At 69.2% G+C, this 99,278-nt stretch carries 92 protein-coding genes, 1 tRNA gene, 1 pseudogene and 1 riboswitch; of the genes and pseudogenes, 43 read left to right on the top strand and 51 right to left on the bottom strand.

The features are described from left to right. Positions 1 to 182 precede the first annotated feature (182 nt). The 4 genes from ABD810_RS23675 (at position 183) to ABD810_RS23660 (ending at position 4,492) form a co-directional block, all read left to right on the top strand. Positions 183 to 821 (top strand): DedA family protein, encoded by a 639-nt coding sequence (locus tag ABD810_RS23675; protein WP_344944363.1) that lies wholly within the window; start codon positions 183 to 185, stop codon positions 819 to 821. Then, positions 808 to 2,067, top strand: coding sequence for a sensor histidine kinase (locus tag ABD810_RS23670; protein WP_344944359.1), 1,260 nt, complete (start codon positions 808 to 810; stop codon positions 2,065 to 2,067). The genes ABD810_RS23675 and ABD810_RS23670 overlap by 14 nt, the downstream gene beginning before the upstream one ends. Continuing rightward, positions 2,058 to 2,702, top strand: coding sequence for a response regulator (locus ABD810_RS23665; protein WP_344944355.1), 645 nt, complete (start codon positions 2,058 to 2,060; stop codon positions 2,700 to 2,702). The genes ABD810_RS23670 and ABD810_RS23665 overlap by 10 nt, the downstream gene beginning before the upstream one ends. A 104-nt stretch (positions 2,703 to 2,806) precedes the next feature. Beyond that, positions 2,807 to 4,492, top strand: coding sequence for a thiamine pyrophosphate-requiring protein (locus ABD810_RS23660; protein ID WP_344944351.1), 1,686 nt, complete (start codon positions 2,807 to 2,809; stop codon positions 4,490 to 4,492). A gap of 72 nt (positions 4,493 to 4,564) precedes the next feature. On the opposite strand, the gene ABD810_RS23655 is transcribed toward ABD810_RS23660, so the two are convergent. Beyond that, positions 4,565 to 5,101, bottom strand: coding sequence for a hypothetical protein (locus tag ABD810_RS23655; RefSeq protein WP_344944346.1), 537 nt, complete (start codon positions 5,099 to 5,101; stop codon positions 4,565 to 4,567). Between the two features lie 402 nt (positions 5,102 to 5,503). Beyond that, positions 5,504 to 6,418: a LuxR C-terminal-related transcriptional regulator gene (locus ABD810_RS23650; protein ID WP_344944342.1), complete on the bottom strand. Its 915-nt coding sequence runs from the start codon at positions 6,416 to 6,418 to the stop codon at positions 5,504 to 5,506. 788 nt (positions 6,419 to 7,206) lie between these two features. On the opposite strand from ABD810_RS23650, the gene ABD810_RS23645 reads away from it, so the two are divergent. The 4 genes from ABD810_RS23645 to ABD810_RS23630 all read left to right on the top strand — a co-directional run bounded on the left by ABD810_RS23645 (position 7,207) and on the right by ABD810_RS23630 (position 9,371). Beyond that, a complete protein-coding gene (locus ABD810_RS23645; protein ID WP_344944337.1) occupies positions 7,207 to 8,034 on the top strand; it encodes a helix-turn-helix domain-containing protein in 828 nt (275 codons plus the stop codon). Then, a complete protein-coding gene (locus tag ABD810_RS23640; protein WP_344944332.1) occupies positions 8,025 to 8,216 on the top strand; it encodes a DUF397 domain-containing protein in 192 nt (63 codons plus the stop codon). The genes ABD810_RS23645 and ABD810_RS23640 overlap by 10 nt, the downstream gene beginning before the upstream one ends. Positions 8,217 to 8,371: 155 nt before the next feature. After that, positions 8,372 to 8,878 (top strand): GNAT family N-acetyltransferase, encoded by a 507-nt coding sequence (locus ABD810_RS23635; protein ID WP_344944326.1) that lies wholly within the window; start codon positions 8,372 to 8,374, stop codon positions 8,876 to 8,878. Positions 8,879 to 9,191: 313 nt separating this feature from the next. Further along, on the top strand, positions 9,192 to 9,371 hold the full coding sequence (locus ABD810_RS23630) for a hypothetical protein (RefSeq protein WP_344944321.1): 180 nt from the start codon (positions 9,192 to 9,194) through the stop codon (positions 9,369 to 9,371). 27 nt (positions 9,372 to 9,398) lie between these two features. On the opposite strand, the gene ABD810_RS23625 is transcribed toward ABD810_RS23630, so the two are convergent. The 5 genes from ABD810_RS23625 to ABD810_RS23605 all read right to left on the bottom strand — a co-directional run bounded on the left by ABD810_RS23625 (position 9,399) and on the right by ABD810_RS23605 (position 15,878). Continuing rightward, positions 9,399 to 9,776 carry a sensor histidine kinase gene (locus tag ABD810_RS23625; RefSeq protein ID WP_344944318.1) on the bottom strand — a complete coding sequence of 126 codons (378 nt, stop codon included), beginning with the start codon at positions 9,774 to 9,776 and terminating at the stop codon, positions 9,399 to 9,401. A gap of 296 nt (positions 9,777 to 10,072) precedes the next feature. Continuing rightward, positions 10,073 to 12,070, bottom strand: a complete 1,998-nt coding sequence (locus tag ABD810_RS23620; protein WP_344944315.1) for a bifunctional copper resistance protein CopD/cytochrome c oxidase assembly protein — start codon at positions 12,068 to 12,070, stop codon at positions 10,073 to 10,075. Then, a complete protein-coding gene (locus ABD810_RS23615) occupies positions 12,067 to 12,642 on the bottom strand; it encodes a copper resistance CopC family protein (RefSeq protein WP_344944311.1) in 576 nt (191 codons plus the stop codon). The genes ABD810_RS23620 and ABD810_RS23615 overlap by 4 nt, the downstream gene beginning before the upstream one ends. A 96-nt stretch (positions 12,643 to 12,738) precedes the next feature. Continuing rightward, positions 12,739 to 14,031 carry a helix-turn-helix domain-containing protein gene (locus ABD810_RS23610; protein ID WP_344944308.1) on the bottom strand — a complete coding sequence of 431 codons (1,293 nt, stop codon included), beginning with the start codon at positions 14,029 to 14,031 and terminating at the stop codon, positions 12,739 to 12,741. A 197-nt stretch (positions 14,032 to 14,228) separates the two neighbouring features. Beyond that, complete coding sequence (locus ABD810_RS23605; RefSeq protein WP_344944305.1) at positions 14,229 to 15,878, bottom strand: PucR family transcriptional regulator; 1,650 nt, start codon at positions 15,876 to 15,878, stop codon at positions 14,229 to 14,231. Between the two features lie 116 nt (positions 15,879 to 15,994). Between ABD810_RS23605 and ABD810_RS23600 the strand changes: the two genes are divergently transcribed. After that, on the top strand, positions 15,995 to 18,229 hold the full coding sequence (locus ABD810_RS23600) for a molybdopterin cofactor-binding domain-containing protein (protein WP_344944302.1): 2,235 nt from the start codon (positions 15,995 to 15,997) through the stop codon (positions 18,227 to 18,229). Between the two features lie 57 nt (positions 18,230 to 18,286). Here ABD810_RS23600 and ABD810_RS23595 read toward each other — a convergent pair whose 3' ends face one another. Continuing rightward, entirely contained in the window at positions 18,287 to 19,420 is a 1,134-nt protein-coding gene (locus ABD810_RS23595; protein ID WP_344944299.1) for an excalibur calcium-binding domain-containing protein, read from the bottom strand. Between the two features lie 694 nt (positions 19,421 to 20,114). Here ABD810_RS23595 and ald point away from each other — a divergent pair. Then, complete coding sequence (ald, locus tag ABD810_RS23590; protein ID WP_344944296.1) at positions 20,115 to 21,230, top strand: alanine dehydrogenase; 1,116 nt, start codon at positions 20,115 to 20,117, stop codon at positions 21,228 to 21,230. A gap of 60 nt (positions 21,231 to 21,290) precedes the next feature. On the opposite strand, the gene ABD810_RS23585 is transcribed toward ald, so the two are convergent. After that, positions 21,291 to 22,001, bottom strand: a complete 711-nt coding sequence (locus ABD810_RS23585) for a thioredoxin-like domain-containing protein (RefSeq protein WP_344944293.1) — start codon at positions 21,999 to 22,001, stop codon at positions 21,291 to 21,293. A 121-nt stretch (positions 22,002 to 22,122) separates the two neighbouring features. On the opposite strand from ABD810_RS23585, the gene ABD810_RS23580 reads away from it, so the two are divergent. Beyond that, positions 22,123 to 22,761: a DUF305 domain-containing protein gene (locus ABD810_RS23580; RefSeq protein WP_344944290.1), complete on the top strand. Its 639-nt coding sequence runs from the start codon at positions 22,123 to 22,125 to the stop codon at positions 22,759 to 22,761. Positions 22,762 to 22,859: 98 nt separating this feature from the next. On the opposite strand, the gene ABD810_RS23575 is transcribed toward ABD810_RS23580, so the two are convergent. Genes ABD810_RS23575 through ABD810_RS23565 form a run of 3 tightly spaced genes read right to left on the bottom strand, consistent with a single transcriptional unit; the run spans position 22,860 to position 26,673 of the window. Further along, entirely contained in the window at positions 22,860 to 23,921 is a 1,062-nt protein-coding gene (locus tag ABD810_RS23575; RefSeq protein ID WP_344944287.1) for a threonine aldolase family protein, read from the bottom strand. After that, complete coding sequence (locus ABD810_RS23570) at positions 23,918 to 24,616, bottom strand: SDR family NAD(P)-dependent oxidoreductase (protein ID WP_344944285.1); 699 nt, start codon at positions 24,614 to 24,616, stop codon at positions 23,918 to 23,920. The genes ABD810_RS23575 and ABD810_RS23570 overlap by 4 nt, the downstream gene beginning before the upstream one ends. Further along, entirely contained in the window at positions 24,613 to 26,673 is a 2,061-nt protein-coding gene (locus ABD810_RS23565; RefSeq protein ID WP_344944282.1) for a DUF6421 family protein, read from the bottom strand. The genes ABD810_RS23570 and ABD810_RS23565 overlap by 4 nt, the downstream gene beginning before the upstream one ends. Before the next feature lie 415 nt (positions 26,674 to 27,088). Between ABD810_RS23565 and ABD810_RS23560 the strand changes: the two genes are divergently transcribed. Next, the gene (locus ABD810_RS23560) at positions 27,089 to 27,799 is read left to right on the top strand and encodes a hypothetical protein (protein WP_344944279.1); all 711 of its coding nucleotides are present in this window, start codon (positions 27,089 to 27,091) and stop codon (positions 27,797 to 27,799) included. Here the strand turns inward: ABD810_RS23560 and ABD810_RS23555 are convergent. Continuing rightward, positions 27,739 to 28,401, bottom strand: a complete 663-nt coding sequence (locus ABD810_RS23555) for a response regulator (protein ID WP_344944277.1) — start codon at positions 28,399 to 28,401, stop codon at positions 27,739 to 27,741. The two genes, ABD810_RS23560 and ABD810_RS23555, sit on opposite strands and share 61 nt — an antisense overlap. A gap of 296 nt (positions 28,402 to 28,697) precedes the next feature. Between ABD810_RS23555 and ABD810_RS23550 the strand changes: the two genes are divergently transcribed. The 4 genes from ABD810_RS23550 to ABD810_RS23535 are packed head-to-tail and all read left to right on the top strand — an operon-like array spanning position 28,698 to position 35,839. Continuing rightward, on the top strand, positions 28,698 to 30,251 hold the full coding sequence (locus ABD810_RS23550; protein WP_344944274.1) for a hypothetical protein: 1,554 nt from the start codon (positions 28,698 to 28,700) through the stop codon (positions 30,249 to 30,251). Between the two features lie 17 nt (positions 30,252 to 30,268). Next, a complete protein-coding gene (locus tag ABD810_RS23545; protein ID WP_344944271.1) occupies positions 30,269 to 31,939 on the top strand; it encodes a serine/threonine-protein kinase in 1,671 nt (556 codons plus the stop codon). Positions 31,940 to 31,991: 52 nt separating this feature from the next. Further along, complete coding sequence (locus tag ABD810_RS23540; protein WP_344944268.1) at positions 31,992 to 34,088, top strand: hydantoinase/oxoprolinase family protein; 2,097 nt, start codon at positions 31,992 to 31,994, stop codon at positions 34,086 to 34,088. After that, positions 34,085 to 35,839 (top strand): hydantoinase B/oxoprolinase family protein, encoded by a 1,755-nt coding sequence (locus tag ABD810_RS23535; RefSeq protein WP_344944265.1) that lies wholly within the window; start codon positions 34,085 to 34,087, stop codon positions 35,837 to 35,839. The genes ABD810_RS23540 and ABD810_RS23535 overlap by 4 nt, the downstream gene beginning before the upstream one ends. Before the next feature lie 822 nt (positions 35,840 to 36,661). Here ABD810_RS23535 and ABD810_RS23530 read toward each other — a convergent pair. The 12 genes from ABD810_RS23530 to ABD810_RS23475 form a co-directional block, all read right to left on the bottom strand. Next, positions 36,662 to 37,081, bottom strand: a complete 420-nt coding sequence (locus ABD810_RS23530) for a type II toxin-antitoxin system VapC family toxin (protein ID WP_344944263.1) — start codon at positions 37,079 to 37,081, stop codon at positions 36,662 to 36,664. Positions 37,082 to 37,404: 323 nt separating this feature from the next. Next, a complete protein-coding gene (locus tag ABD810_RS23525; protein ID WP_344944260.1) occupies positions 37,405 to 38,190 on the bottom strand; it encodes an adenosylcobinamide amidohydrolase in 786 nt (261 codons plus the stop codon). 78 nt (positions 38,191 to 38,268) lie between these two features. Continuing rightward, a complete protein-coding gene (locus ABD810_RS23520; protein ID WP_344944257.1) occupies positions 38,269 to 39,114 on the bottom strand; it encodes an ABC transporter ATP-binding protein in 846 nt (281 codons plus the stop codon). A 70-nt stretch (positions 39,115 to 39,184) separates the two neighbouring features. Beyond that, positions 39,185 to 40,225, bottom strand: a complete 1,041-nt coding sequence (locus tag ABD810_RS23515; RefSeq protein WP_425566943.1) for a FecCD family ABC transporter permease — start codon at positions 40,223 to 40,225, stop codon at positions 39,185 to 39,187. Between the two features lie 122 nt (positions 40,226 to 40,347). Further along, positions 40,348 to 41,298 carry an ABC transporter substrate-binding protein gene (locus ABD810_RS23510; protein WP_344944254.1) on the bottom strand — a complete coding sequence of 317 codons (951 nt, stop codon included), beginning with the start codon at positions 41,296 to 41,298 and terminating at the stop codon, positions 40,348 to 40,350. A 44-nt stretch (positions 41,299 to 41,342) separates the two neighbouring features. Continuing rightward, positions 41,343 to 41,483: riboswitch (adenosylcobalamin (AdoCbl) riboswitch) on the bottom strand. Between the two features lie 133 nt (positions 41,484 to 41,616). Continuing rightward, positions 41,617 to 42,468, bottom strand: a complete 852-nt coding sequence (locus tag ABD810_RS23505) for a Gfo/Idh/MocA family protein (RefSeq protein WP_344944252.1) — start codon at positions 42,466 to 42,468, stop codon at positions 41,617 to 41,619. A 57-nt stretch (positions 42,469 to 42,525) separates the two neighbouring features. After that, the gene (locus ABD810_RS23500; protein ID WP_344944249.1) at positions 42,526 to 43,317 is read right to left on the bottom strand and encodes an SDR family NAD(P)-dependent oxidoreductase; all 792 of its coding nucleotides are present in this window, start codon (positions 43,315 to 43,317) and stop codon (positions 42,526 to 42,528) included. A gap of 10 nt (positions 43,318 to 43,327) precedes the next feature. After that, positions 43,328 to 44,605, bottom strand: a complete 1,278-nt coding sequence (locus ABD810_RS23495; RefSeq protein ID WP_344944247.1) for a cytochrome P450 — start codon at positions 44,603 to 44,605, stop codon at positions 43,328 to 43,330. Between the two features lie 2 nt (positions 44,606 to 44,607). Beyond that, entirely contained in the window at positions 44,608 to 45,570 is a 963-nt protein-coding gene (locus ABD810_RS23490) for a phosphotriesterase family protein (RefSeq protein ID WP_344944244.1), read from the bottom strand. A gap of 28 nt (positions 45,571 to 45,598) precedes the next feature. Further along, positions 45,599 to 46,399, bottom strand: a complete 801-nt coding sequence (locus ABD810_RS23485) for a phytanoyl-CoA dioxygenase family protein (RefSeq protein WP_344944241.1) — start codon at positions 46,397 to 46,399, stop codon at positions 45,599 to 45,601. An 85-nt stretch (positions 46,400 to 46,484) separates the two neighbouring features. Next, entirely contained in the window at positions 46,485 to 47,873 is a 1,389-nt protein-coding gene (locus ABD810_RS23480; protein ID WP_344944238.1) for a CHAP domain-containing protein, read from the bottom strand. A 199-nt stretch (positions 47,874 to 48,072) separates the two neighbouring features. Further along, complete coding sequence (locus ABD810_RS23475; RefSeq protein WP_344944235.1) at positions 48,073 to 49,434, bottom strand: hypothetical protein; 1,362 nt, start codon at positions 49,432 to 49,434, stop codon at positions 48,073 to 48,075. Between the two features lie 407 nt (positions 49,435 to 49,841). Here ABD810_RS23475 and ABD810_RS23470 point away from each other — a divergent pair, with 407 nt between their 5' ends. The 12 genes from ABD810_RS23470 to ABD810_RS23415 all read left to right on the top strand — a co-directional run bounded on the left by ABD810_RS23470 (position 49,842) and on the right by ABD810_RS23415 (position 60,472). After that, positions 49,842 to 51,197, top strand: a complete 1,356-nt coding sequence (locus tag ABD810_RS23470; protein ID WP_344944232.1) for a cytochrome P450 — start codon at positions 49,842 to 49,844, stop codon at positions 51,195 to 51,197. Next, positions 51,197 to 52,072, top strand: coding sequence for a terpene synthase family protein (locus tag ABD810_RS23465; protein ID WP_344944229.1), 876 nt, complete (start codon positions 51,197 to 51,199; stop codon positions 52,070 to 52,072). Before ABD810_RS23470 ends, ABD810_RS23465 begins: the two co-directional genes overlap by 1 nt. Then, positions 52,069 to 53,688, top strand: coding sequence for a prenyltransferase/squalene oxidase repeat-containing protein (locus ABD810_RS23460; protein ID WP_344944226.1), 1,620 nt, complete (start codon positions 52,069 to 52,071; stop codon positions 53,686 to 53,688). Before ABD810_RS23465 ends, ABD810_RS23460 begins: the two co-directional genes overlap by 4 nt. 221 nt (positions 53,689 to 53,909) lie before the next feature. Continuing rightward, positions 53,910 to 56,495, top strand: a complete 2,586-nt coding sequence (locus ABD810_RS23455) for a sensor histidine kinase (protein WP_344944223.1) — start codon at positions 53,910 to 53,912, stop codon at positions 56,493 to 56,495. A gap of 97 nt (positions 56,496 to 56,592) precedes the next feature. Continuing rightward, positions 56,593 to 57,021 (top strand): roadblock/LC7 domain-containing protein, encoded by a 429-nt coding sequence (locus ABD810_RS23450; protein WP_344944220.1) that lies wholly within the window; start codon positions 56,593 to 56,595, stop codon positions 57,019 to 57,021. Beyond that, positions 57,018 to 57,407: a DUF742 domain-containing protein gene (locus ABD810_RS23445; RefSeq protein ID WP_344944217.1), complete on the top strand. Its 390-nt coding sequence runs from the start codon at positions 57,018 to 57,020 to the stop codon at positions 57,405 to 57,407. The genes ABD810_RS23450 and ABD810_RS23445 overlap by 4 nt, the downstream gene beginning before the upstream one ends. After that, positions 57,388 to 57,993 (top strand): GTP-binding protein, encoded by a 606-nt coding sequence (locus tag ABD810_RS23440; protein ID WP_344944216.1) that lies wholly within the window; start codon positions 57,388 to 57,390, stop codon positions 57,991 to 57,993. The genes ABD810_RS23445 and ABD810_RS23440 overlap by 20 nt, the downstream gene beginning before the upstream one ends. Before the next feature lie 14 nt (positions 57,994 to 58,007). Next, positions 58,008 to 58,142: a hypothetical protein gene (locus tag ABD810_RS23435; protein ID WP_344944213.1), complete on the top strand. Its 135-nt coding sequence runs from the start codon at positions 58,008 to 58,010 to the stop codon at positions 58,140 to 58,142. Positions 58,143 to 58,235: 93 nt separating this feature from the next. Beyond that, positions 58,236 to 59,060 (top strand): aldo/keto reductase, encoded by an 825-nt coding sequence (locus ABD810_RS23430; protein ID WP_344944210.1) that lies wholly within the window; start codon positions 58,236 to 58,238, stop codon positions 59,058 to 59,060. Between the two features lie 69 nt (positions 59,061 to 59,129). After that, positions 59,130 to 59,651: a phosphotransferase gene (locus ABD810_RS23425; RefSeq protein ID WP_344944207.1), complete on the top strand. Its 522-nt coding sequence runs from the start codon at positions 59,130 to 59,132 to the stop codon at positions 59,649 to 59,651. A 198-nt stretch (positions 59,652 to 59,849) separates the two neighbouring features. Continuing rightward, positions 59,850 to 60,068 carry a hypothetical protein gene (locus ABD810_RS23420; RefSeq protein ID WP_344944204.1) on the top strand — a complete coding sequence of 73 codons (219 nt, stop codon included), beginning with the start codon at positions 59,850 to 59,852 and terminating at the stop codon, positions 60,066 to 60,068. Then, the gene (locus ABD810_RS23415) at positions 60,056 to 60,472 is read left to right on the top strand and encodes a type II toxin-antitoxin system VapC family toxin (RefSeq protein WP_344944201.1); all 417 of its coding nucleotides are present in this window, start codon (positions 60,056 to 60,058) and stop codon (positions 60,470 to 60,472) included. The genes ABD810_RS23420 and ABD810_RS23415 overlap by 13 nt, the downstream gene beginning before the upstream one ends. 35 nt (positions 60,473 to 60,507) lie before the next feature. Here ABD810_RS23415 and ABD810_RS23410 read toward each other — a convergent pair. The 5 genes and pseudogenes from ABD810_RS23410 to ABD810_RS23390 form a co-directional block, all read right to left on the bottom strand. Beyond that, a pseudogene (locus tag ABD810_RS23410) lies at positions 60,508 to 61,472 on the bottom strand (IS5 family transposase). A gap of 44 nt (positions 61,473 to 61,516) precedes the next feature. Beyond that, positions 61,517 to 61,738: a DUF397 domain-containing protein gene (locus ABD810_RS23405; RefSeq protein WP_344944198.1), complete on the bottom strand. Its 222-nt coding sequence runs from the start codon at positions 61,736 to 61,738 to the stop codon at positions 61,517 to 61,519. 13 nt (positions 61,739 to 61,751) lie between these two features. Next, on the bottom strand, positions 61,752 to 61,961 hold the full coding sequence (locus ABD810_RS23400; protein ID WP_344944195.1) for a DUF397 domain-containing protein: 210 nt from the start codon (positions 61,959 to 61,961) through the stop codon (positions 61,752 to 61,754). 321 nt (positions 61,962 to 62,282) lie between these two features. Continuing rightward, on the bottom strand, positions 62,283 to 62,507 hold the full coding sequence (locus ABD810_RS23395; protein ID WP_344944192.1) for a DUF397 domain-containing protein: 225 nt from the start codon (positions 62,505 to 62,507) through the stop codon (positions 62,283 to 62,285). Then, positions 62,489 to 63,295: a helix-turn-helix domain-containing protein gene (locus ABD810_RS23390; RefSeq protein WP_344944190.1), complete on the bottom strand. Its 807-nt coding sequence runs from the start codon at positions 63,293 to 63,295 to the stop codon at positions 62,489 to 62,491. The genes ABD810_RS23395 and ABD810_RS23390 overlap by 19 nt, the downstream gene beginning before the upstream one ends. A gap of 394 nt (positions 63,296 to 63,689) precedes the next feature. On the opposite strand from ABD810_RS23390, the gene ABD810_RS23385 reads away from it, so the two are divergent. Together ABD810_RS23385 and ABD810_RS23380 are read left to right on the top strand one after the other, a co-directional pair. Continuing rightward, a complete protein-coding gene (locus tag ABD810_RS23385) occupies positions 63,690 to 63,869 on the top strand; it encodes a hypothetical protein (protein WP_344944187.1) in 180 nt (59 codons plus the stop codon). 94 nt (positions 63,870 to 63,963) lie between these two features. Then, positions 63,964 to 64,506 carry an ATP-binding protein gene (locus tag ABD810_RS23380; protein ID WP_344944184.1) on the top strand — a complete coding sequence of 181 codons (543 nt, stop codon included), beginning with the start codon at positions 63,964 to 63,966 and terminating at the stop codon, positions 64,504 to 64,506. A gap of 67 nt (positions 64,507 to 64,573) precedes the next feature. On the opposite strand, the gene ABD810_RS23375 is transcribed toward ABD810_RS23380, so the two are convergent. The 3 genes from ABD810_RS23375 to ABD810_RS23365 form a co-directional block, all read right to left on the bottom strand. Next, positions 64,574 to 65,212, bottom strand: a complete 639-nt coding sequence (locus ABD810_RS23375) for an HD domain-containing protein (RefSeq protein ID WP_344944182.1) — start codon at positions 65,210 to 65,212, stop codon at positions 64,574 to 64,576. 238 nt (positions 65,213 to 65,450) lie between these two features. Then, positions 65,451 to 66,467: a glycoside hydrolase family 113 protein gene (locus tag ABD810_RS23370; RefSeq protein ID WP_344944180.1), complete on the bottom strand. Its 1,017-nt coding sequence runs from the start codon at positions 66,465 to 66,467 to the stop codon at positions 65,451 to 65,453. Between the two features lie 119 nt (positions 66,468 to 66,586). Next, entirely contained in the window at positions 66,587 to 67,225 is a 639-nt protein-coding gene (locus ABD810_RS23365; protein ID WP_344944177.1) for a TetR family transcriptional regulator, read from the bottom strand. A 153-nt stretch (positions 67,226 to 67,378) separates the two neighbouring features. Here ABD810_RS23365 and ABD810_RS23360 point away from each other — a divergent pair, with 153 nt between their 5' ends. Together ABD810_RS23360 and ABD810_RS23355 are read left to right on the top strand one after the other, a co-directional pair. Further along, the gene (locus tag ABD810_RS23360; protein WP_344944174.1) at positions 67,379 to 68,293 is read left to right on the top strand and encodes a TIGR03621 family F420-dependent LLM class oxidoreductase; all 915 of its coding nucleotides are present in this window, start codon (positions 67,379 to 67,381) and stop codon (positions 68,291 to 68,293) included. Between the two features lie 13 nt (positions 68,294 to 68,306). Beyond that, on the top strand, positions 68,307 to 68,903 hold the full coding sequence (locus ABD810_RS23355; protein WP_344944171.1) for a histidine phosphatase family protein: 597 nt from the start codon (positions 68,307 to 68,309) through the stop codon (positions 68,901 to 68,903). Here ABD810_RS23355 and ABD810_RS23350 read toward each other — a convergent pair. The 4 genes from ABD810_RS23350 to ABD810_RS23335 all read right to left on the bottom strand — a co-directional run bounded on the left by ABD810_RS23350 (position 68,900) and on the right by ABD810_RS23335 (position 71,292). After that, positions 68,900 to 69,667, bottom strand: a complete 768-nt coding sequence (locus ABD810_RS23350; protein WP_344944168.1) for a hypothetical protein — start codon at positions 69,665 to 69,667, stop codon at positions 68,900 to 68,902. The two genes, ABD810_RS23355 and ABD810_RS23350, sit on opposite strands and share 4 nt — an antisense overlap. 170 nt (positions 69,668 to 69,837) lie before the next feature. Then, positions 69,838 to 70,101: a hypothetical protein gene (locus tag ABD810_RS23345; protein ID WP_344944165.1), complete on the bottom strand. Its 264-nt coding sequence runs from the start codon at positions 70,099 to 70,101 to the stop codon at positions 69,838 to 69,840. Between the two features lie 132 nt (positions 70,102 to 70,233). Further along, positions 70,234 to 70,470 carry a DUF397 domain-containing protein gene (locus tag ABD810_RS23340; RefSeq protein WP_344944162.1) on the bottom strand — a complete coding sequence of 79 codons (237 nt, stop codon included), beginning with the start codon at positions 70,468 to 70,470 and terminating at the stop codon, positions 70,234 to 70,236. Next, on the bottom strand, positions 70,471 to 71,292 hold the full coding sequence (locus ABD810_RS23335) for a helix-turn-helix domain-containing protein (protein ID WP_344944447.1): 822 nt from the start codon (positions 71,290 to 71,292) through the stop codon (positions 70,471 to 70,473). A 338-nt stretch (positions 71,293 to 71,630) separates the two neighbouring features. Here ABD810_RS23335 and ABD810_RS23330 point away from each other — a divergent pair, with 338 nt between their 5' ends. After that, positions 71,631 to 72,020 carry an ATP-binding protein gene (locus ABD810_RS23330; protein ID WP_344944159.1) on the top strand — a complete coding sequence of 130 codons (390 nt, stop codon included), beginning with the start codon at positions 71,631 to 71,633 and terminating at the stop codon, positions 72,018 to 72,020. Between the two features lie 24 nt (positions 72,021 to 72,044). Here ABD810_RS23330 and ABD810_RS23325 read toward each other — a convergent pair whose 3' ends face one another. Beyond that, on the bottom strand, positions 72,045 to 73,220 hold the full coding sequence (locus ABD810_RS23325; protein ID WP_344944157.1) for a cytochrome P450: 1,176 nt from the start codon (positions 73,218 to 73,220) through the stop codon (positions 72,045 to 72,047). A 99-nt stretch (positions 73,221 to 73,319) separates the two neighbouring features. On the opposite strand from ABD810_RS23325, the gene ABD810_RS23320 reads away from it, so the two are divergent. Then, positions 73,320 to 75,701 (top strand): helicase-associated domain-containing protein, encoded by a 2,382-nt coding sequence (locus tag ABD810_RS23320; protein ID WP_344944154.1) that lies wholly within the window; start codon positions 73,320 to 73,322, stop codon positions 75,699 to 75,701. Positions 75,702 to 76,247: 546 nt separating this feature from the next. Then, positions 76,248 to 76,538 carry a hypothetical protein gene (locus tag ABD810_RS23315; protein WP_344944151.1) on the top strand — a complete coding sequence of 97 codons (291 nt, stop codon included), beginning with the start codon at positions 76,248 to 76,250 and terminating at the stop codon, positions 76,536 to 76,538. A 404-nt stretch (positions 76,539 to 76,942) separates the two neighbouring features. On the opposite strand, the gene ABD810_RS23310 is transcribed toward ABD810_RS23315, so the two are convergent. The 5 genes from ABD810_RS23310 to ABD810_RS23290 form a co-directional block, all read right to left on the bottom strand. Beyond that, the gene (locus ABD810_RS23310; RefSeq protein WP_344944147.1) at positions 76,943 to 79,696 is read right to left on the bottom strand and encodes a penicillin acylase family protein; all 2,754 of its coding nucleotides are present in this window, start codon (positions 79,694 to 79,696) and stop codon (positions 76,943 to 76,945) included. A gap of 162 nt (positions 79,697 to 79,858) precedes the next feature. Then, positions 79,859 to 80,503 (bottom strand): TetR/AcrR family transcriptional regulator, encoded by a 645-nt coding sequence (locus ABD810_RS23305; protein WP_344944144.1) that lies wholly within the window; start codon positions 80,501 to 80,503, stop codon positions 79,859 to 79,861. A 271-nt stretch (positions 80,504 to 80,774) separates the two neighbouring features. Beyond that, positions 80,775 to 81,092 (bottom strand): ArsR/SmtB family transcription factor, encoded by a 318-nt coding sequence (locus ABD810_RS23300; RefSeq protein ID WP_344944140.1) that lies wholly within the window; start codon positions 81,090 to 81,092, stop codon positions 80,775 to 80,777. A 136-nt stretch (positions 81,093 to 81,228) separates the two neighbouring features. Next, on the bottom strand, positions 81,229 to 82,047 hold the full coding sequence (locus ABD810_RS23295; RefSeq protein ID WP_344944136.1) for an SAM-dependent methyltransferase: 819 nt from the start codon (positions 82,045 to 82,047) through the stop codon (positions 81,229 to 81,231). 257 nt (positions 82,048 to 82,304) lie between these two features. After that, on the bottom strand, positions 82,305 to 82,856 hold the full coding sequence (locus ABD810_RS23290; protein WP_344944131.1) for a DUF1349 domain-containing protein: 552 nt from the start codon (positions 82,854 to 82,856) through the stop codon (positions 82,305 to 82,307). Positions 82,857 to 82,952: 96 nt separating this feature from the next. Between ABD810_RS23290 and ABD810_RS23285 the strand changes: the two genes are divergently transcribed. After that, on the top strand, positions 82,953 to 83,273 hold the full coding sequence (locus ABD810_RS23285; protein WP_344944128.1) for a GroES family chaperonin: 321 nt from the start codon (positions 82,953 to 82,955) through the stop codon (positions 83,271 to 83,273). Between the two features lie 68 nt (positions 83,274 to 83,341). On the opposite strand, the gene ABD810_RS23280 is transcribed toward ABD810_RS23285, so the two are convergent. The 3 genes from ABD810_RS23280 to ABD810_RS23270 all read right to left on the bottom strand — a co-directional run bounded on the left by ABD810_RS23280 (position 83,342) and on the right by ABD810_RS23270 (position 86,160). Continuing rightward, positions 83,342 to 84,181 carry an esterase/lipase family protein gene (locus ABD810_RS23280; protein ID WP_344944123.1) on the bottom strand — a complete coding sequence of 280 codons (840 nt, stop codon included), beginning with the start codon at positions 84,179 to 84,181 and terminating at the stop codon, positions 83,342 to 83,344. 184 nt (positions 84,182 to 84,365) lie between these two features. Then, complete coding sequence (locus tag ABD810_RS23275; protein WP_344944120.1) at positions 84,366 to 85,559, bottom strand: PucR-like N-terminal domain-containing protein; 1,194 nt, start codon at positions 85,557 to 85,559, stop codon at positions 84,366 to 84,368. Between the two features lie 172 nt (positions 85,560 to 85,731). Further along, the gene (locus tag ABD810_RS23270; protein WP_344944115.1) at positions 85,732 to 86,160 is read right to left on the bottom strand and encodes a TIGR02611 family protein; all 429 of its coding nucleotides are present in this window, start codon (positions 86,158 to 86,160) and stop codon (positions 85,732 to 85,734) included. Positions 86,161 to 86,543: 383 nt separating this feature from the next. Here ABD810_RS23270 and ABD810_RS23265 point away from each other — a divergent pair, with 383 nt between their 5' ends. Continuing rightward, positions 86,544 to 87,611: a hypothetical protein gene (locus ABD810_RS23265; RefSeq protein ID WP_344944110.1), complete on the top strand. Its 1,068-nt coding sequence runs from the start codon at positions 86,544 to 86,546 to the stop codon at positions 87,609 to 87,611. A 61-nt stretch (positions 87,612 to 87,672) separates the two neighbouring features. Here the strand turns inward: ABD810_RS23265 and ABD810_RS23260 are convergent, their stop codons facing one another. Further along, on the bottom strand, positions 87,673 to 90,579 hold the full coding sequence (locus tag ABD810_RS23260) for a cellulose binding domain-containing protein (protein ID WP_344944107.1): 2,907 nt from the start codon (positions 90,577 to 90,579) through the stop codon (positions 87,673 to 87,675). A gap of 344 nt (positions 90,580 to 90,923) precedes the next feature. On the opposite strand from ABD810_RS23260, the gene ABD810_RS23255 reads away from it, so the two are divergent. Beyond that, the gene (locus tag ABD810_RS23255; protein WP_344944104.1) at positions 90,924 to 92,600 is read left to right on the top strand and encodes a sodium:solute symporter family protein; all 1,677 of its coding nucleotides are present in this window, start codon (positions 90,924 to 90,926) and stop codon (positions 92,598 to 92,600) included. Positions 92,601 to 92,673: 73 nt separating this feature from the next. Further along, the gene (locus ABD810_RS23250; RefSeq protein WP_344944102.1) at positions 92,674 to 92,955 is read left to right on the top strand and encodes a hypothetical protein; all 282 of its coding nucleotides are present in this window, start codon (positions 92,674 to 92,676) and stop codon (positions 92,953 to 92,955) included. Positions 92,956 to 92,968: 13 nt separating this feature from the next. Here the strand turns inward: ABD810_RS23250 and ABD810_RS23245 are convergent, their stop codons facing one another. Next, complete coding sequence (locus ABD810_RS23245) at positions 92,969 to 93,538, bottom strand: TIGR03086 family metal-binding protein (RefSeq protein WP_344944099.1); 570 nt, start codon at positions 93,536 to 93,538, stop codon at positions 92,969 to 92,971. 226 nt (positions 93,539 to 93,764) lie between these two features. Between ABD810_RS23245 and ABD810_RS23240 the strand changes: the two genes are divergently transcribed. The 3 genes from ABD810_RS23240 to ABD810_RS23230 all read left to right on the top strand — a co-directional run bounded on the left by ABD810_RS23240 (position 93,765) and on the right by ABD810_RS23230 (position 95,970). Continuing rightward, positions 93,765 to 94,847 (top strand): cellulose binding domain-containing protein, encoded by a 1,083-nt coding sequence (locus ABD810_RS23240; RefSeq protein ID WP_344944096.1) that lies wholly within the window; start codon positions 93,765 to 93,767, stop codon positions 94,845 to 94,847. Between the two features lie 246 nt (positions 94,848 to 95,093). Next, positions 95,094 to 95,167, top strand: a tRNA-Ile gene (locus tag ABD810_RS23235). Positions 95,168 to 95,652: 485 nt separating this feature from the next. Then, on the top strand, positions 95,653 to 95,970 hold the full coding sequence (locus ABD810_RS23230) for a chorismate mutase (protein ID WP_344944093.1): 318 nt from the start codon (positions 95,653 to 95,655) through the stop codon (positions 95,968 to 95,970). 32 nt (positions 95,971 to 96,002) lie between these two features. Here the strand turns inward: ABD810_RS23230 and ABD810_RS23225 are convergent, their stop codons facing one another. From ABD810_RS23225 to ABD810_RS23215, 3 genes are all read right to left on the bottom strand, one after another. Further along, positions 96,003 to 97,478: a tyrosine-type recombinase/integrase gene (locus tag ABD810_RS23225; RefSeq protein WP_344944090.1), complete on the bottom strand. Its 1,476-nt coding sequence runs from the start codon at positions 97,476 to 97,478 to the stop codon at positions 96,003 to 96,005. A 182-nt stretch (positions 97,479 to 97,660) separates the two neighbouring features. Then, entirely contained in the window at positions 97,661 to 98,398 is a 738-nt protein-coding gene (locus ABD810_RS23220) for a hypothetical protein (RefSeq protein ID WP_344944087.1), read from the bottom strand. Positions 98,399 to 98,462: 64 nt separating this feature from the next. After that, positions 98,463 to 98,834: a hypothetical protein gene (locus tag ABD810_RS23215; RefSeq protein WP_344944084.1), complete on the bottom strand. Its 372-nt coding sequence runs from the start codon at positions 98,832 to 98,834 to the stop codon at positions 98,463 to 98,465. 7 nt (positions 98,835 to 98,841) lie between these two features. Here ABD810_RS23215 and ABD810_RS23210 point away from each other — a divergent pair. Then, positions 98,842 to 99,278: hypothetical protein (locus ABD810_RS23210; protein ID WP_344944081.1), on the top strand; the 437-nt coding region annotated here is incomplete at its 3' end.

Raw genomic sequence — 99,278 nt, 5'->3', positions numbered from 1 at the left:
GGTCCCGCCCTCGCGACCTCGGCCGCGGCCGGTCCTCCGCCGGTGCCGGTCGCCGTACGCGGAGTACCTGCCGCGCCGGCCGAGGGTGGGGTTTTCCGCAGCCCCGGCCTTGCAGCGCACCTCAACGGGCCGGGCGGCGCTCCTCATGCCCGACATATCCGATCGTGCATAGCCTGTGGGGCATGGACACGACCACCGTTGACGGCATCGCCGGATGGGCGACCCAACTCATGGAGCAGCTGGGAGCCCCCGGAGCCGGCCTGGCCATAGCACTGGAGAACCTCTTCCCCCCGCTGCCCAGCGAGGTCATCCTGCCGCTGGCCGGGTTCACCGCGAGCAGGGGCGACATGAGCCTGTTGGACGCGCTGCTCTGGACCACCCTCGGATCGGTGATCGGCGCGCTCGCGCTGTACGCCGTCGGATCCCTGCTCGGCCGTGACCGTACGGTGGCGATCGCCGCGCGGTTGCCGCTCGTGAAGGTCTCCGACATCGAGAAGGCCGAAGCCTGGTTCGCCAAGCACGGGACCAAGACCGTGTTCTTCGGACGGATGGTCCCCATCTTCCGCAGCCTGATCTCGGTGCCCGCGGGGGTGGAACGCATGCCCCTCCTGACCTTCACCGCCCTGACCGCTCTGGGCAGCCTCATCTGGAACGCGATCTTCATCGTGGCCGGGCACCAGCTCGGCGAGAACTGGTCGCTCGTGGAGAACTACGCCGGGATCCTGTCCAAGGTGGTGATCGGGGCCGTCGTGCTGGCCGTGGTGACCTTCGTGACGGTCCGGCTGGCCGAGCGCCGTAAAGGCAGGCATGTCCATCGCTGACCGGGCCGGCGGCGGCCCACTGAGCGAGCAGGACGTCCGTACGGCCGCGCAGGCCGTGCCAGGGGCGGAGCAGGACGTCCGTACGGCCGCGCAGGCCGTGCGGGTGGCGGGGCGGGGGGTGCGGACGGTGAGCGCGCTGCTGGTCGGCACGGGCACCGCTCTGCTGGAGCTCGGCTTCCTGGCCGGAGCCGGACTGGTGGCGCCGGCCTGCTTGGCGGGCGCGCGAGGACGTCGCGTCTCGACGCGCCTGATATTCGCCGGGGCCGAACGGCTGGCCGCCCTGGAGGTGCGGCGCCTGCGGCCGGCGGAGGATCTCCCGTCGCCACCGTACGGAGGCCGCCGGGCACTGGCCTACGTCGCGGCGCGCTGGCCGGTGGGCATGCTGGGCGGCATGGTGCTCGGGCTGCTCGTCGTGGGGGCCGGCACCGGCGCCCAGATCCTGTGGGGCTGGGCTCACGGCGAGAACTACGACGGCATCCCGCCCACGCTCCCGGTCGTGATCTACATCGCCGTGGCCGGGGGCGTGCTGCTGTTCCTCGACATCACCGGGATGGTCGGCGTCACCGCTCTGGACCGGGCGCTGGCCAGGCGGCTGCTCGGGCCGAGCCCGACCGAGCTGCTGGAACGGCGGATCACCGAGCTCGCGGAGACCCGGGCCGGGATCGTGGCCGCCGTGGACCAGGAACGGCGGCGCATCGAGCGGGACCTGCACGATGGGCTGCAGCAGCGACTGGTCGCGCTGGCCATGCTCATCGGAAGGGCCCGCCGGGGGCGCTCCCCCGAGTTGCTCGACGCGCTGCTCCTGCAGGCGCACGACGAGGCGAAGGAGGCGATCTGCGACCTGCGCGAGGTGGCCTGGAGGGTGTATCCGACCGGCCTGGACTCCCTCGGGCTCCGCGACGCCCTGGCCACGGTGGCCGAGCGCGCGGCCGTACCCGTCATGGTCCGCTACGACCTGACCGAGCGGCCCGTCGCCACCGTCGAGACGGCCGCGTACTTCGTGGTCTGCGAAGCGGTCACCAACGCGGCGAAGCACGCGAACGCCCGGCTCATCAGCGTCCACCTGGCCCGCCGGGGAGCGGTGATCGTCGTGCGGGTCGACGACGACGGGCACGGCGGCGCCGACCCCGGTGGAAGCGGCCTGTCGGGGCTGGCCCGCAGGGTCGCGGCGCTGGACGGCCGTTTCCACCTGGAGAGCCCCGCCGGAGGCCCGACCACCGTCACCGCGGAGCTCCCGTGCGAGTGATCCTGGCCGAGGACTCGACGCTGCTGCGCGAAGGCCTGGTGCGGCTGCTGCTCGAAGAGGGGCACGAGGTCCCGGCGGCCGTCGGTGACGCCGTGGCGCTGCTGGAGGCGGTGGCCGAACACCGGCCCGACATCGTGGTGGCCGACGTGCGGATGCCGCCGGCCCATACCGACGAGGGACTGCGGGCCGCGCTGGAGATCCGGCGCCGGTGGCCGGGGACGGCCGTGCTGGTGCTGTCGCAGTACGTCGAGAAGCGCTACGCGACCGAGCTGATGAGCGGGGACGTGGAGGGCGTGGGCTACCTGCTCAAGGACAGGGTCGCCCAGGTGTCGGACTTCCTGGAGGCCCTGGACAGGGTGGGGGCCGGGGGCGCGGCCTTCGACCCCGAGGTGGTCCGCCAGTTGCTGGCCCGCACCACCCACGCCGACCCGCTGGGCACCCTCACGCCGCGCGAGCGCGCCGTGCTGGACCACATGGCGCAGGGCTTCACCAACGCCTCCACCGCCGCGCAGCTCCACGTCTCGCAGAGCGCGGTCGAGAAGCACGTCAACGCCATCTTCGACAAGCTGGAGCTGTCCCACGTCACCGGCTACAGCCGCCGGGTGCTCGCGGTCCTGCGCTATCTGGGGTCGTGAAACCTCGGCGGGGTGGGGGAAGACGGCGCGGGTCCGGATCTTCTACGCTCAGCATTCCATCTACCTATAGCGCGATAAATCACGTTATATGAGGAGTTAACCGCGTGGAGGACTTCCAGCCGGCGACGACCGCCGAGCACCTGCTGTGGCTGCTCGCCCAGCATGGCGTCGAGCATCTCTTCCTCAACCCCGGCACGGACTCCGCACCGCTGCAGGAGGCGGTCGCCACACTCGGCAAGGCGGGGGTGGCCATCCCGAAGATCATCATCTGCTCCTTCGAGTCGGTCGCCCTGGCCGCGGCCCATGGCTACTGGCAGGTGACCCGACGCCCGCAGTGCGTGTTCGTCCACGTGGACGTGGGCACGCAGAACCTCGGCGCCATGATGCACAACACCCTCCGCGACCGCGCCGGAGTGATCGTCATCGCGGGAAAGACCCCGTACGCCGAGGAACCCGGCGCGCCCGGGGGCCGCTCGCACACGATCCACTGGCAGCAGGACGTGCCCGACCAGGCCGGTACGGTGCGCGGGTACGCCAAGTGGGTCATGGAGATCACCCGGCCGAGCATGCTGGCCCGTGCCATCGGCCGCGCCGTGCAGGTCGCCACGGGCGGCCAGCCGGGCCCGGCCTACCTCATGGTCTCCCGTGACGTCCTCATGGACCCGCCCGCGAGCGAGCTGGGCCGCACCAGCGGGTACGCCGTCCCGCGCCCGCCCGCCGCCGACGCCGAGACCGTGCGGTGGATCGCCGAGCGGCTGGTGGAGGCGGAGCGCCCGCTGCTCATCACGGCCAAGGTCGGGCGGCGGCCCGAGGGCTTCCTGGCGGTGACCCGGCTCGCCGACCTCGCGGGGGTCCGCGTCATCGACCTCGCCGAGAGCGGCTGCCTCAACATCTCGACGTCCCATCCGATGAACCTGCTGTCGGCGGCCGACGGGCAACGGGCGGTCGAGGAGGCGGACCTGATCATCGTCGTGGACACCGACGTGCCGTGGATCCCGAGGTTCACCCAGCCGAGGAACGCCACGATCGTCCATATCGACGCCGACCCGCTGAAGATCGACATGCCGATGTGGACCTTCCCCGCCGACGTGGCCGTGACCGCCGACGGCGCCACCGCCCTGGGCCAGATCGTCGAGCGCCTGGAGGAGGCGGGCCACACCGCGCGCCCGGAGGGAACGCCGGAGGCGCCTGCGCCGGCCCCCGCGCCGGCCGCGGCCGACGGGCCGATCACCGCGCACGAGGTCGTCACCGCGCTGAACGAGGTCCTGCGGGAGGAGGACCTGGTCGTGGAAGAGGCCGTGACCAGCGCCCGGGTGCTGCACGAGGTCCTGCACCGCACCCAGCCCGCCACGATGTACGGCACGGGCACGCCCGGTCTCGGCTGGGGACTCGCCGGCGCGGTGGGCGTCAGCCTCGCCTCGCCGGGACGACGCGTGGTGAGCGTCGTCGGAGACGGCAGCTTCATGTTCGGCGTGCCGACGGCGGCGCTGTGCCTGGCCGCCGAGGCGGACGCCCCGATCATGGTGGTCGTGCTCAACAACGACGGCTACCGGGCGAGCAGGCTGCCCGTCTTCGAACTGTTCCCGCAGGGGCTCTCCGCAGGCCGGGGAGACGCCGAAGGGACGCGGTTCAGCGCGCCGCCCGACTTCGCGGCGGTGGCCCGCGCCTGCCACGCCGACGGCGAGACCGTCACCGATCGCGCGGATCTGGTCCCCGCCCTCCAGCGAGGACTGCGGTCGGTCGAGTCGGGGCGCTCCGCCGTCGTGGACGTGCACATCATCCGCGACTGACCCTCACCGGCCGTGCGCCCGCTTCGCCACCCCCCGCCTGGCGACGAAACGGGCGCATCCCGGCTGAGGACCTCAGCAGCAGCTCACCTCGTCCTTCCCGGCCAACCCGCCGGCGTACTCGTCACCGCCTCTCGCGCGCTCCTCGGCGCGGGCGGCCTGGGAGAGCGCACGGAACACCCGGTCCCGCCGCCGCAGCAGCTTCGCCGGATTCCGCGGCATGCCCACCCGCAGGTAGAGGACGTTGGTCGAAGAGGCGCCCAGACCCGCGAGGTCGGGGAACCTGATGGCGGCGACCTCTTCGGCGTGGCCGATGACGCGGCTGCGGCCCGATCCCGCCGATTCCTCGACCTCGAAACTCATCACCCCCGCTCGGCAGGCGATCTCCACCTTCAGCCCGTCCACGGTTCGTACCACGGACGCCGTTCGACCCAGCATTCTTTCCCGCGACGTCGGACCAGCCTCCATCGCGATCTGCGCTGCCCTTTCCGGAGTGAGCGGGAAATCGCCGGCGACGGACTCCAGCGCGACGCTCCCCTGGCGGTTCATCCAGGAGAAGATGACTCCGACGAACAGCGTGATCACGAGGATGGCGATGGTCAACCCCTCCATAGCCGACTCCTTGCCTGTGCCCGTACCTCATACGACCGGTGATCGTCGCTTCCGCCGACGGCTGGAAAGCCGCCAGGCACGGACAAACCCCTCCCTCTTGACATATGGACAATATCCGCACCCATCAGCCAAAGCTTCCACATCTGCGACGGGTTTTTGGCGGGCAGGCGTCAGTACTAAGTACTACCCGCGCTCACTCGGTGAGCCTTTAAGAACCGTGGGTGACGGAAATGGCGGATTACGACCCTGCGGAAACGCACGTGGTGCGCCGGAAGTCGCTTTACCGTGCCTCGAACGTGCAGCTGCACGTGTATTGCGGGCTTGAAGCAATACACGTGCAGCGACCGGCGCGAGAGATCCGGTGCGGCCCGCGTCGCACTCCGGGCTCCCGCGATCGTGGAGCTAGTCGAAGAAATGCTCCAGCTTCGCCGCGATACCGGAACGTTGTTCTACGCCCAGTTTCCGCAATATCCGGGAGACATGACCTTTGATGGTGGATTCGGTGACGAAGACCTGGGCGGCGATCTCCTTGTTGGTCATGCCGCCACGGGCGATCAGAAAGGCGATCTCCCTTTCCTTGGACGACAGGGAGTTGAGCAGGTTCTCGGCGCGGACGGACGGCCGCGCGATGATGTCCATCGTCTCGGTCTGCCCCTGCTCGCATTTGTGGCGCAGGTCCCGGACGAGACGGACAAGCTCGCGCTCGCCGATCGGGACGGCCTCCTCGATCGCGCAGATCCCGGAGTGCAGCTCGGCCAGGAGGGCGGAGACGTCCTGGACCACCTCGGCGACGGAGGGCTGGTCGGTCTCGGCCGAACCCTCGACCGGCGCCGCCAGCGCCTCGCGGTTGGCGGTGTCCTCCCGCTCACGGGCGAGCACCGTGGCCACCGACCTGGCCGTCCATTCGAAGGCCCGTACGTGCTCGTCGGTGTAGGTGTTGCTCTTGTAGGTCTGGATGGACGCGAGTCCGATCACCACCGAGTCGCCGCCGGGCGTCTCGAACAGGGGGATCGTGATGGCGTCCGCGGAGACCCTCTGCTCGTCGCCGAAGGCGACCCCGTGGTGCAGGAGGTGCCCGTTGTCACTGGCGTAGGTGTACGCACGCCTGTGCCGGAGAATCCACTCGGCCTGCCCCTTCGGCCCGTACCAGAAGACCTCCGGGGGGACGTACCTCTTGATCGCGATCGAGTCGTCGAAGGTGTACGGGTAGACGATCTTCCGGCCTTCCCGGTAGAACCCCACGTAGAAGGCGTCCACGGGGCAGATCGTGCTCAGGGCGAAGCGCCAGTAGTCGAAGAGCGCGTGATGGTTCCCCATCCGTGCGCGAATCCCCCGATCCGCCTGGCTCAGAGCCGCGGCGACATCCGGCGAGAACCCAGAGCGCGAACCAGGCACGGACACTCGTCCTCCCACGACTGACCTCGGCGTTCCAAAAACTCAGTGCCCGGAAATACGGGGCCTGGTAGTAAGCCTTGCTGACTGCCACCCATCACGTCATCATTTCGCCTGATTTGGTGCCAGTAAGAGATCATCGTGCACTCCGCCGAAGGGCCGGGCGACACGGGAAGCGGCCCGCCAAGGGCCCTGCGACCTCAACTGATGCGTTCTCGTTATATGCAACCCGAAGCGGTGGTCAGGGCGGATCCGAAACGTCACGCTCCGCACACCTGACTCCCGGAGGAATTCGGCGCAGTCAAGACGAGAACGTCTTTACCGAGACCGGGCAGGACCACTTTCGCGGCCAGGAGCACCGTCACCGGCGACTCCGGCACCATGAGAGCGCGGGGCGGCGCCCCCGGCGGAGACGACGATGACCGCCGGCCTGCGGCATGACTCCTGACACCGGAGAACACCAATTCCCTGACTCGCCGCACATACTCTCGTGCCGCGATATTCTCCGGCGGCGTCCTGGCGGAAAAAGCATTTACCGCCCCCGCCGCCGCGACGGTCTCGCCCATCGGTGGGCCCGAGAATTCACCTTCCCATGACGCCACGCATCCATTACCTTTAGTAGTCGAATAACTACACCACGCAGTTACCCCCCACCCGTGGAACTGTCGCCGTCTGCCGTGTCATCCCTTCGGAGACGGAGCGAGGAGCTTCAAATGCCGCATATGACGAAAATCAACCCCGAAGACTCCGCACGCGCCCGTTTCGCGTACGAGCTTCAGCGCTACCGCCTCCTCGCGAAACTCACGCAGGGTGAACTCGGCCGCCGCATAGGGTTCTCCGGCAGCCTCATCGGCGCGATCGAGAACCTCAAGCGGACCCCCAGCGACGATTTCGCCAGGCGTTGCGACGACGCCTTCGGCCTCGACGGCGTGCTCACCTCTCTGCATCTCGAAGGCTGGCCGCCCCCTCCCCCGGTGCCCGACCACTTCCGTGACTGGACCGTCGAGGAGCGCCGGGCGACGGCGCTCCAGACCTGGGATCCCCTGCTGGTCCCCGGCATCTTCCAGATCGAGCCGTACGCCCGGCGCATTTTCGCGCGCGCGCCCGGGAGCACGCCCGAGGAAGTGGAGGAGCGCGTTTTCGGGCGGATGCAGCGCAAGAACATCCTGTCCCAGGAGAACCCGCCCATGATTCTCAGCCTGATCGACGAGGGTGTGCTCCGCCGGCCCATCGGCGGCGCCGAGGTGATGCGGAAGCAGCTGGAATACCTGCTGGAAATCGCCAGCCATCCGAGGGTGACTATCCAGATCGTCCCCTTCGACGCCGAGGCCATTTCCGGATTGCTTGCCGGTTTTGTTATAGCAGAACAGCGAGGCACGCCTTATACGGTATATGTGGATTCCGTACCCGACGGACGTACGATGACCGATCGAAACTCCATCGCGTCGCTGACCACCCGTTACAACGCGATCCGGGCTGAGGCCTACCCCCAGTCCCTCTCGATCAACGTCATCAAGGAAGCAGCGGACAAATGGACCTAAGCAAGGCGCAATGGCACAAATCAGCTTTCAGCGGTGACAACGGCGGCCACTGCGTCGAGGTGGCGAGCAACCTTCCCTGCGGGATAGTGGTACGCGACTCCAAAGATCTCGAACTCTCCCCCCTGATCTTCAGTCCGGACGAATGGTCTATATTTCTCAAAAAACTTAAAAACGGCCAATAGCCAATCGAAGTAGGCGGCCTGCGGTCCGTCTCCACCACCGACGGCGCGCGCGCCGACCTCCCGCGTACCGATCCCGGGCCGCCCGTCACGGCCGGTCGCCTCAGGTGGGCGATAATCGACTGTTCACCGGCCGCCAGGCCAGCGACAATGACGCGATGAGCATCCGAATGGCCAGTGTGGGCGAGCTTCCCGTCCTGCAGGAGATCGAGCGTGCCGCCGGGCGGTCCTTCCACGACATCGGCATGTCGGCGATCGCCGCCGACGAGCCCCCCTCCCTGGAGGTCCTGGCCGGATACCAGCACGCCGGGCGGGCGTGGGTGAAGGTCGGCCCCGACGACCGGCCGGTGGCCTACCTCATCGCGGATGTGATCGACGGCAACCTCCATCTGGAACAGGTCTCCGTCCATCCGGCCTCGTCGCATCGCGGCATAGGGCGGTCGCTCATCGACCATGCCGCGGCCCACGCCACGGCCGAAGGCCTCCCCGCTCTCACCCTGATCACCTTCACGCGCGTGCCGTGGAACGCCCCCTACTACGAGCGTTGCGGCTTCTGGTGCCTCGACGACGCGGAGCTGACGCCGGGGCTGCGCGCCCTGCGCCGTCATGAGGCCACGCTCGGCCTCGACCGGTGGCCCCGGGTCTGCATGCGCCGCGACCTCTGACCCACCGGGAGCGACGGGCCCCACGCGGGCCCCTCGGAGGCGCTGATGCGGGCGGCCCAGGTGGCCTTCTCCGGCCCAGGGAGGCCCCGCGGCCGGCGACGGCGAGCGTGAACCCGGACGGCCGGCAGGTCGTGATCCGCCGGTGCGGGCGGCTCTACGCCCAGCAGCCGCCCAGCCCCACCTGCTGACGGACCGGTCCGCCTGTCGTCATCGAGTCGAACGCTCGGCGCCCGCGCCACGTACCTCGTGACAGGCGCGGCCCGGAAGCGAGGTTTCGGTGCCGCCGCGAGACCAGCCTTCGGAGGAGATCTCGATGGACGACACCCAGCGGGGCCGGGGGTCCACCCCCGTCCTCAGCCTCCTGGCCCTGGCGGGCGCGCTGTTCGGCGTCATCTCGCTGGCCCAGGCTGACCCGGCGGGCAGTGTGGAGCTGCGGATCAACATGACCCAGTCGACCGGTCGCGCCGGCGCCACACCGATCGTGGCTCCCTGACCCGCCCCGGGACGGTACCCTCCGCCATCAAATCTGGCCGCTGACGGTCGTGCCCTCGCCGACGACGCTGTTGATCGTCAACGTGCCTCCCACCTCACTGAAGCGCCGCTTCATCGCGTCCGTCCCCCGGCCGGTACGGCCCGGCGCGAAACCTATGCCGTTGTCGCTGATGGTCAGCCTCAGCCCGCCGCGCCCCATGGTCAGGGCGACGGAGAGTGTGTGGGCGCCGCTGTGCTGCTCGACGTTGCTCAGCGCTTCGAGCACGACCGCGTACACGGCGTCGGCGACCGGGCCGGGAACCCGCTCCTTGGGCATGGCCCATACCTCGACGGTGATCCCGGTGCGCTCCGACCATTCCGTCAAGTAGTCCTCGATCGCCCGCGCCAGACTTCGCTTTCCGCGCATGCGCAGCTCTTCGTACAACTCCCCCAACCCTCCTCGGCGCACCGCTCCGGCCTACGTGATCGCGGCCCCACCGCGTCGCCCTGGTGATCACCGGCGGGCGACGCTACCGACGCGTGCTGAAGAGCGGTTGGAAATCGCTTGGGGTAGAGGCAAAGCCACCCCGGTGGAGCCGTCTTCCGAAAGCCCACCCAAGGTAGGTATGCCCGAACTCCTTGATGCCACGCTACCCGCAGGTATGTGTCGGCGCGCTCAGGGGATGACGGACCGTTTCCCGCAGGCCACTCCCGTGGTCACCGCTACCGCCTGTCGCCGCGGTCGCTCCTGTCGAGCCTGGCGAGGTAGTCGTTGTAGGCGTCCAGTTCGGCGTCACCGCTGCCGCCCACCTTCGCGGCACGGGCGTCGGCGCGCCGATCGGACCGCATGGCCGTGCGGTTCTCGTCGCGGTACCACTGGAAGGCCAGGGCGAGCAGCACGATCAGCGTGGGGATCTCGCCGAACGCCCAGGCGATGGCCCCGCCCGTGCTCTGGTCGGCCAGCGCCGGATCGCCCCAGGTGCGGCCGAGCTGGTCGTACCACGGCGCGGCGATGACCGTGCCCATGTTCATCAGCGCGATCCCGAAGAACGCGTGGAACGGCATGGTGACGAAGAGCAGGAGCAGCCGTCCGAAGTACGGCAGCTTGGTCGGCGCCGGATCGACTCCGATGATCACCCAGAAGAAGAGGCATCCGCTGAGCAGGAAGTGGAGCGTCATCGCGATGTGACCGAGATGCTCCTCCATGGCGGAGGCGAACAGCGGAGTGAAGTAGAGGGCGTACGTCGAGACGATGAACAGGGCCGTGGCGATCGCCGGGTGGGTGATGACCTTGGTGGTCCTGCTGTGCAGGATCGTGGTGATCCACTCGCGGGGGCCGCGGTCTCCCCGCCGCGTGGCGGGCCTGAGCGCCCGCAGGGCCAGCGTCACCGGGGCGCCCAGCACCAGGAAGATGGGAACGAGCATCGACAGCACCATGTGCTCGGCCATGTGCACGCTGAACAGCACGGGGGCGTAGCGGGCGATGCCGCTCTGCGTGGCCAGGACGAGCAGCAGGACGCCCACGCCCCAGCTGATCGTGCGGCTCCGCGGCCACCCGTCGCCGCGACGCGCCAGCCGTACGGCGCCGGCGGCGTAGAGGCCGGCCAGCAGGGCCGCCACCACCGCGAAGAACAGGTCGAACCACCACAGCGAGGCGAGGTTCGCGACCGAGATCGGAGGCGGCATCAGGTAGCCCAGCAGCTCGAACGCACGGTCGACCGGCAGGTCGAGCGGCGGTGGCGCGGTCCGCGAGAGCGCGACGGCGAGGCCGACCGCCACCAGCATGATCAGGCCCTCGACACCGGCCAACCTGGTGAACGCGCCGGGCTTCCCGGCGGACAGGGCCGGGAGGGTGCGGCCGCGGTGCCACCAGCCGAGCACGCCGAGAGCGGTGAACGCGACCACCTTGGCCAGCACGATCAGGCCGTAGGAGGTGGTGAAGAGCTCCTGGACCGCGGTGAGCCTGGCGAGGGCGCTGAACGCGCCGGAGAGGCCGACACCGGCGAAGCACCACAGTGCCATGCGGGAGAACCGGTGCGCCGCGAGAGGGAGATCGGGCTCCCCCCGCAGGGCGTGCACGCACAGCAGCAGGAGCCCGCCGACCCACAGCGACAGCACGATCAGATGCAGGGCCACACTGGTGGTGGCGAGGCCGTGGTTGGGCGCCGATGAGGAGTGGCCGGTCAGCGCCGGAGGCAGCAGCGTGACGAGCGCGAGCACCAGCAGGCCGCCGGAGGCCCCCGCGGTGATCGCGCCGCGCGAGAAGAGCGCGATGGCGGTGCCGAAGAGCACCACGAGGGTGAGGGCGATGCCCTGCGGCACCTGGCTGGCGTAGCTGGTGAGCTCGTTGCCGCCGAGGACGTCGGCGACCGGGGTGCCCAGCGTCTCGGACAGGCTGAACACCAGGGTGGAGGCCGCGGCCAGCGCCCACACGAGGCCCGTCCACGACGCGGCCCTGACGTAGGCCAGCGACGGCTTCCCCAGCAGGCCCTTGTCGTTCGGGAGCAGCACCGTGGCGATCAGCAGCAGCCCGACGGTGAGCACCCCCGTGACGTCCATGGCCAGCTTGGACACCGGCAGCGCCCAGCGGGTCAAGGTGCCCTCGTCGGGAAGGCCGGGGATGATGCGCGGGGTGGCCGCTCCGCCGGCGACCATGGCGGCGACCAGGCCCAGCAGGGCCACGCACACGCCCGCGACGGCAAGACGTACGGTACGGGTCACGGCTTCTTCCGCAGGCTGAGGGTCACGCCGATGCCGATGCCCGCGAGACCGAACACGACGATCCACACCCAGGCGGGGATGCCGCCCTGGTCCTGGTCCTGCCGCCGCGAAGCCGGGGTGGCGCTCACCTGGGCGGGCGGCGGGCTCGCGGCCGTGGTGACCGCCTGCGGAGAGGGAGCCTGCGAGGTGGGGGAAGCGCTCGCCTGCTCGGCCTTCACGGTGAAGGGGATCTCCCCCTCGACGGGATGCCCGTCGTCGGAGACCACCCGCCAGGCGATGCTGTACTTCCCGGAAGGCAGCGGGGCGGACACCTTCTGGATGACCTTCGGCCCGTCCATCTTGGGCTTGCCGTCGTGGAAGGCGCGGCCATGGGCGTCGCGCACGATGACGACCGGGAACCGCACGCTCTCGTTGAACGTGAGGGTCACCGAGTCGAGGCCCTTCACCGTGGACCCCTTTTCGGGGTCGCTGCTCTTCAGCGAGGTGTGGGCCAGCGCGGGGGAAGCAAGAGCCGTGCCCAGCACGACGGCGACGACGAACGCCAGCGCGGCGGCAAACGGGGAAGTCCTCATAACACCCTAAGGCTACTCAGGTGCGGGATAGGTCCCTACCTCGCCGTCGGCGACACCCCGGACGCGTCCTGACTCCTACCGTCTGGCGCAGGATTCCTACAGCCCGGCGCATGCCAGCGCGCGCTGATAGGCCTCGACGCTCGCGGAACCGTCGTCGATCCGCTCGAGCACGGTGGCCACGGCCAGCCAGCCCTCCGCGGCCTTGCGCGGGGCGGGCGAGTGCTCCAGCAACTCCTGGGCCGACGCAAGCTCGGTGACGGCCTCGTCCTCCCTGCCGAGCAGCATCAGGGCCTTGCCCAGCAGCAGGTCGGCGTCGGCGCGCAGCGCGCGGGGACGGTCGTTGACCAGGTCTCTGCCCTGGCGGGCGTACTCGAGGGCCTTCTCGGGCTCGCCGAGGGCCATCTCGACCTTGGCCAGCTCCAGGACGCAGCGGGCCATGTCGACCCTGCTGGCCGACGTCTCGGCCAGCTCGCGCTTGCCCCGCAGCAGCAGGTCCCGGCAAGCCTCGGCCTCGCCGGGACGGACCCTGAAGCGGAGCATGGCGAACGCGAGCCGCAGCCTGGCCAGGTTGCGGGGCTCGCCGTTCTCGGACTGGATGGCCAGCGCCCGCTCGGCGAGCGCGAGCGCCTCTTCCCCGCGCCCGACGCGCTCGGCCACGCTGGCGGCGTTCCAGCAGGCGGCGACGGTCGCACGGGGCGTGCCCAGCATCTCGGCGGCGGCGAGCAGCTCCGCGGAGAACTGACGGGCCCTGAGCATGTCGTAGCGGTACTCGTAGGCGGCGAGCAGGGTGGCGCCCAGCTCGACGAGGTCATCGGTCCAGGCGGGCCGCCCCGGCCCGACCAGCGCCTCCTCGCCGACCTGCACGGCCTCGGCCAGGTCGCCCCGCTCGCGATGACACCGTGACAGCGCGATGGCCACGGCGATCGAGCGCTCGGACGACGGTGGCTCCTGGCTGGACTCGCGCAGCCGGCGCAGCACGGTGATCGCGTCGTCGAGGTCGCCACAGGCCTCGCTGGCCAAGGCGTAGCCGTACTCGGCCTGCTGCCTCAGGGACGCCAGCCCGGCGAGGCTGCCGTCTTCGAGAAGATCGGCGAAGCGCCTTCTCGACTCGGCCACCTCGCCATTGTTCAGGGCGAGGTTGGCGTATCCGAGACCGAGCTCAAGGTCCTCCATCTGTTCGGCGGTTACCCCGTTGATCAGATACGTTAGGGAACACTCGAGCTTCGCCGCCAACAGTTCCAGAACAGCCGCTGTCGGCGTACGCTTGCCGCTCTCGATAAGTGATACATAACTATCTGAGAGCTCCGGGTGTGCCAACTGCGCTTGCGAAAGACCACGTTGGCGGCGAATCGTCTTGATTCGCTGTCCGATGAGATCTTGACCGGTCACTGGCACCCCTTGAAGATGTAAGCCCCGACAGACAGCAACCGACGGGAGTTCCCCATGCGTCGCCGCCGCCTCGCCTTGTCTGCCCTAGCCGTGATGATTTCAGCCGTAGTGAGCATCACGGGTAATGCTATGGCCGCAGACCCCGCCGCGTCTCCCCTTGCCCCGCTAGATTACATCCACTGCTGCTGATTTGTAATTCAACAAGCACGCAGCGCGAGGAAAAGGTCCACCCTATCCGCCATTGAGGATAGATCGCGTCCGGTCAACTCCTCCACACGTCGGATGCGATACCGCACAGTGTTCACATGCACGTGCAGACGCTCCGAACAAGTGTTCCAAGACCCGGCGCAGTCGAGGAAAGTTCCGAGGGTTCGAACCAACTCCGACTGATGCCGAAGGTCGTAAGCGAAGAGCGGAGCCAGGATCCGGTCCGCGAAAGACCGTCGCACGTCGTCGGGAACGGTGGCCAGCAGCAGGGCGTGGGTGTAGATCTCGTCGCTGGTCACCACCCCTCCGCCGCGCACCTCCGCCAGGCGCCGCGCGTGGCCCGCCTCTTCGGCTCCGCCGCGGATGCCCCCAGGACCGGTCAGTACGGCGCTCACGCCGACTGAGACAAGGGTCCTCGGGAGAGCGGCCGTGAGCGTCGCCACCCCTTCCTCCAGCAGGTCCAGGAGCACCCGCACGCTACGCTGCACTTGCGTCCGGGGATGCACCTGCACGTTAGCCTGCACAGATCCCCCTTCCGGTGACCCCTCCCCCGGCTCGTTCCCCCTCATCCGCCGCCCCTGGGCCCCCCTGTTCTCCGGCGCCCGGATCACGCGCAGCGGCACCAGCGCGACCGCTCCGTCCGCCCCCGCGGCGGCCACCACCCGGCGGTCCAGCAGTTCCTCGATCACCTGGCCGCCGAGCGCGGCGGGGTCGGGCCCGTCGGTGGCTCCGGGGCGGGCGACGCTCGCGGTGACCACCGCGTACGGCTCCGCGGCGTCGATCCCGCAGGTGCGCAGCCGAGCGGCCACCTCCGCCGGATCGGCCTCGCCGGAACAGGCGAGCGCGATCAGCTGTTCGGCGAGCCGCCGTTCTACTCTGCGGCCCTCCTCGACACGGCCGCGCTCCAGCGCCACGCACGCGGCGAGCTCGTACCCGGTGTCCGCGTCGGCGAGCAGATCGGCGTCACAGACCAGTGCCCAGCCGGCCGCCCGGTGCGCCCTGTCCACCGCGAAGAGGGTGAAAGGCCCCATCCCGGTACGGACCAGGTGGGGCAGCCGCGTGGCCGAGAGGTACTCACGTGCGAGCCCTACGGCCAGGTCCGCGTCGAGCCGTCCGGCGATGACCGCGCCGGTCGACGAGATCACCGAACCGTTGACGCCCAGCTCCTCCGCCGTCAGCGCGAACAGCTCGTCCAGGCCCGCGCCGTCCGCGACCGCCGCGACGATGCGACGGTGGTGTCCGAGGGTCCCGCGCAGGTCGACGGCCCTGGCACCCGCGAGACGCGCCTCGACCACCTCGCTGAGCGTGCGGAAGGACACCTCCGTCGGCACGTCCACCAGCGGAAGGCCGTGCTCGCGGCACGCTTCGACCACGTCCTGCGGCACGAGGCCGAGCAGGGCCCGCCCGACGCCGAGGGCGGCGACCTTCGCCTCCGCCAGGATCTCGACGAAACGCCGGGAGTCCTCAGGCTCCCGTCGCCACATCAGCCCGGTCAGCACCAGCTCTCCGCCGGACAGGTAGCGGCCGGGATCGGGCAGGTCGGTGATGTGCACGCCTGTGAACCGCCGGTCCAGATGCTCGGGCTCCGACAGGAGGGTCAGGCCGAGCCGGTCCATCGCGATCAGGTCACGTATCCGCACACCACAAGGCTAACCGCGCCCATTTGGACGAACCTACAATCGGCCACCGCACCCGGTGACGGCGTTTCGCGGCTGCGCCTATTGGCGCTCTTGAGCTGGCCTGATGTACTGCCCGTGTGACCCATACCGCGAGCAGTCAGAGCCAGGGGCAGGGAGTCGGCACGAGCGCGCCCCGCCCGGACGGCAAGCTGAAGGTGACCGGCGAGTTCGCCTACTCGTCCGACCTCTACCTCGCGCACATGGTGTGGGGCGCGACGCTGCGCAGCCCGCACCCGTCCGCGTGGATCCGCTCGATCGACGTCGGCGCCGCGCTCGCGATGCCCGGCGTGCACGCCGTGCTCACCCATGAGGATGTGCCGGGCGAGCGGTTCTACGGCCTGGACCACAAGGACCAGCCGGTGCTGGCCATCGACCAGGTCCGCTACCAGGGCGAGCCGGTCGCGATCGTGGCCGCCGACCATCCCGAGACCGCCCGCCGCGCGGTGGCCGCCATCGTGGTCGAGTACGAGCCGCGCGAGGCCGTCACCGACGCGCGCCGCGCCCTGTTCGATCCGGAGTGCCCGCGTGTCCAGCCGGCCGGCAATCTGGTACGCCACCAGCCGGTACGGGTCGGCCGCGCCCCCTCCGCCGAGATGGCCGACATCGTGGTCACCGGCGAGTACGAGGTCGGCATGCAGGACCAGGCGTTCCTCGGGCCCGAGTCCGGCCTCGCCGTGCCCGCCGAGGACGGCGGCCTCGACCTCTTCGTGGCGACGCAGTGGCTGCACGTCGACCAGGACCAGATCGCCCCGTGCCTGGCCCTGCCGAAGGAGATGGTCCGGCTGACGCTGGCGGGCGTCGGCGGCGCGTTCGGCGCCCGTGAGGACCTGTCGATGCAGATCCACGCCGGCATGCTGGCCCTGCGCACCGGCAGGCCGGTCAAGATGGTCTACGGCCGGGAGGAGTCGTTCTTCGGCCACGTCCATCGCCACCCCGCCCGCATGCGGTACGAGCACGGCGCCACCCGCGAGGGCAAGCTGGTGTACGTCAAGGCCGAGATCGTGCTCGACGGGGGCGCGTACTGCTCCTCCTCCCTCGCGGTGGTGGGCAACGCGGCGTCGCTCGGCGTCGGACCGTACGAAGTGGACCACATCGAGATCGACGCCTACGGCGCGTACACCAACAACCCGCCCTGCGGGGCCATGCGCGGCTTCGGCGCGGTGCAGGCCTGTTACGCCTACGAGTCCCAGATGGACAAGCTCGCGGACGCCTGCGGGCTCGACCCGGTGGAGATCCGGGTGCGCAACGCCGTGTCCCAGGGGTCGCGGCTGGCGACCGGCCAGATCATCGAGTCGCCGGCGCCGCTCGCCGGCATGCTGCGCGAGCTGGCCGCCATGCCCCTGCCCGGCTCCTCCTGCTCGCCCGATCTGCGGTCCCTGCCGGGCGGGGTGGCCCAGACCACCCACGGCGAGGGGGTGCGACGGGGCGTCGGATACGGCGTGGGCATCAAGAACATCTGCTTCTCCGAGGGCTTCGACGACTACTCGACCGCCAAGGTGAAGGTCGAACTGCTCGGCGGCGAGCCCCACGTGCTCGTGCACACCGCCGCCGCCGAGGTCGGGCAGGGCCTGCTCATGGTCCAGACGCAGATCGCCCGCACCGAGCTCGGCATCGAACGGGTGACCGTCGCCCCGGCGGACACCTCGGTCGGCTCGGCGGGCTCCAGTTCAGCCTCCCGGCAGTCGTACGTCACCGGGGGGGCCGTCAAGGCCGCGTGCGAGGCCGTGCGCGAACGCCTGGACAAGCTGCGGGCCGAGCGCCCCGGGCTCACCCTCGCAGAGCTGCTGGAGTCGTCCGGCCCGGTGGAGGAGGTCCGCGAGTTCCGGCACCGGCCGACGTACCCCATGGATCCGGTCACGGGGCAGGGAGACTCCCACACCCAGCTCGCGCTCTGCGTGCACCGCGCCGTGGTGGACGTGGACGTGGACCTGGGCCTGGTCAAGGTGGTCGAGCTCGCCGCCGTGCAGGACGTGGGCAAGATCTTGAATCCCATGGCGCTCGAAGGTCAGATCCACGGCGGATCGGCGCAGGGGCTCGGGCTCGCCCTCATGGAGGAGATCCAGGTTCGCGACGGCAAGGTGCTGAACCCGTCGTTCACCGACTACCTGATCCCGACGATCCTCGACATGCCGCCGATGAGGCTGTCGATCCTGGAGAACCCCGACCCCGACGCGCCGTACGGCCTGCGGGGAGCCGGTGAGCCGCCGACGCTCTCCTCCACCCCCGCCATCGCCGCCGCCGTCCGCGCCGCCACCGGCCTTCCCCTGCCCCGCATCCCCATCCGCCCGCACGACATCGCCTTGGCGGACTAGGCCTCCCCGGAAGCCCGATCACTCCGCCGACGCCGCGCGGCACCCAAGGGGGCCGCGTCAGGTGATGTCGCCGCGCTCGCAGGTGACGCCGTCGCGGTCGCCGTCGACGTACCAGTAGTACTCGACGTGCACGCCCTTGGTGTAGGGGCCGTAGTTGGCCGCGTGCGCCTGCTTGCAGCTCGCGAAGCGCGGGTCCGGGGTGCGGTCAGCGCGTGCCGAAGGGCTGGTGGAACGGGCCGAGGGGCTGGTCGCGCGGGCCCGGGGCGACGCGGCGTCACGGCCGGCGGGGGAGGTCTGCCCTCCGGTGCCGGGCGTGTGGGTGGCGGCCGGGGGCACCAGCGGCATGGCACCCGGCTGGGACGCGGACGCGCTGGGCGCCCCCGTCGGGGCCCCGGTGGGCGCTCCCTGATTCGCCGGACAGGTGGCGGTGCCCGGAGGGCAGGTCGAGGCCGGGGCGGAAGGGGAAGGCCCGCCGGTGCCCGGAGAGGCCGTGCCGGTGCCCGGAGAGGCCGTGCCGGTCACCGTGCCGCCGGAGCCCTGGAGCCGGCTCATCAGAGCGTCCGCCGTCTCCTTGGTGAGCCCCGCGATGCTGAGGCTGTCGTCGGTGATCGGCTGCGCCACCCGGGGAGCCGTCACGACCTTGTCGTCCACCACGACGGCGAGTTGCTGGTTGAGCGCGTCCTTGGTCAGGTCGGCCAGCTTCCTGCGGCTTTCCGGGGCCAGCACGACCCGGACGGCGTACGTGCCGTCGACGTCGGTGACCGTCCCGATCTTGATGACCGATGTGACGGTGACCCCGGGCGCGACCTGGTAGCAGGTCGTTCCCGCGTCGTCGAGCACCGCCTCCGCGCCGGGGCACGGCGCGGGCCGCACACCGGTGACGGGCGCGAAGTGGATGGGCGTGGCCAGGCGGCTGGGCGGCGCCGCGCCGAGCGGCAGGCCGGGCTGCCGCGTCATCAGCACGGCGATCGTGCCGAGGACTCCGGTGACGATGACCACCACGAACAGCCCCACGATCAGGGCCACGGTCGTGGAACGCGCGGCGCGGGGCGGCCCGCTGGGACCGGCCGGCGGCCCGCCTGGCGTGGCAGGCCCGCCTGGTCCGGCGGGTGGCCCATCGGGGCCCATCGGAGGCTCACCCGCCCCGGACGGCGGGCCGCCCGTGGCGGGAGGCGGCTGGTCGCGGTCCATCGGGGACTCCGCCATCCCCGGCGGCGGACCGCTGGGCCGCTCACCACGGCCCGGCGCGGGCTCTTCGGGCACGGACGGTGCGGCGTCGGTGAAGGGAGGCCACCCATCGGGATCCGTCCAGCCCTCCTCCTCCCCGGAGGGCCGGCCGCCCGTGGCGAGGAGTGGTCCCTCCAGAGTCTCGGCCGGGGGCGGGCCCGGGAGGTCCGGCGTTATCTCGGGCCGACCACCATGATCGTCCGTCGCCGGCTGGTTACGCATCCTCACCCCTGTGGCTGACATCGCTCGGGCGAGCCTACCGAGGCTCGCCCGATCGAGCTAACCGCAGAAGCGACTCTCTGGAGGGAGTTCTACGCTGGATATGTCCTGACAATTTGCCACAGACCAGACGCAACTCATTCCACCTTGCTCCATGGTCGGCGCTTTTCAGGGAACGCAGAGTGGAAAAGGGCCGGGCCGCGAAGGGTCACGGCCGGCCCGCACGGTCCTGCCGTGGCCAGGGGGCCCAGCGGAACAGCTGGTCAGAACGGGTGGGCGGGCAAGGGGGACGGATCCCGCGTCACGGCAGGCGAGGTCGCGCGAAACCCTGGGTCACCAGGAGCCAGGAACGCAGGATGCCCGGGTCACAGCGGGCCGGGGCGATCGCGGGCAGTCCGGTACGGCACGGCGAAGGACGCCCAGGGTCGAAGGAGGATTCATGAAGGTCGGAATACCCCGAGAGGTCAAGGATCACGAGCACCGGGTCGCTCTCACCCCCGCGGGGGCCAACGAGCTGGGCCGCCACGGCCATCAGGTGTTCGTCGAGCGCGGGGCGGGGGCCGGTTCGTCCATTCCCGACGACGAGTTCCGGGCGGCGGGCGCGACGATCGTGGACTCGGCCGAGGACGTCTGGCGCGAGGGCGACCTGATCTTGAAGGTCAAGGAGCCCATCGCCTCCGAGTACCCGCTCATGCGCGAGGGCCAGGTCCTGTTCACCTACCTCCATCTCGCCGCGTCACGGAAGCTGACGCTGGCCATGCTGGAGACCGGGGTCACCGGGATCGCCTACGAGACCGTGCAGACGGAGAACGGGGCGCTGCCCCTGCTGGCGCCCATGTCCGAGGTCGCGGGACGCCTCGCTCCCCAGGTGGGCGCCTACCACCTGATGCGGCAGGGCGGCGGCCGGGGGGTGCTCATGGGCGGGGTTCCCGGCACCTACCCGGCCAAGGTCGTGGTGCTGGGCGCCGGGGTGACCGGCATGAACGCGGCGACCATCGCGCTGGGGATGCAGGCGGAGGTCCTGCTCCTGGACAAGAACATCGACAGGCTGCGCCAGGCGGACACCCTCTACCGGGGGCATCTGCAGACCGTCGCGTCCAACTCCTACGAGATCGAGCGTGCGGTCATGGGCGCCGATCTGGTCATCGGAGCGGTGCTGATCCCCGGAGCTAAGGCGCCCAAGCTGGTCACCAACGAGATGGTCTCGCGGATGAAGGAGGGATCGGTGCTGGTGGACATCTCCATCGACCAGGGCGGCGCCTTCGAGGACTCGCGTCCCACCACCCACGCCCATCCGACCTACCGTGTGCACAACTCGGTCTTCTACTGTGTGGCCAACATGCCGGGAGCGGTGCCGCACACCTCGACCTACGCGCTGACCAACGTGACCGTGCCCTACGCCCTGGCGATCGCCGACAAGGGATGGCGCGACGCCCTCCGCGACGACCCGGCGCTGGCGCTCGGGCTCAACATCCACGCGGGCGTCCTCACCAGCCCTCCGGTCGGCGAGGCCCACGGCATCGAGGCGGTGGACCCGGAGCAGGTCCTGCGCTGACCGCCGGTTCCGCCGCACGGCCACGCGGCCGTACGGCGGAAGACCAGGACGGGCCGTCGCTCAGGAGGACGGTGTGCCGCTCGGGGCCGGGGTGGCGCTCGGCTGGCCGCTCGGGGCCACGCTGGGCGACGGCATGGACGTCGGCAGCGGGTCGTCGGAGGCCAGCTTGTTCGAGGTGCCCTGACCGGTGCAGGTTGCGCCGTACTCGGGCGTCGTGCTCGGGTTCTGCATGTACTTGGTGATGTACTTGGGCAGCCGGGGATCACTGGCGCCGTTGAGCGAAAGCTGGTGGTTCCACGAGCTGGCGACCACCGGCGCGGGCAGCCCGGGGAACGGGCTGAGCAGCACGTAGTCCGAGGTGACGAGCGCCTTCAGCTTGTCGACGTCGGCCTTGGGCAGGTCGGGGCGGTAGGTGATCCACACCGCGCCGTGCTCCATCGAGTGGACGCCGTTCTCGCTGTTGATCGGCTGGTCGTAGACGCCGCACTGCTGGGGTGCGGGGTTGTGCTCGCCGCCGACGGGTGGGGTCTCCTTGTAGTTGACCTTGATCGGCGTGTGCTGGGAGCCCTTGTAGTTGAAGCTCTTGACCGCGTCCAGCGACGTCTCCGCCCGGTCCCGGATCACGTAGAAGCCCACGATGCCGACCAGCAGGACGATGACGAAGGCCCCCGCTCCCCACATGAGCATCGCCGTGCGACGCTCCTTGCGCTTCTGCGCGGCACGCAGCTGAGCGAGATGTTCCCGCCGCGCCTGCGTCCTCTCCTTGGCCATCGATCCTCCAACAGCTGTTCATGACCTTGCACGCTCAAGCGCCCGATACTTATGTGGAGGATAGTGGGTAGGTAATAAGGTTCGCGTCTAACGCCCAGGACAATCACTATTCTGGCTGGCAATGAGCACCCAACGAACTCGCCTCATCCTGGTCGCGCTGATCAGTTGCTTGGCCACCGCGGCCGCCATGTTCCTGATCATGGGCCGGTCGACGCCCCCAGGAGACGCCTCTCCAGAGGCGGGTTTCTCCCGTGACATGGCGGTTCATCACACCCAGGCCGCCGACATGAGCTTCGCCGTGCGCGACGCCGGCAGCGACCCGGCCATCCGGGGGCTCACCTACGACATCATCACCACCCAGACCGCCCAGCGTGGAATTTTCATGGGATGGCTCCAGCAGTGGGGCCTCAACCAGGCGCGCACCCGGCCCGCGATGGCCTGGATGGCCGGTCACGGCGAGCATGGCACCGCCACCACGGCCGGGGTGCCGGCCACCATGCCCGGCCTGGCGTCGGAGGAGGAGATGAAGCGGCTGAGGGCCGCCAAGGGCAGGGACGCCGAGATCCTCTTCCTGCAGCTCATGATCCGCCACCACGAGGGGGGCGTGCAGATGGCCAAGGCCCTGCTCGGGCTCTCGAACCGCGACGAGGTGCGGACGCTGGCGCGGCACATCGTCGACACGCAGGACGGCGAGATCAAGTACATGACGAACCTGCTGAAGGAGCGCGGCGCGCAGCCCTACCCGTCCATCCTGAAGTAAGGAGCGGGGCGCGCAGCCCTACCCGTCCATCCTGAAGTAAGCAGCGGGGCCGGCCCGCCCGTCCATCCTGAAGCGGGGACCCGCACCGTCCGGCGGCCTCAGGCCTGCGCCATCTCCTCGGCGATGGCGGCGGCGAAGGCGTCGACGTCGGCCTCGGTGGTGTCGAAGGCCGTCATCCAGCGGACCTCGCCGGTGGACTCGTCCCAGGTGTAGAAGCGGAACCGCTTGCGCAGGCGTTCTGCCACGGCGGGGGGCACGATCGCGAAGACGGCGTTGGCCTCGACCGCCCTGGTCAGGGTGATCCCGGGCACGTCGCGCACGGCCGCGGCGAGCCGCGCCGCCATGGCGTTGGCGTTCCTGGCGTTGCGCAGCCACAGGTCACCGGCGAGCAGCGCCTCGAACTGCGCCGACACGAAGCGCATCTTCGAGGCGAGCTGCATCGAGCTCTTCCTGAGGTAGATCAGCCCGCGCACGGCCGACGGGTTGAGCACGACGATGGCCTCGCCGAACATCAGCCCGCCCTTGGTGCCGCCGAAGGAGAGCACGTCCACGCCGGCGTCGGTGGTCAGCGCGCGCAGCGGCACGTCGAGCGCCGCGGCGGCGTTGATCAGGCGCGAGCCGTCGAGGTGGAGCAGCATTCCGAGGGCACGGCAGTGGGCGCCGATCGCGGCGATCTCCTCGGGAGAGTAGAGCGTGCCCAGCTCGGTGCTCTGGGAGATGGAGACCACCCGGGGCTGGGCGCGGTGCTCGTCGCCGAAGCCCCACGCCTGCCGGTCGATCAGGCCGGGGGTGAGCTTGCCGTCAGGAGTGGGCACGCTCATGAGCTTGAGCCCGGCGCTCTGCTCGGGAGCCCCGCCCTCGTCGGTGTTGATGTGCGCGGTCTCGGCGCAGATCACCGCCTCCCACGGCGTGGTCATCGCGCGCAGGCCGACGACGTTGGCGCCGGTGCCGTTGAACACCGGCCATACCTGCGCCGCCTCCCCGAAGTGGACCTTGAAGATCCCCTGGAGGGCCTCGGTGTAGGCGTCGTCACCGTAGGCCACCTGGTGTCCGCCGTTGGCCAGGGCCAGCGCCTGGAGGACCTCGGGGTGCACGCCGGCGTAGTTGTCGCTGGCGAACCCCTTGACCTCGGGGTCGTGGTGGCGTCGTGCCTGGGTCACGTGGTGAGGTCCAATCGCATGCCGTTGATCTCCTCGGCCGGCCGGTCCCACAGGCCGGCGACGGCCTCGGCGAGGTCGTTCACGTCGGTGAAGCCGGGGAACTTCCTTTCGGGGCTCGCCGCGCGCATGTCGTCGTTGACCAGGGCCTTGATGACCAGGATCGTGGCGGCGCCCGGAGTGCCGCGCAGCGAGTCGGCCAGCGCGAGCGTCCACGCCTCGGTGGCGGCCTTGGCCGCCGCGTAGGCCGCGCTCCCCTGGGTGGGCTGCTGGGCCGCCTTCGCCGAGACGATGGCGAACCTGGCGCCCTCGCTCTGGCGCAGCAGCGGCTCGAAGGCCAGCGAGATGTTCTGCAGGGTGCGGATGAGCCGCTCGTGCAGGGCGTCCCAGTCGGCGAGGTCGGTGTCGGCGAAGGTCTTGGACCCGCGCCAGCCGCCGACGAGGTGGACGACCCCGTCGGCCCGCCCGTGCTCCTGCTCGACCCGCCGCGCCAGCGCGCGCACGGCTTCGGGGTCGGTGAGGTCGACCGCGGTCACTCCCTCGGCCTCGTGCCTGCCGACGCCGATCACGGTGTCGCCCCGTGCGGCCAGGCGTGCCGTGACCGCGCGGCCGGTGGGGCCACCCGCCCCTGCGACGACGACGACCCTGCTGCTCGCCCTCGCTCCGTTGGTGGACGGCTGGGGGCTGGGGTTGCTCACGCGCGGATTCCCTTCGTGGCCTCGATGACGCCAGAAAGCTTACGGCGCAGGGCCTCGTAGAACATGCTCAGGGGGAACTCGTCGGGCAGGACCGCGTCCACCACGGCCTTCGGGAAACCCTCGACGGGAAGAGCGTCCACGCCACGGTTCCACACCGATGCGGGGTGCGGGGCGACGTACGTCGCGACGAGCTGGTGGGCGGCGAGCCAGTGCGCCAGCTTGGAGCGGTCGATGCCGTCGCGGTAGAGCTTCTCCACCTCGCCGCGCAGGTCGGCGACGCCGCCGGCGACCCGGTCCCAGTCGATGGCGAGCCGGTTGTCGGTCCAGCGGACCACGTCGTTGCGGTGCAGGTAGGCGAACAGGAGCTGGCCGCCCAGGCCGTCGTAGTTGCGCACGCGCTCCCCGGTGATGGGGAAGCGGAACAGCCGGTCGAACAGGATGGCGTACTGGACGTACCGGGCGTAGGGCACGCCCTCCGCCTCCAGCTTGACCGCCTCGCCGAACGCGGTCAGATCGCAGCGCAGCTCTTCGAGCGAGTAGAGCCAGTACGGCATGCGCTGCTTGATCATGAACGGGTCGAACGGCAGGTCGCCGTGGCTGTGGGTCCGGTCGTGCACCAGGTCCCACAGGACGAAGGTGTCCTGGGCGAGCTCCTGGCTCTCCAGCAGGCGGGCGGCGTCCGGCGGGAGCGCCAGCTTCAGCGTGTCGGCGGCGGCGCGGCTGACGCTCCGGAACCGGGCGGCCTCGCGGTCGCAGAAGATGGCGCCCCAGCTGAACCTCGGCGGGGTCTCGCGGACCGCGACGGTCTCGGGGAACAGCACCGCGCAGTTGGTGTCGTAGCCGGCCGTGAAGTCCTTGAACGCGATCGGCACGAACATCGGGTTGTCGTAGCGCCCGCTCTCCAGGGCGGCGAGCCACTCCGGCCATACCGTGCGGATCCAGACGGCCTCGAGGTTCCGGTTCGGGTTGCCGTTCTGGGTGTACATGGGGAAGACGACGAGGTGCTCCAGGCCGTCGACGCGCTGGGTGTCGGGGTGGAAGGCGTTCAGCGAGTCGAGGAAGTCGGGTACGCCGAACCCGGCGGCCTGCCACTTGCGCAGGTCGGCGATGACGGTGGCGAGGTACTCCGCGTCGTGGGGGAAGGCCGGGGCGAGCTTGCCGATGCCCTCGATGACGCGGTCCACGATGGGACCGGCCGAGGCGGCGTCCTGCACGGAGCCGTCCTTGGCGGTGAGCGGGCGCAGGTCCTCGACGGCCGCCTTGAGATCGGCGAAGTCGCCGTCGGCCTCCTCCACGCCGGCGCCGCCCACCGGGACGCGCGCGGCCCAGGTCACGACGTTGCCCCAGAGCCGGGCGTGCCCGAGATCGTCGATGGAGTCGTCGCCGAACAGGTCGGAGTCGGCGAACACGACCACCCGTCCCTCGCCGTGGCGCAGGGCGACCGCGAGCGCCCGGCCCGGCGGGTCGGCGGCGGGCGAGGTCGCGAACAGGACGGTGGCCCCTGCGGGCGCGGTGAGCACGCCCGCGCGGTAGAAGCACGCCTCGCGGGCGCCCGCGGTCAGGTCCTCACCGGCGGCGGGGACGGGCCTTCCGAGCACCCAGGTCGCCACGCCGTTGTAGGCGTTGCCCGGATCCTGGACGGTCGTGTGCTCGATGCCCACGCCGAACCGTGCCAGCAGGTCGGCGAGGTTGTTGCCGTACTTCTCCTGCTCGCACTCGGCCAGCACGACCAGACCGCCGCCACCCGCGACGTAGTCCTCGATGGCGTCGAGCTCCTCGACCGGCAGGATCGGGCTGCCCTGCCCGGTGGTGCGCTCCCAGCGGTCGGCGGAGGGATGAGCGATCACAAAGGTGTCATGGGCGGCGAGCACGGCCGGAGTGATCGCGCCCTCGGTGTGGGCGGTGACGGTGTTCCCCAGCCGTCTGAGGATCTCCGCGGCGCGTGCGTAGCTGTTGTCGTCGGGATGCGCCGGGTTGATCGCCTCGGCGACCTCGCGGTGGATCGTCCACGACTCGTTGTGCGCTTCGTCGAACAGCACCCGCGGGAAAGCCCTCATGCCGCCCTGCCCCTCCATTAGCGAAAATTCTCCATGTACGCCTGCTTATGTACGGAAAATATACACGGATACGCCAATCTCCCGGGAAACCCGTGACGCTCCGGCGCCCGGACCGGGGTGCGGCGCCCGCGGGTACCGGTTCAGGGACCGGCCGGTTACGGGAACCGGGCCGGGGATCCGGTACGGGGTCCCGCCCGGAATCCGTGCGGCGGCGCCGAGCCGGCGTACGGGGCCCAGCGGGTCCATGAGGCGGCCGGGATTCCGCCGGGCGGCGGAGGGCGGGTCACCCGCGGGAGGGACGATGCCCGGCCTAGCGCGCCCGTACCGTCCTGGCCACACGGTGGAAACCGTGGACTCCGGCGCCGCGGCCCTTACCGGCGTGGCGTGGAGCGCCCGCCCCGACCGAGGAAGCGACATGTTCAAACTGACCGATCCGACCGGCTTCCGCCGCACGCTGACCGGCGTGGGGCTCCTGCTGTCCGGCGCCTTCCAGCTCACCGCCACGCTCGTCGACCCCGGCACGTGGGGCGATGACCGTGAGGCCGTCAGCTACGGCGACAACCCCGCCCTGGCCCAGTTGCAGTCCGCGCTCTACCACTGGAGCTGGATCCTGCTGCCGCTGGCCGCGATCGGCCTGATGCACCTGCTGCGCAAGCGCGCCGTCGTGCTCGGCCACATCGCCGGCGTCCTGACCGCGCTCGGGTTCATCAGCGTCTCCGCGCTGCTCATGGGCGACCCGGTCGAGTGGTACTTCGGGCGGCATTACCCGGCCGACCAGGCCACGAAGATGTTCGACGAGGTCTACAACCTGCCCGGTGTCGTGTTCGCCTTCCAGATGCCATGGGTGTTCCTCGGCCCGGTCGGCCTGGTGCTGCTGATGATCGCGCTGTGGCGCAGCGGGTTCATGCACTGGTGGGCACTCGCCGTAGGGCTGGTGGCGTGGCTCACTCCGTACGTCACCCCCTACGGCCCGCTCAGCCTGCTGTGGAGCGGCGGCAACCTGGTGGTCCTCGGGTACCTCGCGCTGAAGGTCCTGCGAATGGGGAACGAGAGCTGGAACTCCTACTACCCGGCCTCGACGCCCGGCCGCACCACCCCCGACTCGTACGCGAACACGACCGCCTGAGCGCGGTCGCGGAGCCGCAGTTTCATCAGCACCCGGGCCACGTGGGTCTTGACCGTGGCCTCCCCGACGAAGAGCTCGGCCGCGATCTCGGCGTTGGTGAGGCCACGGGCCAGCCGCCGCAGGACCTCCAGCTCCCTGGGGGTGAGCTCCGACAGCCGTGGCGGCCTGACGGGCTCGTGCCGGCCCGCGAAGGAGGCGATCACGCGGGTGGTGACCGCCGGATCGAGCAGCGAGTCCCCGGCGGCGACCACCTTGATCGCCTCGACGAGCTGCTCCGGCGGCGACACCTTGAGCAGAAATCCGCTGGTCCCCGCCCGGAGCGCGGCGTACAGGTTCTCGTCGGTGTCGAAGGTGGTCAGCATGATGATCTTCGGGGGGTTGGGGCCGCCGAGCAGCTGACGCGCGGCGGCCAGGCCGTCCATCCTGGGCATCGAGATGTCCATGAGCACGACATCCGGCAGAAGGCGGCGGGCCACGGCGACGGCCTCCATGCCGTCGCCGGCCTCACCGACGACCTCCATGCCCGGCTCGGACTCCACCACCATGCGCAGCCCGGCGCGCACCATCGCCTGATCGTCGGCCACGACGATGCGTACGGTCATTCCGATCTCCCGCCCCTCGGCGGATCGATACGAGAATGCGTCCTTAACTGCCGATAGAGAGGGATTAATACCGCCATAGCGTGGACATTAATCTCCAATCGGTGCCGGCAACATGGCCGATGACCCCCTCGCAAGCCATCTCCAAGTGACCTCCAAGTCCGGTCAAGATCGATAACGCCCTGTCGCAGGTCGTTCAACGCCCGATTGCAGAACCATGACGGCGCCCGCGTGAGCCTTGAACGGGGCTGCCCGCGCTGCGACCCTTGAATCAATCTGGTCCGGAATAGGAGGCGGAGATGCCCCGCGTGCATTACCTCTTAGCGGGGTTAAGCGCTCTCGGATCGCTCACCCTCACCATGCACCCCCATCCGAGCGGCTCCACCGACCGTGTCACACCTGGAACGGTCCGCGTGGAGGCCCGGGCTCACGTGACCATCAACCTGCTCGACGACCGGAGCGTGATCCAGCAGGTGGTCCGGGAGTACGAGACCCCGGTCGGCACCGGCAGCGGGTTCACGGTCTCCCCCGACGGCGTCGTGGTGACCGCCACCAGCGTCGTCCAGTCGAGCAGGGACCCGCGCGTCTATGCCGCCAACCGGGTCTTCGCCGAGTACTTCAAGGTCAAGATCCCGGCCGACTTCTCCCGGCACAAGCTGAAGAACCCCGAGCTCAACGGCCGCCTCCAGGCGTGTTACCCGCCGCAGCAGCAGAACTCCAACTGCATCATCACGCCCGTCACCAAGGTCACCGTCTTCCCGTACGCCGACCCGCCCCTCGCCGAGGGATACCCGGCGGATCTGGTGCACACCGGGACCTCACCCGGCGCGCCCGCCGTGCTCAAGCTCGCCAAGGGCGGCGAGGACTCCACCCTCCCGACCGTCCCGCTCGGCACGACGCTCGGCAACGGCATCGAGTCCGTCGACGTAATCGGGCTGCCCAACCGGCCGAGCGCCAAGACGCCGCCGAAGGCGGAGACCGCCCACCTCGACCCGAAGGGCGGGCGCACGTTCAAGCAGGCCGAGCGCGTCAAGCTCGACACGTTCCTCAAGAACGACGGCGAGGGCGCGGCGGTGGTCGACGACGGCAAGAGCGAGGTCATCGGGCTCGTGACCGGCGGCGGCAGCACGCCGCAGAGGGTCACGCCGGTGGACGACATCCGCGCCGCACTGGTCGCGGCCAACGTCACCGCCCGCCGCGGCCCCGTCGACGTCGTGTACGAGACCGCGCTGGCGCCCTACCACAACAAGTTCTACGCCAACGCGATCCCCGTGCTGGAGCAGGTCCTGCGGATGCGTCCCGACCACGCGGTCGCCCAGGACCATCTGCGCTTCGCGCGGGCCAACCGCGCCGCCGGGCCGGCCACCGGCAAGGCGAAGGCGCCCGCCGCGAAGCAGGCCACGACCCTGTCGCCGCTGGTGCTCACCGCCATCGGCCTGGCCGCCGCCGGCATCCTGCTCGCGACGGCCGTTCCGCTCCTGCTGCGGCGACGCCGGCGGGCCGAGGCACAGGCGGGAGCGGACGCGAGCCTGCCCGAGCAGCTCGCCGCCGTCCCCACCTGGCCGCCCCGTGGCACCCAGACGATGGACACGGGGGCCGCGGCCGAAGGGTCCTTCCCCGCCTACCACCACGCGTCCGGCACGGGGGCTTCGCCGGTCGCCGCCGGACCTGGGGCGGCGGGCGCGGGGGCGGTAGGGTCTGGGTCCGCAGGTTCCGCGGGCGCCGGTTCCGGCTCCGTGAACTCCGGATCCGGTGGCAACGGCGGACAGGTCGTGTTCTGCACCCAGTGCGGCATGCGCCTCGGCAAGGCACACCGTTACTGCGGCTTCTGCGGGCACCCGGTGGACCAATGAGCGAGCAAGGATTCTCGATGCCCCCGCTGATCGGCGTGCAAGTGGCCGACTACCTCGTCGAGGCGGTCGTCGGGCGCGGCGGAATGGCCACGGTCTACCGTGCCCGTGACCGTCGCCTCGGCCGGGCGGTCGCGCTCAAGGTGCTGGCCCCGCAGCTCTCCCAGGACCAGCGCTTCCGCGACCGGTTCGTGCGCGAGTCGCGCCTGGTGGCCGGCATCGACCACCCCAACATCATCCCGATCTACGAGGCCGGTGAGAGCGGCGACCTGCTGTTCATCGCGATGCGGTACGTCGAGGGTCCCGACCTGCGCAAGCTGATCCAGGCCAGCGGCCCGCTGCCGGTGGTCCGCGCCTACCGCCTGTTCTCCCAGATCGCCTCGGCACTGGACGCCGCCCACCAGAACGGCCTGGTACACCGCGACGTGAAACCGGCGAACATCCTGGTCGCCGAGGGCTCCGAGCGCGACCCCGAGCATGTCTACCTCACCGACTTCGGGCTGACCAAGAGCACCTACTCCGAGGCGGGGCTGACCAGCCACGGCCACTTCATGGGCACCCCGCGTTACGTGGCCCCCGAGCAGATCCGCGGGCTGCCCGTGGACGGGCGGAGCGACCTGTACGCCTTCGCCTGCGTGGTGTACGAGGCGCTGACCGGGCTGCCGCCGTTCCAGCGGGACACCGAGCTCGCCCTGCTCTACGCGCACGTCTCCCACGACCCGCCACCGCTGACGCCGTACCGCCCCGACCTCCCCCACGCGGTCAACCAGGTGATGTCCAGGGCCCTCGCCAAGGCGCCGACCGAGAGGTTCGCCACCTGCCAGCAGTTCGTCGCCTCCCTGCGGGACGCGATCAGCGGCGAGGACCCGCACCCCAGCCCGTCGGAAGGGCGGCCGGCCTGGCAGGAGGAGCCTCCGGGCGCCCCGGTCACCTCCTCGCCCTCGCTGCGATCCCTGGACTCCGTGCGGCCCACCACGTCGATCCGCTCGCTGGAGTCCCGTGGACAGATGGGGCCTTCCGTCCACGGGGGGCCGCTCACCCATCCGGGCTCGGGACAGCCCGCCAAGAAGCGGCGCTGGCCGATGGGCGCGCTCATCGGCGCCGCCGCCGTGCTGGCCTCGGTCGCGGTGGTGGCCACACTGCTGGCCAGCCAGGGTTCCACCCCATTGGGCACGAAGCGGTACCCCGGGACCACCGCCGCACCGATCTCCTTCGAGTACCCCGGTGGCTGGGACGCCCGTACCCACGCCGACGAGTACGTCATCGTCTCTCCGGCGGCGGCCGAGTTCGACACGCTCTTCTCGGTGCCCATCGCCTCCGACTGGACCGCCGTGAACGCCCTGCTGTCCGCACACCCCGATCAGGCGACGGGCATATTCACCGAGCTCAACGACACCTTCACCACCTCGGACACGCCCGAGACGCTGCAGCGCAGCCTCAGCTTCGTGCTGCCGGGGCCGGCCGAGTTCGCCTCGGCGCCCACCACGACCACCGTGGCGGGCAAGCCCGCCTTCAGGCTGACGGGCGTGGTGAACGATCCGGGACAGCAGGGCCGCCTCGATGTGGTCGCCTACATCGTGGGCCGAGGGCAGGGGCGGCCGGTCGCGTTGATCACCTTCTTCTGCCCGCCGGCGAAGTGCGACCAGTCCCTGATCGACAAGGTCATCGGCAGCGCCCGGTTCACCTCGTAGCCGGGGAACGGCGTCATGGACAAGCGCTTGCTCGGGGAATAGTCTGCGGCTCGTGAGCTATGCCATCGGGGTCGATGTCGGCGGCACCTTCACCGACGTGGTCGTCAGCGGGCGATCGGTGACCGTGGCCAAGGTTCTGAGCACGCACGAGGACCCGGCCGACGGGATCGTCACCGGGATCACCGAGGCACTCGGCCGAGCGGGCGTCGCGCCCGGAGCGGTCACCCGTGTCGTCCACGCCACCACGCTGGCGACCAACGCCGTGCTCGAACGCCGCGGGGTGCGGGTGGCGTACGTGACGACGCGCGGGTTCCGCAGCGCCATTCCCCTCGGCCGCTACGCGCGGGTCGAGGAGGACCGGTACGACCTGCGGTTCGTCCCCCCACCGCCCCCTGTCGCGCCGGAGGACTGCTTCGAGGTCCCCGAGCGGGTCGGCCCGCGGGGCGAGACGCTCGAGGAACTGGACGAGGACGCGGTCCGGCGGGTGGCAGCGCTGATAGCGGAGCGGGGTATCACCTCGGTCGCGGTGTGCCTGCTGCACTCCTACGCCGACCCCGGCCACGAGACCCGGGTCGCCGCGATCCTGCGCGAGACCCTGCCGCCCGGTTCCACGGTGGTGACCTCCTCGGAGGTGTGGCCGGAGCTGCGGGAGTACGAACGGGCGACCACCACGATCATGTCGGCGTACATCGGGCCGGTCATGGCCCGCTACCTCGGCCGGCTGCGCGAGCGGCTCGACGCCATCGGCGTCACCGCGCCCGTCCACGTCATGGAATCCGGTGGCGGCATCATGTCGGCGGAGCTCGCGGCCCGCAAGGCCGTCGCCACGATCGAGTCGGGCCCGGCCGCCGGGGTGCTCGCGGCGGCCCTGACCGGGCACCCCGACATCATCTCGTTCGACATGGGCGGCACCACGGCCAAGACCTGCGTGATCAGGAACGGCCGGCCGGAGATCACCCACGAGTTCCACGTCGGCGGCAAGGGCAGCTACGGCGGCCGGCGGGCCGGGACCGGCGTACCGATCAAGACGCCCGCGATCGACCTGGCCGAGGTGGGCGCGGGCGGCGGCAGCATCGCCTGGGTGGACGCCGCCGGGGCGCTGAAGGTGGGTCCCCGGTCGGCGGGCTCGGAGCCCGGGCCCGCGTGCTACGGCCGGGGCGGTGGCGAGCCCACCGTGACCGACGCCAACCTCGTCCTGGGCTACCTCGACCCGTCGTCCCTCGGCTCGCTGCCGCTCTCGCCCGAGCTGGCCGACAAGGCCGTCGACCAGAGACTCGCCTGGCCGCTCGGAGTCTCCCGGGCCGAGGCGGCGCACGCCGTACACGAGATCGCCAACGCCGCGATGGGCTCGGCCGTCCACGTGGTGACCGTGCAGCGTGGCATCGACCCGCGCGGCTTCGTGATGGTGGCCTTCGGAGGCGCGGGGCCGATGCACGCCGCGCGGGTAGCGGAGCGGTTCGGCATCGACACGGTGATCGTCCCGCCGCACTGCGGCGTGGGATCGGCGGCCGGGCTGCTCGCGGGCGACCTGTCCACCGACCGGGTGCTGTCCCGGCTCGGCGCCGGCGACCCGTCGGCCGTCTTCGCCGAGCTGGCGGCGGGGGCGGCGCGCGATCTCGGCCTCGCGCCTGATTCTCAGGACGTGACGGTGGAGCGCTCGGTGGATGTACGGTTCGCCGGCCAGGCGCATGACCTGACGGTGCCGTGGAGCGACGCGCTCGACGAGCTGTCCGAGCGATTCTTCGCGAAATATCAGCAGGTGTACGGCATCGCGCAGCGCGGGCCCGTCGAGATCGTCAGCTACCGCGTCCGCCTCACCCAGCGAGCCGCGACCCCGCCCCCGGCTCACGAAGGCGTGCCTGGGAGAAGCCCGCACGACGGTGGGGCTGGGGCCCGGGACGAGGACAGGGCCGGGGCCGGGGGCGGTGGCCGTACCGCCGTCAGGCGCGCGTGGTTTCCCGAGGCCGGTGGCTTCACCGCCACCCCGGTGCTCACCCGCGAGCACCTGCGCGGCACGTCCGGCGCCGGCCCGGCGAGCGCCACCGGACCCGCGATCATCGAGGACGCCGAGGCGACGATCGTCGTGCCGCCCGGCTGGACCGCCACCCTGTCCCCCGGCGGGGCCGTGACCTTGGAGCGTGCCCGTTGACCGAGTCGCTCACGGCCGAGGTCCTGAGGAACGCCCTGGTCGTGGCCGCCGAGGAGGCCAGCATCGTGGTCGTGCGATCGGCCTACTCGACGTTCATCGTCGAGGGCTCCGACGCCTCGGCCGCGATCCTGGACGCCCACGGCCGGCTCGTCGCCCAGTCGATGGCGACCACGCTGATGAACAGCATGGCCCTGAAGATCGCCCTGCCGGAACTGCTGAAGGACATCCCCGCCCACACCATGCGGCCGGGCGACGTCTACGTGCTGAACGACGCCTACCGGGGAGGCGTGCACACCAACGACCTGCTGGTCTACCGCCCGGTGTTCGTCGACTCGCGGCCCGCGTACTTCACGGCCACGATGATCCACGTCTCCGACCTCGGCGGCCTGTCGGCGGGCGGCATGGCTCCGCTCGCGACCGACATCTTCTTGGAGGGCCTGCAGCTTCCGCCCGTACGCCTGGCCACGGCCTGCGGCATGGAACCCGCGATCGAGGCGATCCTGCGGGCCAACAGCCGCACGCCGGACAAGGTCATGGGCGACGTCCGCGCCCTCATCGCCGGCACCGCCGTCGCCGCGACCCGGCTGGAGGCCCTTCTCCTGGAGCACGGCCCTCAGGGGCTGGCAACAGGCATCGACGCCTACCTCGACTACACCGAGGCCCGGACCCGTTCGGCTCTGGCCGAACTGCCGCCAGGGCGGTACGTGTCCTCCTACGCCATCGACGACGACGGCATCGACCTCTCCCGATCTCACACCGTCCGCGTCGCCGTCTCCATCGGGACGGCCGTCCAGGAGCCATCCGCGGCGCAGGACCTCCGGCTCCACAAGCCGCAGGGGGGCCGCTCCGCACCCGCCCCGGGCATACTCCTCGACTTCGAGGGGACCGACCCCCAGGTGCCCGCGGCGATCAACTCCTCGTCGTCACAGTCGCTCGCCGCCGCCGTGTTCGCGGTGCGGTGCTTCCTCGACCCGACGATCCCGATGAACGAGGGATGCCTGCGCGCCATCGCGGTGCGGCTGCCCCCGGGGTCGCTGCTCAACGCCCACTCGCCCCACCCCTGCGGGGGACGCTTCGTACCGATCTATGCAGCGATGGAGGCGATCTTCCAGGCCCTCTCCGACGCGATGCCGGATCGCGCCATCGCGGCGTCGGGGATCCTCCAGCCCTTCAGCATCGCCGCCCGCGCCGCGCCGTTCTGGATCCACCTGTCGTACGACTTCGGCGGGGTGGGCGCCAGGGCGGGCATGGACGGGCCGGACGCGACCGGCGTCCACTTCGGCATCGGGCGCAACTCGGTGCCCCAGGTCGAGCCGGTGGAGACCCGCTGCCCGCTGATCGTGGAGTCGGTGGAGACCATCGCCGACTCGGGCGGGCCGGGACGCTGGCGAGGAGGTCTGGGGTCGAGGACGGTGTTCCGCTTCCTCGCCGACGCCCACGTCACCACGCGCGGCGACCGGCTGCGCCACGCGCCGCCCGGCCGATCCGGCGGTCTGCCGGGGCGGCTCGGCGGCTTCTTCAAACGCCACCTCGACGGCACGGTGGAACGCCTGAACTCCAAGGTCAACAACGTGTGCTTCGTGGCCGGCGAGGCACTGATCATCGAAACGACCGGAGGCGGCGGCATCGGTTCCCCGACCGACCGGCCCACGGATGAGATCCTGCTCGACCTCGAATCCGGCAAGATCACCGACCGGAGCGCCTGCGCCGACTATGGCCTGACGGCCACGAGAGCCGTTCCAAGCTCGTGAAAGGCCAGGCGTGTAGCGGACTCCGCATCTTTCTGAGCGGGGTACCCGGTTGTTCACCCCCCGATCCAGGGTCAGCCGCCGATGGCCTGGGTTGCGACTCTGCGTTCTGTGTCTGAGGAGGATCGGGAGTTGTCGTGACTCAGCGGCACTGCTGTTCCGGCACGAGGATCGACGTATCTGAGAACGGCTGAGTGTTGGTCAAAGGGTGAAAGGCCCTCCCGGCACCCATTTGATCGGGGAACCCAGCTGCCTCCCACCCAACACAGGGCCCACCCCCCAAGGCCCGGAACGTGACTTGCGATCCCTTACCCAGCGAGGGGATAGGAACAGTCATAACCCAGGAGGCTATCGCTGTTCCGGCGCGGAGATCGACGTACGCCAGAACAGCTGAGTATTGGTCAATGGGGTGAAAGGCCCTCCCGGCACCCATTTGATCGGGGAACCCCATCGGCTTCCCACCCAGGTCAGGACCTGGCTAGAAAAGTCGGGGCGCGGGCTTCTGGGAAGGTCGTCCCGCGACTTCGGCTCCGGCCAATCCGGCCTTACCGGTTCGTTCGGTCTACCTTTCGGGGTACGTCCCCGGACTCGCCTTGCGGGGTACGTCCCCGGACTCGCCTTGCGGGGTACGTCCCCGGACTCGCCTTCCGGGGTACGTCCCCGGACTTCGCCTTGCGGGTATGTCACGGCCGATACCTTCCGCGGTAGCTCCCGGCCTGGGTGGGAGGCAATCGGGTTCCCTGATCAAATGGGTGCCGGGTGGGGCTCCAATACATTGGTCAATGTCGGATTTCGAGTGTTGTTCCTGGATGGGTTACCTCTGTTTCAGGGAAGCAGTTTCAAGGCATCCACATGAGACGGCCGTACGACCGCGAAGTGCCTCCGGTCGAGAGTTGCGACTTCTGTCAACCCCAGCTTTTCGGCGAGCGCGATGACCGATGCGTCCACTAGGCCCAAAGGAAGATCATTGTAACGTTCCATGAGCTGAGCGATACGAGTGAGGTCGCGAAGTCCCACATCTACGATAGTGAAGTCTCCCGCGGCCAGAGACCGTACAAATCCGATTTCGACGCGTGGTCCGGCTTCTCTGGCCAACATGTAACAGGCCTCTGTCACGACGAACGATGGGATGAGGAGCTCGTCCCCCGCGAGATGTGCCGCCGTAAAGAGATCGACACAGACCATATGATTCTTATCGCCGGCCAGAGCCGCGGCCACGAGCGGACCGGTGTCAATGAGGATCACGCGGAGCGACCGAGCTCTCCGCTCAAAATCTGGTCCACCCTCTCGGATATGTCGGGTCGCCGTGCCCGCGCGGATCCGAACCACTGCGGAGGCCACTCACTCCTGCTCTGGTGGCCATCGGCGCGTAGCAGGGAGAGAGCAGCGGACACCTCCTCATCACTGAGGTCATCGATGAGATGGTGAAGTTCCTCCCGTGCAGCACTCATGTACGAAGTGTAACGACGACAATGCCCATAGCGACCGCCTTCCCTCACCTGGTGTCCCTGGTGCAGACTCGCCGGACACTCGTGGTGACTCCTTGCCACGGCAGGCGCCCGGCGGTACTACGAGCGATGGCCATTTGACGCCGGGATGAAACCGGTGACCTCCGCCCAGGCGTGGGCACCGTCGAGGACCGATCGATGGACGGCCCGCGCGATGCGCGCCCCCCATGAGGACCTCGGTCCGCCGAACAGCTCGGCAGGGCCCTCGGAGCGCACGGCCACGCACACGGCGTCCGACGCGGTGCCCGTGCACTCGTACCCTGCCTCGGCCAGCGCCTGGGTCTTGGCCTCGGTCACGGTCATCACGGTGTTGACCAGTGCGGCGTCGCTCATCGCCACAGGGACGACCACGATGATGTTGATCGTCCCGGGGGCCGGAGAGGCGGGTCTCGGCACGCCCGGCGCCTGACGCGGCGGCGGAGAGGCGGGTCTCGGCACGCTCGGCGCCTGACGCGGCGGCGGAGCGGCCGGCCGGGGAACCCGGTCGTCGCGTTCGGGGCGCAGCTCAGGGTCGGGGACGCCTTCGGGCGAGGCGGCCCAGGTGGGGACGCGCAGCCCGACCGTGGCGACCGCGTCCACTCCCCCGTCCTCGGCGCGGGTGTAGTGGGCGACGGAGGCCGCCGTCATCATGCCGACCCCCGGCCCGGCCGGTGCGAGTTCCAGCAGGTGGCCCACCGGGTCCATCCGGGAGTACGCCCCGACGACCTGCGCGTTCAGCACCCACTCACCGGGGCCGATGCCGCCTCCCACCATCGCGGAGGAGATCATCCGCCATCCCGGCCCCAGCTCCCACAGCAACGAGGCGAGACGGGCGCCGTCCTCGTGCCGATGGCTCAGGGACAGCATGCGAACTCCTCACGACCGGGTTCCGGAAGCGTACAGAATCCCCACCGCCCGCAGATACAGGGACCGGGGGTCACGCGGTCAGGGCTGAGATCCGGAGCCGTTCGCCGGGTGGGTCGGGTCGTGGACGGGGACGGGGACGGGTTCTGGAGTCGCCGGGCGGATGAGGTTGACGAGGGGGCGGCCGTCGTGGCCCTGGTCGACGCGGACGTGCGCGCCGAAGTGCCGGGCCAGCAGCGACTCGGTGAGCACCTCTTTGACCGGGCCGGAGGCGGCGTGACGGCCGCCGTCGATCAGCAGCATCGAGTCGGCGTACTGCCCGGCCAGGCTGAGATCGTGGATGGTCGTCACCACGGTGAGCCCGTCGGCGAGGCGGAGCCGGTCGACCAGTTCCAGCACCTGTTGCTGGTGGCCGAGGTCGAGCGCGGTGGTTGGCTCGTCGAGCAGCAGCACGGGAGCCCGCTGGACGAGCGCCCGGGCGAGCACCACCCGCTGGCGTTCCCCGCCGGACAGGTGCCCGAGAGGCCGGGCGGCGAACGCGGACAGGTCGAGGCGTTCGAGCACCGAGCCGGTGATCTCCCGGTCGTGCTCGCCCTCCCTGCCCAGGTAGGAGATGTACGGTGTGCGCCCGAGCAGGGCGTAGTCGAAGACGCTCAGGCCCGCCGGGAGCAGAGGGGCCTGCGGGGCGTAGGCCATCAGCCGTGCGCGCTGCTTGGGCTTCAGGCTGCGTACCGGTACGCCGTCGATCAGCACCTCGCCCTGGGCCTCCAGCAGGCCCATCATGGCCCGGAGCAGAGTGGACTTACCGGCGCCATTGGGCCCGATGATCGCCAGCCACTCACCGCCGCGCACGGACAGGCCGATCTCGGACAGCACCGGCCGCCCGTCCAGCGCGACGGAGAGCTCGCGGACCTCGATCGAACTCATGCCCGCACCGCCGCCACGTTGCCGCGTCCGCCGCGTCCGACCCATGGCGCGCTCACGCCTCCGCGCCCGCTCACGCGTCCACCGCTCTTGTCGCGCGGAGGACGCCGACGAAGAAGGGGGCGCCGATGAAGGCGGTGACGACCCCGATCGGCAGCTCGGCCGGGGCCAGGACGGTGCGGGCGGCCAGGTCGGCGAGCACCAGGAACGCCGCCCCGACCAGCAGTGACAGCGGGAGCACCATCCGGTACGACGCGCCCGCGAGGCGGCGCACGACATGGGGGACGACGATGCCGACGAAGCCGATGAGCCCGCTGACCGCGACGGCGGACGCCGTGGCGAGCGATGCCGCGCACAGGACGACCAGCCTGACGCGGGCCGCGTTGACGCCCAGGCTCACCGCCTCGTCGTCGCCGACGGACAGCACGTCCAGCAGCCGCCCGTGAGCGATCAGGATCACCATCGACACCAGGGCGTAGGGGGCGATGAGCCACACCTGCGACCAGTCGCCGCCGATGCCGCCCATGATCCACGAGTAGATCCGCTGCAACTGCTCGACGCGGATCTGCTGTACGAACGCCTGCAGGGCGGACAGGAAGGAGGAGACGGCCACGCCGGCGAGCACGAGGGTGGCCGTGCCACCACCACGGCCCGCGGTGTTGCCGAGCGCGTACGCCAGCAGCACGCCGCCGATCGCCCCGCCGAACGCGGCCAGCGGCACCAGCCCTTCGACCTGGATCAGCACGATCATCAGGGTCGCGGTGAGGCCCGCTCCCGCGGCGGCGCCGAGCAGGTACGGATCGGCGAGCGGGTTGCGGAACACGCCCTGGTATCCGGCGCCCGCCATCGCCAGCAGCCCGCCGACCACGGCCGCGAGCACCACGCGCGGCATCCTGAGCTGGAAGAGCAGTCCGCGCTCCACAGGGGAGAGCCCCGAGTCGACCGACACGAACGGCATCCGGTCGAGCAGTTCCAGCACGATGCCCTTGAGGGGGATGGAAGCCGCGCCGATCATCAGACCGGCCAGCACGCAGGCCACGAGCACGACGAGCGCGACGGCGAGCGCCACCGGCCGCATCGTGGCCCCGCGTGCCGTCCCGCGCCCCGGCCGCATCGTGGCCCCGCGTGCCCTCCCCCGCCCCGGCCGCATCGTGGCCCCGCGTGCCCTCCCGCCGGCCGGCGCCCCCGGGTCGCCGGCACCGGGGTCCGCCACCTTCCGGGAGCGTGTGCCGGGTCTCAGCCCGCGGCCCTCTTGACGGCCTCGTCGACGACCTTGACGAAGTCCACCACGCGAGGTCCCCAGCGCGAGGCGATGTCGTCGTCGAGCGTGAACACCCGCTCCTTCTTGATCGCCGACAGGCCCGCCCAACCGGGACGCTTGGCCAGCGTGTCCCTGGACTGCCCGCAGCACTTGGTGTCGGCCAGGAAGATCAGGTCGGGGTCGGCCTTGGCCACGAACTCGGTGGAGAGCTTGGGATACCCGCCGGCGGCGTCCGGCGCCTCGTCCGCGATGTTGGTCAGCCCGAACTGAGCGTAGATCTGGCCGATGAAGGTGCTGGAGGTCACGGAGTACGGCGTGTTGTCGAGCTCGTGGAAGAACGAGAGCTTCTTGTCCTTGGGCGCGGCGGCGACGAGCTCGTCGATCTGCCGCTTCATTCCGGCGACGAGCTCGTCCGCCTTCGCCTTGTTGCCGGTGGCGGCTCCGAGGTCGGCGATCTCGTCGTAGGTCTCGTCCAGCTTGGTGGCGGCGGGTTCGAGCAGGACGGGGACGCCGACCTTGGTGAGCGCCGCCACGACGCCGCCGGTGTCGTTGGCGAGCACGACCAGGTCGGGCTTCTTGGCGATGATCGCCTCGGCGTTCGGCTTGAAACCGGACAGATCCGTCTTGGGGGCGTCGGCGGGGTAGGTCGACTGGTCGTCGACGGCGAGGACCTGCGGCCCGGCGCCGATCGCGAACAGGCTCTCCGTGGCGCTCGGCGAGAGCGAGACGATCTGCGTGGGCTTCTTGCCGATGGTGACCGGGCCGTTGCCGGCCTGGACGGTCACGGGGAAACCGGCGGCCTGCGAGGACGCGGCGGGGGTGGGGGTGGCGGAAGCGGCGTCCGAAGTGCCGCTGGATTGGCCGCATCCGGCCAATGTCAGCGCACCCAGCAACGCGCCCGCCAAGGCCGTGCGTACGGGCCTCACGAGAGTTCCTCCTGTTGCCGGGAAATCGAGAGACCCGTGATGTGACGGATCACCCTTTTCCACGAGGGTTGACGGCGTCGGCGCGGCATGCAGGCGACCTGGCTCGACCCCGAGGGATCTCACAGTTGCGGGACAGCGCCGGACTCACACCGGACTTCGCTACACGCTGCGCGTCAAACGAACGGTATCAACGAACCGGCCAACCGGATACGACGGGTCGAAACCCCCACCGTTCCCGAACCGCCGGTACGACCGGCGGCAGCGCACAGCCATTCCCCGCCCGGCCGCGTGGCCGAGGGTGGACGCCGCTCGTACGGCTCAGCCCAGCTGGGACTCGGCGGCGGTGATGATCTGCTGGAGGCGGAGGCCGTGGTGGGCGTCGAGGGGATGACCGCCGCCTCGGCGTACGGTCTGGGCGAACTCGGCGACCATGTCGGGGAAGACGTCGTAGCCGAGGTCGCCGCCGTCGAGGGTCTCGCTGCCGTGGCGGCCGAAGACGGCCAGGTGCGAGGCGCCGTGCTCGACGCGGGCGGCCATGGTCAGCGACGCCTCGCTGACCGCGCCGCTCTGGTGCTCCAGCATCAGCCCGACCCAGCCGAGCGTGTGGCCGTGGGCACGGATCCCGACGACCGGCCCGAGCGCGGCGTCGAGCATGTCGATCATGTGGGGGCCGACGTCGAGGATCGCGCCACGCTCCTGGCGCCATGGGGAGTCGATGGTGTGCAGGGCGCCGGAGATGTTGAGCGCGTACCCGCCGAACGGCTCGATCGCGTGGACCCGCTCCAGGAACGCCTTGGTGGCGGCCGAGTAGCGGAAGGTCAGCACCATCTGGGAGGCGACACCCGCCTCGCCCACGGCGTCGGCGAGACGCTTGGCGCCGTCGAGGTCGGCCGCGAGCGGCTTCTCCAGCAGCAGGGCCTTGCCCGCCTTGGCCGCCTGTACGGCCAGCTCGGCCTGCACGCCCGGCGGCACGCAGAACGCGACGGCCTCGCAGACGTCGAAGAGCTCCTCGACCCGCTCGTAGACCGGGACGCCGAGCCGGGCCGCGGACCGGGGCCTGCGTGCCCACACGCCGGCGAGCCGCGTGTGGGGGCCGGCCGCCAGCGTGGGCGCGTGGACCGCCTCCGCCCAGGGACCCGCTCCGATCAGACCTACCGCGACTGGCTCCATGGCGCTCAACTCCCCCACGTACCCGATCATTCGTCGCGAGACTAGCCCAATCCCCGCTTAGCTCGCGGCATCTTTCCACGAGCGCAGGGCGTGCTCGGGGCGGTGGGCGGTGGTGCCGCCGTCGACGGCGATGGTCTGGCCGGTGATGCAGCGCGCCTCGTCCGAGGCCAGGAAGGCGACGACCGACGCCACGTCCTCGGGGCTCGCGGCCCAGGGGAGCACGCGCTCGGCGGCCTTCTCGGCGAGCATCGTGGGGCTCATGACGGCGCGGGCCGTGTCGGTCATGACAAGGCCCGGGGCGACCGCGTTGCAGCGGATGCCACGCGAGCCGTACATCGTGGCGACATACCGGATAAATCCGTTTAAGGCGGATTTCGACGTGCCGTACGCCGCGTGGTCCGTGTCCCCCACCAGCCCGGAGACCGACGAGGTGACCACGATCGCCCCTCCCTCGATCATGTGCGGGACGGTGTGCTTGACGACGAGCATCGCCCCGCGCAGGTTCACGGCCATGGTCCGGTCCCAGACCTCCACGTCCAGGTCCAGCAGGTCGCCGTCCCGCCCGTACACCTCGGGTTCCAGGCAGGCGGCGTTGGAGTGCGCGACGTCGAGGCGGCCGAAGCGGTCCATCAGCTCGGCGACGGCACTCGCCGTGGAACCCTCGTCGGCGACGTCGCACTCGAGCGCGTACGCGGCGGATCCGATGGCCGAGGCGACCTGCCAGGCGGTCTCGACCCTGATGTCGGCGACGCCGACCCGTGCCCCCTCGCTCGCCAGCCTGAGCGCCGTGGCGGCGCCGATCCCCGACCCGCCGCCGGTGACGAGCGCGACCCGATCGCGGAACCTCACCGCCCTGACCTCACCATTCGACGAGCAGGGACGGCAGGCCCCGTCCGACGATGGACTTGCGGTACGTGATCCGCATGCCGGGCACCAGGCGCAGGCCCGGCAGGCGTTCGCCCAGCACCTCAAGGGCCGTGCGGAGCTGGAGGCGCGCCAGCGCGGCGCCGACACAGAAGTGGATGCCGTACCCGAACGTCATATGGGCGTCGGCGTTCTGGCGCCGGGGGTCGAACGACTCCGGCGAGGGGAAGACCGTCTCGTCGTGCGCCGCCGAGTCGGTGGAGAGCAGCACGAGCGAGCCCTTGGGGATCGTGACGCCGTGCAGGTCGATGTCGGTCAGGGCGTACCGGAACGAGCCGAGGCTGGAGCCGTCGATCCGCATGCACTCCTCGACCGCGTTCTGGATCAGCTCGGGGGCCGGTGGCCAGGCGCCCTCGCGTAGGAGCCGGAGCACGCTGTTGCCGAGCTGGTTGGGCACGGTGTCGTTGCCGCCGAGCAGGATGGTGGAGATCAGCTCGACGACCTCCCGGTGGGACAGCTCGGTCCCGATGAGGCCGGTCATCAGGGAGGTGAAGTCGTCGCGCGGCTCGGCGACGCGGGAGGCGACCAGCTTGTCGACGTAGTCGAGGTAGGTGAGGAAGCTGCGCGCGAGCACGAGCTGCCGGTCCGGCGGCTGTGGCGACAGGAACAGCATGAACCAGTCCTTGACGTGCTCCTTGACGAACTCCTCGTCCTCCTCGGGCACGCCGATGAAGCGGGCGGTGAGCTTGGCCGAGGGCTCGTGCCCGAGCTCGGCCACGAAGTCGGCGCCGCCCTGGGGGGCCACCCGGTCGAGGACCTCCTCGTTGAGCCGCCTGAACCGCTGTTCCATCGCGGTGACCGCGCGCGGGGTGAAGGCACGGGACACCGAACGGCGCAGCCGCGTGTGCGTGGGCGGGTCGACGTTGGCCACGAAGCTGGACAGGAAGGACCCGTGGTCGCCGAGCACCTTCCGCGTCTCGGCGGCCAGGCTCCGCGAGATCGTCAGCGATCCCTCCGAGGAGAACCGCCTCGGGTCCGCGTACGCGGCGCGGACGTCCGCGTGGCGGGTCAGGACGTACGCGCCCAGGTGCTCGCTGTGGAACACCGGCCGCTCGTGCCTGAGCCTGCGCAGGAATTCGTACGGCGAGGCGACGTGCCAGTCGGACGTGACGTCGAAGTCGGTGGCGCCCGCCGGTGAGGTGCCTTCCATCGCCGGTGTCACGTCCTCGGTCGCGGGTGAGGTGCTCTGGGTGGCCGGTGCGGTGTTCTCCATGGTCACGACCTGGGGGTGAGGATCCTGCGGGGGTTCTCGACGAGCATCTGGTGGATCTGGTCCTCGCCGACACCGCGTTTGCGCAGCTCGGGAAGGACGTCCCGGGAAATGTGCAGCAGGTGGTAGTTGGGGTGACGCGCGCGCACCACCTCAGGGTCGAAGCGGTCGTTGAAGCAGTAGGAGTCGTGTGACAGCACCATCCGGCCGGCGTGGCCGCGGGCGCACATCTCCGCGACGATGGCGACCCTGTCCTCGAACGAGCTGATCGTCTCGATGCCGAACCGGTCCATCCCGAGGTACGAACCCGCCGCGATCAGCTCTTCGAGGTAGGCGAGGTCGGTGGAGTCGCCGGCGTGGCCGATGACCACCCGTGACAGGTCCACGCCCTCGGACGCGAGGAGCCGCTGCTGCGCCAGCCCGCCCCGTGAGCCACTGTGGGAGTGGGTCGTGATCGGCGCTCCGGTCTCCCGATGCGCCTGGGCGACCGCGCGGAACACCCGCTCGCATCCCGGCGTCATGCCCTGGTGGTCGGAGGCGCACTTCAGGATCGCGGCCTTGACACCGGTCCGCCCGATCCCCTCGGTGATGTCTCTAACGAAGAACTCGGCGAGCCGGTCCGGCCCGCCGAAGAGGCTGCCCGGGCCGCGGTTGCCGAAGTACGGGGGCAGCGCGTCGTAGGTGTAGAGCCCGGTGGCGACGACGATGTTGACCTCGGTCAGCTCCGCGACCCGCTGCACCGCCGGGACGTACCGGCCGAGCCCGACCACCGTCAGGTCCACGATGGTGTCGATCCCCTCGGCCTTGAGGGCGCCGAGCTTGTCCGCCGCCTCCCGCGCCCTGGTCTCCAGGTCCCATCCTTCGGGGATGTCCGGCCAGTTCCACAGGATCTCCGGGCTGAGCCCGAAGACGTGCTCGTGCATGAGCGTGGCCCCGAGGCCGGCCACCGGTCCTCTCACGGTGTTCACGGCCCGGTTCCCCGGCCCCTCTCCCCGGTCAGGCATGGGAGACGACCGGGAACCTCGGGTGGTCGAACGGCTCGTTGATCCGCAGGCCGAGGCCGTCGGTCTGCCGGTAGGGCGTGCCGGTGTAGAGGGCGTTCGCGTCGAAGTAGGTGACGGTGAAGGACAGGCGGGGGGTGTCCCCGCGGTTGGCCGCGGCGCCATGAACGGTCAGCGAATGGTGGACGGTCGCGTCGCCGGCACGCAGGTCGAGGGGGGCGGACAGCTCAAGCTCCTTGAGCCACGGGTGCTGGGTGAGCTGGTCGTCGCCGTCCCGGGTGAAACTGCGCCCGAGGATGCCGTATCTGTGGGACCCGTTGTAGAACCGCAGGCTGCCCAGGTCGGCGGGGACGTCGACGAGCGCGAGCCAGACGGTGAGCATCGCCGAGCGGTCCATCGGCATCCAGGGGAAGTCCTGGTGGAACTCGGTCGGGCCGTGCCCGCTCTCACCCGGCTCCTTGATCAGCAGGTTCGTCACCTGGATGCGGACCCCGCCGACGCCGTGCAGCAGCCGGGTGGCTGCCCGCCCCATCGCGGGGTCGAAGGCGAGGTCGTGGAAGGCGTCGTCGGACTCGGCGATGTCGCGCGACTGGCCGAATGCCTGGTCGACCAGGGTGGACCGCTCGCGCGAGCGGCTTTCCAGGTAGCCCAGCGCGCGCTCGCGCAGCACGCCCACCGTGGCGGTGCCGACCAGTCCCGGCAGCCTTACCCAGCCGTTCTCCTTGAAGAAGTCGACCTCATGATCGGTCACGTCGCGGACCGGAGCATTGGTGGCCATGCCCCAGTTTCGAACCAACACCCCGCCTAAAGCAAGCGCTTGGTATAACCCCCTGTGCCGCCGTGTCGGTCACGGCGGCACAGGGGCGGGGGTCAGGTGGGGGTTATCGGACGATGCCCTGGCTGTCGGTGCCGTCACCGTTCCAGTCACCGATGACCGGGAGGTCGGCGCCGCCGCCGTAGGCGATGGACTTGGTGGTCTCGGTGGCGCTGGTGACCGGGCTGGTGCGCATGTAGAAGGTGTTGTCCATCCGCACGCCGATGTTGTCCTTGCCGTCGCCGTCCCAGTCGCCCACCAGCGGCACCGAGTTGGCGTTGCCGTACCTGAAGGTGTACTGCGCCTGACCGGTGGCGGGGTCGTTGGAGATGTAGAACGTCGCGTTGGCCGGGTTGTAGGCACTGGGGGTGTCGCTCCCATCGCCGTCCCAGTCGCCGATGAGGGGAGTCATCGGGCCGTCACCGTAGGCGATGGACTTGGTGGTCTCGGTGGCGCTGGTGACCGGGCTGGTGCGCATGTAGAAGGTGTTGCCCATCCGCACGCCGATGTTGTCCTTGCCGTCGCCGTCCCAGTCGCCCACCAGCGGCACGGAGTTGGCGTTGCCGTACTTCAAGGTGTACTGCGCCTGACCGGTGGCGGGGTTGCTGGAGATGTAGAACGTCGCGTTGACCGGGTTGTAGGCACTGGGAGTGTCACTCCCATCCCCGTCCCAGTCGCCCACGATGGGCACCATGGGACTGTTGCCATAACTGATCACCGGCCGGGTGTGCTCATTGGACGCCTGGTCATCGGACAGAAAGAAGTCCAGAACACCGTAGTCGATCGGGCCTGGATCGGCGTCCATTCCAACGGGAGCGGAGTACCCGACGATGTCGACGTTGGTGCGAGAGTAACTGTTCTCCTTGATGCGGTCACCGCTGTTGCCCTCGATGGTGTAAACGGTGCCGGCGGTCGCCGACTTGACTATTCCGACGTGGTCGATGTCACCGCTCTGATCCCAGTCGAACACGATGGCGTCACCGGGCTGGGGTGTGTAACCGCTCGAACGGGCGTGCCATGTTCCGTACCTCGTCCCGTAGTCCTTGAACGAGCTCGCCCACCCTGTCAGTACGCCTCCGTCGCCCTCCGCGATGTTGGCGTAGCGCACGCCGGCGTTCTTCCATGCGTATTTGGAGAAGTCGGCACACCAGTCGCTGTCGCGCCACTGGACTCCGTCGGTGGATGGGCACCCGGATGCGGGCTTCCACGTGCGGAAGTATCCGGTGTAGTAATTACAGCCGCTCCCCATCGGCTGCTCGTGGTTCCGCGAGGAGTTGTTCAGCTGGCTCTGGGCGACGGACACGATGGAGGCGCGTGATGCCGCGCCGGCGGGAGCGGCCGTGGTCGCGATCATTCCTGATCCGAGGAGAACCGTGGCGGCCAGCCCGCCGCCAAGGCGACGGAAGAAGCGCGAGCGGCTTTCCCGAGCTTCGACGCGGGGGGTGATCGTGCTCATGAAAGTTCCTTTCCGGTCCTGCCGACTTTCGTGGGACAAGGATCCGGCTAGGCGCTCCAATCCTTCTGTAACTCCGCTGTAGCTTTCCGGCGGCCGGCTTCCGGCGGTTCACGGGCGGGGATTTCAAACGGTGGACACCAGAACGCCCCTGTGCCGCCGTGTCGGTCACGGCGGCACAGGGGCGGGGGTCAGGTGGGGGTTATCGGACGATGCCCTGGCTGTCGGTGCCGTCACCGTTCCAGTCACCGATGACCGGGAGGTCGGCGCCGCCGCCGTAGGCGATGGACTTGGTGGTCTCGGTGGCGCTGGTGACCGGGCTGGTGCGCATGTAGAAGGTGTTGTCCATCCGCACGCCGATGTTGTCCTTACCGTCGCCGTCCCAGTCGCCCACCAGCGGCACCGAGTTGGCGTTGCCGTACTTCAAGGTGTACTGCGCCTGCCCGGTGGCGGGGTTGTTGGAGATGTAGAACGTCGCGTTGGCCGGGTTGTAGGCACTGGGGGTGTCGCTCCCATCACCGTCCCAGTCGCCGATGAGGGGAGTCATCGGGCCGTCACCGTAGGCGATGGACTTGGTGGTCTCGGTGGCGCTGGTGACCGGGCTGGTGCGCATGTAGAAGGTGTTGCCCATCCGCACGCCGATGTTGTCCTTGCCGTCGCCGTCCCAGTCGCCCACCAGCGGCACCGAGTTGGCGTTGCCGTACTTCAAGGTGTACTGCGCCTGACCGGTGGCGGGGTTGCTGGAGATGTAGAACGTCGCGTTGACCGGGTTGTAGGCACTGGGAGTGTCACTCCCATCACCGTCCCAGTCGCCCACGATGGGCACCATGGGACTGTTGCCATAACTGATCACCGGCCGGGTGTGCTCATTCGACGCCTGGTCATCGGACAGAAAGAAGTCCAGAACACCCAAGGTGGGAGGGCCTGAGGCTGCCGAGATGGCATCGACGATGATCTGCGCGTCACCGGCCTGCGGCTGGTAGCGGTCCGGATACGCCGACACCTGCACGGCCTGGCAGATCTCGCCGATCGGCTCGGTCATCCACCTGTTGTTCGGGTACTTCGAGAGCATCTTGTTGAGAAAGGCGTTGGTCGCCCAGGTCGGGTTCAGCCGCTGTGCCCTGGTTCCCCACGAGGCCCGCTGCTGGAACAGCCCAAGGCTGTCGTGGTCGAGCTCTTCGCTGATGTTGTCGATGCTCGACTCGACGATCGTCGTGGTGACGGCGATGACGGCGGCCCTGGGATGCAGACCCCGGTCGCGCACGGCTTCGATGATCATCCGTGCGCAGGAGACGCGGTACGCTGACATGTAACCCCGCATCTTGGCTCTCAGCGTGCCGTTGAGCTGCGTCGCGAGGGCGGAGTCGGTGGAAGTGGGGCCGTTCGGATCACATGGAGCGAGGGCCCGGGCCGCGTCGACGTCACCGGCTTTCGCGCTCGGCGCCGGGGTGGGATCCGCCATTGCGGCGGTGGGCGTCATCAGCACGCTGCAGGCCGCCGCCATGACGGTCAGTCCGGCGAGCCGGCGGGCGCCTCGGGCCGGACGCGAGGGGAGAGCACTCATCGGATGCCTCGATTCGGGACAGGTTCGATCTGACACCGAAAGAGTGCGGCCGGGCGCTCCAACCCTTCTGTAAGAACTCTGTAGGACCCTGCATGGTCACCGTCCGCGATCACACACGCGCTTCTGACGGAAAGGGTTGATCACTGTCAGGGTTCGTGATATTTCATTGATCATGTGGCGCTCCGCCACAAGTGTGACCGATTGCCGCCCTAGTGGCTTTTGCGGTGATTGTGTTTGAGACAGCTGGCTGCGAGGCAAGAGGGTGGTCTCGCGGACCGACGCTCGACCCGGCCCCGGCTCGTGTGCCCCCATCGTCGTGCGGTCGGCGAGTCCATGCCGCCCTCGTACGACCACGGAGGCCCGTCACGCCGGGCGCTCCGGATCGCACACGGTTGGAGATCGTCACGATGTCGGTCGCTGCTCCCCGGCGGGCCAGAGCTGTTCCTCTCCACCGGTTGCTGCCCCAGGCCGTACGGGACCCGGTGAACATGCTCGCCGAACTCGGGAGGCAGGCCTCCGGTGAGATCGTGCGGCTGCCGGCAGGCCCGTCGCCCGTCTACCTGTTCAGCCATCCAGACGACGTCCAGCACGTGCTCCGCGGCAACTGGGAGAACTACCGGCGCCAGGGGATGTTCTGGCGCCCTCTGCAACGCCTGCTCGGCGAGAGCGTCCTGAACGACGGCGCCGTCTGGCAGTCCAGCCGCGACATCCTGCAACCGCTGTTCACGGCCAGGTACGTCACCACGCTGGCCGGCGAGATGGCCGCGACGGTCGACGAGCGGATCGGCGAGCTTGAGGGGTACGCCGAGTCGGGGCATTCGTTCGACGCGGGCGAGGAGATGGCCGACATCGTCAACGAGACCGTGATCAAGGTCCTGTTCGGCGGCCGGCTCTCCCGGGAGGCGGGGCGGCGGCTGTCCCCCGCCTACGACCGGGCCGCGAGGTCGATTGCCTTCCGGCTGTTCATGCCGTTCATGCCCTACTCCGTCAGGCTGCCCGGGGACCGGGCCTTCATGGACGCCGTCGAGGCGATCGACGACGTGGTCCTGCCGATGGTCCGCGGGGCCCTGGCCCATCCCCGCCCAGGGAGGGACGTCTTCTCGGTGCTGTGCCAGGCCCGCCAGGGGCAGGGGAACGAAGAGCGGCAGATCCGCGACGACGTCGTCAGCGTCTACGGAGCGGCGGCCGAGTCGACGGCAACGACCCTGACCTGGCTGTGGCCGCTCCTGGACGCCCATCCACAGGTCGCCGCCCGGCTGAGCGCCGAGGTGGAGCACGTCGTCGGCACCGGCCCGGTCCTGCCGTCGCACCTCCCGGAGCTGCGCTACACCAAGATGGTCCTCCAGGAGCTGATGCGCGTACGTCCGGCGGGCTGGCTCTTCCCCCGGGTGGCCGAGCGGGAGGACCTCGTCCGCGGGGTCCCCATCGAGGCCGGGGCGCAGGTGCTGATCACCCCGTACGCCACCCACCGGCTGGACGAGTTCTGGGACCGCCCGGAGGACTTCGACCCCGAGCGCTTCTCCCCCGGCGAGCAGGAGCGCCGGCACCGCTACGCGTACTTCCCCTTCGGCGGCGGGCCGCACCAGTGCCTCGGCCGGCACCTGTTCCACATGGCCGCGCCGCTCATCGTCGCCGCCATCCTGAGCCGGTTCCGTCCGGTGCTGCGCGGCGGGGGGCCGTTCACGCCCGCTCCGGCCGGGTCGCTGCGGCCCAGGGAAAAGGTGGAGCTGGGGCTCCTTCCCATCCGGCGCGGGGAGCGGTGATGGCGTCTCATCCGCACCTGCCGGCGGCCATGGAGAGCGGGAGGATCTGCGCGGTGGCCGGGCAGTCCCAGCGGCACATGGAGGAGTGGTCCGGCGCCTATCCCGGCCTGTTCTCCGCCAAGCCGTTCGACGCGGCGCTGCACAGCACCGTGTCCATGGCGATGGCGTTCAGCGGGCCGTGGCTCACTGCGGAGCAGCTGAAGATGGCCAACAAGGCCTGCCTGTGGGCGTTCGGCCTGGACTGGCTCGTCGACTACGTCCACACCTCATCGGCCGAGGTGCGCGACCTGGCCCGCCGGTGCCTGGCCGTGGCCGACGGGGCCGAGCCGGACGACGGGGACGACCTCGCCCGCATGCTCCGCGACATCCGCGAAGAGCTGACCCCGGCTCCGGCGTTTCGCCGGCTCGGCGCGGTCTGGCGGGACGAGCTCCAGCGCATGCTGGAGGCGATGATCCGGGAGTGGGACTGGAAGACCTCCCGCGTCACGCCCACGCTGGAGGAGTATCTCGCCAACGCCGACAACCACGGCTTCTCGTTCGTGTTCACCTGCCACTGGATCCACAGCGGGGGGCCGGGCGCGGCGGCCGGACTCGACCGGACACGCGAGGCGAGCGGGGCGGTGCAGCGGGTGATGCGCCTGCTCAACGACCTGAGCTCCTACGAAAGGGACGTGAGCTGGGGCGGTGTCAACGCCCTGCTGCTCGGGGCCACCCATCGGGAGCTCACCCAGCGCGTCGCCGTGCTCGCCGGCGAGGCCAGGGAGCTGATCGGCTCGGTACGCGACACCGATCGGGGACTGGCGGACTATCTCGAACGCCAGATGGACTTCTGCGCGGGCTTCTACCAGGTCGGCGAGTACTGGGGCCGGCTATGAGCGACCCCGCCACGGCCGGGCGGGGCGACGTGGTGGCGCAGGCGGGCGATCTGGTGGCCGGCCTCGCCGCCCAACCGTGGGGCCAGGTCTCGCCGTCGATCTACGAGACCGGGCGGCTGGTCACCCTTGCGCCCTGGCTGACCGGGCACACGGAGCGCCTGGAGTACCTGGTGGGCGCCCAGCGGGCGGACGGCGGCTGGGGATCCCACGACCACTACTCCCTGGTCCCCACTCTGAGCGCCACCGAGGCCCTGCTCGGGGAGCTCCGGCGCGGGGTCCCCCACGGCGGCCGCGAACGGATCGCGGCGGCCGCCGATCGAGGACTGGACGCGCTCTTCGGCTGGTCGCGACGGGGGTTCGACACCCCCCTGCCCGACATGCCGGCGATCGAGCTGATCGTTCCGTACCTGACCGGCGGCATCAACCGGCATCTCCACCACCTCACCCGATCGCCGCTGCGCCTCCTGAGTGCGTGGGAGGGCACCGCGCCGTTGCCCGTGCCCCGGCACATGGACGACCAGAAGCCGGCGGTCATCGCCGCCCGGCTGCGCTCCGGCGCCGCCCTGCCGGAGAAACTGCACCACGCGCTGGAGGTCGCAGGCGAGGCCGCGGCCGGCGCCCGCGGGGTCCCCCTCACGCCGGCCGGGACGATCGGGGCCTCGCCGGCGGCCACCGCGGCGTGGCTCGGCACCGCGGGGAAGACGCGACCCCATCACCCCGCCAGGCGGCATCTCGAGGCGGTCGCCGGACTGCACGGCGGCCCCGTGCCCTGCGGCGTCCCCATCACCGCGTTCGAGCGCGGATGGGTGCTGAGCTGGCTGGTGCGCGCCGGGGTCCCGCTGCGCGTACCGGACGCGCTCGTGGCCGGTCTGGGCGACGGGCTGGGCCCGGAGGGGACGCCGGCCGGTCCTGGGCTTCCCCCCGACGCCGACACCACCTCCGTCGCGCTGTACGCGCTGGCGCTGCTCGGGGCCCCGCGGGAACCCGGCAGCCTGTGGCGCTACCGGGCGGACCCGCACTTCCAGACCTGGCACGGCGAGCAGGGGTTCTCGACCACGGTCAACGCGCACGTGCTCGACTGCTTCGGGCAGTACGTCACCTGCCGTCCCGGCGTCCGGCCCCGGTACGCGACCGCCATGGGCGAGGTGGAGAGCTGGTTGCTCGCACAGCAGCGCGCCGACGGGAGCTGGTCGGACCGATGGCACGTCTCCCCGTACTACGCGACGATGTGCTGCGTGCTGGCGCTGGACGCCTGGGGCGGGCGGGAGTCGGAACACGCCGTGCGCAGAGCCGTGCGCTGGATCCTCGCCGGCCGGCGCGCCGGCGGCGGCTGGGGCCTGTGGCGCGCCACGGCGGAGGAGACCGCCTACGCGATGCAGACCCTGCTGCTGTCCAGGGCGGCGCGCGAGGAACCCGCGCGTGACGAGGCCGCCGCCGGCGGTCACGCCTTCCTCCTTCAGACGGCCGCAGCGGGGGACGATCCTCCCATGTGGGTGGACAAGGAGCTGTATATCCCTTTGGCAATTGTCCGTGCCGCCATTCTGGGCGCATTGAATCTCGCCCAGCGCGATCCCGGAGTCACCCTACGGATACGGCAGTCGGCCAAACGAACATGAGGCAGCATCATAACCGCCGTATCCGACATCTGTTATTTACAAAATTGACACCGAGGTCTGCTGGAGCCATTTCCTTCCATGCTAGGGTTTCCGGGTGCCGTGCGGTGAATTGGTGTCTGCCGCGTGGTACAACACCCTTGACATAGTTTAGCGGCGTTACCAGAGCATCATTCGCCGTGAACCGTACTGTGAGTTTCCTGACTTTGGCCGGGGATGGAGTTATGCGCTTCCACAACTCGCGGGTCCGGGCCAAGGTCACGGCTCTCCTATTGTCGCTTGTCGCGCTCTGGAGCTTCGCGGCGTGGGTGACCCTTCGCGAAGGCCTGAACCTGCTGTGGGTCTCGACGCTTGACTCGAGCGTCTCCCACCCCGCGGAGCGACTGATCACCGAACTGCAGCGCGAACGTCGGCTGACCTTGGTGTTGATGGGCGACCCCACCTCGGGTGAGCAGCACAGAGGCGCTCTCACGGCGCAGCGGCGAGAGACCCTGAAGGCCGGCGCGGCCTTCCACCGCGTGATCGACGACAGCGGTGTGCGCCGGGCCGCGAGCGACCTGGTCATGCGGCGCATCGCCGATGCCGACCGCTCACTCCAGCGTCTGGTGGCCCTGCGCAAGAAGATTGACGCCGGTCAGGGAGATCGCTACGCTACCGGGGATACTTTTACCCAGGTCGTCGAGTCCGTCTATCACATCTATGACGGGCTCGCCGGTTTGGACGACCAGGAATTCGCCCGCGACACCCGCACTCTGGTGGCAATGGCGCGGGCGAAAGAGCTCCTCGCGCAAGAGGACGCATTCGTGGCGGGCGCCCTGGCGACCGGTGGACTCAGCACAACTGACGGTGTCAAGTTCACCCAGATCGTCGGCGCACAGCGCCTCTCACTCGCCAGAGCCGCGGCCGAATTGCCGCCTTATGAGCTGACCGCATACGAGCAGCTGACACAGAGCGAATCCTTCAAACGCCTTCGCGGCCTGGAGGACCAGCTCATCCAGGGCACGTGGGCCAACGGGCGGTCGTTCGTCGATCCCAGCCGCTGGCAGACCTCGGCCGGCACCGTGATCAGCCAGCTCGACCGGCTCATCCAGACCAGCGGTGACGCGCTCGTCGATCGCGCGACACCGCTCGCCGCCGGCGTCATCATCCGGCTGATCCTCGCGGGTGGTCTCGGCCTGCTTGCGGTCATCGCCTCCATCGTGCTGTCCATCACCACGGCGCGAGCCCTGGTACGGCGACTGGAGGAACTGCGGGCCGCCGCGCTCGAGCTCGCCGGCCGGCGGCTGCCCGGCGTGGTGGAACGCCTCGGCCGCGGAGACGATGTGGACGTGGCGGCGGAGGCGCCGCCGCTCGCGGCGGGCGGCGACGCCATCGGCCAGGTCGGCCAGGCCTTCAACACCGTCCAGGAGACCGCCATCCGCGTCGCGGTCCAGCAGGCCGAGCTTCGCCGCAGCTACCGGGCCATTCTGCTCAGCCTCGCGCGGCGCACCCAGTCGCTGGTGCACAGGCAGCTGACCATCCTGGACGCCATGGAACGGCGCGAGACCGAGCCGGCCAAGCTGGCCGAGCTGTTCCGCGTCGACCACCTGGCCACCCGGATGCGGCGCAACGCCGAGAACCTCATCGTCCTGTCCGGCGCCTCCCCCGGCCGTGCCTGGCGGCGGTCGGTGCCCATGGTCGACGTCGTACGCGGCGCGCTGGCCGAGGTGGAGGACTACACCCAGGTGACCCTGATGCCCATGGGCGAGGCCGAGCTGGCCGGCCGGGCCATCGGCGACGTCATCCACCTGCTCGCCGAGCTGATCGAGAACGCCGTCTCCTTCTCCCCGCCGTACGCGTCGGTCCAGGTCAGCGGCCAGGAGGTCGCCAAGGGCTACGTCGTCGAGATCGAGGACCGCGGTCTCGGCATGAACCGGGAAGACCTGGCCGCGGCCAACGCCCGGATCGCGGACCCGCCCGAGTTCAAGCTGACCGGCACGCCTCGCCTGGGGTTGTACGTGGTCAGCCGTCTGGCCTCCCGCCACCAGATCCAGGTCACGCTGAAGGCCTCCCCGTACGGCGGCACGACCGTCATCGTCCTGATACCGCGTGAGTTGATCAATGGCGACCTCGACACGGAGACCGGACCCGTCAGCGGTCCCCAGGCGCTGCCCGGCGGGCCGCCTTCTCCCGATATGACGAAGAACGGACAGGGCGGGCATCACCCGGCCGCCGACGTCCCCGTCCAGGCGGGCAGGACCGAGGACGCCCACCCGTCGCTGCTGACCGCGCCGCCGCGGTGGGACGGCGACGAGGGCGATCCGGCGGGCACTCCCCTGCCGAGCCGGGCGGCGCCGGCCTCCGAGCCGCGCTTTTCCGACCCGCCGGCCTCCGGGCCGCGCTTTTCCGACCCGCCGGCCTCCGGGCCGCGCTTTTCCGACCCGCCGGCCTCCGGGCCGCGCTTTTCCGACCCGCCGGCCTCCGGGCCGCGCTTTCCCGGCCCGCCGGGCTCCGAGCCTCCCTCCCGGAACGAGACCGCCTTCGTCCCGCCGCCCTCGGAGCCCTCGCCCGCCGGACCGCCCGCGTACACGCCGTCGGGACTGCCGCGCCGGGTCGCCCAGGCGCATCTGGCCCCGGAACTGCGGGTGGACCCGCCGGCCGTGCTCGGCGCCACCCCGGCGGACGACGACGACCGCTCCCCCGAGGAGCTCCGGCGGCTGCTGGAGTCGTTCCAGAACGGCACGCGACGCGGCCGGTCGGAAGCGGCGAGGCTGCCGCACCGCCTGGACCCCGACTCCTTCCCGCACGACGACGAGCCGCCGATGCGCTAGCAGCGTGACGGCCCGGGTCACCGCTGGCAGGTGGCCGCCGCAGATGTTCCAGACGACGTAGTGAACCGTGAGAGCCGGTAAAAGAGGACAGCGAGTGATGCAGAGGACCACTTCCCCCGCCGACCTGACCTGGTTGCTGGACGACCTGGTCGAGCGGGTCAGGGAGGCCGAGCACGGGATCGTCCTGTCCACCGACGGACTGCTGCTCGCCGCGTCCCATGGTCTCGCCCGGTCCGACGCCGAGCACCTGTCCGCCGTGGCGGCCGGGATCCAGAGCCTCGCCCAAGGAGCCGGCGAGCGGTTCAACGGCGGAGCCGTACGCCAGACCATCATCGCGATGAAGTCGGCGTACCTGGTGGTGACCGTGGCGGGCGAGGGCGCCTGCCTGGCGGTCCTGTGCGCGCATGACGCCGACGTCGGCCTGGTCGCCTACGAGATGGCCATGCTCGTGACGCGCGTCGGGCAGTACCTCACCTCGCCTGCGCGATCGGAGAACCCTTCCCCAAGGAATGAGGGCGCCACATGACGAGCCTCTCCGACGACCCCGCAGAGGAGCAGTGGCTCGACGACGAGGCCGGGCGGATCGTCCGCCCGTACGTGATGACGCGTGGCCGGACGCAGCCGAGCCGAGGCCAGATCGACCTCATCACGCTGGTGGTGACCACCAATCCGGCCATCTCGGCGGAGCCCGGCCTCGGTCCCGAGCACCATGCCATGGTCAGGCTCTGTGAGCGGCCGCTGTCGGTCGCCGAGATCGCGGCCCACCTCGACCTGCCGGCCGGAACCGTCCGGGTGCTGCTCGGAGACCTGGTCGACAAGGGCTTCGTCGCCATCCAGGAGCCCGCGCGGGAGATGGACGTTCTGGATCTGGAAACCTACAAGGCGGTGCTCAATGGACTCCGGACGCTCTAACCGCGACGTCGGGCGTGTGAAGCTGCCGACCGCGATCAAGATCCTGATCGCCGGCGGGTTCGGAGCCGGGAAGACGACCATGGTGGGCTCGGTGTCGGAGACCCGGCCCCTGCGCACCGAGGAGGTCCTCACCGACCTCGGCGTCGGGATCGACGACCTGTCAGGGGTGGAGGCGAAGAAGACCACGACGGTCGCGATGGACTTCGGCCGCATCTCCATCGGCGAGGCCCACGTGCTCTACCTGTTCGGCACCCCGGGCCAGGAGCGATTCTGGTTCGTCTGGGACGAGCTGGCGCTGGGCGCGATGGGTGCGGTGGTCATCGCCGACACGCGGCGCCTGGCCGACTGCTTCCCCTCGGTCGACTACTTCGAGCGGCGGGGTACGCCGTTCATCGTCGCGGTGAACTGCTTCGAGGGAGCCAGACGCTACGACCTGGACGAGTTGCGCATGGCCCTTGATCTCGGCCCGGACATCCCGGTGGTGCTGTGCGACGCCCGGCAACGGGAATCCAGCAAGAACGTGCTGGTCACGCTCGTCGAACACGCTCTGCACACCCGTACCACGCGCGCGGTCGCCGCCCCTTAGGAGCCCGCCAGCCGGTGATCCTCCTCGGATGGCGGCCGAGGACGGACACAGGGCTGGGGGTGCTCTACGTTTCGTCCGACCTGGCGTCCGCGACGTCCGGAGCCGCCCTGCGTGTCGACGGCGGCGTGGTTCCGACGCTGATTCCCTGATCGGACGGTTTGCCTGGTAGCCCACCGGGGAGAGCCACCCAGGCGCCCGTTTCACCCGAAAAGTATGCAGAACACCGAAGTTAGGCGATAACCATGTCATCCGGACCCAACGTCACGCTGAACAACGACGTGCGGATCCCGCAGCTCGGTTTCGGAGTCTTCCAGATCCCCGAGCGGGAGACCGCCGCCGCCGTCACCACCGCCCTGGAGGCGGGCTACCGCAGCATCGACACCGCGGCCGTGTACGGCAACGAGAGGGGTGTCGGCGACGCGCTGGCCCAGGCCGGCCTGCCGCGCGACGAGGTCTTCGTCACGACCAAGCTGTGGAACAGCGCCCAGGGCTACGATTCCACGCTGGCCGCCTTCGACGCGAGCCTTGAGAAGCTGGGGCTCGACCACCTCGACCTGTACCTCATCCACTGGCCCACCCCGGCCAAGGACCGCTACCTCGACACCTGGCGCGCCTTCGAGAAGCTGTACGCCGACGGCCGCGTCCGGGCCATCGGCGTGTCCAACTTCCAGCCTGCCCACCTGCGGCGGCTCCTGGACAAGAGCGAGATCGTGCCCGTCCTCAACCAGATCGAGCTTCACCCGAACCTTCAGCAGACCGAGCTGCGCGCCTTCCACGCCGAGCACGGCATCGCCACCGAGGCCTGGAGCCCCCTGGCACAGGGCGCGCTACTCAAGGACCCGGTGATCACCTCCATCGCCGAGCGGCTCGGCACGACCCCCGCCCAGGTGATCCTGCGCTGGCACGTCCAGCTCGGGAACGTCGTCATCCCCAAGTCGGTCACCCCTGAGCGAATCCGCGAGAACATCGACGTCTTCGGCTTCACGCTCACCGACGACGACCTGGCGGCGATCGAGCCGCTCGACAACGGCACCCGCACCGGCCCGAACCCCGACACGTTCAACTGACGTACGGGCGAGTGGCTTCCGGCCCGGTGCCGCCCCGCCGGGCCGTACGCCGTGGTTAGGCTGCGGGGGGTGATCGAGGAGATTCGCGCGCTGCTGGCCCGTCACCTGCCCGGCCGCGAGGTCCGATCCATCACCAAGCTGGGTGAGGGGGTGGACAACGTCGCGTACGAGGTCGACCGTGAGCTGATCGTCCGCGGAAGCAAGGAGACCGACCCGGCCGCCCGGGCCGAGACGACCCGGCGCGAGGCCGATCTGCTCGCCGCGGTGGCCCGGTTGTCCCCTCTGCCGGTTCCGGAACCGCACCTTCTGGTGGACGTCCGGGCGAGCGCCATCACGGGCGTCATCGACTGGACCGACGCGGCCATCACCGATCCGGCCTGCGACCTCGCCCTGATCTACCGCGACCTCGGCCCGGAGGTCTTCGAACTGACGCTGGCCGGCTACGACGGCCGTTTCGACGACGCCGGCCGCGAGCGCGCCGCCTTCTACGCCCGCTGCTCCCTCCTGGAGGACCTCGCCTACGGCCTGGTCGGCGGGGCCTCCCGCTACAGGCACTCCGCCCTGGCCCACCTCACCCGAACCTTCCGCTAGACGCGCCCGCCGGCCTCTGTGGGTAGGATCCGCTCGCCTGGCGGACCGAGCGCTACTCAGCGCTTTGGAGGGGGTGGCGCAGTCGACTCATGTGATCACAGTTTTGATGACCCAATGCGATCGATCATGTTCGCATTGTAATATCTGTTTGTGCCCGATCACGCGTACGAGCTACCCCTCTCCGAGGTGCCAGCGCACTTGGACGACCTCGCAGCAGCAGCCGCGGGGGGCGAAGTCATCTATCTGACCCGAAATGGTCGTCGGCTGGCAGCCGTGGTCGCACCTGATTTCGGGGAAAGCCTGGAACATCGTGTCGACCCGGGAGACTGGTCAGCCCTGGACGATTTGATCGGCTCCGCTCCCGGCCTAGCGGAAGCGACCGCCCTGCACAATTTGCGTGACGAATGGGACAGGTAGTCATCGACAGCAGCATCCTGCTGGGATTGTTTGATCCGAAGGATGCTCTGCATGAGGTTGCGGCAGAGGCTGTACGTCAACGCCGCAGGCAGTGTGATCACATGCTCGTCCCGATCAGTGTCGTCTCAGAGGTGCTCGTCGGAGCCGCCCGACTTGGACGGGACACCATGTTCGAGCGGCTCGGCCAGATCCGAGCCGTCTTCGGCGCCCCTGTGCCGCTCGTCCAGTACATCGCGTTCGATGCGGCCCGACTCCGCGCCCAGCACCGCTTCCTGCGACTCCCAGACGCCTTGGTTCTCGCGACCGGCGCCTTCCTCGACGCCGAGATCCTTTCTGCGGACAAACAGTGGCTCAGGGTAGACCCGCGAGTCCGCCTCGTCTCGCCGCGGCACCCGTCTGACTGATGTCGCGCCTCACAGCCACACACCTAGGCCGTGTTTCATAAGGCGTTGAGCCACTGGTTGATCGCAGCGATGATGACGACGGCTTCGTAGCGTACGGCGAGCTTGTCGTAACGGGTGGCCAGGCTGCGATTGCCTTTGAGCAGGTTGATGCCACACTCCACAGCGTGGCGCAGTCGGTAGAGCGCGGGGTCGAAGGAGGGCGGGCGGCCTCCCTTCGTTCCCTTGGCCTTGCGGTGGGCGTTCTGGTCGGCCTTGCTCGGGATGCACGCCTTGATCCCACGCCGACGCAGATGAGTCCGGTTGGCCTTGCTGGTGTAGGCCTTGTCGGCCAGGACCCTGTCCGGGCGGATCCTGGGACGGCCGCCGCCGATGCAGGCCACCCGGATCTTGGCCAGCACCGGGATGAACTGCGGGCTATCGCCCCGCTGCCCGGCGGTCACCACCGCAGCCATCAGCTTGCGGCCCTGCTCACAGGCCAAATGGGTCTTGGTGGTCAGCCCGCCGCGGGAACGCCCCAGCGCGTGATCGGCCGGCTCACCGTGCACACCACCGGGCGGCTCCTTTGCAGGTGACCCTGTCGCCGTGCCCCGGCGGCGTGCTGGTGAGCCCGCACAATGGTGGAGTCCACACTCACCGTCCAGTCGATCTTCCCAGCAGCATCCGCACACGCCTGCAACGCCGCCAGGATCTGCGCCCGGTTCCCCGCACGCTGCCAGCGGCGGAACAGGCCGTACACGGTGAACCAGTGACCGTAGCAGCCCGGCACGTCCCGCCACGGCGCCCCGGTCCGGATCCGCCACCGGATCCCATCGATCAACTGCCGCCTGCTCCACTTCGGCGGACGCCCCCTGCCCGACGCAGCAGGCAGGTGCGGCTCCAGCGCCGCCCAGTGCGCGTCAGTGAGGTCGTGCCGCCTCGTCCCCACTACGCTGGCCACGAGGTCTCCGGTGTTTCGTTCTTCTTGGTCGTTGAACCAACTACCGGAGACCTCTTCGTTCAACGATCACCGACACGCCCAACCCTCGTGATCTTTCGAAACACGGCCTAGTGGTCAGATGCGCCGGCCACGACCTTCGCGAGGAAACGCGTCCACTCCTGCGGAGGAAAGATCAGAGCCGGCCCGTCGGGGTTCTTACTGTCACGAACGGCGACGACTCCGGGCAGATTCGTTGCCACTTCCAAGCACTCCCCTCCCGTACCGCCGCTGTGGGTGCTCTTCCTCCACACCGCCTGCGAAAGATCCTTGCCCAGGTCCGTGGAATCCATGGTGGCGGCCCGGCTAACCGATGATCCCACGGCCCCGTAGGCCACCGAGGAAGGTCTTCCACTCCCCTAGCGTGCAGACCAGGGTCGGCCCATGGGGGTTCTTGGAATCCCGGACCGCGACGAGTCCGGGCAGGTTGGCCGCCACCTCGACACATTGGCCTCCGCTGTCCCCCGAACGAGACGACTTCCGCCACTGCGCACCGCTCAGGTCAAAGCTCCTCATGTCTATTGCCCTACCCCATCCTTGATCATTTGATTCGAGAGGTGACCATAGCGAGCGGATGTCGTAGGTTCCGAGACGATCGATGATCACGAATCCGGCAAAACCGTGCCAGCAACGAAGTCCGACGTCAGCCATGCGCAAGGAATCGAACCTGGTCAGATCCTCGACACTCGAGTGGCCTGGACCGAAATTTGTACGGTGCAGCAAGGACTCAGGCGACGTTTGTGGGGTTCTACGGTCATCGTGTCGGTCACCTCCTCCCGCCAGTCAGAGGATTCGCCCGACACTCCACGGACGTCTCAGCAGATCTGAACGGCCGGGTTAGATGCCGAAGCGACCCTGCGTGATCCCTCCAAGGAAGCGCGTCCACTCGTGCGGAGGAAAGATCAGGGACGGGCCGTCGGGGTCCTTGCTGTCACGAACCGCGACGACTCCAGGCAGGTTCGTCGCCACCTCCACGCAGCCGCCTCCCGTACCGCCACTGTAGGTACTCTTCCTCCATCCAGCCTGCGACAGATCTACACGGCTCAAGTCACTGCGTTCCATTGTTGAATCCCATCGTGGATCATCTTTAGTGACACATGTCGGGGATGAGCGTCTGCTCGTATCGTGTCATATCGCCCCCAGATCGAGGCAACGAAGTCGTGGTCCGTCGTAACCTCTCCGGTCACGGCTGACTCCACGTACACGGCATCGGGTTCACCCCCCGGAAGTTCCGCGAGAATAAATGCGCCCGTCAGACCAACGGTGCTTTCGGCACTATAGGGAACGATCTGTATGGCTACGTTGGGTCGTCGGGCTACCTCAAGAAGGTATTGCATCTGCGCGCGGATAACGTCCGGCCCACCGATTGAACGGCGAAGAACGCCTTCGTCGAGAAGAACCCACACAGCCGGCGGGTCTCCCCGATCAAGGACAGCCTTGCGGAGCATACGAGCCTGGACTCGCTCTTCGACCTCCTCTGAGCTGATGTTGGGTTCCCTGCTGAAGAGGTAGCGCGCGTACGCCTCGGTCTGGAGCAGGCCTGGGACGAGGAGCGGATCCCACGTGCGGAGGACCGTGGAGCGGGGCTCGATCTCCTCTAGCCAGCGGGTGAACCAGGCCGGTCCCGGTGTTTGGAGCATGAACTGGTAGAGGCGGTCGAAGTGGCCGTCTATGCCGAAAATCTGATCGCACTGCTGCACGAACTCCGGCGATGGGGGGCGTTCGCCGCGTTCGATTTTTCCGATCATGTCCGGACTGTATGTGGTTCGTTCGCTGAGTTGCGGCTGCGAAAGTCCGATCTTCTTACGACAGCGGCGCAACTCGCTGCCGAAAAAAGCACGTGGGCTCATATCGAATCGAGATTGCGCTCACGCCCCACGAGACCCTCCCGAATCAGCGAAACCAGGTTATTGCGAAGTCTGGCACGCCTACGCGGACAACGGTGACGGGAATTCGGACCTCATCCGGACAGCGATCTGTCGTCACACCGTCACTACTTTCCGCTATTGACGATAGCTCTGGGTAGGCATGCTGAGAGTGCGCGGCCGACCGGTCAGCCGGAGGCGTTCCCCGTCATCCCGGCCGCGGTCAGATCGGACACGACCGGAGCTCCGGAGGAGCCCTGGCGACCAAGGAGGCGATCGTGCCGACAGGACGGCATGCCGGGGGACGTACCGGCGAACAGATAGTGCGGAGGCAGGACTGGGATCCGGAAGCGTGGGCCGCCTCGAGGCTGCTCGACACTTGCGAGCCGGCCTGGACGGTCTTCTATGGGTGTGGAGCCGCCGGTACTACGCCATCGCGCACTGGCAGACCCGCGTACCGCTGATCGTGGACGCTCCCCTGCTGGCCGAGCTGCGGGAGTTGATGCGCGAGGCCGAGCTACCGGATCTCGTCGGCGAAGCGCACTTCGTTGCTGTTTGACGACAAATCAGACCCGCACCCCACCTCTACGAACAGGCCAAACCCGGACAGAGTAGGGTCTTCCGGGTCATATATGGCGCAGGCAAGGAAGCGAATGATCGGCACCCCGGACGGTTATCGCGCCGTACGCTGGGACATCCCCAGGGACCCCATGATCCTCCGAGACATCCGGAGCATGGTCCGGCAGACCCTCATCAAGTGGCAGCTCGCCGGATCGAGTGATCTCGCCGACGACATCGTGCTGGCCACGACCGAGGTGCTGAGCAATGCCGTCCTGTACGGGCTGCCGCCGATCCAGCTGACGCTCCGGGTGACGGGGGAAACCGTATCCGCCGAGGTGACCGACCGTGGGGCGGGACGGCCGGAGCGAAGCCCCGAGGACGACGACGCCGAACACGGCCGCGGGCTGACCATCGTCGAGGCCCTCTGCGACGAGTGGGGCATCCTTCCCGACCGGGACGGCACCGGCAAGACGGTCTGGTTCCGCAAGAAGTGCCCACATCCGGTCGACGAACCACACCCAGGCACCCAGCTCACAGAGACCACCGGGTCACCCGCGCCCACAGCGCCGACCCCCACCGCTGAACACCCCACCGACCCGGCGCCGGAAAGAACCGAAGCAGTAGCGAGGAAGTAATCCCAACCGGTCGGCTCCCGGGAGACCCGGGGGCTATTCGGGACCGAGGGTTAATCGGGACCGAGGGTTAATCGGGCCAGGGGGAGGTTTGGATTACGTCTACGAAGTCGATGTGTTTGTAGCCGGGGACGAAGTGTTCGAGGACGTCGGCGTTGACCGTGCCGAAGGTGGTGTCGGGACGATCCTTGAAGCCGCCGGTGAAGGCGGCGAGGATCTGGCGCTTGAAGTCGGGGCGCGGGTGGGCGGCCGTGACCGCCGCGATGTCCTCCGGGTCGAGCTCGTCGTAGCCGATGCCGAGGACGTCGGTCTCGACTCCGGCCGTCACCAGCGCGATCTCCGGGTCGAGCCGGTACGGCACCTCCGGGGTGGTGTGCAGCGCGATGGCCTCCCACACCTTGCGTATGTCCTCCTCCGGGAAACCGTGCGAGGCAAGGAAGCGGCGTGCCTCGTCGGCGCCGTCAATCTCGAAGCGCTGGTCGGTGCGGCGGTAGGCCTCGGTCAGCCCGAGGTCGTGGAACATGGCGCCGATGTAGAGCAGTTCCGGGTCCGCTTCGAGTCCGAGCCGGCGTCCTTGCAGCGTTCCGAAGAGGTAGACACGCCGCGAGTGGTCGTACAGCAGTGGGGGTGCCGCGTCCCGGACGAGCTGGGTGGCCTCGTCGGCGAACGCCGAGTCCGGAATGGTGACGCCCGCGATCGTCTCGCTCATGTCAGTGGTCTCCTCGCAGGTCAGGCATGGGCGGCGTAGCCTTGGCGAGTCCACTTCCCGCAACCGCCCATGAAGGAGTGAGTGCCCTGTTCCGGGGACATGCTGTCTCCAGAAACGGACAAGATCCGCTGAGGTGAGGCCGGCGGTGACATGCTCCGCTGGAGGTGAACCAGGTCAGGTGGAGGTGATCTCAGGGCCGGCGTGAGAGGTACGAGAGATGCGACGGGACCTGAGGGGGTCAGGTGCGGTAGGTGGTGGCGAGAGCGTGGAAGACCTGTTTGGGCTCCCAGTTCATGTCGGGGTACGCCGTCCCCTTGCGGTCTTCGAGGACCTTGACCACTCCGTACGAGGCCATGTCCAGGTCATAGAGGGGTTCGGGCCGGTGCGGATGCCCGTAGCCAGCGAAAGTGAACCAGAAGGCCCCGTCCAGCCCCTCCTTCTCGAAGCTCGACAGCAGTTCGCGCAGGTAGGTCACCTGCTCGGACTCGTCGCGCTGGTAGTCGCCGGTCAGGCGGTGCGGTTCCACGCTCCTGTCGCTGATCGCCCAGGCCATGCCACCCCGGTCACCGGCGCCCTTGTAGGCACAGGTGCCGAACTCGGTCGCCACGACGGGCTTGCCGTGGCGGAGGTGCGAGCGCAACCCCTTACCGTACCGCGAGGCGTTGCGCCTGTCGCGGTAGGTGTCGATCGAGACGATGTCGAAGAGCTTCCAGTCGACCCTCTCCCAGGGCGCCGAGGCGTACGTGACGCGGCCGCCGAAGCGCTCGCGGACCACGGCCGCCGTCTCGGCGAGGAAGCCGTTCAACTGGCCGGACATCCTGGCGATCTTCAACCACAGCCAGGGCCTCGTCATGGACGACCTCAGGAGCTCCATCCGCTGCCTGTACGTCTCCCCCGGCAGGAATCCCGAGGCGAACATGGTCATCTCGCATCCGGTCACGAGCACCACCTCAGCGCCGCCCGACCTCAGCTCCTCGGCACGCTCGGCGCAGTCGGCGAACAGCGGCAGCAGCTCCTCCCTGCCCAGCTCGCATGGGAAGGGCGAGAACCACACCGCAAGGCCGGCCTCGGCCGCGTACCGCCCGGCGACGCTGAGGCGCTCGGGGAGGCCGCCGGAGATGCGGACGGCGTTGCAGTGCAGGTCCTGAGCGATGATCTGCATCTCCCTGCGGACCGTCTCGGGGTCGAAGTCCTCCCGTGAGCTCGTGCCCCCGGGCAGGAACCCGGTGTCGTAGTTGATGCCCTTGGCAAGCATGATGATCCCTTTCTTGTCACGTGTGGAGACCGCTGGGCGCGTCCTCGCGTGTGGAGACCGCCGGGCGTCAGCGCGTGTAGAGGTGGCCGGGCGTCAGCGGGTGTAGAGGTCGCCGGGCGTCAGCGGGTGTAGAGGTCGCCGATGCCGTGTTCGAGCAGGTCGAAGGCGTGCTCGACGTTGCGTGCCAGGTAGGCCCCGGCCTCGGCGAGCGAGCCGCCGGCCACCAGCGCCTGGTAGAACCCCGCCTTGAGCATGAGGATGACGCCGGTGACCTGAGCGGCCACGAGCTGGGGCGTGAGGTCGCCGGGCTCGACGCCAGGCTCGGCGGCGAGGACGCACGCCAGCTCGTCGCGCTGCTGGTCGAGCAGGCGGTGCATGCCCGCCAGGAGGGCCGGGCTCTCCATGATCACCCGCATCCACTTGATCACCCTCTCTTCGGTGCCGAGGGCGGGCCCGCCGCCGGGGTCGGCCGCCAGTGCCCGGTAGTGCGCCCGCAGCACCCCGAGCGGCGACGTGCCGGGAGGCCGAGCGGCCACGATGGGGGCGGGGTTGTCGCCCGCCGCCGGGTCGAGGACGAGGGACTCCTTGGTCGGGAAGTACTTGAAGAGCGTCACCTTGGCTACCTGGGCGGCCTCGGCGATCTCGACCACGGTGACGTTGTCGAAGCCCCGCTCCACGAACAGCCGCATCGCCGCCTCCTCGATCGTCAGCTTCGTCTGCCGCTTCTTGCGCTCGCGCAGGCCCTCGTGTTCCGCCATGACCATGACGGTAGCTCAAAAGCGTACCGAGTTCAAAAATGAACCCGGTACGCGAATATTATGCGGGCTTTCCCAGCGTGAGCGCGCCGCCTACGCTGTAGCAAGCGCTTGGTCATATGAGCCGGGCCGCCGTCCGCCGCAGAGGAGACCGCCGTGAAGAGGCCGTTCCGGTTCGCCGCCGTCATCCGCGAGGCCGACACCGCCAAGTCCTGGGCGGACAAGGCCCGCCGCCTCCAGGACTCCGGTTTCGACGTGCTGCTCGTCCCCGACCACCTGGTGGGCCCGCGCTTCGCCCCCCTCGCCGCGATGACGGCCGCGGCCTGCGCCACCACACGTCTCAAGGTCGGCACGCTGGTGTTCGCCAACGACTTCCGGCATCCCGCCCTGCTCGCCAAGGAGGCCGCCACCATCGACGTGCTCTCCGAGGGCCGCCTGGAGGTCGGGCTCGGCACCGGCTGGATGGCCGCCGACTACACCTCGGCCGGGCTCACGCTCGACCCGCCCGGGGTGCGGATAGACCGGCTGGCCGAGGCCATGACGGTGCTCAAGGGGCTCTGGTCGGACGGGCCGTTCAGATTCGAGGGCGAGCACTACCGGATCACCGGCCTGGACCAGCGGCCGAAACCGGTGCAGCGGCCCCATCCGAAGCTGCTGCTCGGCGGCGGCGGGCCACGCGTGCTCAGGCTCGCGGCGCGGGAGGCCGATGTGATCAACCTGACCATGCGGGTCCGCGCCGACGGCTCCGGGCCGGACCGCGCCGACGCCGGCCTCGACGCGTTCCTGAAGAAGATCGACATCGTCCGTACGGCCGCCGCCGAGCGGTACGACGCGATCGAACTCGGCACCAGCGTGCTGCAGATCGGCGTCCGCAAGACGGAGGCCGCGTGGAGCGCGGCCGACTCCAGCCGTCAGGACGAGACGCCGCAGGTGCTGCTGGGTTCGCAGGACGAGATCGCGGACAAGCTCCGCCGCTGGCGCGACGAGCACGACCTGTCGTACTTCGTGCTGCACAACGAGTCTGACCTCGACGCCTTCACCCCGATCGTGGAAAATCTCGCCGGACAGTAGATGATGGTCCGATATGGACGAACTCATTCTTCTGCGGCACGGTGAGACCGAGTGGAGCCGGGACGGCCTGCACACCGGACTGACCGACCTCCCGCTCACGCCCAAGGGGGAGGGGCAGGCCCGTGCTCTCGCCCCCGTGCTGGAGGGCAAGAGCTTCTCGCTCGTCCTGTCCAGCCCCGCGATGCGCGCACGGCGCACGGCGGAACTGGCCGGGCTGACCCGGTACGAGATCGACCCGAACCTGTGGGAGTGGGACTACGGAGGCTACGAGGGCATCACCACCCCCGACATCAGGAAGCAGCGTGCCGGCTGGTACCTCTGGCGCGACGGTGTGATCCCCGGAGACGCCGGGCATCCTGGTGAGACCGTCGAGCAGGTCGGCGAGCGCGCCGACAAGGTGATCGAACGGGCCCTGCAGGCGGAGGGCACCGTCGTCCTGGTGGCTCATGGACACTTCCTGCGCGTGCTCACCGCCCGCTGGCTCGGCCTGCCCCCGCAGAACGGCCGCTACTTCAAGCTGGACACCGGGACGGTGTCGGTGCTGGGCTTCGAGCACGAGGAGCACGCCATCGCCCGCTGGAACGCGCCCGTCTCCGGGTCGCCCATCTAGTCCACGCCCGCCGGTGCGAGGCGGGAGCCGGGGAAGGGCGCGAGCAGGGTCTCGCGCCAGGGGCCGTCGAGGAACTCCCTGGCCCGCTTCCGCCAGTCGAGCAGACGCTCGTCGGGCGCGATCTCGTCGTCCAGTCCGAGCGCGGCGTCGTGGGCGCGCTGGGTGGCCAGGTGGTCGTCCAGCGACATGCCCCAGATCGTGACGACCTCGGTGTCGCAGAACAGCACCTCGTACAGGCCGACGAGCCGATGCCCGTGCTCGGCCAGGACGGGGGCCCGTTCCTCCCGCACGGCCGCGAGATAGTCGAGTGCGGCTCCGGGCCGCACCTGCGCGCTCTCGAACAGGTAGAAGGGCGCCGCGTACTCCTCGGCGAGCAGGTCCGCGACCGCCGGGCTTCCGTGTACGGCGCCGAGCGGGCGGGAGAAGGCGGAGAACCGCAGGTCGTCGATGTCGGACAGGAAGAGCCGGTCGTCGACGCCGTCGTAGATGTTCATCATCTGGCGCCAGCCGCCGTCCCAGCCGCCGTGGCAGTCCCACAGCGTGACGGCCTTGAACTGGGGGTGCCCGGTGATGCCGACGGCGTAGAAGGCACCGACCAGGTCGATCTCCCGTGACCGGATGGACAGGCCCTTGGTGAGATCGGGCCGGTCGAGCCGTTCGTCCTCCTTCTTGTACCTGGTCAGCCAGGTGAGGTACTCAAGAGGCTTGCGAGAGTTCATCGGCCGGAAGTCGACCTCTTCGATCAGATAGATCCCGCGGCGCATCGCGGCCTCCCGTCAACCAAGCTAACGCTTGGTCGAAGAGTAGCCCCGTCCACGCGCCCGTACAAGGAAAGGCCGATCAAGGCTTTGCGACGCCGGAGGCGGGCGGGCGGGGCTCAGCCGGTGACGATCGCCTGGCTCTGGGGGTCCTCGCCGGAGGCCGGCGCGCGGGCTCAGCCGGTGACGATCGCCTGGGGTTGGGGTCCTCGCCCGGTCAGCCACTCAAGGACCTTGCGGTGGCCCCGGCGGGCGTCCTCGAAGTGGCCCCAGCGCCAGTATCTCGGCTGGTCCCTGACTCCGGTCACCCAGGTGCGGTAGGAGACAGGATGGGCGCCGTCCTCCTCGGTGGAGGCCGCGGACGCGACTCCGTATGTACGGATCACGACGCGGCCCCCTGGAGCGAACAGCACGTCGTCGGCTACGGGGTAGAGAGTCATCTGGTCCAGCATCACGGGCCCCCACAAACTTCACAGGAAGTGGACAAACCCAGTCTGCCGGATCGATGAACGACCCCGGTTACGCGACCAGCGCTCTCTGGTTAACCGGACTTGCGATATGTGAACAGGGTGTTACGCGACCAGGTTGTCGAACTCGCCGTCCTTGACGCCGAGCACGAGCGCCCGGATCTCGTCACGGGTGTAGATCAGGGCGGGACCGTCCGGGAAACGGGAGTTTCGGACGGCGACGCCCCCGTCGGGGAGTTTGGCAAGCTCGACGCAGTTGCCCTGCGAGTTGCTGTGAAGACTCTTTCGCCACGCGACGCCGGTTAGGCTCGTGGCCGGCATTCCGTTATACGGCTGGCTCATCTAGGTCTCTCTAAGTATGTCGCCGAGTATCTCGGCAGTGCCCCCGGGAGTTGTGCTCTCGATGCACAGCTGTTCCATGGCAGTGAGGTATGGATCAATGTCCTCACGTTTGTCCAGGTAAAGGGCACCCCACAGCTGCTCGACGTAGACCACGTCCGACAGGTCGGACTCCGGAAAACGCAGGATGGTGAACGCTCCACCCTCGGCGGCGTGCATACCGAACTGGAACGGCATCACCTGCAATGTGATGGCGGGCATGCTCGCGACCGCCATCAGGTGCTGCAGCTGCTCATACATGATCTCCTTGCCGCCGATGGGCCGCCTCAGCGCGGCCTCGTCGATGACGGCCCAGAGTTTCGGTCCATCCTCACGGGTGAGACGTTCCTGCCGCTGCATGCGCAGATGCACGCGACGCTCGATCTCGTCGTCCGTGACCTCTGGATACCCGAGCCTGATCACCGTCCGGGCGTACGCGGCCGTCTGCAGCAGACCCGGGACGAACTGCACCTCATAGGTGCGGATCACCGAGGCGGCCTCTTCCAGCCCGACGTACGTCGAGAACCATGTGGGAAGCAGGTCACTATATTTGTGCCACCAACCAGGGGTGTTGGCCTCACGGACCATTTCGAGCAACCCGCGGCGATCGGCGTCGTCGTTGACGCCGTAGAGCGTGAGCAGATCCTCGACGTCACGCGTCTTGAACCCGACCCGTCCGAGCTCCATCCGGCTGATCTTGGACTCCGAAGCACGGATATGGAATCCCGCTACCTCACGGGTTAGCCCGCGCTCCTCACGCAGCCTGCGTAAGCTGGCGCCCAACATGATGCGCCGAACCGTTGAGCCGGAACCAGGCGGGTCGATGGACACGTGCTTTCCTCCGGTTGTGGACTGGTTCACAGTCTGTCAAAGATCGCGCGTGTGTTCCCCCTTCGGTTTTCACTCCCTTGGGCAACCGTAGCGGTTGCACGACCCTCCTGCACGTGCATTCGCTCTTGCACCTGCACATGAGTTTGCACCATCATGATCTCGTGCACTCCACGGACCTGATACGTGGGCGAACCCAGTGGTCGGCCGTCGATTGGTGGCCCCCCGCCGGCTGGTGGCCCCATCCAGCACGCGACCTCCCAAGCCCTGGAGCCGGCACGTCGAGTGCCACCTTCGTGCTCCCCCCACGGGCCGAGTCCGTGCACTGGGCGAGGAGCTTCGCCGGCGGCAGTCTCATCGGCTGGGGCATGGGCGATCTGGCGCAGGACATGGCTCTGGTGGTGTCCGAACTGGCCACCAACGCACTGCGGCACGGGTTGGTGCTCGACCCGAGGAACCTGCGGGAGAGCGGTGCCGAACCGATCCGCATGTCGATGATCCGCCGAGGCTCCCTGGTGACGTGCGCCTTCGCCGACCCGGGTTCGGCGGCGCCCGTCCTGCGCCATCCGTCGCCGCTGGAACCCGGCGGCATGGGGTTGCACATCGTGGAGTCGATGAGCCTGCGGTGGGGCTGGAACCCGCTGCTCCCGCAGGGCAAGGTCGTCTGGGCCGTCCTCAAGAGCTGAGCGGAGGCCGGCCGGGTGGGACCCTCAGAAGGTGACGGGAAGCTCCTTGATCCCGTTGATGAAGTTGGAGCGCAGGCGGCGGGCCTCTCCGGCGGGGGCGATGCCGGGCATCCGCTCGGCCAGGGTCTCGAACAGCACGCGCAGCTCCATGCGGGCAAGGTGGGCGCCCAGGCAGAAGTGCGGACCGCCGCCGCCGAACCCCACGTGCGGGTTCGGATCGCGTCCGATGTCGAACCGGTCGGGCCGATCGAACACCGCCTCGTCGCGGTTCGCCGCGTTGTAGTACACGATGACCTTGTCCCCCTCGGCGACGGCCTGGCCGCGGATCTCGGTGTCCCGGGTGGCCGTACGACGGAAGGCCATCACCGGCGAGACGTACCTCGCCACCTCGTCGGGCACCGTGCGCAGCAGCGTACGGTCGGCGAGCAGGCGCTCCCACTCCCCCGGCTCGTCGAAGAAGGCCAGCATGCCGCCGGTGGCGGCGTTGCGGGTTGTCTCGTTGCCCGCGACGGCGAGCATCACGACGAACATGCCCACTTCGGCCTCGGAGAGGGCCTCGCCGCCGGTGACCACTTTGGTGATGATGTCGTCACGTGGCTCAATCAGCCGAGCTTTTCCGAGTTGGATGCCATACTCAAACAAACCGAACAACTCGGTCGTGTCGTCGCTGGAGAACTCCGGATCGTCGAAGCCGACGAGCCGGTTCGACCAGCGGAAGATCTTCGCGCGGTCTTCCACCGGCGCGCCGAGGAGTTCGCAGATCACATAGAGCGGCAACGGCGCCGCGATGTCGCCGACGAAATCGGCGGTGCCCCCGCTGAGCTGATCGATGAGCTCATTGCAGACCACCCTGATGTGGTCCTCCAGCTTCCCGATCATCCGTGGGGTGAACCCGCGGTTGACGATGGACCGCGTCGCGGTGTGCTGAGGCGGATCCTGGTTGAGCATGATCAGCTGGTTGCGGGAAAGCCCTTCCGGAGAGAGCTCGTAGAGCATCGACGACTTGAGCTGGGAGGAGAACAGTTCCGGGTGACGTGACACGTGAGTCACGTCCTCGTGGCGGGTGATCGCCCAGAACCCCGGCCCTCCTGGATCAGGGTGCCAGTGAACGGGTGAGTGCTCCCGCAACCAGGCGTACTGGTCCCAGGGCACGCCTTGCTCGTACCGATCCGCGGAGAAGATGTTGATCTCGGGCCTCATGGATTCAGGGTCTATTCTGCTACGTCGATCCCGTCAAGCGGGTGCTCTGCATTACGGTGGCTTCTTGGTGACTCCCGCGAGACCTTCGAGAGAGCTGTGATGGATGATCACCTGCTCGACTGGTTGACGACCCTTGACGAAGAGCGGCTCGCGCGCGTCCTGGCCAACCGCCCGGACGCCATCGCCGCACCCTGGCCGCGCCGCCTCGACACGCTCGCCCGGCGTCTCAGCGACAACTTCGCGGTCATGGAGGTCATGCGTGGCCTTCCCCTGCCCCCGCTGGAGATCCTTCAGGCGAGCCTGGTCATCGGCGAGCGCGCCACCGGTGAGGAGCTCGCCCGTTTCCTTGGAGTGACCAGGGCCGAGATCCTCCCCTGGCTCGACGGCCTGTTCGACCACGCTCTGGCCTGGCCCGGTCCCGACGGCCACCTGCACCTGGCCGAGGCCGTCGCCCGCTGGTGGACCGCCCCCTGTGGGCTCGGCGACCCCCTCGTGGCCTACCTCGACTCCTGGACGCTCAACGCCGAGGGCCTGCGCCGGATGAGCCGCAGCCTCGGCCTGCCGGCCCAGGGCGGCAGGCGGCAGCTCATGACCCGCCTCACCGCCATCCTCGGCGATGCCGACCGGCTCGCCGCGCTGCTGCGCGACGCGCCTGACGGCACGATGAGCCTGCTCGACGAGTTCGCGTGGGACGGGCCGGTGCGCGGCGTCGACGGCAACCGCTTCGTCGCGCCCGGCGCCCCTGAGAAGTGGGCGGCCGACCGGGGGCTGCTCTTCCGCACGCAGTGGGACATCGCCGAGATGCCGCGCGAGGTAGCGCTCGCGTTGCGCGGCCCCGACTACCATCCCCCCTTCACCCCCGAGCCGCCGCAGCTCGGCACGGTGCCGGCCGATCCGGAGGCCGTCGACCACGCCATGTGCCTGGCCGCGCCGCACGCCGTCGACCGGGCCGCCGCCCTCCTGGAGAACACCGACAAGACCCCGCTCCCCCTGCTCAAGGGCGGCGGCGTGGGGGTGCGCGAGGTGCGCAGGGTCATCAAGGAGACCGGCTGCACCGAGGAGGAGACCCGGCTGCTGCTGGAGGTCTGCACCGTCGCCCGGCTGCTCGCCTGGGACGAGACGGCGGGCGGCCTGATCCCGACCAAACGGTTCGACGCCTGGCGGCTGGAGGACGCCCCCGCACGGCTGCGGGTGCTGCTTGCCGCGTGGTGGCGCATGGAGCGTTCGTCGCTGCGCCGCGCCGCCGGCCGCTACCCCACGGTGCTCAGCGACGATCCCGCCGGCGAAACCGTCGCCCGCGTCCGCTGGGCGGTGCTCGCCACGCTCGCCACGCTCCCGCAGGACGCGGCCTTCGCGAGCATGCCCGAGCTGGTACAGGCCGTGCACTGGCGGGCTCCGCTGCTCGACAGGGAGCTGCTGGCGGAGTGCTGCCCCGCGATGCTGAAGGAGGCGCGGCTGCTCGGGCTGGTCGCCGCCGACACGCTGACAGGCCTCGGACGTTCGCTGGCGGCGCTGGGGTCCGCGCTGGCCGGTGACGAGCAGGACGAGACGGTGCCGGAGATCGAGCGCGATCCCGGGCTGGTGGAGTCCTCGGTGCACGCGCTGGCCAGCGCGCAGCGCACCGCTCTGTTCGGGGCCGACCTGACCGCCGTCGTCACCGGACCGCCCGCCGCCGAGCTGTCGGGCCTGCTCGACCGCGCCGCCGAGCGCGAGTCCCAGGGCGCCGCCTCGGTGTGGCGGTTCACCCCCGCCAGCGTGCGCCGGGCCCTGGACGCCGGGTACTCGGCCGACTCCCTGCTGGAGGAGCTCCGCACGGCGGGCACCATCCCGCAGCCGCTGACGTACCTCATCAAGGACGTGGCCCGGCGGTACGGCGAGGTCACGGTCACCACGGTCGGCTGCATCATCCAGGGCTCCGACCCCGCGCTGCTCGCCGAGATCGCCGCGCACAGGCGGCTGGCGCGTCTCGGCCTGCGCCTGCTCGCCCCCACGGTGCTGGCCGGCACCGCTCCGGCGGAGCGCACGCTCGCCGCGCTGCGCGACGCCGGGTACGCCCCGGTGCCGGTGGACGACACCGGAGAGATCACGGTCAGGCGCGAGCCGCAGGGCGGGCGGCTGATCCTGCTCCCCGGAGGGCGGGTGGCCGAGCTGGAGGAGCCGCAGGCCGTCATCGCCGAACCCCCGCCCGACCCTCGCGAGCACGCCCGGCGTCTCATGCACACGCGTGAGGAGGAACGCCACACCGGGCAGACCTGGGCCGTCATCGGACGCCTGGCGACCCGGCTGCCCACCGCCCAGCAGTCCCTCCTGGGCTTCGTGGTCGACCGCGGTGTCCGCGCCCTGATCACCCTGTCGGACGGGCTGACCGCCACGATCAGCCACGGAGAGCTACGACGCGGAGTCCTGGACGCGTGGTGCGAGGAGGCCGGCGACTACTTGGAGTTCCCGCTCGCGGAGATCTCATCGGTGACGAGCGGTTAACCGTCCGTCCAATGGGGTCATCACCCTGCCCACAGAATGCGTTTACCGTTAAGTCGCCGAGTGGTCACACTAGGTGTGCGTCGCGTGCATAAGGGCGTTCCTGAAGGGCACAGGGAGACGAAACCGGCTATCGCCGGCTCTACGGCCCAGGGTGGTGAGCAGAGAATGGACTCACTAGGAAACAACGGTCCAGCAGGCAAGATCGGCCGCGCGTTGCTCCACCGAGTACACATCCCGGCACTCCATTGGATACAGGTTCCCTTGTTTCACCGAACACCTGTTTCAGCGGCCCACGATGTACGCGTTCCGGCGCCACGCCCACCCGGAGACGCTCGAATCGACTGGCCTGATGGCGCGCAAACCGGCCAACGTGACGGTGCCCCAGGCGCCCACACCCAACCTCCGGCCCCACGTACAACCGGACCCCTGGTCCCGCGTCCCAGACCTCCGGCCCCGCGTTCAGCCTGGTTTCCGCTCTCCCGTTCAGCCAAACCTCCGGCCCAACGTTCAGCCTGGTTTCCGCTCCCACGTTCAGCCAGACCTCCGGTGCCACGTTCGGCCGGACCTCTGGTCTCGCGTACCGCCGACCCCCACCTGCCACGGGTGGTCGGAAGGACGACCGGGTCCCTGCTGTCCCGAACCTGGTCCCTGCTGTCACAGGCCGGCGCGGCGACGAAGGACCTGCTCGCGAAGCTGACCACGACCATCCACATGCGCCACCGGTGGACGTCCGTGGAGAGCATCGGCCACGTGGTCACCCAGCGCTGCGACACCTGCGACAAGACCCGCGTACGGGTAAGGGCCACCCAGCACTCCAACAAGCAGCGAAACCCCTGACCTTCAGCGCCATCCCCCTGCCGCCACGAACAGCGGAACCACCCCCCTCGCCACCGACCAGGCCACCGCCCACCACGGACAACCGGACCACCCCCTCACCGCCGACCAGGAAACGCCACACCACAAACGGCCGGACCACCCCCACACCGCCGACCAGGCGGATGTCACCTGCCGGGTGGGAAACAACCGGGTACCCCGATCAAACGGGTGCCGGGAGGGCCAAAAAGATGATCCAACCCCGCTCAGCCGTGTGTATGGCACGGCCGCCTACGTCGCCTGCTGCGTCGGCCACCGCCCGGCTCTTCGATCCCCAGCACCGACATCGGTGACGGCCTTATCGTCAGCGCCGTCGTCCCGGAGACGAGAACAGGGGCCGGCTCGCGTCGGTTGTGGATTCGCGGGGGTTACGGGATGAGGGTCAGGGTGTTGACGGTGTCTTTTCGGATGCCTTGTTCGGTTTGGCGCATAGGGGTGGAGTCGCCGTCGGCCCAGAGCTCGGCCTGGTCGTCATAGTTGGTGTGGAAGGCGTGGCCGGAGGCGCCAGTCAGGTTGACCCAGCGCGAGCGGTCCAGGTCGGCGAGGTCGGCGACCATGCGCATCGAGGGAACCCAGTCGACCTCGTATCCCTCGGCCGCGTCCCAGCCGGTCGCGTCGACCGCGTCCTTGCCTCCGCCGAGCTTCAGCGGGCCCCGGTTGAACAGCCACTCGATCGGGCCGATGCCCGAAGTACCGAAGGTCTCGTTGGTCAGTTCGAGGGTGTGCAGGTCACCCCAGCGCCAGTCCTGCGGTGAGTCGCCCAGCCTGGCCCGGAGCTCCTGCGCCGCGTCGGCCATCGCCGCCGCCATCATGTCGTCTCGCGTCTCGACCTTGCCCTTGGTGCGGACGTCGTCCCACCAGCGGTCGCCCGGCTTGTCCAGGAGCGGGCGCACCACCTCGTACCAGCGGTCACCACCGCCCGCGCGTCCCCCTTCCGGCAGTTCGTCGTCGAAGATCCGCTGGAGCAGGTGGCGCCATACGGCGTTGAAGTAGGCGGCCGGCGCCGAGTCGCGGCCCTGGGTGAAGTCCCAGCTCCCGAGCAGTTCCTTCGCCTCGGGCACGCGGGTGCCGGCACGCAGCAGGTACGGCACCAGCAGGGGCGCCAGGCCGTGCGCGGAGTCCCTCTGGATGTCCCCCATGGCCGCGACGTTGATCTTTCCCTTGGACATGGCCTGCTTGATCCGGTCCACGATGCGCTGGGAGCGGTAGCCGTACGACCAGTCGGAGGTCAGGAACCGGCTGTAGGCGGGGCCGATGGCCGCGTTGTTGGCCGTAGCGATGAACCCCTCGGGCGGGTTGTACGCCATGGGGAGCTCTTCGAAGGGGATGAAGCCGGTCCACTCCTCGTCCCCGGTCCAGCCCCGGGCGGGCCACTGCCCGTCGCCCTTGGACCTGACGGGAATCCGCCCAGGAGCCTGGTAGCCGATATTTCCATCAACATCCGCATAAATCATGTTCTGGGCGGGAGCCTCGAAGAACGAAGCGGCCTTCCTGAACTGCTCGAAGTTCGTCGCCGTGTCCAGCGCGAGCAGCGCGTCAGCCGTGCGGCCCGGGTCCAGGGCCGTCCATCGCAGTGCGACCTCCACATCATGCCCGGCGACCGCGAGCTTGCCCGTCTCCCCAGGCTTACCGGCCTCCCCAGGCTTACCGGCCTCCCCAGACTTGCCCGTCTCCCCAGACTTGCCCGTCTCCCCAGGCTTACCGAGCTCCCCCGCGTTGGCCGCGGCGCCAGGCAGGGCGTCCTTCGCGCTGCCGAGGACTCCGGAGATGATCGGCCCGTGCGCGGTCGACCGTACCGTCAGCTTCTGGGACGGGCCGCCCGCGACCTTGAACTCCTCGGTCCGGGTCTCCATGGGCGACCACCGGCCCTTGACCTCGTAGGTGTCACCCTTGGTCCGTTCGAGGTAGAGGTCGGTCACGTCGGGGCCGAGGTTCGTGAACCCCCAGGCGACCCGGTCGTTGTGTCCGATCACGACCCCGGGGAGACCGGTGAAGGTGTAGCCCACGACGTCGTACGGGCACGTGGCGGACTTCACCCGGCAGTGCAGCCCGGCCTGATACCAGATGGACGGGATCCGCGGCCCGAGGTGGGGGTCGTTGGCGAGCAGCGGCTTGCCCGTGTCGGTGTGCGCACCGCTGATGACCCAGGAGTTCGAGCCGATCCCCGCGCGGTCGGCGCCATCCGAGCCGAGCAACGAGGGCATGGCCCGCAGCGTCCGCGACACATCGGCCAGAGCCCGCGAGGCCATCGTGGCCCCCGCCTGAGACTCCGACGCCTTCTCCCGTGGCTCCGAGACCTGCGTCATCCGTTCCGAGGTCCGGTCCAGCGAATCCGCGGTCCGGTTCAGCGAATCCGAGGTCCGGTTCAGCGAATCTGCGGTCCCGTTCAGCGAATCCGAGGCCTGCTTCGGCGGTTCGGCGACGCCGAACTCGCCGTTCCGGACGTTGCCCGTCGTGACGATCGGCTGGTGCCTGTCGTACGGGTAGGCGGGAAACAGCTCCTTGACCCGGTCGGCCGACACGGCGGACGCGTCGAGAGACCGCTCCAGCTCACTGTCCATGTTGGAGCGCAGATCCCAGGCCATCGCCTTGAGCCAGGCCAGCGAGTCGGCGGGGGTCCACGGCTCGGGCGTGTAGGAGCCGTTGGTCAGCTTGAGCACGGCGTATTCGAGGCTGCGGTCGGCGAAGCCCTGGTTCTGCCCCATCCAGACGTTGACGCCGGCCGCGTAGTCCTCCATGGCCTGGCGCGTCTGGGGGTTGAGCAGGGCCACCTCCTTCTCCGCCGTACGCCGCCAGCCGAGCGTGCGCACGACCTTGTCCACATCGAGCGTGGAGGCGCCGAACAGCTCCGACAGGCGGCCGGCGGTGGTCTTGCGGCGGAAGTCCATCTCCCAGAACCGGTCCTGGGCGTGGACATAGCCCTGCGCCCTGAACAGATCCCGGGGGTTGTCCGCGTAGATCTGCGGGATGCCGTACCGGTCGCGAAGGACGCTCACTTTCGCGCTCAGGCCGGAGAGGCGCAGCTCCCCGTCGAGCTGGGGAAACGACCTGCGCACCGTCCAGGTCGCGACCCCTGCGAGCAGGACGACCAGCGCCAGGAGGGCGGTGAGGATGCGTGCCACCCATCGGAACGGACGGGGGAACCGAGCAAAGGGGGCAATCCTCAAGATTCACTGACCTTTCACCACAATGTGCGCGCATCACAATATCGGGCGACACAGCATGTCCCCCACCGCCGGCCCATCCCCGTTCCGGTCTTCTCGCAGGCGGACGGAGAGCGGGCCTTACGAACGGCCCGGCGCGACCAGCGCGGTGACGAGATCATGAAGCCCCGCGACGGTACGCGCCGCGTCGCACTCTTCCTTCAGCGCGGTGGCCACCTCGGCGGCCAGTGGAGCCAGCACGGCATGCGCCAGGTAGTCGGCGTCGGAGCCGGGCCGCGCCTCGGCGAGGAGGATGGAGAGGTGCCGGTGCCAGAAGCGGTAGGCGCCGATGCGGTAGCGGGCGCCGGAAGGCGAGGTCTCGGACACCCGGAGCAGGTCGAGATGGCCGTACAGGTATCCGGCGTAGGCGTCCACGAAGGCCAGGATCCGCTCGCCGGCCGGGGCGCCGGGGCCCAGCGGAGCAGGACCGTAGATGATGCGCTGCTGGAGATCGCGCTCGCGCTCGTCGAGGAGGGCGACGGCCAGCCCGGATTTGTCGCCGAATCGGCGGAACAGTGTTCCCTTGCCCACCCCGGCCTCGGCGGCGATCGCGTCCATCGACACGGCCGTCACACCGTTCTTCTCGAACAGCCGCGCCGCCGCCGCGAGGACCTTCTGACGGTTCCTCGCCGCGTCCGCTCGCTCGCGCGGCGGCTCGCCCCCGAGCAGGTTCAGCAACTCACCCGGGGCGCCCGGCCCAACCCGGCCGGTATCCGCATCGTTCACTAAACGGACTATAGTCCATTTAAGTCCCGTGGTCCAGCCTCCCACCGTACTCGCCCCGCACTACGGTTCGCGATCACCTCCGCATCCCGAGGCCATGCTCGCCATGATCCTGCCGACTCGTCTGGACGAACCGGCCCGCGGCGCCACCGGTCAGCTTGGCGACCACCCAGCCGAACCCGATGAGCAGGCAGGTTAAGGGCTGTGGCCGACCTCCCTGAGCGTGGATCAGCAGGTCGACAGGGCTTTCGGGGATGATGCGCCCTTCACCGAGTCAGTCGTCGAGGTCCGGCATGGCGTCCAGGTGGCGTTCGAGTGCGTCGAGGCGCCGCGCCCACATGCGCCGATAGGGCTCCAGCCACTCGTGCACCTCCGCGAGCGGCTCCATCCGGAGCTCGTAGACGCGTCGCTGGGCGTCCGGGCGCATCCGCACCAGGCCCGCCTCGCGGAGCACCTTCAGATGCTTCGAGGTGCCGGGCTGGGTCAGCCCGAGCTCTTCGACCAGCTCGCCGACCGCCCTCGGCCTTTCGAGGAGCAGGTCGAGGATGCGGCGACGGTGGGGTTCTGCCAGCACGGCGAAGGCGGTAGCCATGGCCTCGATGATAACTCAAAGGACATATATCTACAATGGAATAAACACCGCTCAGGACAGGATTCCGCACGCCGAAACGGCCAGTAGGCACATAGTGCGAGTCATGACCCCACAGCGTCCGGCGGGGCCCCTTTGGTCAGGGTCCGGTCTTGCGGCCCACGCCGCCGACGACCCAGGCCTTCTCGGGGCGGTGGAGGTTCAGGGGGTTGTCCGGACGCCACTGCCGTACGTAGACCAGCCCGGGCTCGACCGGTTCCAGACCATCGAGGAAGCCCTGCACCTGGTCACGCGTGCGGGAGGCGTCCTCCATCCGGTTGAAGACGCGCCGGTAGACCTCGACGATGGGCGCCGCCGCTTCGGGGCGGGAGTCGAACACGATATGCGCGATGGCGAGATAGCTTCCCGCCGGCATCCAGTCGCGCAACTCGGCCACGCGCTTGAAGGGATCGTCCTCGTCGGGAATGTACTGCAGGGCGCCCGTGATCACGACGGCCAGAGGCCGCTCGACGTCGATGATCTGCCGCAGGATCGGGTCCGCGACCAGTTCGGCCGGGTGGAGCACGTCGCCTTCGACGACGCCCGTGCGGGAGTCGGTGGCGAGCAGCGCCCGGGAGTGGGACAGCACCACGGGATCGGTCGCCACGTACACGACCCGGGCTTCGGGGATCAGCGACTGGGCGATCTCATGGGTGTTCTGCCGGCTCGGGATCCCCGCGCCGATGTGGATGAACTGGGTGATGCCCTGCTCCACCAGGTAGCGGATCACCCGGACCTGGAACGCCTGGACTTCCCGAGCCATGGTGCGGATCTCGGGGGCGATGGCGAGGATCTGTTCCGCGGCCTCTCGATCGGCGGCGAAGTTGTCCTTTCCACCGATGAAGTAATTTCCGATGCGGGCGAAGTTGGGGGTGCTGGTGTCCAGACCCGCTCCGACCCGCCGGACCTCATCAGTCACGCCTCAACTCCTCGACCGCGTAGGAGCCCCGAGACGCTGTGGCGACCGCGGCAGGGCGGTCACCACTCTCATATCCCCCTGAGCCCATCACCGGCAACCAACATATACATGTTACGGGCCGGCACTTCTAAGGCTGTCCGCTGAAAGATACTCATTTTATTCGAAAAACCGGTCATTAGTGCATACATGCCGACTTACTGCCCTAAGTGCCCATCGAGCGCCCTGACCTGCACGGCCGTCCGTTCACGGACCTCGCGTCACTCGACCCTGACCGCGGTGAAGCGGGTCTCGAACCCCTCGCCCTCGGGCGCCGCGCACATGATGCCCGCGAGCGCCGGAACCTCGGGCGGGAAGTACGCGAGGCGCAGCATGCCGACCGGATCGGCACCGTCGAGCCCGTACTTCACGATCACCGTGTCGCCCTCGCGCGCCAACTCCAGGGTCACCGTCTCGGCCGGAACGGAGAGCGTCAGCATCGACCAGTCGGAGAAGTCCCTGGTGACCACCGTACTGAGGTTGAGCCTGCCGTCGACGTACTCGACCCCCGCCTTGATCCAGTTCTTCTCGTCGATCCGGAGCATGGCGCCCGCCTGGTCGTACTGCTCGGCGTAGGAAGCCTGGAACGTCGTGGTCACGCGCAGGTCACCCGGCATGAGCCTGCCGAAGATGTGCGCGGTGTCGTAGGTGTATCCGTAGTGGGTGACCCGCCACAGATCGGTACGGGCGTCGGCGGTCACCCGCAGATCCTCGCCCGCCGACCACTTCGCGGGCTCGTTGACCCACTGCCACTCGCTGAAATCCCCGGTCATCGTGCCTCCTCGCGAGCACCCTACCGATCACCCCGCTGAGAGCGCTTCCAGCGGCGGCCCGTCGCCCGCGCCCTACCGGCCCAATAAGCTTCGGATGTGGCTGACCCGAAGTTCGAGATCCAGATGCTCCACGATCGCGTCATGGTCAAGGTCGAGCACGAGACCGAGGAGCGCCGCAGCTCCGCCGGCATCGTCATCCCGGCCACGGTCACGATGGCGAACCGGCTCGTCTGGGGCGAGGTGTGCGGCGTGGGCGCGAACGCCCGCCTGGTCAAGGTGGGCGACAAGGTCCTGTTCAACTCCGAGGACCAGTACGAGGTCGAGGTGCACGGCCAGGTCTACCTCGTCATGCGCGAGCGCGACCTGCACGCCGTCGCGACCCCCCAGTCCGAGCAGGGCACCGGCCTCTACCTCTGACCCGTCGCGCCTCCCCCGAGAGGGGAGGCGCCCCGGCGCCGCGCCCGGCCGGCCGGTGCTCCCGCGGGTCAGCCGAGCGGGTTCAGGCAGTTGACACGTCCCTCAGGGGGCGAGGCGCGCAGCGCGTCGAGCACCAACCTGTGCACGACGGGATCGACGATCACGCCCACGTGGGCGCTGAGGTCGAGCGGGCACACCTGCTGCAGGAGGATGTTCCGCACCCCGGGCCCGCCGAGGTAGGCCGAGGTGTAGGGAGTGACCACCTCGTCGTACCTCGTGGTGATCACCGTGTAGTCCACCCCGGGCACCGTGTCGCCGCCCGCGTTGAGGTTCGCCAGGAAGGCCGATCCGGCGATCTGCTGGCCGCAGGCCGGGCAGGCTTCGGTGACCGGCCCGATGAGGCCGAGCAGGCGGCCGAGCGCGACCAGGCCGCTGAGGCTGGTGCCGTGGTTGGAGGGCACGATGCCGATCAGCTTGCCCACCTTGGCGGCCCCGCCGAGGAACTTCAGGTAGTAGCGCGGCATCATGCCGCCCTGGGAGTGGCCGACCAGGTCGACCTCGGGCACCCCGGTGGCCGCGAGCACGCGGTCGACGAAGGCCGACAACTGCTCGGCCGACCGGGCGATCTCCCCTGTGCCCTGGATGAGGGCGTCCTGAGTGCCCCCGTAGTTGAGGGCGAAGACGCAGTAGCCGTTCCGCTTCAGCACAGGTGAGAGATGCACCCAGTTGATCGCCATGTTCTCGAAGGTGCCGTGGACCAGGACCACGGGACGCGGGTGAGCGGCCGACGGCCGGCAACTCCAGTCGTTCGCCCCCTGCGGGGAGGTCTCGGCGTGCGCGGTCCCTGTGAAGGCCGAGCTGATCAGTACCGCGCCCGCCAACGCGGAGACGACGACTCGAAAACGCATAACCTTCCTGCCTTCCAGCCATTAGCGCAGGATTGCGACTGAATGTCAGAAAAGTTAAGCGAGTTGGAAGCGAATAACTCTGCCCACGGAAATGAAACGCACCCGCAGACATATCACCGGGATGACAAAACCGCAGTTCAGGCATGCCGAAGAGAACTCGTCTCCATGCCCGGCGCACCCTTTCTCAGTGCTGTACGGCCTGCGCGGCCAGCGCCCGGGCGCGCAGTGCTATTTCCAATTCGAACCGGTCGTCCGGCGCCTTCAACTGGTCGCTGAAAAGCTCCGTCGCCTGCCTCAGCCGGTAACGAACCGTCTGCGGATGAATGTGCAGCCGCGCCGCCACCTCGTTGGCGTTGCCGCTCTGCAGCCATGCCAGCAGGGTCTCGGCGATACGGTCGCGCTGCGCCGGGCGCAGGGCGCGCAGCGGCGCCAGCCGTACCCGCCGCATGATCCTGATCAGCGCCTCGTCCCTGAAGATGATCATCGTGGAGAGATGGTCGGCGCAGCGGATCACCTGGTCGCACGCCAGCACCCCGCGACGGGCCAGCGTGAGCGCCTCCCGCGCCAGCCGCAGCGAGTGAACCGCCTCGTGCACCGGCACCGGGGGACCGAGGACCACGACCCAGTCCCTCAGCGCGACGTCCAGCGCCCGGGCCCGGCCGGGACCCTCGGGGTCGGGCAGGATGAGACACGGATCCGAGCGGTCGAGGTCGGACAGCAGGTCCGGCGGCAGCGCCGGCCTGGCGGCGACGCCCGGCGACCGGGCGGCCAGCGCGACCCCGGCGATGGTCCTGGGCACCGTCCACCGCACCGCCCGCGCCATGTCCTCCACGGCCCGCGAGTCGGCGGGCGGGTCGGACACCAGCAGGTCGAGCAGGCGACGGCGGCGCGACTCCCGCTCGCCCGCCACCTTGATCTGTGCTTCCGCGTAGCCCTCGGCCGCCGCCGCGGCGATCTCGTCCAGGTAGACCAGGATCGCCTCCCCGACCTCGCACATGCGCTGCCGGGAGAGGTTCAGCGTCTCGGATTCCACGGCGAGCCGCCGCCAGGCCACCCGGGCGCAGATCCGCAGGGCCGCCTGGAGCGAGTCCAGCGGCCGTCCCTCGTTGGCCTCACCCTTGCCGATCGCGCGGTAGACCTCCAGCAACCGGCCCTTGCTCGCCCCATTGCCGGCGACGCGGACGAGGAAGTGCCTGAGAGCCTCCTCCACCGCGCGCCGCACGGCCCTGACGTACTCCTCGTCCCCCGGGCGGGAGTACTCCGGCACGCTCGCCTGGATCTCCCTGATCATCTCTTCGGTGAGATCGGCCATGTGGGCACGGATGACGTCCGCGAACTCGCGTGGCACGTGGGACAGCGCCGGGGAGACGGCGCTCACACGAATCCCTGGATGGCACTCACCTGGTGCACCTCTTGTCCGGTGAGGATCGCTCAGTCCGGACGTTACTCCGATCAACGCGATTTTCTTCTGCTTTACCTCACATTTCCCCGCGAGTTGGTGTGCGCTGAGGTGACAATCCGATATTCGGAGACGCTCGCGTGCCGGCCCCTCACGCCACGAAGGCGCGGGCCTGGTCGAGGAGGTCGATGCCGAAGCCGAGCTTGATCGTGAACCAGACCAGCACGGCGGCGGCGGCCAGCGTCACGGCGCCGACGATGATGCGCACGGGCCAGCCCTGGCGCTTGAGCCAGTCGGTCCAGGCGGAGAGGGTCTTCTTGCCGTATTCCAGCAACCGGTGGGCCCATGCGAACTCGGTCGCGAGCACGGCGAGGCCGGCGAAGACGATCAGCCAGCCCGGACCGGGCAACGGCACGAGCAGCAGGCCGCCGATCACGAGCGCGGCCCCCACCACACCGATGATGACCTTCACGGTCAGACGCCCCGTGCGCGTCGAGCGCACGCCGTCCAGCCAGTTCTTGAAACCTTCACGTCTCGAGCTGTTCGTGGCGTCACCGCGCCTGTCGTCGGTCACGGCCACCAGCCACCCCTTAGTTCGACCCCATGTCAATGTCCAGAATAGGTCGGACCCATAGTGCTCACCTCCTCCCCCAGGTAGAACTCGCCGTACGACTCCAGACGGAGACCCGGGGCCCTGGTAGGCGCCGTACCTGCGGCTTTTCGGACGGCCCCCGGCCGCGCCTCGGTACGAGCCGATGGGCCGCGGGGTCCCGAAGACGCGGCCGGACGGGCAAGGTTGGGTCTTCTCAGAGGTCAACAAGCGAGCTATCAACAGCCATAGAGGCAGTGTGATCCAGACACTCCATCCCGAATCAGACTCGCCGGACCACCGGCGCCGCGGTTCCATGTGACTGTGCAGCACCCGAGCGGATGGAGGACACCATGCGTCGATTACCAAGAGCGATGACACGGATACTCTGCGTCATGGCCCTGCTCGCGGCCGGCCTCGGCTCGGTGGCCACGAGCGCTCAGGCCTCCGTACCTGACCGGTGGGGGTTCGCGTTCGTCGACACCACCTCCGGCGTCCCTTCCCTGGCGCACCAGGCGGGCAGTTGGCCGCCCGGGTTCACCGTCCAGGTCTCACCCGGCGCGCTGGGCCAGACGTTCGTGAAGTTCCCGCAGATCGCCAGTCGTTCCGGAGTCGTGCACGTGACCGCGGTGTCGCAGACCGCCGATTGGTGCCAGGTGCAGAAATGGTGGCCGGAGGGCACCGACGAGGTCGTGGCGGTGCAGTGCCACCACTACGGCGGCATGCCGGTGTCCACCCGCTTCTCCATCGTGTTCGAGGAGAGCACCGGCTCGCTGCCCGCGCCGGAGGCGTTCGGCTACGTGCACTGGGACGGGGGCGGCATCGTGACGCAGTTCAACTCGGCGCTCGCCGCGAACAGCGTCGTCCCGACCGGTGTCGGCGTGTGGACCGTCGGCCTCCCAGGGCTCGGATCGACCGGGGTGGCCGGGAACATCCAGGTCACGGCAGTCGACTCCAGCGTCCCTGCCCGCTGCAAGGTGAGCGCGTGGGCGCCGTCCCCCTCGGGGCAGCGCATCCAGGTGAGGTGCCACGACGCGACCAACGTCCCGCTCAAGACCGGGTGGAACCTGACCTACCAGCGGGAGCGGGCGATCACGGGCGCCGCGGTCCCGCCGAAGAACTTCGCCTACGTCTTCGACAACACGCCCGCCGCCCCCGGGCCGTACACGCCGGTGCCGCCGGAGATCAGCTACAACTCGCAGGGCTCCTTCAACGAGATCCAGTCGGCGGCCCCCGGCCAGCGCCTCATGACCTTCCACAAGGTCGGCGTGCTGGAGGACGACGTCCAGGTCACCGCCTTCGGACCGGGTCCGGAATTCTGCAACCTCGTCACCCTGTGGGCCACGTGGGGCAACGAAGTGATCGTTCGCAACGTCATCTGCTACAACGGCGTGACCCGCGTGAACCAGCCCTCGATGGTCACCTACGTCTCGGCCCGGTGACCCATCCCTTGGCGGACGGGACGGGCCCGGTGCGTGGACGGCACCGGACCCGTCCTCCGAGTCAGCTCGCCGTGCAGGTCACCGTCGCGGGGACGGTGTTGGTGGTGGTCCATGTGCTCTGGAAGCCGAACGACGTCGAGGCGCCAGGGCCCAGGTTGCCGTTGTAACTCGCGTTCCGCACCGTGACGTCCGCCGCGGTCTGGGTGTAGGTGCCGTTCCAGAGCTGGCTGATGGTCTGGCCGTTGGCGAAGGTCCACTTCACCGTCCAGCCGGTGATCGCCGCGGTGCCGGTGTTCTTGACCGCGACCTCACCCTGGAAGTTGCCCTGCCAGGATTGGGCGATCCTGTAGGTGCCGGTGCATCCGCCTCCGCCTCCGCCGGGGCCGCTCGTGGTGCTGAAGGTGACCGGGCTTGAGGCGGTGGAGCTGTTGCCGGCCGCGTCACGGGCCACGACATAGAACGTGTACGACGTGCCGGCCGTCAGGCCGGTCAGCGTGAACGACGCGGTGCTCGCCGTGCCGGCCCTCACGTCGGTGGCGCCGGCCTCGCGGTAGACGTCGTAGCCGCTCACCCCGACGTTGTCCGTCGACGCCGTCCACGACAGCGACGCGCCCGAGGAGGTGATCGACGACGCGGTGGGCGTGCCCGGCCTCGACGGCGCCGTGGTGTCGGGAGTGCCCGGGGTGCCGTTGCGGTCGCCGTAGATGATGCCGCGGCCGTTGGTGCCGATGTAGACCCGGCCGTAGATCCGCGGGTCACCGGTCAGCGCCTCGCCGAAGTTGCCGTACTGGTGCTTGTCGTCGTTGATCCGTATCCAGGTGGCCCCGGTGTCGTCGGACCGGTAGACCCCGTGCACGCCGTCGACCCGGCCGATCAGGTAGAGCGCCTGGTACGTCCGGCCGGGCGCGGCCTTGCCGAAGCCGACGTTGTTCGCCTCGGCCACGTTGGCGACCTTGGTGAACGAGGCGCCGGAGTTGGTGGAGTGCCACAGCCCGGACGTGCCGCCGGCCAGCCAGATGTCGCCCTCGGCGCCGGGCAGGGCCTTGAAGTGCACGTTTCCGGTCGACGGGAGCCCGGTGGCGGCCGTCCTTGTGAACGCCGCCCCGCCGTTGGTGCTGACGTAGAAGCCGCCCGCCGAGAAGGCGTAGAACTTGTTCGGGTTGACCCGGTCGGACTCGATCACCGCGTTCGCGGGGACGCCGGACGCCTGGGTCCAGCTGTTGCCGTAGCCGACCGAGTAGACCACCTGCTGGCCGGAGTCGCCCGGCGCCCAGACGAACCTGCTGCCGTTGGCGTTGGCCGCGACCGTGCCGCCGCTGTTGACGCCGCCGGGCTCGGTGCCCTGGAACCAGTTGGCCCCGCCGTCGGTGGAGAACGCCACGTGGCTGTCGTTGGGCCGGTCGGAGTCGGTGAAGTTCCCCGACCTGACCATCACGCTGGGATTGGCCTCGGCGTAGTCGAGGCTGGTCGTGCTGGTGAAGTTGGGCGCCGTGAACATCATGGCCGGGACCCTGGTGAGGTCGTTGTGGCGGAAGCCGCCGATGTCGCCCAGCGCGCTGACCAGCGGAGCGCCGGAAGGCGGGCTGATCAGGTCCAGGACGGCCGTCTCCTCGAGCCCGGCCACCATGGGCCTGATGGTGAACTGACCGCCGGCGTCCCACTGGGTCAGATCGGTGGTGCCGTAGATCGTGGCGCCCGTGCCGTACATCATGCGGTCGGAGTTGAAGGGGTCGATCTCCAGCGACTCGGTCATCCAGCCGAGCTTGGGCGTGGTCTCGGGTGGGGCGGGATTACCGCCGAAGGTCAGCCACGGAGCGGCGGAGATGTCCATCTTGTAGCGGAACGATCGGTTGGGATAGCTGGTGAAATCCCACACCCGGGTCCAGGTGGCTCCCGAGTCGGTGCTGCGGAAGAAGATGACGTCCGGCCACCACGAGATCTGGGTGGCGACCATGAGCGTGCCGGGGTGCTGGCGGTCGACCGTCAGGCCGCTGTAGCCGAAGTAGTCGTCGGCGCTGCTCGACGGGATGGGGCTGATCTGGGTCCACACGCCGGTCGCGGTGGTGTACCGCCACACGTCGCCCTTGGCCCCGTCGTACGGGCCGCCGGTGTCGCTGGTGGCGATGTAGAGATGGCCGTTGGTGGTGTCGAGGACGCCCTTGTGCGCGATGTACCCGGTCGGCTGCCCGGCGACCCGCTCCCAGGAGGTGCCGCCGTTGGTGGTGCGGTAGACGGTGTTGGCCTTGTCCGCGACCCCGACGTAGATCGTCTGTGTCGCGTTCCCCGCCGTGCCGGTGCGCTTGTCGAACGTCACCCAGACGACGCCCTGGTTGTCGCCGAGGTAGGGGTCACCGGGGCTCTGGACGTAGTTGCCGACGTTGGGGAAGTTGGCCACCTTCGCCCAGGTGACGCCGGAGTCGGTGCTGCGCCACAGGCCGTTGCCGCTGGGCGCCCCGAAGTACAGGACGCTGTTCCTGTTGGGGTCGATCGCCAGCCGCTCGCCCATGCCCCGGCCCGGCATGTTGCCGCCGAGCTTGAACGGCAGGGGCGTGCTCTGCCAGGTGGCGCCCTTGTCCCCGGAGCGCAGGATCGCGCCGTTGTTCGGGTCCCAGGAGTTGGTGTACATCCCGGCCGCGGCGTAGACCTTGTTCGGGTCCACGGCGTCGGTGGCGATGCTGACCACCCCGTTCAGGCCCCAGTTGTCGTACCCGACCCAGTCGAGCAGCGGCGTCCAGGTCTGGCTGCTCTGGTTCCACCGGTAGGCGCCGCCGATGTCGGTGCGGGCGTAGATGAGGTCCCTCTGGCTCTGGTTGAAGATGATGCCCGGGACGAACCCGCCGCCGGCGATCTGCACGTTCTTGTAGGTGTACGGCTCGGACGCGGCGGCCACGACCGGCGGGGCCTTGAGGCCGGCCACGAACGACGCGGCCAGCGCGATCGCGAGCAGGCTGAGGAGTTTCTTGCGCATGAACGGTTCCCTTCGAAACGCGGACAACCGCCATGCACGATCAGGTGGGACCCTGACCGTCGACCTCCAGCGTGCATGGTGACGACGAGGCTCCTGACAGCCTCGGCCGCAGGTTCACACAGCCGGGCCCGGCACGTCAATAGTTGGGGGACTAAACTTTCTACCCCCTGGCCGTGAGGCGTGCGGCACGCTGGGCGTACCGGTCACGGCGGTGGCGCACCGGTGGCAGATCGCGTCCACGGTGGTGAACCGGGTCAGGCGACCGGGTACCGGTGCGACCGTCGAACGCATAGTTCACCCCCGCAGCAAGTGAAAGGAGGAAATTTCGGGGTAACGGGGGGTTCGTGCATCTTCACCTCGCTCTAGCGGCGCCGGACCTGAAGCTGGACGTCAACCTGCTTGACTACGCCGTCCTCGCGCTGTACTTCATCACCGTGCTGGGCATCGGCTTCGCCGCACGCCGGGCCATCCACACCAGCCTGGACTTCTTCCTCTCGGGACGGTCGCTTCCCGCCTGGATCACCGGCCTGGCGTTCCTGTCCGCCAACCTCGGCGCCACCGAGATCCTCGGCATGGCCGCCAACGGGGCCCAGTACGGCGTCGCCACCGTGCACTATTACTGGATCGGCGCCGTCCCCGCGATGGTGTTCCTGGGCATCGTGATGATGCCCTTCTACTACCGCTCCAAGGTGCACAGCGTGCCGGACTTCCTGCGGCGTCGCTTCAACGGCCAGACCCAGTTGCTCAACGCGATCACCTTCGCCGCGGCGCAGATCCTGATCGCCGGGATCAACCTGTACGCGCTGGCGATCGTGATGGGTGCGCTGCTCGGCTGGCCGCTGCTGCTGTCGATCGTCGTCTCGGCGGCCATCGTGCTCACCTACGTCGTGCTCGGTGGCCTGTCCTCGGCGATCTACAACGAGGTGATGCAGTTCTTCGTCATCCTCGCCGGCCTGATCCCGGTGACCGTACTCGGGCTGATCAAGGTGGGCGGGTTCTCCGGGCTGGCGGACAAGGTCCGGCAGACCGCGATGGGCGAGCCGGGCCTGCACGCCTGGGCCAACACCGGGTCCGCCGACGCCAACCCCTTGGGCGCGCACTGGGTCGGCATCGTGCTGGGGCTCGGCTTCGTGCTCTCCTTCGGCTACTGGACGACCAACTTCGCCGAGGTGCAGCGAGGGCTGTCGGCGCGCAACACCACGGCGGCGCGGCTCACCCCGATCGTCGCGGCCTACCCCAAGCTGATGATCCCGGCCGTCACCGTGATCCCCGGCCTGGTGGCGCTCGTGCTCTTCAACGATCTCGGCAAGCCGGGCGGCGCCCAGTACAACTACGCGATCCCGCTGCTGATGGGCGACCTGCTGCCCAACGGCGTGCTCGGCATCGCGATCACCGGCCTGCTCGCCTCGTTCATGGCCGGGATGGCGGCCAACATCAGCGGCTTCAACACCGTCTTCACCTACGACATCTGGAAGTCGCACGTGAAGAAGGACAGGCCGGACGAGTACTACCTGCGGCTCGGCCGCCTCGCCACCGTCGGCGGGGTCGTCATGGGCGTCGGCACCGCGCTGATCGCCGCCGGGTTCAGCAACATCATGGTGTACCTGCAGACGCTGTTCTCCTTCTTCAACGCACCGCTGTTCGCGACCTTCATCATCGGCCTGTTCTGGCGCCGGATGACCGCGTGGGCCGGCTTCTGGGGACTGCTGACGGGCACGGTCGCCGCGTTCGCCTCCTACATCCTGTTCCGGATGGGAGTGCTGGACTTCGGCACCGAGCTCAACGCCACCTTCTGGGGCGCGGGCACCGCCTTCGTCGTGGACGCGCTGGTCTCCGTCGCGGTCACCCTCGCCACCACGCCCAAGCCCGAGAGCGAGCTGCGTGGCCTCGTCTACGGGCTCAGCGACGCCTCGATCGCCGACGACGCGCTGGCGGGCGACAAGGCCTGGTACCGCTCACCCATCCTGCTCGGCGCCGGAGCGGTCATCCTCGGCGCCCTGCTGTACATCCCGTTCGCCTGAGACCCATGACCATCACCACCAGCGCCACCACGGCGGCCCTCACGGCCGTGACATTCCATGATCGGAGACCCCTGTGAGCGACGAGACCGGCAGCAAGCGCGTCGCCCGGCTGTTCGACATCCGCCGCATCATCGGCGGGCTGTTCCTCGTGTACGGCCTCGTCCTCACGGTGGTCGGCCTCCTGGACGGGCAGGCCGCCGTGGACAAGGCAGAAGGCGTGCGCATCAACCTCTGGACGGGCGTCGCGATGCTCGTCGCCGCCGCCGTCTTCCTCGTCTGGGAACGGCTGCGCCCTCTCGACGCGCCCGACCCCTCGCGCTCCGAGGAGGAGAAGGAGCCCGGCGACCCGTCCTGACGCCTCCCTCCGATCAGGGCCTGCGGCCGAGGAAGCACAGGAACTCGGTCTGCACGTCCGCTCCGGGCGGCGGAGCGATCCGGGGAAGGAACGCGTCCGTCGCCTGCAGCGCGTCGTAGTGAGGCTTGATCGCCTCGTACGTCGCCGCCACGGCCTCCTCGTCGAGCTTCTCGTCGCCACCGACCGCCCGGGCGAGATCCCAGGTGTGGACGAGGAGCTCCAGCACTCCGATCACGTCGGCGGCGCGCTCCAGCGTCACCAGACCGATCGGGGCCGGAAACGTGTGCAGGGCGAAGGCCGGATCGTCCAGCAGGGCCACGAAGCGCCGCCGGCACTCGTCGAAGGCGGCGGCGAGATCGGCGTCGTCCATCGCCGGCCGGGGATCGGACCCCGGTGGGGCGAAATGCCCGCTCAGCGCCCCCTCGGTGATCATCCGGTGGTTGACGACGACATGGGCCACCACCTCACGCGCCGACCAGCCCTCGCATGGGCTCGGCGCGTCCCACCTGTCCATCGGCGTCGCCTCGATACGCCGGAGGAACTCCCCCGCCAAGCGGTCGTAACGATCTCCCACTACCGACATCTATCTAGCCCTGCCTTTCGCCACGGAACGCGTACGCCACTCCGGCGCACACCGAAGGTAGCAGATAGGTAGGACATTTCCTACCTATCTGACGGGTCGGGCAGACCATGTAAATTTCAGCTGCCGACGAGGCGGAAGCGCAGGTCGCCTGGGTTACGGCGCCCGATTCCTTCCTCTGGAAGGACTCGTGTCCCTACGATCGCGAGGCGACCATGGGAGGTGGCAGATGGCGACGAGGCGTGCGCTCCTGGCGATGGTGACGGCGTTGATCGGAGTCCTGGCCTATGTGATCATCACGCCCGCGCTTCCGGCGCGGGCCGCGACCGTGAGGATCATGCCGCTGGGTGACTCCATCACCGGCTCCCCCGGCTGCTGGCGCGCCCTCCTGTGGAACAAGCTGGCCCAGGGCGGCTATACCGGCCTCGACTTCGTCGGCACCCTGCCACCCCAGGGGTGCGGGGTGTCGTACGACGGCGACAACGAGGGGCACGGCGGGGCCCTCGTCACCAACGTGGCCGACCAGAACCAGCTTCCCGGCTGGCTCTCCACCACCAGGCCCGACATCGTCATGATGCACTTCGGGACCAACGACGTGTGGAGCAACCGGCCGACGGCCACGATCCTCGCGGCGTACGGCAAGCTGGTCGACCAGATGCGGGCCGCCAACCCCGCCACGAAGATCCTCGTCGCCCAGATCATCCCGATGAACCCCAGCACCTGCGCCGAATGCGCCCAGCGGACCGTCGCGCTGAACGCCGCCATCCCCGGCTGGGCACAGTCGAAGACGACCACGCAGTCGCCGATCGTGGTCGTGGACCAGTGGACCGGGTTCAGCACGGCCGCTGACACCTATGACGGCGTGCACCCGAACAGCGCGGGCGACCAGAAGATGGCCGACAAGTGGTACCCGGCCCTCGCCCGCCTGCTCGGCACGAACCCGCCCACCACACCCACGCCAACCCCAACGCCCACCCCCACCACCTCCACGCCACCGCCCTCGGGCACGAGATGCTCGGCCACCTACAAGATCGCCAACTCGTGGCAGGGCGGCTTCGGCGGAGAGGTGACGGTCAGGAACACCGGCTCGGCGCCGATCAACGGCTGGACGACCACGTGGACCTTCCCCAACGGCCAGACGATCACACAGCTCTGGAACGGCGCCCCGACCCAGACCGGCAGCACCGTGACGGTCAGGAACCTCGGCTACAACGGCAACCTGGCCGCGTCCGCCTCCACCGTCTTCGGCTTCAACGCCACCTGGACCACCACCAACAACCCCCCGGCCACCATCACCTGCACCCCCTCCTGACCACCCCGAGCCGCCACCGTCGACTCCCACCACTCTCGACTCCCACCACCCCGCGACTCCCCCGGCACGGTCCCCTGGTCCGATCGGCCCAGGGTGGGCGGCTCATTCCAGGGCGTCAGCCGCCCACCCTGGACCTGATCACCACCCGTCCAGGCGAGCCCGTATCAAACTTGTCCAGGGACGAGCTAAAGTGAACAACTCCCCATGCTCACACGGATCCCAACTTATGAGAGACTCCAGGCTTGCGGGGCGGTAGCTCAGCCGGTCAGAGCAGCGGACTCATAATCCGTCGGTCGTGGGTTCAAGTCCCACCCGCCCTACTCGCGATCATGCCCCTCACCTGCAAGTTCACATGATCCACTTCTACTCTGGAGCATTGTTCTGCACTGGGGGGATCGCTGGGGGATCGTCCGCGCAAGGTCAGCGCGCCGATGATCGTTCCGGCGTAGTGCGGCGAGCATGTGTGGTCGGGACGCCTAGCTTGAGACGGGCATGGGAGTCCAACATGCGATGGCCTGCCTGTCAGACCGCGGCCCCGGTATCGCAGATGCCGGCCTCACGCCTCGCCGAGCGACCAATACGGCCCACGGTGGCTCTCCGCCGCCTGCGGGTGATACCAGGCCAGGGCAACTGGTCGGCGGCCAGACCGCCGGCCAAATGATCAAGATCGGCGAGCATCTTGGTTGCAGCGTGGCCGGCCACGTGCACCACCAGCTAGTACGGTGACCACGAACGTCCACCGGGTTGATCGGCAGGCCGGTTCATGGAGGCGTTCAGGTTAGCCAGCCCATGGGATGATCAAAACATGGCTGATGTGGAGTCGCTTTCAGAGATCCGCGCTCGTATCGACGCTATCGACGCCGACCTGATCCGTCTGCTGGCCGACCGACAGTCCCTGGTACGGGCGGCTGCCGCGTTCAAGGCCGATGAGCAGGCGGTTCGCGCGCCCGCTCGAGTAGAGCAGGTGATCGCGCTGGCACGTGAGCGCGCCATTACAGCGGGGTTGGCGCCCGTGGTCGCCGAAGCGGTGTGGCAAGCGATGATCGAGGCCTTCATCGAACTGGAAATCGCCGAGCAGGCTCGACATGGCGGCCACGTGCCAACGAAACGGCCAACCCGGTGAACGTTCATGGTCACCGCACTGGCCGATGTCGCTCATCTGTGCGACCCTGCCGCTGGGATCACCAGCGCGGCGGTTTTCTCCGCGGCGGCTTTGGCGACTTCGGGGTAGACCGAGGTGTAGGTGTCGCGGGTGAAGCTGGAGGAGGTGTGCCCCAAGGTCTCTTGGACGATCTTCACATCCACCCCGGCGGCGAGCATCATCGAGGCGGCCCCGTGGCGCAGGTCATGCAGCCGGATCGGCGGCAGACCGGCGGTGTATGCCAGCCAGCAGAACTGATCGGTCAGGTGCTGGGGATGCAGCCGGGACCCATCAGGGTTGGTGAAGACGAATCCTGAGTCCACTCGGGCCGGGCCGGCGGCGAGCAGTTCCCTGGCTTGCCGCTTGCGGTGCGCTTGGAGGATCGTCATGGTCTGGGCGTCCAGGGCGATGACGCGCTCGGAGGCGTCGGTTTTCGGTTTTCCTTCAATGGTGTCCCAGCCGAGTTGGATGACCTGCCAGCACACCGCCACCACTCCTGAGTCCAGGTCTACATCCTTCCACCGCAGCCCGCAGGCCTCGCCACGGCGTAATCCCCGCAAGGCGACCAGCCGATACAGCGCGAACAGCCGATGGGTAGCAGCGGCGGCCAGAAACCGGCCGGTCTGCTCGGGGGTCCACACCATCACCGGAGAAGGACGGGGCGCACCGATCCAGGTGTCGACCACATTGATCCGTTTCCCGGCCGCGCGTCCTTTGACTGTGGCCAAGTGGCGGGCGTGCTCGCCCTGCCAGTGCCGGACCCGCTCGGCGGTCCAGACCAGCGCCTTGGGTCGCACCGCGTCCGGCAGCTCGATCACCGCGGCCGGGTTGAAGTCGATCAGCCGCTCTTGTTTGATCGCCAGATTCAGCGCGTGCCGCAGCGTGGCGCGGATGCGGTGCATCGTGGCCGGCGACACCGGCCTACGGCCCCGCACCCCGGCGCGCAGGAACGCCGCCAACACCGGATCCAAGGTGCCCAGCTGCACGAGGTCGTTCAAGGTGACATCGACGTGGCGGTGAAAACGCAGCGACACACACGGGTAGGGGGTGACCGACATCACCGCGCTGAGCCGCAACTCCTCGCCCAATGCGGCGTTCAGCAGTGGGTTGGTCCAGCTGAACTCCCTGGGGTTGGCGCTTTGGTAGGTGCTCCACCGCTGAACTTTGCCGATCAGTTCCTCATTTGATGCGGCGACCGCCGGACCGCGCTCGATCCGTCCGTCGCGGTAGCTGACCCATACCTGGTCGCACCCATTGATGTCGATGTTCTCCACCTCGGGATCGGCGACGATCTGCGCTAACGGGCCCATCCCATACAGCTCTTCATACAGCGCCCGCGCCAGCCTGGCCTGCGTCGCGGCGGTCACCGAGGTACCCGAACGCATCTGCTCTTGCGCCCAACCGGCCACACATGAGCGGATGAGCGCCATTGCCGCGTCCGGGTGCTCCTCCCCCGCCTCCTGCAACGCCTGGGTGACCACAGGGGTCATCGCGCTCACGGTCTGCGCGAACCCCGCCGCATCGTGACCCTCAACCGACAGCGCAGGGGGCGAAGGCGTGTCAGAGCGACCGGGGAGCCTGCCGCCGAGCGGCAGCTGATCGGGACGGTTACCCCAAGACGTCGGAAGCCCAGGAGGTGGCCACACCCGGCCGCCGCGTCCACCCGGCTGGCTCATCGCCCACTCCTGCGCCCGGAACCAGCCGAAGCCGGTCGCCTCGCCGCTTGGGCCGGCTCGGCCATGCGTCGCAGCGCCACCACCAGCCCTGTAGCCGCCTGGAGAAAGGTGGTCACCCGGGTCCATCGGCGCGGCACAATGCCATCGGAGAAGTACGCCGCCGCCTGAGCATCAGCGGGAAGCCGGCCCACCACCGGGAGCCCATCCAGTGCTTCGCTGACTTCCCAGTACTTGTAGGGACCCTCCCCGACCACGCACAACGCCACAGGAAGTGCCCCTTGGCCACCAGGGCCGTACCCCAGCGCCTCCAGTCGGTGCCGGGCCGCGTCCACCTGGCGCAACGTGGGCCGTACCACCATGCACAGCAGATCGACCGCACCTAGTAGCGCATACGGGGTCTCTCGATCGCCGATGCGGCCCAGATCCAGCAAGACATCGGCCTGGTCTCCCATAGCGGTCACCAGCGCCTCGGCGATCGCCGGCCATACTCCATCCAGTTGTGCAGCTTGGCGTGGGTCCTGCAATCCGGGGAGCAGCCGCCACCGCACCGAAGGATCCACCCGGACCAGGTGCTGCCACACCACCTCGGGGTCGGTGTTGTGTGCCAGTGCCAGGCCGAGCTCGAGCAGTCCCGGCGCCGGGGGCATCCGCCCCGACAGGTGCCCGGCGAGCACCGAGCCGCCTGAAGGATCGCATTCGGCCAGCAATGCCCGCTCCGGCCAGCTGTAGGTCACCGCCAACGCCGTGGTGGTGACTCCAGGAGATCCACCCGCGGATGCGAACGCATATACAGCCATCTCAGCGACTCCGCGGAATGAGAGTGAGTGCGACATGCCCAGCCGCGGCGTACTGGGCGACCAGGGGAGCCGCCCTGTCCTCGATGAGCACGTCTACGACGACGAACCCGTCCACGTTGGGGCCGGCCACCTGGGAGACCACAGCGGGGACACCTGAGGCCGGAAGAGCTCTCGTCGGCCTTATCGTGGCGATGGTCGCGTCGGCCTGGTTGGCGGTCGCGTTCTGCTCATCGTTGGTGGGAACCACCTTGATCGGGTCTCCGGGGTGCAGCCCCCGCGCCGGCACCTGGCTGGGTTTGACGGCGACGACGACCACCTGCTGACCGGGACCGGGCGTGGTCTGGCTGGTCAAGGCGGAGACGGCCAACAGCATGCCGGCCTTGAGATCCACTGCGGCGATCTGGCCGACCACCTGGCTGCTCTGCTGCTTCCTCGGCAAGATCACCGACCGCAACGGCAACACCACCCAGGTCACCCACGACGAGCGTGGCAACGAACTCAGCATCACCAAATGCCGATCGGCCGGGGACTGCCAGACCTCCTACGCCGCTTACTACCTCAACGCCGCCGACAAGTTCGACCCACGCAACGACCAGATGACCGCCTACCGGGACGCGCGGTCGACGAGCAGCACTAGCAACACCTACGCCATCAAGTGGGACTACACGGCGTTCGGCGAGAAGTCCAAGGAGACGACGCCGGTCACCACGGATTTCCCCAGCGGTCGCTCCACCATCTATGCCTACACCGACGGGACAGAGACGGCGGCCGGTGGCGGCCTCACGCCCGCCGGCCTGGTGAAGAGCGAGACCGATCC

The sequence above is a fragment of the Sphaerisporangium flaviroseum genome (assembly GCF_039537005.1).
GTDB lineage: Bacteria > Actinomycetota > Actinomycetes > Streptosporangiales > Streptosporangiaceae > Sphaerisporangium > Sphaerisporangium flaviroseum.
The sequence above is the reverse complement of the archived record's forward strand: the minus strand, read 5'-3'. Positions and strand labels throughout refer to the sequence as shown.

Coding starts and splice junctions, on each gene's coding strand:
- ABD810_RS23445 (WP_344944217.1), top strand. CDS start 57,018: ATGACGAGCCTCTCCGACGACCCCGCAGAGGAGCAGTGGCTCGACGAC.
- ABD810_RS23520 (WP_344944257.1), bottom strand. CDS start 39,114: ATGAGTTCGATCGAGGTCCGCGAGCTCTCCGTCGCGCTGGACGGGCGG.
- ABD810_RS23645 (WP_344944337.1), top strand. CDS start 7,207: ATGCCGCATATGACGAAAATCAACCCCGAAGACTCCGCACGCGCCCGT.
- ABD810_RS23390 (WP_344944190.1), bottom strand. CDS start 63,295: ATGAGCCCACGTGCTTTTTTCGGCAGCGAGTTGCGCCGCTGTCGTAAG.
- ABD810_RS23470 (WP_344944232.1), top strand. CDS start 49,842: ATGTCGGTCGCTGCTCCCCGGCGGGCCAGAGCTGTTCCTCTCCACCGG.
- ABD810_RS23345 (WP_344944165.1), bottom strand. CDS start 70,101: ATGACTCTCTACCCCGTAGCCGACGACGTGCTGTTCGCTCCAGGGGGC.
- ABD810_RS23290 (WP_344944131.1), bottom strand. CDS start 82,856: ATGACCGGGGATTTCAGCGAGTGGCAGTGGGTCAACGAGCCCGCGAAG.
- ABD810_RS23335 (WP_344944447.1), bottom strand. CDS start 71,292: ATGTTGGGCGCCAGCTTACGCAGGCTGCGTGAGGAGCGCGGGCTAACC.
- ABD810_RS23380 (WP_344944184.1), top strand. CDS start 63,964: ATGATCGGCACCCCGGACGGTTATCGCGCCGTACGCTGGGACATCCCC.
- ABD810_RS23615 (WP_344944311.1), bottom strand. CDS start 12,642: ATGAGGACTTCCCCGTTTGCCGCCGCGCTGGCGTTCGTCGTCGCCGTC.
- ABD810_RS23625 (WP_344944318.1), bottom strand. CDS start 9,776: ATGCGCGGAAAGCGAAGTCTGGCGCGGGCGATCGAGGACTACTTGACG.
- ABD810_RS23460 (WP_344944226.1), top strand. CDS start 52,069: ATGAGCGACCCCGCCACGGCCGGGCGGGGCGACGTGGTGGCGCAGGCG.
- ABD810_RS23525 (WP_344944260.1), bottom strand. CDS start 38,190: ATGCTGTCCCTGAGCCATCGGCACGAGGACGGCGCCCGTCTCGCCTCG.
- ABD810_RS23650 (WP_344944342.1), bottom strand. CDS start 6,418: ATGGGGAACCATCACGCGCTCTTCGACTACTGGCGCTTCGCCCTGAGC.
- ABD810_RS23375 (WP_344944182.1), bottom strand. CDS start 65,212: ATGAGCGAGACGATCGCGGGCGTCACCATTCCGGACTCGGCGTTCGCC.
- ABD810_RS23565 (WP_344944282.1), bottom strand. CDS start 26,673: ATGAGGGCTTTCCCGCGGGTGCTGTTCGACGAAGCGCACAACGAGTCG.
- ABD810_RS23350 (WP_344944168.1), bottom strand. CDS start 69,667: ATGCGCCGCGGGATCTATCTGATCGAAGAGGTCGACTTCCGGCCGATG.
- ABD810_RS23670 (WP_344944359.1), top strand. CDS start 808: ATGTCCATCGCTGACCGGGCCGGCGGCGGCCCACTGAGCGAGCAGGAC.
- ABD810_RS23495 (WP_344944247.1), bottom strand. CDS start 44,605: ATGGAGAACACCGCACCGGCCACCCAGAGCACCTCACCCGCGACCGAG.
- ABD810_RS23260 (WP_344944107.1), bottom strand. CDS start 90,579: ATGCGCAAGAAACTCCTCAGCCTGCTCGCGATCGCGCTGGCCGCGTCG.
- ABD810_RS23640 (WP_344944332.1), top strand. CDS start 8,025: ATGGACCTAAGCAAGGCGCAATGGCACAAATCAGCTTTCAGCGGTGAC.
- ABD810_RS23440 (WP_344944216.1), top strand. CDS start 57,388: ATGGACTCCGGACGCTCTAACCGCGACGTCGGGCGTGTGAAGCTGCCG.
- ABD810_RS23480 (WP_344944238.1), bottom strand. CDS start 47,873: ATGAGCACGATCACCCCCCGCGTCGAAGCTCGGGAAAGCCGCTCGCGC.
- ABD810_RS23465 (WP_344944229.1), top strand. CDS start 51,197: ATGGCGTCTCATCCGCACCTGCCGGCGGCCATGGAGAGCGGGAGGATC.
- ABD810_RS23560 (WP_344944279.1), top strand. CDS start 27,089: ATGTTCAAACTGACCGATCCGACCGGCTTCCGCCGCACGCTGACCGGC.
- ABD810_RS23265 (WP_344944110.1), top strand. CDS start 86,544: ATGACACGGATACTCTGCGTCATGGCCCTGCTCGCGGCCGGCCTCGGC.
- ABD810_RS23595 (WP_344944299.1), bottom strand. CDS start 19,420: ATGGACCGCGACCAGCCGCCTCCCGCCACGGGCGGCCCGCCGTCCGGG.
- ABD810_RS23365 (WP_344944177.1), bottom strand. CDS start 67,225: ATGGCGGAACACGAGGGCCTGCGCGAGCGCAAGAAGCGGCAGACGAAG.
- ABD810_RS23300 (WP_344944140.1), bottom strand. CDS start 81,092: ATGGCTACCGCCTTCGCCGTGCTGGCAGAACCCCACCGTCGCCGCATC.
- ABD810_RS23430 (WP_344944210.1), top strand. CDS start 58,236: ATGTCATCCGGACCCAACGTCACGCTGAACAACGACGTGCGGATCCCG.
- ABD810_RS23415 (WP_344944201.1), top strand. CDS start 60,056: ATGGGACAGGTAGTCATCGACAGCAGCATCCTGCTGGGATTGTTTGAT.
- ABD810_RS23405 (WP_344944198.1), bottom strand. CDS start 61,738: ATGGATTCCACGGACCTGGGCAAGGATCTTTCGCAGGCGGTGTGGAGG.
- ABD810_RS23505 (WP_344944252.1), bottom strand. CDS start 42,468: ATGGAGCCAGTCGCGGTAGGTCTGATCGGAGCGGGTCCCTGGGCGGAG.
- ABD810_RS23240 (WP_344944096.1), top strand. CDS start 93,765: ATGGCGACGAGGCGTGCGCTCCTGGCGATGGTGACGGCGTTGATCGGA.
- ABD810_RS23370 (WP_344944180.1), bottom strand. CDS start 66,467: ATGCTTGCCAAGGGCATCAACTACGACACCGGGTTCCTGCCCGGGGGC.
- ABD810_RS23585 (WP_344944293.1), bottom strand. CDS start 22,001: ATGGCCAAGGAGAGGACGCAGGCGCGGCGGGAACATCTCGCTCAGCTG.
- ABD810_RS23450 (WP_344944220.1), top strand. CDS start 56,593: ATGCAGAGGACCACTTCCCCCGCCGACCTGACCTGGTTGCTGGACGAC.
- ABD810_RS23215 (WP_344944084.1), bottom strand. CDS start 98,834: ATGCTGTTGGCCGTCTCCGCCTTGACCAGCCAGACCACGCCCGGTCCC.
- ABD810_RS23515 (WP_425566943.1), bottom strand. CDS start 40,225: ATGCGGCCGGGGCGCGGGACGGCACGCGGGGCCACGATGCGGCCGGTG.
- ald (WP_344944296.1), top strand. CDS start 20,115: ATGAAGGTCGGAATACCCCGAGAGGTCAAGGATCACGAGCACCGGGTC.
- ABD810_RS23230 (WP_344944093.1), top strand. CDS start 95,653: ATGGCTGATGTGGAGTCGCTTTCAGAGATCCGCGCTCGTATCGACGCT.
- ABD810_RS23545 (WP_344944271.1), top strand. CDS start 30,269: ATGCCCCCGCTGATCGGCGTGCAAGTGGCCGACTACCTCGTCGAGGCG.
- ABD810_RS23635 (WP_344944326.1), top strand. CDS start 8,372: ATGAGCATCCGAATGGCCAGTGTGGGCGAGCTTCCCGTCCTGCAGGAG.
- ABD810_RS23225 (WP_344944090.1), bottom strand. CDS start 97,478: ATGACCCCTGTGGTCACCCAGGCGTTGCAGGAGGCGGGGGAGGAGCAC.
- ABD810_RS23655 (WP_344944346.1), bottom strand. CDS start 5,101: ATGGAGGGGTTGACCATCGCCATCCTCGTGATCACGCTGTTCGTCGGA.
- ABD810_RS23320 (WP_344944154.1), top strand. CDS start 73,320: ATGGATGATCACCTGCTCGACTGGTTGACGACCCTTGACGAAGAGCGG.
- ABD810_RS23355 (WP_344944171.1), top strand. CDS start 68,307: ATGGACGAACTCATTCTTCTGCGGCACGGTGAGACCGAGTGGAGCCGG.
- ABD810_RS23455 (WP_344944223.1), top strand. CDS start 53,910: ATGCGCTTCCACAACTCGCGGGTCCGGGCCAAGGTCACGGCTCTCCTA.
- ABD810_RS23400 (WP_344944195.1), bottom strand. CDS start 61,961: ATGAGGAGCTTTGACCTGAGCGGTGCGCAGTGGCGGAAGTCGTCTCGT.
- ABD810_RS23280 (WP_344944123.1), bottom strand. CDS start 84,181: ATGCGTTTTCGAGTCGTCGTCTCCGCGTTGGCGGGCGCGGTACTGATC.
- ABD810_RS23325 (WP_344944157.1), bottom strand. CDS start 73,220: ATGAGGCCCGAGATCAACATCTTCTCCGCGGATCGGTACGAGCAAGGC.
- ABD810_RS23340 (WP_344944162.1), bottom strand. CDS start 70,470: ATGAGCCAGCCGTATAACGGAATGCCGGCCACGAGCCTAACCGGCGTC.
- ABD810_RS23580 (WP_344944290.1), top strand. CDS start 22,123: ATGAGCACCCAACGAACTCGCCTCATCCTGGTCGCGCTGATCAGTTGC.
- ABD810_RS23675 (WP_344944363.1), top strand. CDS start 183: ATGGACACGACCACCGTTGACGGCATCGCCGGATGGGCGACCCAACTC.
- ABD810_RS23550 (WP_344944274.1), top strand. CDS start 28,698: ATGCCCCGCGTGCATTACCTCTTAGCGGGGTTAAGCGCTCTCGGATCG.
- ABD810_RS23555 (WP_344944277.1), bottom strand. CDS start 28,401: ATGACCGTACGCATCGTCGTGGCCGACGATCAGGCGATGGTGCGCGCC.
- ABD810_RS23245 (WP_344944099.1), bottom strand. CDS start 93,538: ATGTCGGTAGTGGGAGATCGTTACGACCGCTTGGCGGGGGAGTTCCTC.
- ABD810_RS23630 (WP_344944321.1), top strand. CDS start 9,192: ATGGACGACACCCAGCGGGGCCGGGGGTCCACCCCCGTCCTCAGCCTC.
- ABD810_RS23395 (WP_344944192.1), bottom strand. CDS start 62,507: ATGGAACGCAGTGACTTGAGCCGTGTAGATCTGTCGCAGGCTGGATGG.
- ABD810_RS23475 (WP_344944235.1), bottom strand. CDS start 49,434: ATGAGTGCTCTCCCCTCGCGTCCGGCCCGAGGCGCCCGCCGGCTCGCC.